Origin of the sequence: Kribbella sp. CA-247076, from assembly GCF_050942445.1 — a bacterium.
Lineage (GTDB): Bacteria > Actinomycetota > Actinomycetes > Propionibacteriales > Kribbellaceae > Kribbella.
On record NZ_CP192051.1, the window covers coordinates 2,805,322 to 2,919,832 of the forward strand.

A 114,511-nucleotide genomic window follows, 5' to 3' on the forward strand; every position below is an offset into this window, starting at 1 on the left:
GAAGATGTCGGCGCTCACGGTCGGCCGCGGGACCGAGCCGGGGGTCAACGTGGGTCCGCTGATCGACGAGGCCGGGCTGGACAAGGTCCGGTCGCTGGTGGCCGACGCGGTCGAGCGCGGCGCCACGGTGCTCACCGGGGGAGAGGTTGCTGGCGGCAACGGGTACTTCTATCCGCCGACGGTGCTCACCGGTGTACCGCGGGACGCGGCGATGGCTGATCAGGAGATCTTCGGGCCGGTCGCCCCGCTGACGCCGTTCGAGACCGAGGAGGAGGTCGTCGCGGCCGCGAACGACACCGAGTGGGGATTGGTCGCCTACGTGTTCACCAACGACCTGCGCCGGGCTCTCCGCGTTGCCGAGTCACTCGAGACCGGCATGGTCGGCCTCAACCAGGGCATCGTCTCCAACCCGGCCGCCCCGTTCGGCGGGGTCAAGCAGTCCGGGTTGGGCCGCGAGGGCGGCGCACTGGGCATCGACGAGTACCTGGAAACGAAGTACATCGGCATAGCGATGCCGTAGCCGCGCCGAGGGTGGGCCGCGGGCGTGACCGCGTGCGGCTGGCGCCGTACCCCTGGGCCGGATGTCAGCGGTTGGTCAGGCGGGTGATGGCGTCGTCCATGTGGGCCATGAGGAGGTCGTCGGCGTGCAGGTGGTCGCCGGCGGCGATGGCTTCGGCCAGGGTTCGGTGTTCGACGACGCGGGCCTCGGAGACGGTGTAGGTTTCCTCGAGCGCGTGGATGCACATGCGGGTCTCGGTGATGTACGTCTGGTGCATCCGCGACAGCCGGGGACTCGCCGCGAGCTTGACCAGCCGCTCGTGGAAGGCGATGTCGAGCTCACCGACCGCGGCCGGGTCCCCCTCGGCGGCGGCCATCTCGTCGACGATCGCGAGCAGTTCCTTGCCGGCCGCCTCGTGGTCGCCGTCGATGATCCGCCGGGCAGCGGCGCGCTCGATCGCCTCCCGCGCCAGATACATGTCCCGGACGTCCTCGGGCGTCATGTCGATGACGAACAGGCCGCGGTTCCGGATCGAGACCAGCAGGCCTTCCTGCGTCAGCCGCTGCATCCCCTCCCGGAGCGGGCCGCGGCTGACGCCGAGCTTGCGGGCCAGCTCCGCCTCGCCGAGTTGTTCGCCGGGCTTGAGCTCGCCGTGGCTGATCGCCTTGCGCAGTTTGTCGGCGATGATGCTCGGCGTCGACTCCTGCGCCAACGGCTCGATGTAATTGGTCACGCGTGTGTCCCCCTTGCTGAAAACAATCGGCCCAAGCCTGAGAGTGACGGTACCGGGCCGATCAACTGCAGTCCCTTCCAGACCGTCACCTGGTTCGCGGTGAGCACCGGTTTGCCGGCGGCAGCCTCCAGATCGTCGACAATCTGCAGGGTGTGCATCGCGGTGTCCGGGACCAGGATCGCCTCGGCGTCCGGGTGGTCCGCGGCCTTCACCATCGCGATCACCTGCTCCGGTTCGAGGGTGCCGACCTCGGCCGCGGTGACGATCCCGTGGCTGCCCATCGCGACCACCTCGACGCCGCCGGCGGTCAGAAACCGGACGAAGTGGTGCGCGACCTCTTCCGGGTACGACGCCGCCACCGCCACCCGCCGTACGTCGAGAGCCTTGCAGGCGTCCACGAATGCGAGCGAGGTCGACGACGCCGGTACGCCGAGCGCCTGAGCGACCCCGGATGCCTGGTTGCGGGCGCCCTCGGGTCCGAAGACGAAGCTGCCCGACGTACACGCCCACATCACCGCGTCCGGCTCGACGGAGGCCAGCTCGGACGCACCCGCGGCGAGCCGTTCGGCGCGGCCCAGGTCGAGCAGGGCGTCCACCCGGTGCGCGTCCTCGCCGACGGAAGTGATCACGACCGGGAGCCTGATCGCCCCGTCCAGTCGCGCCTCGAGTGCCGGGTAGTCGTCCTCCGCGCTGTGACCGGGATAGAGCAGCCCCACCGTGACCATTCGTCCTCCTGGCTGACCCGCACCGAAATAGGTAGATTGTCGACAATGTTAACCCCACCGAACCTCGGGACTTCCCCGTACGACGTGGCGCGGTTGGTCGGCGAGTTGCGCCGCGAGGTGCGCGGGACGGTCGGGGACGACGCCGGGGCGCGGGCGCTGTACGCGACGGACGGATCCAACTACCGGGTCGTGCCGGATGTGGTCGTCGTGCCGGCCGATGTGGAGGATCTGGCCACCGCGGTCGAGGTGATCGCCGCGGCCGGCGCGCCGGTCGTGATGCGCGGCGGCGGTACGTCGATGGCGGGCAACGCGATCGGCGGAGTGGTGGTCGACGCATCCCGGCACGTGAATCGGATCCTCGACCTCGACGCGGCTGCCAGGACGGCGGTGGTCGAGCCGGGGGTCGTGCTGACGGATCTGCTCGCGGCTGCGAAGACCCATGGGTTGGCGTTCGGTGCGGATCCGTCGTCGGCCAGTCGGGCCACGCTCGGCGGGATGATTGCCAACAACGCGTGTGGGGCGCACTCGGTCGCTTGGGGTACGACGGCGGACAACCTCCGCGCGCTCGACGTCCTCCTCGCCGACGGCACCCGCCTGACCCTCGACTCCGGCGATGGTCCAGGCACGTCCCTCACCGACCGACGAGCCCAGCTCACGGATCGGCGGGCGGGGTTTGTGGGGCGGGGTGGGCGGGAGGGGGAGGTGCATCGGGCGCTGCAGGCGTTCGTGGATCGGCACGAGTTGACGATCCGGCGGCGGTTCGGCCGGTTCACGCGGCAGATCTCCGGGTACGCGCTGCACCGGCTGCTCCCGGAGTACGGCTACAACGTGGCCGGTCTGCTGTCGGGCAGCGAGGGCGGTCTGGCCACGACGCTGCGGGCCACGGTCGCGCTCACTCCCTTGCCGAAGGCAGAGGTCCTTTGTGTGCTCGGGTTCGGGGACTCGATCACCTCCGCGGATTGTGTACCGATCGTGCTGCGGCACGGTCCGCTGACGATGGAGTCCATCAACGTCGACCTGGTCGAGCGACTGCCGGCCGAGGTCCGCGACGCCGCCGTACGCGCGGGCCTGCCGACCGGACGAGCCTGGCTGCTCGTGGAAATGGGCGGGGAGGACGAGGTGCTGGCTGCACGGGCGGCGCAGGCGATGCTCGACGAACTGCATGACTCCGGCTCGCCCGCGACGGCGAGTCTGGTGACGGACGTGAAGGCTCAGGCGGTGCTGTGGCGGTGCCGTACCGACGCGGCCGGGCTCGCGACGCGGCGCGCGGACGGTGCCGAGGCGTGGGGTGGTTGGGAGGACGCCGCCGTACCGCCGGAGCGGCTGGGCGCTTACCTTCGCGGGCTCGATGAGTTGCTGACGCGGCACGGCCTGTCCGGGGCGTCGTACGGGCATTTCGGTGAGGGCTGCATGCACATGCGGATCGACTTCGACCTGCTCAGTACGCGGGGCATCGCGACGTACCGGGATTTCGTCGAGCAGTCCACGGACCTCGTCGTCGAGCTCGGAGGCTCGGTGTCGGGCGAGCATGGTGACGGGCGGGCGCGGGGCGAGCTGCTCAGCCGGATGTACGGCGCGGATGGCGTCGGATTGTTCGCCGAGCTGAAGAGGATCTGGGACCCGGGAGGGGTGATGAACCCGGGGATGATCGTCGGGCCGCCACCGCTCGATCTGGCCATCCGGCACGACGGGCCGGCGAAGGATCGTCGACTGTCGACAATCTTCACGTACCCGGAGGACGACGACGACTTCGCCCAGGCGCAGCGGCGGTGCGTCGGGATCGGCAAGTGCCGGCAGACGTCGGGCGGGGTGATGTGCCCGAGCTACCAGGTGACTCGCGAGGAGCAGCACTCGACCCGCGGCCGCGCGCATCTGCTCTGGGAGACGCTGCAGGGTGACCTCATCACGGACGGATGGCGATCGACTGAGGTACGCGACGGGCTCGACCTTTGCCTGTCCTGCAAGGGATGTCTGTCCGATTGTCCGGTCAACGTGGACATGGCGACGTACAAGGCCGAGTTCACCCAGCACCACTACGCGCGCCGACCGTGGGCGCGGCCGATGTCGCACTGGTCGATGGGTTGGCTCCCGCTGTGGGCGCGGCTCGCCTCACCGGTGCCCGGTCTGGCGAATCGGTTCGCTCGTCTCGGGCTGACGAAGCGCCTCGGAGGGATCGCGCCCGAGCGCGAGGTCCCGCGCTTCGCCGAGCAGACCTTCACGACGTGGTTCGCGCAGCGGGCTGGTCGTGACCGACGGACGGGTGAGGCTGCTGCCGGCGTAAACAAGGTTGTGTTGTGGGCGGATACGTTCACCGACTACCTGGCGCCCGAGATCGGGCGGGCCGCCGTCGAGGTGCTGGAGGCGGCTGGGTTCGAGGTCGTCGTCCCGGCGAAACGGGTCTGCTGCGGACTGACCTGGATCTCGACCGGCCAGTTGACGAAGGCGCGCCGTGTTCTCAACCGGTCGCTCGACGTCCTGGCGCCGTACCTGGCCGACGGTACGCCGATCGTAGGACTCGAGCCGAGTTGTACGGCGGCCATCCGCCACGACGCACCTGATCTGATTGCCGACAATCCTCTCGCTGACAAAGCTGCTGCGGCGATTCGGACGTTCGCGGAGTTCCTGGTCGAATCAGGCTGGGATCCACCGCGGGTCGGGGGAGAAGCACTGGTTCAGACCCACTGCCACCAGCACGCCGTACTCGGCTTCGACGCCGACCGCCGGCTGATGGACGCGGCCGGCATCGACGCCACGATCCCCGACTCGGGCTGCTGCGGCCTGGCCGGCAACTTCGGCTTCGAGCGCGACCACTACGAGGTCTCGAAGGCGATCGGCGAGCGCGTACTGCTTCCCGCCGTACGGTCATTGCCCGAAGCAACCGCCGTACTCGCCGACGGCTTCAGTTGCCGCACCCAGATCGCCCACGGCACCGCCCGCCGCGCCCACCACCTCGCCGAACTCCTCGCCCGCGCGGTGAAGCGGGCACAGTAGAGGACAGAACCTGGCCGGTTCTCCTCCTAGCGTTACTCATGACCGACAACGAACGAAGGAGACCGGAATGCCGATTCCCGAGGGGTACACCACCGTGACGCCGTGGATCATCGGGCACGACACCGACGGGTTGATGGACTGGCTGACGCGGGCGTTCGGCGCCGAGGAGATCGACCGGCTGGTGGGCCCGGACGGGCGGATCGGGCACGCGGAGATGCGGGTCGGGAACGCGATCGTGATGATGTTCGACTCCCGGCCGGAGTGGCCGGCGACGCCCGCGTTCCTCCGGCTGTACGTCGACGATGCGGAGGCCGTGCACGCGCAGGCGGTCGCGGCCGGCGGTACGTCGGTGACCGAGGTGACGCATCTGTTCTTCGGTGACAAGGTCGGGCGCGTCCGCGACCCGTTCGGCAACCTCTACTGGATCCAGACCCGGATCGAGGAGCCTACCGAGCAGGAGATGATGGAACGCCTCGCCGACCCGGAGTTCACCCGCCGAATGGAGTACGTCCAGAACGCCGACTTCTTCCCCACCCGCTGACCCACGCCACGACCCCGGCGGCGGTCCGACGAGACAGCCGCCGGGACGAGGCGTGGCGTGGGGGGTGGTCGTGTGGGGGGCTGTGGTCAGGCGAGCACGCTGAGGGCGCGGGCGCGGGGCCTGTGGTCGGGTGGGCTGGTGGTGAGGGTGTAGGCGCGGGGTCGCGACCGGGCGGTGAGAGTGCGGGTGCGTGGGGGGCTGTGTTCGCGTGAGGGCGCGGGGCCGTGGTCGGGCGGGCTGGTGGTGAGGGTGTAGGCGCGGGGGCCGTGGTTGGGCGGGCCGGTGGTACGGGTGCGTGGGGCTCTGGTCAGGTGAGGAGCCGCAGCGCGGTGAGGGCGTAGGCGGGGGCTGTGGTCGGGCGGAGTGGTGGTGAGGGTGTGGGTGCGGGGGCGGCGGGCCGGGTGGTGAGAGTGCGGGTGCGTGGGGCTGTGGTCAGGGAGGATCCTCGCGGTGAGGGCGTGGGCGCGGGGGCTGTGGTTGGGCGGGCTGGTGCTGGGGGTGCGGGGGCTGTGGTCAGGTGAGGAGGCGGAGGGCGGTGAGGGCGTAGGCGCGGGCGGCGGTGACGAGCTCGGCGATGGGGACGGATTCGTCGGCGCGGTGGGCCTGGGTGGTGACGGAGCCCGGGCCGAGCACGACGACGGGTACGCCGAGGTCCCGGGCGACGTACCCTCCGTCGCACGCAGCCGTCCACCCCGCCAGCGGCTCATCGGGGCCTCCGGCATCGACCCGGGCCGACTCGACGATCCGTACGAGGTCGGCGTCGGCCGCCGTCTCGAACGCCGGCATCTCCATCGGCATCTCGAGCTCGACCGACAGCCCGCGATCCTCCAGCCGCAACGCCGCGACGCGGGACCGCAGATCATCGAGTACGGCGGCCGGCGACTCGCCCGGGAGCAGCCGTCGATCGGCGACAATCACACAATCAGCGGGCACGATCGAGCCGCCCGTACCACCGTTGATCTGCCCAACGCTCCAGGTCGCCGGTCCGAGCAGCGGGTGCGGATCCGCGGCGAGCTCGGCGTGCAACCGTTCGATCTCCGCGACGACCGCCGCGGCACCGTAGATCGCGTTGGCGCCGTCGTCCGGGTTCCCGGCATGGCACGCGCGCCCGTGGATCGCGACCCGCAGGTACGAATCTCCGCGCGCCGCGATGATCGTCTGCAAGTCGGTCGGCTCAGCCGTGATACACCCCAGAAAGTGCCCAGGGTCGCGCGTAGTCGGCCGTTCGGCGGCCTCACCTGACGAGTCACCCTCTGCGGTGGCTGCGCCGGCCACTCCGGTCGGTGTGCTGGACGTTGCGGTGGGCGCTGGGGGCGGTGGGCTCGTGGTGCTGCGCTGGGACTCGGCGACGTACGCGCGGATGCCTTTGCCGGTTTCTTCTTCGTCCACTACCGCGGCCAGTTCGACCGGCCCGGTGAGGTTGGTGTCGCGAAGTGCGGCCAAAGCGACGAGGGCCGCGGCGAGGCCGCCTTTCATGTCGGAGGCGCCGCGGCCGTAGATGCGGCCGTCCTTCACGGTGCCGCCGTGCGGGTCGGTCGTCCAGCCGTCGCCGACCGGTACGACGTCCGTGTGCCCGAGGATCAGCAGACCCGGACCGTTGCCTCTGGCAAGCGTGATGCTCACGTTGTCTCGTCCAGGCTCAACCGGCGTCGTAACCACGTCGAGCCCGAGCTCACGTGCGGTCGCCGCAAGGACCGCGACGGTCGCGGCCTCTTCGCCGGGCGGGTTCTGGCCGGTCGCCCGCACCAGCTCACGGGTGACCCGCACCAGCAGCTCTTCGTCGATCCGGTCGAGGACGCTCTGCTCGTCAGGGGTCATGAACACGAAGCCTAGGTCGGATTGTCAACAATCATCTGATCTTCAATCGCAACGAATCACGGGTCTAGCCACCTCACGTCAGTTTGTCGACGGCGCGGCGGAGTCGGGCGACCCCTTCGAGGATGCGGTCCGGTGGAGTGGACGCGAAGCACAGCCGAAGAGCGTCGGCGAACCGGCCGGTCGGAGAGAACGCGGGACCCGGGATGAACGCCACGCCCTCCGCCAGCGCGACCTCGAACAGCTCGGCAGTGTTGACGCCGTTCTCCAACGTCACCCACAGGAAGAAGCCGCCCTCGGGATCCGTCCAGCGACCGATGTCACCGAAGTGCTCCTGCAGCGCCGCATGCATCGCTTCCTTGCGGCGCTTGTACTGCGCCCGCTGCGTGACGAGGTGATCCTCGAGATGCCCGCCCTGCAGGAACCCGGCGAGCAGTCGCTGCGCCGGCAGGTTCGTGCACGTGTCCATCGCCTGCTTCGCGTTGATCAGCAGCGGCTGCAGTTCCGGATCCGTGTCGATCCAGCCGACCCGCAGCCCGGGCGCGACGATCTTCGAGAACGTCCGTACGGCGAACACCAGCGGGTCGCCGGCCGCAAGCTCGCGGATTGTCGGCAACGGATCGCCGGCGAACCGCAGGAGCCCGTACGGATCGTCGTCGATCACCATCGAGTCCCACGACCGGGCCAGCTCGAGCAGCCGATGCCGCCGCTCCAGCGAAAGCGTCGCGCCGGACGGATTCTGGAACGTCGGGATCGTGTAGATCGCCTTCGGTCGCCGGCCGTCGAGCAGCGGCTCGAGATTGTCGACAATCATCCCGTCCTCGTCGACCGGGACCTCGAGCAACTGAGCGCCGTACGAGAGAGCGGTCGCGCTGCCGTTCGTGTACGTCGGTGACTCGACGACCACCAGGTCGCCGGGGTTGACGAACAGCTTGCAGAACAGGTCGAGGCCCTGCATCCCGCCCGCGGTGATGGTGAGCCGGTCGGCGGTGGTCTCGTCGCTCGTCCCGCGCAGTACCTCCAGCAGTGCTTCGTGCAGTGGTGGGTCGCCCTCGGTCGCTGCGTAGTCGTACGCGTCCGGGCGACTCAACTGCTCGGCGGCGATGCCCGCGAGGATTGTCGACGGGACTGCTTCGGCCGCTGGTGAACCCATCGCGAATCGCACGATGTCGTGGCTCTGTTTGTGCAGCAGCGAGGTGCTGGAGTCGATCACCGAACCGACGAGCCCGGTGACGCGGTCGGCGTACGGGAGGGACTTCACGGCACTGCCACGGACCTCGTGCGTCACTGGGCTACCTCCGGATCGTCAGTTCGTGGGACAGGTCGGTCAGGCGCTCCACACCGTCGTCGGTGACCACCACGGGCTCGGACAGTTCGTATCCCCAGCCGTCCATCCACATCCCGAGGATCACGTGGAAGGCCATCCCGGCCGACAGGACGGTGGTCTCGCCGGGGCGGAGGCTGACGGTGCGCTCGCCCCAGTCGGGCGGGTACCCGATGCCGATCGAGTAGCCGATCCGCGAGTCCTTCACCAGGCCGTGGGCGGCGATCACGTCGTTGAAGGCCGCGTGAACCGCAGCACCGGTGACGCCTGGTCGGATTGTCGACAACGTGGCTTGCATGCCGTCGGCCACCACCTTCGCGGTCTCACGCAGCCGCTGCGGCGCGTCGCCGAGCATCACCGTGCGGGCGAGGGGAGCGTGATAGCGCCCGAAGACGCCGGCCAGTTCGATCGTGGTCGCCTCGCCGGTCCGGAACGGGCGATCGGTCCAGGTGAGATGCGGCGTACCGGCCGCTTCACCGGTCGGAAGCATCGGCACGATGGCGGGGTAGTCGCCGCCGTGGTCCGGCGTACCGGTCGCCTGGGCGGCGAGGATCTCGGCGACCAGGTCACATTGCCGCCGACCCGGTTGGAGTTGGTCGAGAGCGACCCGCATCGCCCGGGCGGCGATCGCGCCGGCGATCCTGAGTTGGCGGAGCTCGTGCGGTGACTTGACCAGCCTGATCCAGTTGACCAGCTCGGCCGAGTCGACCAGCCGGTGGCCTGTCAGTCCGTTGCCGAGGGCAAGGTACGCGCGGGCGGAGAAGTAGTGTGCGTCGCCTTCGATGCCCACGTCACCGCCGGCGGGAATCAGTTCGCGAGCGCGGGATGCGATCCAGTCGTAGGGGTGTACGTCGGGACGGTGAACGAGATCCTCCGGGTAGCCGTGGATCTGCCCGGCGCGCAGATTGCAGGTGTACGCCGCCCCGGCCGCGTCCATGGCGCGCGCGAAGAAGTGTGGTTCGCGGTCGGCGGGGATCACCAGGCACTGCGGTGTGTAGAACGACCAGGCGTCGTACCCAGTCAGGTAGAAGAGGTTCGCCGGATCGCTGACAATCAGCGCGCCCAGGTCGCGCTCGGCCATGGCGGCACGGACTCGGTCGAGGCGGCCGGCGTACTCGCTCGGCTCGACCGCCTGCTCTAGCAGGTCCGGCATGTGCTCACCTCATTCCGTACGATTGCAGATTGTTGACAATACGCTGGAGCCTAGCCTCCGGGGGTGGACGTTGCGCTTGGGTCAGGTGAGGAGGTGCTGACCCGGGCCGATCGCCGTATGGCCGGTGAGGGCGAGGGCCGACCACATGGTGACTTGGTTGGCGGTGAGAACCGGCTTGCCGATCATTGCCTCGAGCCCGGCGATGATGTCGTACGTCGGCAGGTTGGTGCAGCTGATGAAGACGGCCTCGGCGGTCGTGGTGTCGATGCTGCGGACGAGTTCGACGGTGGCTTCGTACGGAACGGTCCAGATCTGAGCGATCAGGCCGAGGCCGGCCGTCGAGACCACCTCGACACCGGCCTCCGCGAGGAACTTGGTCAGGCCGATGGTGAGATCGTCGGTGTACGGCGTGACCGTCGCGACGCGGTTGATGCCGAGATGATGCAGAGCCAGGAGGAGCGCGCCGCTCGTGGTGACCGCGGCGGGAGCGCCGGCGGCGATCATCGCGTCGACCAGCGCGACTTCTCCGGACAGGCCGCCGACGAAACTGCCGGAGGTACAGGCGTACGCGACGGCGAGCGGTGCGACCGGCAGTACGTCGGCGGTCGCGCGGGCGATCAGCTCCGGATCGGAGATGTGGACCGCCATCTCGAGGGTGGCCGCGAGCGGGGCGTACGGCGTACGGGTCAGGTGGAGCGTGACGTCGTCCGGGACCCATCGCCAGAGCTCGCGGTCGAGCGCGAAGTCGTACGGCGCGACGACGCCGATCCCGGTCTGCAGCAGCGGAGGCGTCGGCGCCGGCAGGGGATAGGTGGGCGGCCGGAGCGTCATGCGACTCAGTGTGCGGCGGGGCGAACCGTGTCGACAAGAGATTGTTGACAATCCTACGGATCGATTCCTAGCCTCGAACCCGTGCCCCCCACCTCCGAGCGACCCATCATCACGGTCCTCTGCGAGCGGGCTCCCGACCCAGCCGAGCGCCTCCCCGGGTCCCCGGGCGAGCAGTCTCCCGAGTCCGCGGGTGAGCAGTCTCTTGAGTTCCCCGGCGAGCGTGGTTATGAGCCGGCGATCGCGGATGACGCGATGCATTCCGGGCTAGCTGGGGCATCGGGAGGCGTTGCTGGCGCCGGCGCGATACCACCCGGGGTTGAGAAGGCTGTGCATGAGGCATCGCGCGGCGGTGACACGGCTGCGGGTGCGGCATCGGGCGGTGGTGACACGGCTGCGGGTGTGGTTTCGGGCGGTGCTGGAGAAGCTGCGGGTGCGGCAGTGGGTGGGGCTGGGGACGGTGCGGGGGCGGCTGGTGGGGGTGGGGAGTTGCGGCTGCCGCCGGGGTTGGGTGGGGTGGCGGGGGTTGAGTTTCGGTTCTGCGATGCGGCGGGGTTGGGGGAGGCGGTTCGCGGGGCGCGGGTGTTGTTGTTGTGGGACTTCTTCTCGACTGCGGTCCGGGATGTTTGGGACGAGGCCGGGTCGTTGGAGTGGATTCATGTGACGGCGGCTGGGGTCGACACCTTGTTGTTCGACGAGTTGCGTGATTCCGACGTGGTGGTGACCAACGCGCACGGGGTGTTCGATCGGCCGATCGCGGAGTACGTGCTCGGGGCCGTGATCGCGCACGCGAAGGACAGTCGGGCGAGTTTCGAACTGCAGCGGGGGCGCGAGTGGAGGCATCGGGAGACTCGCAGCGTGCTGGGTTCGAAGGTGATGGTCGTCGGCACCGGGGCGATCGGTCGGGAGATCGCTCGGCTGTTGCGGGTCGCGGGGCTGGACGTGCGCGGGGCCGGGCGGGTCGCGCGGTCGGGTGATCCGGACTTTGGGCAGGTTGTTGCTAGCAGCAACCTTGCGTGGGAGGTCGGTGACGTCGATCATCTGGTGCTGGCGGCGCCGTTGACCGCGGCGACGCGGGGGTTGGTGGATGCGAAGGTGCTGGCAGCGATGAGGGCGGGGGCGCACCTGGTCAACGTTGCCCGTGGTCCGATTGTCGACGAGGCGGCGCTCCTGGATGCCCTGCGGGACGGGCGGATCGCGGCGACGTTGGATGTCTTCGATCGGGAGCCGTTGCCGGCGGACCATCCGCTGTGGGATGCGCCCGGCGTGACGATCACCGCGCACATGTCCGGTGATGTGGTGGGCTGGCGGGACACGTTGTCGGCGCAGTTTGTTGACAATCTGCAGCGGTGGTTGGCGGGCGAGCCGCTCACGAACGTCGTGGACAAGAAGCTCGGCTACATTCCCTCAGGAGCCCAATGACCCGCCCAGAACCGTCGTCGCAGCAGTCCACACCACCGCCGGCTCCGACTCCCGACCAGAGCCCACGAGCCGCCGCGCCCGACCAGCAGATGCCACCGGCCCCGACACCCGAGCAGACACCACGGGCCGCGACCTCCGAGCAGACGCCACCGGCCGCAGTACACGAGCAAACGCCACCGGGCGCAGTACACGAGCGGACGCCACCGGCCGCAGCACCCGGGCAGATGTCACCGGCCACGACACCCGAGCAGGTGCGACCGGGCTGGGCACCTGAGCAGACGTCGGTGGCCGCAGTATCCGAGCAGACGTCACCGGCGACCGTGGCCGGGCAGGGGGCAGAACGCATGGCTTCCGAGCATCTGATGGCACCGGTCGCGGCGGGGGCGGCGGGGTCTCACGGTGTGGCGGTGTCGGGGGCGGCGGGATCTGGCGGTGGGGTGGTGTTGGGTGGGGGGTTGTTGCCTGGGGCGGTTGAGTTGGTGGCGGGGTATCGGCGGGGGGAGATCTCGCCGGTTGAGGCGACGCGGGCTGCGTTGGAGGCGATCGAGCGGTACGACGGGGTGGTGAACGCCTTCGTGCTCGTCGACGGCGAGGGGGCGTTGGCGGCAGCGAAGGAGTCGGAGGCCCGGTGGCGACGTGGGGAGCCACTGGGACCCGGCGACGGGGTGCCGACGTCGATCAAGGACGCGTTGTGGACCAAGGGCTGGCCGACGCTTCGCGGCAGCACGATGATCGACGAGGCCGGGCCGTGGGAGGAGGACGCGCCCGCGGTCGCCCGGCTCCGCGAGACCGGTGCCGTCATCCTCGGTAAGACGACGACGCCGGAGTACTCCTGGAAGGGTGTGACCGACTCCTACAAGTACGGCGCGACGGGGAATCCGTGGGATCCGTCGAAGACGTCGGGTGGTTCGAGTGGCGGTTCGGCCACCGCGGTCGGGCTCGGGATGGGGGCGTGGTCGCTTGGCACCGACGGAGGTGGTTCCGTCCGGATCCCGGCCGCGTTCACGGGGACGGTTGCACTCAAGCCGACGTACGGGCTGATCCCGTTGTTTCCGCCGAGCGCGTTCGGGACCTTGTCGCACGCGGGACCGATGACGCGGACGGTCCGGGATGCCGCCGCGCTGCTCGATGTCGTCAGCGGGTTCGACGCACGGGACTGGTCGGCGATGCCGACTCCGGGTACGTCGTTCCTGGATGGGATCGACGACGGGATTGTCGGATTGAAGATTGCCTACTCGTCCGATCTTGGGTTTGTCGACAATCGACCGGAGATCGAGGAGCTGGTCCGGGCGGCGATCGGAGTGCTCGCGGACGCCGGCGCCGAGGTGGCTGAGGTCGATCCCGGGTTCGCGGATCCGGTCGACGCGTTCAACGTGCTGTGGTGGTCGGGCGCGGCGAAGGTGCTGTCGGCGTACACGGTCGACGATCGTGTCGATCCCGGACTGCGGCGGGTCGCCGAACTCGGGTCGTCGTACTCGGCCTCGGACTTTCTCGATGCGACGGCGGTGCGGATGGAGTTGGGGTCGCTGATGGGGCGGTTCCATCAGGAGTACGACGTACTGATCACGCCGACGCTGCCGATCACGGCATTCCCCGTCGGACAGGACGTGCCGGACGGGTGGTCGTCGCCGGACTGGACCAGCTGGACGCCGTACACGTATCCGTTCAACCTCACGCAGCAGCCGGCGTTGAGTGTGCCGTGCGGGTTCACGACCGATGGGCTGCCGGTCGGCCTGCAGATTGTCGCGGCGCGGCATCAGGACGCGCTCACGCTGCGGGTCGGTCAGACGTATCAGGCGGCGACGGATTGGCATCTGCGCACACCGACGTTGGAGGCAGGATGAGCAGGTTCATCACCGTCAGTCTGGACAAGCGCGGCGTGAGTTGCGTGGCGAAGTTGCTGGACGACGTGGCGCCGCGGACGTGTGCGGCGGTGTGGGACGCGTTGCCGTTGTCGGCGCCGGTCTTTCACGGGAAGTACGCGCGGAACGAGATCTACGCGCTGCTGCCTGCGTTCGCGCCGGCCGACCCCGGGAAGGAGAACACGACGGTCACGCCGATCCCGGGGGATTTGTGCTGGTTCTCGTTCGACTCGGACGACCTCGGGAATCCGGCGTACGGGTACGAGAACACCACCGGGACGGGGACCCAGGGGGCGATTGTCGACCTGGCGGTGTTCTACGGGCGGAACAACCTGCTGATCAACGGGGATCAGGGCTGGGTGCCGGGGAATGTCTTCGGTGCGATTGTCGACAATCTGGACGGTATGGCGGCCGCCTGCCAGGACCTGTGGATGGGCGGCGCGCGCGGCGAGACGCTGAGCTTCGCCCGCCGCGACTGAACCTCCGCTCACCAGCCTTAGAGGCCTTCGCGGAAGCCTTGGCGCCAGGTGCGGTAGGTGGTCGGGCGCCAGTTGAGGGTTTGCTTGGCGAGGGTGTTGTCGGCGCCTCGGATGGTGGTGAAGGCGGCTACTCCCACGTCGCCTACTGCTAGGCGGGCCAGCCACGTGGGGAGGTGGCGGGGTGGTTTGGCGTTGAGAATGCGGGCGAACTCCGGGAGCCAGACCGACGCCGGGGCGGGATCGTCGTCGGCGATCTGGTAGATGCCGGTCGCGGTGCTCTCGACGGCCTTCACGGTGGCGTCGGCGGCATCGTCGTAGTGGATGAAGGACCACACGCCGGCGCCGTCGCCGATCAGCGGGAGTTTGCGCTGCTGGATCAGCTTGACGATCGAGCCGCCCTTCCCGATGTCGCCGGTGGGGCCATAGAAGCTCGAGTAGCGCAAGGCGATGCCCTCGATGCCGTCGGCGGTGGTGACGGCCGACTCCAGGTGCTTGATTGCGTCCATCGTCTGGCGTGAAGACGGCGCCGGGTCCAGGTCGAGCGGGTCCGCTTCGGTCTTCGTGGCGGATCCACCGTGTTGCAGGTTCCAGCCGGCGTACGACTGGACGACGAACCGTCGTACGCCGGCAGCCTGGGATGCGGCGAGGAGGTGGTCGGTGCCTTCGGTGCGCAGGCGGTTGGTGGCGGCGAAGCTCTGGTCGAACTTCTTGAAGTTGATCCCACCTTTGAGGGCAGTCATCTGGTGTACAACGACCTCCGGGCGGGCGGTGTCCATCGCCGCCTTCACTGCGGCGGAGTTGAGACCGTCCGCCAGTACTACGTCGGCGCCTTGGGCGCGCAGGGCGGCGGCGCTGGATTCTGAGCCGATCATCCCGGTCACCTCGTGCCCGGCGGCGATCAGCTCCGGTACCAGCGATCGGCCGAGTCCGGCGGTTGCGCCTGCCACCAGCACCTTCATGGTTCCTCCGTCGTCCGTTGGTGTTGATCGGAGGACACCTGGCGCCGGAGTGCTGTGACAGTGATGCGGGTCACATCGACGTGAGGGTGAAGGCGGTTGGGCCGAAGGAGACGTTCTGGGTGACGTCGATGGTGAGGGTGTCGGTGGGTGGGTGGCAGGTGAGGGTGAGAACGAACGGGGTTTCGAGGAAGCGGATGGTGGCCACGAAGCGGTCGCCGTCGGTATAGGCGCTGGTGACCAGGCGTTGGCCGATGGCGGGGTCGGCTTCCTTGAGTACGCCGACGGCGCGGTGCTCCTGCCAGTCGCCGGGGGCGCAGACGAGGTCGACCGTGCCGGTGGCGCCGGGCTCGAGACCGGAGAAGGTGAAGGTTCCGGTGCCGTCGGCATCCAAGCGGGCGGCTTCCAGCCCGGCCTCGTTCGCCGCGAACCGGAACGTGCGGCCGTAGCGGGCAGCCGGCCCGAAGCCGGCGGAGGGTGCGTCGGCGGTCGGTGCGGCGGCGGTGGGCGCGGGATCGGTGGCGGCCGAGACGGAGGCGGCGACCGCGGAGTCGGCGAAGGGGGTGGCGGGCGCGGGCGGCGCGGAGTCGGTGGCGGGGGCGGAGTTGGGGGAGGCGGAGGGGGTGGCGATGGAGGGGGTGGTGGGTGGGGGGAGGTGTAGGTGGGTGGGGCGGGGGACTGGGGTTACTTCTTTGGCTTCCAGGGCGGGGAGGAGGTGGTCCCAGACGGTGGTAAGGATGGCTTGCATGTCGTTGGTGGCGCTGGTGGTGACCAGGACGGCGTCGTAGTCGGGGAAGATCAGGCAGAACTGGCCGAAGGCGCCGTCGCCGCGGTAGGTGTTGTGGCGCCCGCGCCAGAACTGGAAGCCGTACCCCTGCTTCCAGTCCGGGTTCTCCTGGTTGTCGTTGGCGACCTGCTTCGACGTCGCCGCCTCGAACCACTCGGCCGGCACCAGCTGCTCGCCCGCCCACACGCCACGCTGCAGCACCAACTGCCCGAAGCGCGCGAGGGACTCGGTGTTGGTGCTCAGCCCCCAGCCGCCGACGGTGATTCCCTCCGACGACACCTGCCAGGACGCCTCGTCGATCCCGAGCGGGGCGAAGAGCCGCGGCCGCAGGTAGTCGAGCAGGCTCGAGCCGGTCAGCCGCTGCAGGATCGCGGACAGCATGTACGTCGCGCCGCTGTTGTACACGAACACCGTGCCCGGCTCGTGTTCGACGTCGAGGCTGAGGAAAGTCCTCACCATCCGTCGGTCCCGGCCGAGCGCCTCGACGGTGTCCTTGGCGTGCCCGGTCGTCATCGTGAGCAGATGCCGGACTGTCATCGCGGCCAAGTTGTCGCTGATCGTCGCCGGCAGCTCGTCGGCCTGGAAGAACGAGATCACCGGGTCGTCCAGGGTCAGCAGCCCGGCGTCGATCGCCAGCCCGATCGCGGTCGAGGTGAAGCTCTTCGACACCGAGAACAGCAGGTGCGGATCGGTCAGCCGGTACGGCGACCAGGCCTCCTCGAGGACGACATGACCCGACCGCAGTAGCATCACGGTCTGGATCTCCGGATCACCGGCGTCGAGCGCGGCCACGAAGGTGTCGAGCGCCGTACTGGACAGTCCCTGGGCTTCTGGCGTACTCCGTGGAAGGCTGCTCACCCCAGGCACGCTATCTCCCCGAACGGACAATTATCAGGTGAGTTCCATCAGACGAGCTGCGGTCATCCTCAACCCGGTGAAGGTGCCGGACCCGGAGGACTTCCGGCGTACGGTCGACGCGGCGCTGACCGAGCGTGGGTACGACGACTCGCTCTGGCTCGAGACGACCGAGGACGACGCCGGCTCGACGATGGCGAAGCGGGCGATCGACGAGACCGTCGACCTGGTCGTGGTGGCCGGCGGGGACGGGACGGTGCGGGTGGTGTGCGCCGAGCTGGCGCGCAGCGGGATCCCGGTCGCGGTGCTGCCGGCCGGGACGGGCAACCTGCTGGCCCGCAACCTCGGCATCTCGCTGGACCTCGACATCGCGCTGACCGAGCTGCTCGGTGGCAACGAGCAGCGGATCGACAGCATCGAGATCCAGGGCGACGAGCTGGACACCGACCGGTTCGTGGTGATGGCCGGCCTCGGGCTGGACGCGGCGATCATCGCGGACGCGCCCGACGAGTTGAAGAAGCGCGTCGGCTGGGCCGCGTACGTCGTCGCGACGCTGAAGAACCTGAACCACCCGTTCGTCCGGGTCGAGATCATCGTGGACGACCAGCCGCCGGTACGACGCCGCGCGCGGACCGTGGTGATCGGCAACGTCGGCACCCTGCAGGCGAACATCCCGCTGCTGCCGGACGCCGAACCGGACGACGGCCTCCTGGACGCCGTCGTACTCGCGCCGCGGCGGATCAGTCAGTGGCCGCGGCTCGCGCTCAGCCTGATCATCAAACCCCTGCGCGAACAGCACGTCGAGCGATTCACCGGCAAACGGATCCAGGTGACGGCGGCGAAGACGGTACGACGTCAACTGGACGGCGACACCATCGCCGACGGCCGCACCCTCAGCGCCCAAGTCGACCCCGCATCCCTGATCGTCCGCATCCCGTAGAACACGCCACCGGGCGTCAGCTGCATCTGGACCGGCGGGGAGCCTGGTGGACTCCCCGCCGGAGTCTGTCACCTACCGCTCGGCCGCACCGTTCAGGGCGCAGCCAGCGGGCGGTCACGACTGGACTAGTACGGCGACCGTGCGGGCCGGGACCGAGACCGTGCCGGACGAGGCGGTCCAGGTGGTCTGTTTGACGACCGGGTCGGAGCCGGCCGCCTGGATCGGGGACAGGGACAGGTTCGCACCGGTGAGGCCCGGAACCTGTTGGGTCACGGTCGAGCCGGTCGAGTTGAAGACGACCAGGACGCCCTTGAGGGCCGGGTCGACGTCGGGGCCGGCGGCGTCGTCGATGCGCATCGTGATCACGCCGGGGTTCGCGCCGCTCGACGGGAAGGTGAGCTTCGCGTTGATCAGGTCGGCCGAGCCCAGCCGGAACAGCGGCGTCGAGAAGCGGAGCTTGAGCAGGTCCTGCGCCGTCGCCGACGCGGTGGCCACCTCGGCCGCGGTCGGCTTCAAGGCCGGGTCGCCCAGCAGCGGCTTCATGAACGGCCACTTCGCCTCGTTGTCCGGCTTGGGCGGCAGACCGTGGCCGAAGCCGTTGTCCGCGCCGGTCCAGTCGAGGGTGTTGAACCAGTCGCCGGAGTCGTAGGAGTTCCGGTCCAGCGACTTGCTCCGCAGCAGGTCGGCGCCGGCGTGCCAGAACGACGGCGTCTGCGCGAGCGCGGTCGTTGCCAGCGACACCGTGTTCATCCGGACCCGGTCGGCCATCGTCAGCGACGGCGGCAGCTTATAGGTCAGCGCGTCCCACAACGTTTCGTTGTCGTGGGCATCGACGTACGTGACCACCTCGTTCGGCTGGTCGGCGTACCCGGCCGGTGAGCCGTTGTAGTCGACCGCGTCACCGCGGACGACGGCTCCGGTCTCGGCCGAGCGGAAGGAGAAGTTCCGCAGGTTCGCGGCCAGGCCGAGCTGGATCAGGTCGGTGTCGTGGGCCAGGCGCTTGGCCCGGTCGGCGGGCGAGCCGTTGACCGGGTCGCCGTTCGGGTCGCTCGCGGCGCCCGAACCGAAGCCCTGGATCCGCGGGTTCTCGTCGAACGGACCGCCGCCGCGGACGCCGTCGCGGAGCCGGTCGGAGAACGTGCCGATCCCGGTGCCGCCGAGGTTGCCCTGGCGGGCCTGGACGAACAGCGCGTCGTTCGCGACCTCGCCGAAGTTCCAGCCCTCGCCGTACACGTAGACCTTCTTGCCGTCGACGCCGTCCTTGGCCAGGGTCAGCTTGTCCAGCGCGGCCCGGACCTTGAGCATGTTGGCCTTGCTGTGGTGGCCCATCAGGTCGAAGCGGAAGCCGTCGACCCGGTAGTTGCGCGCCCAGCTGACCGTGCCGTCGACCATGATCTTCTCGGCCATCGCGTGCTCGGTGGCGATGTTGCTGCAGCAGGTCGACGTCTCCACTCCGCCGGTCGCGTTCAGCCGCTGGTAGTACCCCGGCACGATCTTGTCCACGACCGAGGTCGGCGCCTGGCCGGCGGAGGGGGTGTGGTTGAAGACCTGGTCGAGGACGACCCGCAGCCCCGACTTGTGCAGCCCGCCGACCATCGTGCGGAACTCGGCCACGCGGGCGAGGCCGTCCCGCTGGGTCGCGTACGAACCCTCCGGCGCGAGCCAGTGGAACGGGTCGTACCCCCAGTTGAAGCCGTCCTTCGCCGCGACCGCGGTCACGCACGCCTGCTGCTGCTCGGAGTCGGGCGGGAAGGACTTGAGGTCACATGCCGGCGTCTGCTGACCGGTCTCCGGGATCGACGCGATGTCGAACGTCGGCAGCAGGTGGACGGTGTTCAGGCCTGCGGCCGCGAGCGAGCGCAGGTGCTTCGTCCCGTTGCCCTCGTCGGCGAAGGCGAGGTACGTACCGCGGTGGGCGACCGGCACGGTGGTGTCGTTGATGGAGAAGTCACGGACATGCAGTTCGTAGATCGTCGAGTCGACCGAACGCGCCAGCTTCGGCGACGGCGTCCTCGACCACAGCGCCGGCTTGCCCGCCGGGTCGTCGAGGTCGGCCGCGACCGAGTGCGTCGAGTCGGTGGTGAGCGCGACCGAGTACGGGTCGGTCACCAGGTTGGTCTCGATCTTCCCGGTGGACGGCGCGAACACGGTCACCTGGTAGCGGTACGCCGCGTTCTTCCACGACCGCGGTCCCTGGACCGACCAGGAGCCGTCGTCGTCCCGGCGCATGGCGATTGTCTGCGATCCGACAATCAGACTGACCTTCTGCGCGGTCGGCGCCCAGAGCGTGAACTGGGGCGATCCGCCGTGCCACGTCACGCCGTACGAGCGCTTCGTCGCCGAGCCGCCGTACAGGTCGTCGAGGACACCCGGGATCTGTACGCCGGTCGCGTCGAGCAGGCGCCCGGCGTCGTCGTACTGCGCCAGCCCGAGCTGCCCGGTCAGGACCTTCCGGGCGTCCGCCTTGCCGAGCCGCAGTGCTGTGTAGCCCTTCAGAGCGGGGAACTTGGCGAGCACGGACGGCGGCAGGCCGGCCGGATCGTGCCGGAGGCCGGTCGACGTCCCGCCGATGTCGTCCGCGTCGACCTTCAGCGACGCGTCGTGCGACCAGTGCAGCCGCCAGCGGAACCACTCCGGGTGGGCGACCGCGGGTACGGCGAGCAGGTCCTTGGCAACCCAGTAGGCCTTGGCCTTGCTGAGGTCCGGCTGGGCGCCCGGCGTGGAGGTCGTGACGGTCAGCACGTGGGTCGCGATGTCGTAGGAGAAGGTGACGACCAGCCCGTCGGCCGGCACCGTGATCGGAATGTTGTTGGCCGGATAGCTCTCGTCCCAGGACAGGTTGTGCGCGACCTTGGCCTCATAAGCGCCCGCTCCGATCTCGGTCGTCGACCACGTGTACGTCCCGTCGCCGTCCTGGTCCGTCAGCCAGGGTCGCATGCAGGCCGGGTCCCAGTCGGCCGCACAGCCGAGCTCGGACTGGAAGGATCCCGGCACGGTGATGAGCGGCCCTTCGGCACTCGACGTGACGTAGTGCCGGCCGTGCTCGTAGTAGAAGGTGATCGGTCCGCTCGGCCCGGTGTAGGAGATGTTGGCGCCGTTCTGGTTGCCGCCGGCACCGTAGTTCTCGTCCCAGGTCTTGTTGATCGCGGCCTTGTAGGCGTGCTCGCCGGTCAGGCCGGTGTACGTGCCCTTCCAGACCTTGTCCTCCGGGTCCAGCGTCAGCTGGGCCTGGTCGCAGTCCGGTGACCAGTCGGCCGGACAGCCCATCTCGGTGTTGTGGTCACCCGGCACGCTGACGTTGGCCGGCTGGACGACCGGTCCGGTCCCGCCACCGCCGCCACCCGGCGTCGGTGCGTCGCCGACCACGCCGTACGAGCCCGAGACCGAGTAGTTGCCGGAGACATCCTTCAGTACGGCGCGGTACTCGAGCAGCGTGCCCTTCGGCAGCCCGGACACGTCCTGGAAGACCCGGTACGGCGCGTTGTCGTCGGACCCGAGTCGCTGCCAGGCCGTCGTACCCACCGGGCGGTAGCCGAAGGTCACGGTGACCGGCGTGTTCGCTGGGACCTCGGCCCCGATCTCGGCGCGGCCGCCGACGGTCGCACCGAGTTCCGGCGAGCTCATGTATACGGCCGGCGCCTTGGACTGGCGCGGCACCTTGCCGAGCGCCTGGTACACAGTCACCGACAGCGGGGCCTGGCTGAGCACGACCCGGCCCTCGCGATCGGTCCTGGCCGGCTTCGAGCCGCCGTAGACCGGCCGGAGCCAGGTGTTCGGGCCGTAGGTCGGGATGGTTGCCGACTTTGCGGTTGTCGCATTGTTGACAATCACCAGGTACTCGACGTTGTCCTGACCGAGCCTGCTGAACGCGTACAGCCCGCCCGCGTTGGACGAGTACCGGTGGATCTGCCGGCCGTCGGCCAGCGCCGGGTACTTCGCCCGCAGCTTCTGCAGGGCGGCGATGTGCTTGTACATCGGCGCGTTCACGTCGTACCGGTCCTGGCTGCCGATCGTGGTCGTCCCGGTGCCGTCGACGATCTCGTCGTCCTTGTAGTCGGTGGTCTGGGTGGCGAACATGTCCTGCCGCGCGTCCTTGTCACCACCCGCGCCGGTGAAGCCCTGCTCGTCGCCGTAGTAGATCACCGGCTGGCCGCGGGTCAGGAACATCAGCGAATGCGCGAGCTTGTCCCGGGCGAGCAGTTCCTGCCCGGCCGCGCCGCCCTGCTTGAGGAAGGTGCCGACCCGGCCCATGTCGTGGTTGCCGAGGAAGGTCGGCAGTTGGTACGCGTTCGAGTCGGCGTCGGTGTAGTAGTCGTCGTTGGCGTAGAAGTCGCGCAGCTTCGTGCTCGGGTCACCCTTCGCGAACGCGACCGCGTTCTGCTGGAAGCCGAAGTCCAGCGTCGCCTGCAGCGCCCCCTGCGTGGTGTACGTCGACATGAACTTCGGGTCGGCGTCGAACACCTCGCCGAACATGAAGAAGTCCTTCGAGCCGGCGTTGCGGGCCGCGGCCAGGACCTGCGGCGAGAACTTCTGCCAGAACTCCATGTTCACGTGCTTGACGGTGTCGATCCGGAACCCGTCGATGCCGAACTCGGCCCACGTCTTGTAGATGTCGATCATCCCGTCCCGCACGCGCGGCTGCTCGGTGAACAGGTCGTCCAGGCCGACGAAGTCGCCGTACTCCGAGGATTCGCCGGCGAAGGTGGAGTCGCCGCGGTTGTGGTAGAGGGTGGGGTCGTTCAGCCAGGCCGGCACCTTCACGGTCTCGTCGGCCGGCGTCCGGAAGACCGGGACGTTCGGGAACGACGTGTTCCGGTCCATCGGCGGGAAGGTGTCGCCGGCGGCGTACTGCTTGTCGTCGAAGACGTTGCCGGCGGCGTCCTTGTACGGCGACGTCGACTTCGGGATGTAGCCGTACTGCCCGGACTGGTACGCGATCACGTCCGCGGTGTGGTTGGTGATGATGTCGAAGAAGACCTTCATCCCCTTGGCGTGCGCCAGGCTGATCAGCCTCTTCATGTCCGCGTTCGTGCCCAGGTGCGGGTCGATCTGAGTGAAGTCGGTGATCCAGTAGCCGTGGTACCCGGCGCTCACGTCCGCGCCGGCACCCTGCACCGGCCGGTTCTTGAACGACGGCGTGAGCCAGAGCGACGTCGTACCGAGGGACTTGATGTAGTCGAGCTTCTGGATCACCCCGGCCAGGTCGCCGCCGTGGTAGAAGCCCTTGTCGGTCGGGTCGAGGCCGGTGGCCAGCCGGTCGCCGGTCAGACCGCCGGCGTCGTTGGACGGGTCGCCGTTGGCGAACCGGTCCGCCATCACGAAGTAGAACCGCTCCTTGGTGAGGTCCTCCCGCAGGCTCGGCGACGACAGTGCCTTGTCCGCGGGCGTCACGGTCGGGCCGGCCAGGTTGACCGGTTTCACCGTCACCACGTGGGTGGTGTCGTCGTAGCTGAAGGAGAGCTTGGCCGGCCCCTCGATCCGCAGCGGGATGTTCGGCCCGTTCAGGACGCCGCCGGCGCCGTAGTTCTCGTCCCAGCTGCCGTTGACCGCGACCTTGTACTCGTACGAGCCGGCCGGCACGTCGAACACCTTCGTGTACGGCGCCGCCGCGCCGAGACTGGACGCCGTACAACCGGGGTCCCAGTCGGCCGCGCAGCCGAGTTCGCTCTGCAGCGACCCCGCCAGCGTGATCACCCGGTCCGCCGCCACCTGGGCGGGTGCCGGTGCCGCCGTACCCAGTCCGAGCCCGATCACCGCCGCCGCGGTGAACCCCGCCGTCCAACGCCTGAACCCGCGCATCACGGTCCCCTCCCGTTGATCCTGCCGGGGACGCTAACCCGCGACCTCGACCCTGGGGAGACCTCGAATGTCACGGTCAGGTCACGAGCCCCGCCAGCGTGGTCAGGATTCCCAGAGCGCGCACACCGGCAGCGCAGCCAAGCGGCCGCCGAACCGAGTCGCCTCCGGCGCCGTGTGCAGCAGGACGCCGAAGTGGAATCGGTCGCCCAGCCGATCTGCCAGGAACTTGAGCCCGCGCAGATCGTCAGCCGAGGGTGAACTCGTCGCCTTGACCTCGATGCCGACCACGCGACCATCCGGATGTTCGAGCACGAGATCGACCTCGGCGCCGTCGCGATCCCGGAAGTGCCACAGCGATGGCTTCTGGTCTGACCAGGTGAGTTGCTTGCGCAGTTCGTTGGTTACGAAGGTCTCCAGAAGTTGACCGAACGGACCACCGACGCGGTCGGTCGTCGCCTGGTTCGCACCGATCAGATGGGCGGCGAGGCCGGTGTCGGTGACGACGAGCTTGGGCCGACGGACCACCTTGCGGCTGAGGTTGGTCGACCAAGCCGGGATCCGCTCGATCATAAAGGCTTGGACCAGCAGTTCGAGGTAGCCGTCGACTGTTCTGCTGGGGAATCCCAGGTCGTTCGCGATGGCGCTGACGTTCAGTTCGTTGCCGGTGCGCGCGGCGCAGAGCCGGAGCAGACGGGGGATCTCGGCCAACCGTTCGATGGCGGAGATGTCCCGTATCACCGACTTGGTAATGGTTGTCAGGTAGCTGGAGAACCATTGCGGTCTCCGCCTCGGCTCACGGTTGACGATCTCCGGGTATCCGCCGGTGACGATTGTGTCGACGACCTCCCGGCGTACGAGCTTTCGATTGCGAATCAGGTTCACCGGCGCATCGAACACGGCGTCGACGAAAGTGTCGGGTGCACCGAGAAGCTCTCCTTGGGAGAACGGCCAGAGATCTATCATCTCGACCCGTCCGACCAGTGCAGACGCCATATCAGGGGCGGACAGCAGTCTGGACGAGCCGGTCAGCAGGAACCGCCCAGGCCGCCGATCGCGATCCACTTCGGCCTTGATGGCCCGGAACAGTCTGGGCTCGAGCTGTGCCTCGTCGATGACGAAGGTGTCCACGGGTCTGGCCAGGAAGTTCCTGATGTCCGCCGCCGCTGCCTGCCGTGTCGTTTCGTCATCGAGGGTGGCGAAGTCGTGCGAACCTGGATAGCTGATCCGCTGGGTGAGTGTGGTCTTGCCGACCTGCCGGGGACCGTTGAGTACGACGACGGGAGTGTCCGCGAGAGCGGCCCGTACGTGGGCTGCCACAGCTCGATCCAGGAGGGCCATGGACGGATCGTACTGCGGATTCGTCGATCATGCCGCTGCGGATTCGTCGGACGCCGTGGTGCCGATTTGTCGATCGACAGGCTGCAGAGGCGTCGGCAGGCTAGTCGAAGAGCGTGGAGAGCGTGGTCTCGATGGGGGTGCGGTGGACGGTGGTGGCTTCGTCGTCGTACGGGGTGGGCTCGGCGTTGAGGATGATCAGGGGTTTGCCGAGGCCGAGGGCGATGTCGCACAGGCCGGCCGCGGGGTAGACCTGCAAGGAGGTGCCGACGGCGAGGAAGAGGTCGGCGGCCTCGGTGGCGGCGACGGCGGCGTCCAGGACGCGCTGGTCGAGGGACTGGCCGAAGGAGACCGTGGCCGACTTCAGGATGCCGCCACAGACCTCGCAGGCCGGATCCTCGTCGCCGGCCTCGAGGCGCGGGAGTACGTCGGCCATCGGCACGCGGCGCGCGCACTCGAGGCAGTCGACGAACCAGACCGTGCCGTGCAGCTCGTGCACGAGCTCGGGAGAGGAGCCGGCCTTCTGGTGGAGGCCGTCGACGTTCTGGGTGATGAGGCCGGTCAGCCGGCCCTGGCGTTCGAGCTCGACCAGGGCGAGGTGGCCCGGATTCGGCTCGGCCGTCCAGGCGGGCGCGGCCAGGCGGAGCTTCCAGGCCTCGACCCGGACCGCCCGGGAGGCGACGTACTCGTCGATGTCGAACATCGCCTGCGCCGCCGGGTTCTTCGTCCACAGCCCCTGCGGGCCGCGGAAGTCGGGGATGCCGGACGCGGTCGAGATCCCGGCGCCGGTCAGGACGGCGATGCGCTCAGCGTCGATCACCTGTCAGAGGTTAGCTTTCCATTCCGGCGCGATCACCGACATGACGATCGAGTCGACCCACTCGCCGTCCCAGTACAGGTCGTCGCGCAGTCGGCCCTCGACCACGAAGCCGGCCTTCTCGTAGGCCCGCTGCGCCCGCGGGTTGAAGGCGTACACCCCGAGGCTGATCCGGTGCAGGCCGATCTCCTCGATGCCGTAGCCGACGATCAGCCGGGTGGCCTCGGTCCCCAGCCCGCGACCCTGGCCGGACGGCCCGATCAGGATCCGGAAGTTGCACGACCGGTTGTCCGGGTCCCACTCGTTCAGCACCGCCTCGCCGACGGTCTCGTCAGTGGCCTTGTCGACGATCGCCAGGTCGAGCCGGTCGGTCTGGTCCTTACGGGTGCGGTACCACTCGCGGGCCTTCTCCTCGCCGATGACGTCGCGGCTCCCGGTGAAGCGGGTGACGTCGGGATCGTCCATCGCGGCGGCGAGGGCCTCGTAGTCGTCCTCGTCCACCGGTCGCAGGATCACCAGGTTGCCGGTCAATGTCGGCTTGTACGCGAAGTCGGTCACGCGGTGCAGTGTGCCAACCGGCGCGGCCGGACAGCGAGAGGTTTTAGCTCAGGCGCCGGACGACGAAGCGGGGAGCCTCGACGGAGACGAGCTCCTGGTCGCGGAGGCGGCACCAGGCGGGGATGTCGGTGGCGGCCGCGGGGTCGTCGGCCAGCACGGTGACGGTGTCGCCGACGTCGATCGTCGGCATGAGCTTCGCCAGCCTGATCACCGGGAGTGGGCAGAGCAGGCCGAGACAGTCGAGATCCGTGTTCACAGGCCGACCTCCGCGCGGATCCGCCGGACGATGCCCGGCAGCACGGTCGCGAAGCGGTCGATGTCGGCGTACGTCGTACTCCGGCCGAGCGAGACACGGACGTTGCCGTGGGTGAGGACGCCCATCGCCGCGAGCACGTGGGACGGTCGCAGCGTGCTCGACGTACAGGCCGAACCGCTGGAGACAGAGAAGCCGTCCGCGTCCAGGGCGGTGACGAGGGCCTCGCCGTCGACGTACAGACAGGAGAACGTGAGGATGTGCGGCAGCCGGTCGTCCGGGTCGCCGACCACCTCGACGTCGGGGACGTCCGAGCCGATGCGGTGCCGGAGCTCGTCGATCCACGCCCGGTGCTGCTTGTTCAGCTCGGCCGCCTCCGCCTGACGGGCCTGGAGGGCGGCCGCGGCCGCCAGCGTGTTCGGGACGTCCGGGAAGCCGGGGGAGAGGCCGTCCTCCCGCTCGTCCATCGGCCAGGCCGGGGCGATCCGGGTGCCCTTGCGGACGGCCAGTAATCCGACACCGGCCGGTCCGCCCCATTTGTGCGCGCTCGCCGCCAGCGCCGACCACCCGGGCGGTACGACGTCGTGCCCGATCGAGGCGGACGCATCGACGAACAGCGGTACGTCGCCGCACGCCTCGGCCGCGGCCTCGATCGGCTGGCGGGTCCCGACCTCGTGGTTCGCCGACTGCAGCGCCGCCACCGCGACGCCGGGCTCACGCGCCGCGGCCGTGAAGGCGTCCAGGTCGACCCGGCCGGCCGGGTCCACACCGACCTCCACGCCGGCGGATCCGGCGGTGTGCAGTACGGCGGAATGCTCGACCGCGCTGTGGACGACCGCCGTACCGGTGCGCCTCCGGGCGGCCGTGATCGCGGTCAGCCCGGCGTGGACGGCCGCCGTACCGGAGGTGGTCAGGAAGAGCTCGTCCGGGCGTACTCCTACCGCGTCCGCGAGCACCGCCCGGGCGTTGTCCAGCAGCAGCCGCGCGGTCCGTCCCTCGTGGTGCAACCGGACCGGATCCGCCCACCCGGAATCGACTGCCGAGAGCAACATCTCCCGCGCTGCCGGATGCAACGACTCGGCCGACGCCGCGTCCAGGTACGCACGCTGGTTCACACGGGAAACGCTAAGCCCTACCTATGCGCAGAGCGCCGGAAGGTGTCCAGTAGTGTTTGGTCGTCAGTCTCACTTGGGAAGGGAAAGGCGCCCCGTGGGTTCGAACGGCACGCCCGGAGTGGACGAGCGCGCGGCAGGTCCTGCCGGCGCCACACGTCCGGCGAAGCGACGCCTGCTGGTCGGGGCGGCAGTGGTGCTCGGCACCGTGCTGCTGACCGGCTGTTCGTCGGCGACCACTGAGCAGTGGAAGCGACTCGGTCTCCCCGAGGGCGCATCGGACCGGACCGAGGCCGTCCGGAGCCTCTGGATCGGTGCCTGGATCGCCGCCCTGATCGTCGGCGTGATGGTCTGGGCCCTGATCCTGTACGTCGTCGTCCGGTACCGCAAGCGCTCCGACGACGCTCCCAAGCAGGTCCGGTACAACCTGCCGCTCGAGGTGCTCTACACGCTGGCGCCGTTCGCCATCATCGGTGTGCTGTTCTTCTACACCGTCGAGAACGGCAACCAGATCACCGCGATGTCGAACCAGCCGCAGCACACCGTCAACGTGGTGGGCCAGCAGTGGCAGTGGACCTTCAACTACAAGGAGACCGTCGACGGGCAGGAAGGCGTCTGGGAGACCGGCACGCTGGACAAGCCCGCCGAGCTGTGGCTCCCGGTGAACGAGTCGGTCCAGTTCGACCTGACCTCGCCGGACGTCATCCACTCCTTCTGGGTTCCGTCGTTCTACTTCAAGCTCGACGTCATCCCCGGCCGGACCAACAAGTTCGAACTCACCCCGACCAAGACGGGGACCTTCGCCGGCAAGTGCGCCGAGCTCTGCGGGCTCTACCACAGCCGGATGATCTTCTCCGTCAAGGTCGTCACCCGGGACGAGTACGACGCGCACCTGCGGGACCTGGCCGCGAGGGGCCAGACCGGCGCCGCCGTCGGCGGCCAGGACGCCACCACCATTCCGGGCCACGGGGCTGAGGAGGGCGAGAAGTGACCGACATCGCCGAGCGCACCGGCACCATCGGTGCGACCACCGCGCTGCCGCGTCGCCGCAGCAAAGGTCAGCTGGCGGTCAAGTGGCTGACTACGACCGACCACAAGCTGATCGGCCACCTGTACCTGATCGTCTCGTTCGCGTTCTTCCTGATCGGCGGCGTGATGGCTCTGGTCATCCGCGCCGAGCTGGCCAAGCCGGGCCTGCAGATCGTCAACGAAGAGGTCTACAACCAGCTGTTCACCATGCACGGCACGATCATGCTGCTGCTGTTCGCGACCCCGCTGTTCGTCGGCTTCGCGAACGTGATCATGCCGGTCCAGATCGGCGCCCCCGACGTCGCGTTCCCGCGGCTCAACATGTTCAGCTTCTGGCTGTTCCTGTTCGGCGGCCTGATCACGATCAGCGGCTTCTTCACGCCGGGCGGCGCGGCCGACTTCGGCTGGTTCGCCTACGCCCCGCTGTCGAACGCGGTCCGTTCGCCGGGTGTCGGCGGTGACCTGTGGATCATGGGTCTGTGGATGGCCGGTCTGGGCACGATCCTGGGTGCGGTCAACTTCGTCACCACGATCATCACCATGCGCGCGCCCGGGATGACGATGTTCCGGATGCCGATCTTCACCTGGAACATCCTGGTGACCTCGATCCTGGTGCTGATCGCGTTCCCGATCCTGGCCGGCGCGCTGCTGATGCTGGAGGCGGATCGAGCCCTAGGGGCTCACGTCTTCGACGCGGCCAACGGCGGACCACTCTTGTGGCAGCACCTGTTCTGGTTCTTCGGCCATCCCGAGGTCTACATCATCGCGTTGCCGTTCTTCGGCATCATCACCGAGATCCTGCCGGTCTTCAGCCGCAAGCCCGTCTTCGGCTACATCGGCCTGGTCTGCGCGACCCTCGGTATCGCGGTGCTGTCGGTGGCGGTCTGGGCGCACCACATGTTCGTCACCGGAGCGGTGAACCTGCCGTTCTTCTCGTTCATGACGTTCCTGATCGCGGTGCCCACCGGAGTGAAGTTCTTCAACTGGATCGGGACGATGTGGGGCGGCTCCATGTCGTTCGACACCCCGATGCTGTGGTCGGTGGGCTTCCTGACCACCTTCCTCTTCGGCGGTCTGACCGGCATCATCCTGGCCTCGCCGGCGCTGGACTACCAGCTGTCCGACTCGTACTTCGTGGTCGCGCACTTCCACTACGTCGTCTTCGGGACCGTGGTGTTCGCGATGTTCGCCGGGTTCTACTTCTGGTGGCCGAAGATGACCGGCCGGATGCTGGACGAGCGATTGGGCAAGCTGCACTTCTGGCTGCTGTTCATCGGCTTCCACACGACGTTCCTGGTGCAGCACTGGCTCGGTGTGGAGGGCATGCCGCGGCGCTACGCGTCGTACGGCGCCAACGAGGGCTTCACCACGCTGAACGAGGTCTCCAGCGTCGGTGCCTTCGTGCTCGGCTTGTCGATGCTGCCGTTCTTCTACAACGTCTACAAGTCGCGCAAGGCGCCGCTGGTGGGTGTGGACGATCCGTGGGGCTGGGGACGTTCGCTGGAGTGGGCGACCAGTTCGCCGCCGCCGCGGCACAACTTCGAGCGGTTGCCGCGGATCCGGTCCGAGAGCCCGGCGTTCGACCTGCACCACGCCGACCTCGCGCTGGCGGAGTACCCGGACAACCGGGCGCCGAAGGACAACCTGCTGGACGCGGGTGAGGACCAGGGCCGGGTGGAGAACCTGCGCGAGAACGCCGGCGTCGACACCACGAGCGAGACCGACGGGAAGGACAAGGCGTGAAGGTCGAAGCCTGGGTCTTCGGGATCCTGAGTGTGTTCGTGCTGGTGGTCACGCCGATCTACTGGCTGATGTCGGAGGACCCGACCGGCACCACCGCGCTGGTGATGACGTTCTTCCTCGCGCTGCTGGTGGCGTTCTACCTGAGCATCACCGCCCGCCGGATGGACGCCCGCCCGGAGGACCGCAAGGAAGCCGAGATCGTCGAGGGAGCCGGTGAGCTCGGCTTCTTCCCGCCGCACTCGTGGTGGCCGCTGTGGTGCGCGCTGACCCTGTCCGTGGTCGTGCTCGGCCTGGTCTTCGGCTGGTGGCTGTTCATCGCCGGCTGTGCGCTCGGCATCATCACGCTGTCCGGGTTCATCTTCGAGTACTACCGGGGTGACCACGCTCACTAGCTGATCGCCGTACGGGCGCCATCCGGGCCAACCGGATGGCGCCTTTGCGCGTCTTACGGGGTGCCGCCGGACGGCGGGATTGTGGTCCGTACCACTGGGTCGCGGGTGTGCTGCCGGAATCTGTCGGTCCGGCGGGATACTCTTGCCGCGGTTTCGGTTTGAACAGGGGAGAGCTGGGGAATGGTAGGCGGTTCGGTGAGGAAGCACGGGCTTGCCGTGGTGGGGATCTGCGCGATGCTGCTGGTCGGCACCGCGTGCAGTGACACCGAGGCGGGCGGCTCACCCTCGTCCCCCGGTGCGACCGCCAGCAGCGGTACGCCGAGCGCGTCGACGAGTCATGGTCCGTCCGAGAGCCCGTCGCAGGAGCCGGCCGCGGCCAGCGTCTCGGTCGTCCCGGCCAAGGGCGCGAGTTCGGTCCGGCCGGACACGCCGGTGACCGTGAAGACCTCGGTCGGCACGCTGACGGCCGTCACCCTCAAGGACGACGACGGCGACGCGGTGGCCGGCAGCTTCAACGCCGACAAGAACCAGTGGACCTCCGTGCCGCAGCTCGAGCCCGGCGCGGCGTACACCCTGACCGGCTCCGCGGAGGGCACCGACGGCGCCGTCGTACCGATCAAGTCGACCTTCCGGACGCTGAAGGCGACCAAGAACCTGAAGGCCTCGGTCGCCCCGCTGAACGGCGAGACCGTCGGCGTCGCGATGCCGATCCAGATCTACTGGAACAACCCGGTCACCGACCGCGCCGCGGTGGAGAAGCGGCTCAAGGTGACCACCTCGGTCCCGGTCGACGGCAGCTGGCACTGGATGAGCAGCAAGCAGGTCAACTACCGGCCGAAGAACTACTGGCCCGCGGGCACCAAGGTGACGGTCGACATCGGCACCCAGGGCGTCAACGCCGGCAAGGGCGTGTGGGGCTCGGCCGGCCGGGAGATCTCGTTCTCCATCGGCAAGTCCGTGGTCACCAAGGTCGACGTGAAGAAGCACAAGATGTACGTGACCATCAACGGCAAGCTCGCCCGCACCATCCCGATCACCGCCGGCAAGTCCGGCTTCACCACCCGCAGCGGCGCGAAGGTGATCATGGAGAAGTACCCCACCAAGCGGATGGACGCCCGGACCGTCGGCATCCAGCCGGGCGACCCGGAGTACTACGACATCCACGACGTGAAGTGGGCCCAGCGGGTCACCAGCTCCGGCGAGTTCATGCACGGCGCGCCGTGGTCCTCCGGCAGCCAGGGCACGGAGAACGTCAGCCACGGCTGCGTCGGGATGAGCCTCGCGAACGGCCAGTGGTACTTCCAGCAGACCCTGCGCGGCGCCCCGGTGATCGTCACCGGAACCACCCGCACGATGGAGCCCGGCAACGGCTGGACCGACTGGAACATGACCTGGGCCGCCTACAAGGCCGGCTCAGCCCTCTCCTGACCGCCACCACCTCTGCCACGCGAGCGCGGCGAGGAGCGGGCCCCACAGGGTCATCGGGGCGTAGGCGACGAGCTGGACGGTGAAGGGAGTGCCGGTCGTCATCTCCGGGTCGAAGGTCGATCCGGTGAGGGCAGAAGCCGGTACGCCGACGGTCCAGACGGCGATCAGGGCGAGTGCGCCCAACCCCGCTGGTACGACGGTCGCCGCGCGGGGGATCCGGCGGCCGCCGAGACCGGGCAACCAGGCGGGGACGATCTCACCCCAGCGGTGCACGAGGCCAAAGCTGAGGAGCGCGAGGGCCTCGCTCAGGACGCACAGGAACAGCAGGTAGCCGGCTCCGTGCGGGGTGTCCAGCTCGGAGCGGCGGATCCAGCCCTCGTCGTACCCGACGGGAAAGCCGACGATGATCCCGATCCGCCAGAGCGCGGACGGGATCGTGCAGAGGGCGATGACGTGGGCGGCGACCGGCGCCCAGGCCGGTACGCCGGCGGAACGCTGATTCCATCGAGCGGCGCGGGCCGCGGTGTCGGTAGGCATGGACCGACCGTCTCGTGCCACCCCGGGTCGGCCCCAGGTGCCGATCGGCACATCTTCAGCGGCGTTGGGACCACACGGCGGCGGCGATGCCGACGCGGTTCCGCGTGCCGAGCTTGCGTTGGATCGCGGCCAGATGGTTCTTGACGGTGCCGGGGGAGATGACCAGACGCTTCGCGATGTCGGCGTTGGTGCCGCCGTCGGCGACGAGTCCGGCGATCTCCCGTTCGCGAGCGGTCAGGCTCGACCACCGCGGGTCGGCCGGTACGTCGCGAAGTCGGCTCAGCAGGCGGGTAGTGAGCTGTGGACTGACGAGCGTGTCGCCGGCGACGGCCGCGCGAATCGCCTCCAGCAGCAGGGTCGGTCCGGATCGCTTGAGGATGAACCCCGCGGCCCCGTTCCGCAGCGCCGTGTGCACGTACTCGTCCAGGTCGAAGGTGGTCACCACGACCACCTTCAACGGGTCGGCGATGGTCGGTCCCGCCAGTTGTTCGACCACACTGAGCCCATCGCCCTTCGGCATCCGGATGTCGGCCAGACACACGTCCGGTCGTAAGTGCCGCGCCTGCGCAACCGCCGACTCGCCGGTCCCCGCCTCGGCCACCACCGTCATGTCCGGCTGCGCGTCCACCACAGCCCGGAAGGACTCCCGGATCGCCGCCTGATCGTCGGCCAGCAGCACCCGAATCGTCATCGGGGAACCACCAACTCCACCCGCCACTCGCCGGCGTCACCGGTCCCGAACCGCAACGACCCGCCGACGTGCCGGGCCCGCTCCCGGAGCATCCGCAGCCCGCTGCCGCCGTCGTCCGGGTCCGCCTCGCGGATGACGTCGCGTGGCAGCCGCTTCGCATCCGGAGCAGCCACTCGATCCGGCACGTCGTTGATCACCGTCAGCAGTACGTCGTCGCCGAGACGGATCGCGATCCGGACCTCGCCCGCATCGGGAGCGTGCTTGCGGACGTTCGTGAGGCATTCGGTCGCCGTGCGGTACACCAGCGCCGACGCTTCCGGCGATAGGCCGATCGCCTCAGTTTGCCCGATCAGCTCAGCCCGTGGCCCGGGCGTCGCGTTGAAGCGCTCCACGAGCCCCGGCAGTGCCGCCAGCTCTCGTCCGGAACCGTCCGGGAGCCCATCAACGCGCAACGCCCGTACGGTCGCCTCCAGCGACTCCAGGGAGCGAATGCCGGCCTGCTCGATCCGCTCCAGGTCCTTCGACCCACCGCCGACGTACCGCGCGGCTTGGACACGTGCGACCACCTCGCTCAGGTCGTGCGCGACGAAGTCGTGCAGCTCCGCGGCGACCGCGAGCCGCCGGCGGTACGCCTCGGCCTCGCGTCCGGCCGCTCGTGCTCGCTCCAGCGCGCGCAGACCCCAGCCGAGCAGCCCGGCAGCCGCACCGGCTGCGCCCCAGAGGGCCACGGCCAAGGCCTTGCCACCGGCATCGAGCTCCGGCGCCTCGGAGTACCGCAGCACCATCACGGCCAGCGCGACGACCACGATCGGAGCACCCACGACCAGCCGCTCTGCCCACCGTGCGACCGCGAACGCCAGTACGAGCAGGACAACCGGCTCGATGAGCGCGGCCGCATCCGGCCCGCCGGCGATCGGCCGCAGCAGAGCGGTGGCCAGCGCGGACGCCAGGCCGACGGCCACTCCGACCGGCCCCAGCCACCTCCGAGCGACCCTCCGCACGACTCCTGATCCTAGTGCGACAGGGCTTTCAGTACTTCGGCTGCGTGTAGGGCCGGTAGGGAGTGGTGGGTGGCGGCTTCGATTGGTACGACGGTCGCGGTGGGGATCAGGGTGGTGACGCGTCGGGTGAGGCGCTCGGGATTGTGGGTCTTGGTGTGGCCGGCGGTGATGACCAGGAGCGGCGGGCGGAGGTGGCGCAGGGCGTCGTCGCCGGGGCGCCGAGGGCGGGCGACCGGGCTCCTCGGCTGCTCTGCGGCCAAGGCAGCCAGCTCGAGCCACTGGGCGTCGACCGGTAGGTCCTGCGTCTCCCAGCGGAGGAACGACAAGGTGCGCCGACGTGACGGACGAAGCAGGCTGGGGAGGGCGCGGGCGACGTACGCGGGCCGGAGGCCGGTGAAGCAGTCCGTCGGGTCGAGGAGCGAGAGGCGGTCGACCCGGTCCGGGTGGGCGAGGGCGTATGTGAGGGCCAGCCAGGCGCCGTACGAGTGACCGACGAGGTGAGGTCGATCGACCTCAAGCCCGTCGAGTACGGCGGTCAGCCACGTCAGGAGGTCGTTGGTGCTGCGGGGCGGTCGGCCCGTGGAGCGGCCGGCGTCGCCGAGGAGGTCGATCGCGTAGACGCGGTGGTGCTCGGCGAGCCGGGGTGCGACGGCGAACCACACCGGCGAGGTCGCCCCATGACCGGCGAGGAGTACGACGGGACGGCCGTCGAGCGGGCCGCACGCGTTCACATGGGTGCCGTTGATCGACAGCTGGTCGACCGGGACACCCCAGCGGCTCAGCAGGGCGTCGTACGCGTCGTCGAAGCTCATGGCGTGAGGATAGCTCACTCAGTGAGGTAAATTGGCGGGCATGCGAGAACGCGTGATGCCTGCGGATCCGGAGCGGGCCGCCGCGCTGGAGTTGGTGCACCGGCTGCGAGAGGTCGCGTTGCGGCTCGAGCTGGCGGTGGGGGAGTTCGCGCGGACGACGGGCCTGCACGGGACCGACGTACGGGCGCTGATCCGGCTGCTGGATGCTGAGCGGGCAGAAGTCGAGGCGACGCCCGGATGGCTTGCCGGGCAGCTCGGAATGACCTCTCAGGCGACGACTGCGGTGATCCACCGGCTGGAGGCCGCTGGACACGTCGAACGGCTCAGGAGCCGCTCGGACGGCCGGAGTGCCCGGTTGCAGGTCTCGGACAGTGCGGTCGACCTCGGGTGGCGGTTCTTCGGCCCGCTGATCGAGCGCCTGGTCGCGGTCGAGCTCCGGCCGGGGGAGCGGACGGTCGTCGCCGACTACCTGGACGCGGTCGCCGACGCGATCGACTGAGTCGCCAGACAGGGTCTCGCAAGAACGGAAGAAGGCCCCGGCGGATCGCCGGGGCCTTCCTACGCATGTACTGCTGGATCAGGACCTGTCGCTGGTGACCTCGCGATAGGTCTCGGTCTCGCCGAGCTCGTGGATCTCGTCGGCGTCGTGGCTGTGCTCGTGCGCCTCCTCGACCTCGGCACGGGTCGGCTTCTGCACCGCGTCGGCGAAGTAGAAGCGCGAGAGCCGGGCGCGGACCTTGTTCAGGGCCCGGCGCGGGGCGCGGACGCCGTTGTCGTCGGTCTCCGGGCCGATCTCGAGCGGGAGCATCCGGTCCCGGGCGGTGAGCTCGTAGGCCTCGTAGTTCGAGATCGGGGTGTGCTTCTCGGAGTACGCACCGTCGGGGGAGCGGACGATGATGCCGGTCTCGAGGCCGTGCAGGATCCGCTCGTTGTCGGAGCGCTGCAGCGAGATCGCGATCCGCCGGGTGATCCAGAACGCCAGGACCGGGCCGAGGAACACCGCGAACCGGAGGAACCAGGTCACGCTGTTCAACGAGACGCCGAAGTGGGTGGCGATCAGGTCGTTACCACCACCGACCCACAGCAGGCCGTAGAAGGTGATGAAGGCGGCACCGATACCGGTCCGGGTCGGCATGTTGCGCGGCCGGTCCAGCAAGTGGTGTTCGCGCTTGTCGCCGGTGATCCAGGCTTCGATGAACGGATAGAGCGCGACCAGCGTCACGAAGGCGGGTGGCACCAGCAGAGCCGGGATGATCAGGTTCCAGCTCAGGGTGATGCCCCAGAAACTCGACTCGAGGCCGGGCATGATCCGGACCGAGCCTTCCAGCCAGCCCATGTACCAGTCCGGCTGGGATCCCGCCGTCACCTCCGCCGGGTTGTACGGGCCGTACAGCCAGACCGGGTTGATCTGCATCAGTGCGCCCATCAGCGCAGTGATGCCGAAGACGACGAAGAAGAAGCCGCCGGCCTTGGCCATGTACACCGGCATCAGCGGGTAGCCGACCACGTTCTTGTTGGTCCGGCCGGGGCCCGGGTACTGCGTGTGCTTGTGGTACACGACCAGGAACAGGTGGACCGTGACCAGGGCGAGGATCAACCCCGGGATCAGCAGCACGTGGACGGTGAAGAATCTGGAGACGAAGTCGTCTCCCGGGAACTCGCCGCCGAAGATGAAGAAGCTCATATACGTGCCGATCACCGGCGACGCCTGGACCATGCCCTGGGTGATTCTCAACCCGGTCCCGGACAGCAGGTCGTCGGGCAGGCCGTAGCCGATGAAGCCCTCGATGATGCCGAGGAAGAGCATCGTGAAGCCGATCACCCAGTTCAGCTCACGCGGCTTGCGGAACGCGCCGGTGAAGAAGATCCGGAGCAGGTGCACCATCATCGCGGCGATGAACAGCACGGCCGCCCAGTGGTGGATCTGCCGCATCAGCAGACCGCCGCGGATGTCGAACGAGATGTCCAGCGTGGAGGCGTACGCCTCCGACATGTGCAGGCCCTTGAGCAGGCTGTAGGAGCCCTGGTACTCGACCTCCGCCATCGACGGCTTGAACCAGAAGGTCAGGAAGATGCCGGTCAGGATCAGGATGATGAAGCTGTACAGCGCGATCTCACCGAGCATGAAGGACCAGTGGTCCGGGAAGACCTTCCGCAGGTTCTTGCGGCCGATCTTGCCGATCCCGAGACGGTCGTCCAGGTATTTGACCGGTGGCGGGAAATCTTTGTCAGACACGTGCGGTCACCCTCGTTCGAAGAAACTCGGACCGACTGGTTCGGTGAAATCGCTCTGCGCGACCAGGTAGCCCTCCGAGTCCACTGCCAAGGGTAGCTGAGGCAACGGACGGGCAGCAGGACCGAAGATGACCTTGGCCCCGTCGGCGAGGTCGAAGGTCGACTGGTGGCACGGGCAGAGCACGTGGTGGGTGGTCTGCTCGTACAGCGAGATCGGGCAGCCGACGTGGGTGCAGATCTTCGAGTAGCACAGGATGCCGTCGATACCCCAGTTCTCCCGGCCGGCCGGCGTACGGATCTCGCTCGGCTTGATCCGGACCACGATCACCGCGGCCTTGGCCTTGGCGTTCTGGTACTCGACGCCGCTCTCCTCCTGGATCGGGGCCAGGTTGGCGGGGGCGGCGTTGACCAGCTGGCCGACGATCAGGTCGGACGGCTTGATCGGGCGCAGTGTGACGTCGTTCACGACCCGGATGCCTTCGGCCCAGATCGTGCTGTAGAGCTTGCGTCCGGGCAGCGGGCCGAGGTCGCGCAGCAGCACGATGGCCGGCAGGCCGAGCAGGCCGACCGCGCCCAGCAGCGAGCGACGGATCAGCTTGCGCCGGGTGAACCCCGACTCCTGGACGCCCTGGTTGAAGGCCTCGGTGATGTCGGCCTTCTGCTCCATCGTCGAGTGCGCGTCGTGCCGCTCCTCGACGATCTCCTCGTCGACCATCAGCTTCTTGGCCCACTGGATCGCGCCCGCACCGATCAGGAACAGCGCCAGGCCGAGGCTCAGGCCGAGGGCCATGTTGTTGGCGTTCCCCGACAGCGGGCCGAAGACCACCTCGGCGTCGCGCGGGATGGCGAAGTACGCCACGCAGGAGCCGAGCGCGAGCAGGCCGGCCAGGCCAAACATCGTGGCCACCTGGCGCTCGACCCGGTCGGCCGCCTTCGGGTCGATGTCGGTGATCCGGTACTCGTGCGGCTCGATCCCCGGGTCGGCGATCGGCTCGGAAACCTCGACCGCCCCGTGACCCTCGTCCTCTGCCTTCACCGGCAGTTTCTCGTCGCTCATTCGGCCTTCGCTCCCTTGGCCTTGACGCCCTTGGCGCCGATCCAGACCGCTACGCCGACCAGCAGGCCGATGCCGACCAGCCAGCCCCACAGGCCCTCGGACACCGGACCGAGCCGGCCGAGACCGAAGCCACCCGGGTCCTTCTGGGTCTCCAGCGCCTTCAGATAGGCGATGATGTCGCGCTTGTCCTCCGGCTGCAGCACCTGGTCGGAGAAGACCGGCATCTGCTGCGGACCGGTCAGCATCGCCTCGTAGATGTGCTTCTCGCTCACACCCATCAGCGACGGCGCGTACCGGCCGTTCGGCAGCGCGCCGCCCTTGCCGGCGAAGTTGTGGCACGCCGTGCAGTTGGTGCGGAAGAGCTCGCCACCGCGGGTGACCTGCTCGTCAGTGGCCTTGCTCACGTCGTACGACTCCTGCGCCGGCACCGCCGGGCCGGGGCCGAGCGAGGCGACGTACGCCGCCAGCGCCTCGATCTCTTCCTGCGTGTACGTCGGGGCCTTGCGCGGGATCTGGGCACCCGGCTGCATGGCCGGCATCCGCCCGGTGCCGACCTGGAAGTCGACGGCGGCCGCGCCGACCCCGATCAGCGACGGGCCGGCCAGGTCGCCCTCGCCGTTCCCGCCACCCTCGGCGTTCAGGCCGTGGCAGCTGGAACAACCGACCGCGAAGAGCTTCTTGCCCTCCTCGATCTGCTGGGACTGGGCCGAGTTGTCCGCGACCGCGTTGTCAGGGGCGAAGGCGGCGTACGCCGAACCCACTGCCAACAGGCCGAACAGGAGCACGACGAGGCCGGCTGACCGGTGCCGTCGTCGCGCGGAGAGAAAGCGCGCCGGTGACAAGGAAAGTCTCTTCTCACTCATTTGAGCAGGTAGATGGTCGCGAACAGGGCGATCCAGACCACGTCGACGAAGTGCCAGTAGTAGGACACGACGATCGCCGAGACGGCCTGTTCGTGGGTGAACTTACGAGCCATGTACGTCCTGGCCAGGACGTACACGAAAGCGATGAGACCGCCGGTCACGTGCAGACCGTGGAACCCGGTGGTCAGGTAGAACACCGACCCGTACGGCGACGACGAGATCGACAGGCCCTCGTGGATCAGGGCGGCGTACTCGGTCACCTGGCCGGCGATGAAGACCGCGCCCATCAGGTAGGTGAGGATGAACCACTCGCGCATGCCCCACGCGCGGACGTTCGCCAGCGAGCCGGTCCGGCCCACCTTGCCGTGCTCGGCGGCGAACACACCCGCCTGGCAGGTGAACGACGACGCGACCAGGATGAACGTGTTCACCGAGGCGAACGGGACGTTCAGCATCTCGGTGGACGCCTGCCACAGGGTCTCCGTGCCCGGAGCCGCGGCGGCGGTCGTCACCGACCGGATCGTGAAGTACGCCGCGAACAGGGCGGCGAAGAACATCAGTTCGCTCGAGAGCCAGACGATCGTGCCGACACTGACCATGCTGGGACGGTCGTGGTGTCCGTGTTCACGAGACGCTGGGAGCGCGGTTGCAGTGGCCACGCGGTCATTATGTCGTTCGGGGGATCGCACGCCACGACCACCCCCATGCATGTCGCCGGCCGGTGCTTTCTACTGTGGAAGCGTGCTTCCCCTCCATGCGGCGCCCGGCGACCAGATCGAGCCGTTCACGCCGCTGCGGTTGCTGACCGCCTGGACCTTCGAGCCGGTGTTACTCGGCGTGATCGTGGCCCTGGGCGCGCTCTACCTGTACGGCGTCCACCGGCTGCGGGCCCGGGGTGACAAGTGGTCCCGCGGCCGTACGTTCGCGTTCGTCGGACTGGGGCTGGGAAGCGCCGTGATCGCCACTCAGTCGGCGCTCGGCACGTACGACACCGTCCTGCTGAGCGTGCACATGGCCCAGCACATGGTGCTGTCGATGCTCACGCCGCTGATGATGGCGCTCGGCGCACCGGTCACTCTGGCGTTGCGCACCCTGCCCGCCCGGCCGCGGAAGTGGTTGCTCTCCGTGTTGCACTCGGGGTTCGCGAAGGTGCTGTGCTTCCCGCTGATCGGGTTCGCGCTGTTCGTCCTGAGCCCGTGGGCGCTCTACTTCAGCGGCTGGTACGACGCCACGCTGCGCTCGACCGTGCTGCACGACCTACTGCACCTGCACTTCATCCTGGTCGGCGCACTGTTCTTCTGGCCGTTGCTCGGCCTCGACCCCGTGCCCGGGCGGGTGATCTACCCGTTCCGGCTGATCATGACGTTCCTCACGCTGCCGTTCCACGCGTTCCTCGGCATCACGATCATGTCCGCGAACACGCTGATCGCCGAGGACTGGTACACCAGCTTCGAGCGGTCCTGGCCGCCGTCACCGCTGCACGACCAGTACATCGCCGGCGGGCTGCTCTGGGGATCCGGGGACATCGTCGGGCTGGTGTTCTTCGGCGTGCTCTTCGTCCAGTGGGTGAAGGAGTCGCAGCGGGAGGCGCGGCGCGAGGACCGCCGGCTGGACCGGTTGGAGGAACAGGCTCGCCGGAGCGGACAGGCACCCCGGTAGCATTCGGCGTGTTGTTCGACAGTCCACTGGTCACCGACACACAGCTTGGGATGGATCGATGAGTTCAGAGCGTCCGCTGAAGGTGCTCGTCTACAGCGACGACCGTACGACGCGGGAATCCGTCCGGCTCGCGCTGGGCAAGCGGCCCGCCGCCGATCTGCCCGCCGTCGAGTACGCCGAGTGCGCGACCGAGCCGGCCGTGATCAAGACCATGGACAAGGGCGGGATCGACCTGGCCATCCTGGACGGCGAGGCCGTGCCGGCCGGCGGGATGGGGATCGCCCGGCAGCTCAAGGACGAGATCTTCCAGTGCCCGCCGGTGCTGGTCATCACCGGCCGGCCGCAGGACGCGTGGCTGGCCACGTGGTCGCGGGCCGAGGCCGCGGTCTCGCACCCGATCGACCCGGTCCGGCTGGCCGAGGTCACCGCCGACCTGCTCCGGCAGCGGCTGGCCAACCTGCCCGCCACGACCGCCTAGCCCGTTGCGATGACGGCGTACACCTGGCCGCAGGTGCTCAACCCGTTGCTCCGGCGGGAGGACCTGGACAAGTCCGCGACCGCGTGGGCGATGGAGCAGATCCTGTCCGGCGCCGCGTCGCCGGCCCAACTCGCCGGGTTCGTGATCGCGCTGCGGTCCAAGGGCGAGACGGTCACCGAGGTCGAGGGCCTGGTCGCGACCATGCGCGACTTCGCCACCCGGATCTCGGTCCCCGGCCGGACGCTGGACGTGGTCGGCACGGGCGGTGACCAGGCCCACACTGTGAACATCAGCACGATGTCCGCGATCGTCGCCGCGGGTGCGGGGGCCAAGGTGCTCAAGCACGGCAACCGCGCGGCCTCGTCGGCGTGTGGTGCGGCCGACGTCCTCGAGGAGCTCGGCGTACCGCTCGACCTCACCGCCGCGCAGGTCGCCGAGGTTGGGGAGCAGGCCGGGATCACGTTCTGCTTCGCTCCGGCGTTCCACCCCGCGTTGCGGCACGCCGCCGTACCGCGGCGTGAGCTGGGCGTGCCGACGACGTTCAACTTCCTCGGCCCGCTGGCGAACCCGGGCGATCCGTCGGCCCAGGCGGTCGGGGTCGGCGACGGGCGGATCGCCGGGCTGATGGCCGGCGTACTGGCGCGGCGGGGGATCGACGCGCTCGTGTTCCACGGCGACGACGGGCTGGACGAGCTGACGACCCGGACGACGTCGCAGGTGTGGACGGTCGGCGGCGGTTCGGTGGAGGGTCCGTTCACCGTGGACCCGCGGGAGCTCGGGATCGCGCCGGTGGCGGCCGATGCCTTGAAGGGTGCGGACGCGAGCTTCAACGCGAAGGTCGTCCGGGCGTTGCTCGACGGCGAGCCGGGTGCGGTGCGGGACGTCGTACTGCTGAACGCGGGGGCGGCGCTGGCGGCGTACTCGCCGACCGACGAGCCGATCACCGCCCGGATCCGCGCCGGGATGGACCGGGCCGCCGAGGCGATCGACTCGGGCGCGGCCAAGGACGTGCTGGACCGCTGGATCGCGGCCTGCGAGGCGGTGCGGTAAGGCTCTGCTTGAGAGGGCCGGCGGGTTTGGCCGCCGGCCCTTCTCGTGTGGCTACCGGTTGATCTTGATTTGGCTGACCTTGTAGCGCCAGACCCGCTGCCAGTCGGGCGTCGAGCCGGCGATGTCCGCGATCGACACCGCCGCGGTGCCGTCGCCGCGGTCGATCACGGCGATCATGACCGTCGAGAACGTCTCCTTCAGCGGCGGTTGGCTGACCGCGACCCGCGCGGTGATTTCGTGTCCGGGGTGACCGGCGACGGTGATCGCCGTGTGCGTGACCGCGGAGATCTTCGCGTTCTTGTCGTACAGGTTGATGATCGCGCGTGACCCCGCCTGGCTGGCGGCCTCCCGGCGGCCGGCCGCGGTGTTCACGTACTTGATCTCCGGCGCCAACTGGCCGAACGAGACGTAGTTGCCCCAGTCGTTCTTCTTGCCGTCGTAGTTCTTGTGCACGACGAACCAGATCGCCGTACCGCCCCACAGGCCGGTGCGGTCGTACTCACTCGTCCAGGCCGCGCTCATGATCGGCATGACGTCCTTGTTCGCCGCGGTCATCTCGGTGCCGAGCACCTTGCCGACCGGGGTCGGCGTCTTCGACGGCTTCACCGACGGGTCGACCGTCTCCATCGGCGCCTGCCCACCGGACGGCAACGTGACCGGCGCGACCGCGTCCGCCTTCGTCCAGATCCAGCCGACACTGATCCCGGTCGCCGCCAGCGCCACCAGCACGAGCACGAGCGCACCGATCAGGCGAGCGCGCATCGTGCCGTCCACCGACGACGTCCCACCGCCGCCGTTCCCACCCGCGCCCGGCAACAACCGCCGCGCCCCAACCTGCCCGTACTCCTCCTCGACCCGCCCACCTTCGTACGACGCTTGCCCGGCCCGCTGGCTGAACGAAGGTTGACCGACCTGCTGGCTGTACGACGCCTGACCCGCCTGCTGGTTGTTCGGCGGCTGTCCTGCCTGCTGGTTGTAGGGCGGCTGTCCGGCCCGCTCGCTGTAGGGCGCCTGCCCGGCCTGCTGGTCGTTCGACGGCTGTCCCGTCTGCTGGTTGTAGGGCGGCTGTCCGGGCCGCTGGCTGTAGGGCGCCTGCCCGGACTGCTGGTTGTACGACGGCTGGCCCGTCGGCTGGTTGTACGACGGCTGGCCCGTCGGCTGGTTGTACGACGGCTGGCCGGGCTGCTGCGCATGCTGCGGCTGTCCCGGCTGCTGGTTGTAGGGCGGCTGTCCGGGCTGCTGGCTGTATGACGACTGCCCAGGCTGGCCGCCGTACGGCCCGTGTCCCGGCTGTCGACCGTGCTGCTGCGCGTGCGACGGCTGGCCCTGCTGCTGGTTGTAGGGCTGTTGGCCCGGCTGCTGCGTGTGCGGCGTCTGGCTCGGCCGGCCGTGCGACGAGGCTTGCGGCTGACCGCCGTACGCAGGAGGCCTCTGACCGGACGGACCGCCCTGCGCCGGACCGCCTTGCGGGGGACCGGCCTGCCCCGGACCGGCCTGCCCCTGACCGCCCTGCGGAGGACCGGCGTGTGGGGGACCGGCCTGTGGTGAGCCTGGTGGCTGCGCGGCGTGCTGTGGGCGACCGGGCTGCTGCTGGGGCCGCGGCTGTTGAGGATTCTGAGGTGCCGCGTGCTGTCCGCCGGACGACTGCAGGTACGGGTTGGCCTGACTCGGCGGGCGACCGGAGTACGACGTACCGGACCCCGCGGAAGGACCCGGAGCAGGCGGCGGCGCCGGCGCAGGCGACTGCCCGAACAACGGATCCGAGGATCCACCCTCCGACGCGCCCCCGTCGCGGTTCACCGACGACGGCTCGCCAGCACCCGAGTACTCCGCCGAGCTCCCGCCACCCCGTCCCGCTTCGCCCGCGCCGTACGCGGACTGCCCGCCGTCCTCGGCGGGTGCAGGGTTGGTGATGTGCCAGGTGTTCGGCGCAGGTGGGGCCTGGGGGGTGCCGGCCAACGGGTCTGGCGAGGAGGCCTGGTCAGGCGTGGGTATGGGCCCGCCCGGCGCCGGGGCGGGCGGAGGAGCGCTGTGCCGCGCCGCGGGGCGGGGCGGTTGCGGGGTCTGGTCTTCGTTCTCAGCCAACGTTGATTCCCTTGTAGGCCTGACTCTCGGCCGTCCTCAGATCCGGCCGGTTGGTGGGGATGTCGCTGACGTACGCGACTGCGGTGCCGTCACCGAGGTCGAAAACGGCCACCGTCAGGGTAAGCACCCGGGCGGTCACCTTGGCCGACTTCGCGGTCACCGTCTGCTGGACGTACCAGCCCGACTTCTCCGAACGCTTCACCGCGCCGTTGGCCACGGTCTTGAACGTCACCGGGATGTCGCCGTACAGCGAGCTGCGCAACTGCACCGACAGCGACGTCGCGGTCGCCTTCGGGTCTCCGTTGAACCCGGAGCTCGTGCCGAGCGCGCCGACGAAGATGTCGGCGTACCAGTCGTTCTTGCCGTCGAAGTTCTCCTGAAGGAGGACGTACTGGCCGCTCGAGTTGAGTACGTCCGGCGCGAACCGCTTGCGGTCCGACCAGGGCGGAGTACGGCGTGGGAAGGAGATTGCGTCCGACGCGATCCGGCCGCCTTCATGGAGCTTCGGGTTCTTCGACTGACCGGGTTTGGTGCTGCTCTCGCCGGTGGGCTGGTTCGTCGGCTGGCTGCCGGTCGGCTGGTTGGTCGGCGTGGTGGTCGGGCCGGCCTGCTTGTCGTCGCCGGACGTGATCAGGAAGACGCCCGCGACCACCAGCATCACAAGCACCACCACACCCGAGATCACCAACGGCAACTTCGCCGAGGACCCACCCCCACCACTCTTCTTCTTGTTCCCGCTCCCCCCACGACCGCCGCCCCGCCGATCACCCGCAGGCCCCTCAACCTCCCGAACCTGCCACGCCTGCTGATTCCCACCCCACTCACCAACAGCCGTCCCCCCACCCCCGTGCCCAGCCGCCTGCTGCCCACCCCACCCACCGGCACCAGCCCCCTGCTGCCCACCCCAGCCGCTGGACTCGGTCTCCGCCTCACCGTTCTGCTGACTACCCCAAGCACCCCCGGACTCCTGCCCAGCGCCCTGCTGCCCACCCCAGCTGCCCGCCTCGGCGTCTACCTCTGCGTTCTGCTGGCGACCCCAAGCACCGCCGGACTCCTGCTCGGCGTTCTGCTGCGCACCCCAGCCGCTGGACTCGGGGCCGGTCCCTGCGTTCTGCTGACTACCCCAGCCGTTGCCGTCGGTGCCCTGCTGTGCACCCCAGTTGCCAGGTCCGCCGTCCTGCCCGGTGTTCTGCTGCGAGCCCCACCCACTACCGTCGGCCTCTTGCCCGGTCTGCTGTCCGCCCCAGCCGTTGGCGTCGGCTTCTTGTCCGGTGTTCTGCTGACCACCCCACGGGCTGCCAGAGTCCTGCCCGGAGCTCTGCTGAGCACCCCAGTCGCCGGGGCCGCCGTCCTGTCCGGTGTTCTGCTGCGGCCCCCACCCGTTGCCGCCGGAGTCCTGCCCAACACCCTGCTGCACACCCCACCCGCTGGCGTCGGCGTCGGTCCCAGTGTTCTGCTGGCTGCCCCAGGCGCTGCCGGAGTCCTGCCCGGTGTCCTGCTGTGCACCCCAGCCACTTGCGTCGGTGTCAGCCTCGGCACTGTGCTGTCCGCCCCAAGGACCACCGGGGTCCTGCCCAGCATTCTGCTGTGCACCCCACGCGCCGTCGTCGGCGCTCTGCTGGCTGCCCCAGCCGCTGCCGCCAGCGTCCTGCCCGGTGCTCTGCTGTGCACCCCAGCCGCTGGCGTGGGCGTCGGTCCCGGCGTTCTGCTGGTTGCCCGAGCCGCCGCCGGAGTCCTGCCCGACGTCCTGCTGTGCGCCCCAGCCGTCGACGTCGGTATCGGTTCCAGTGTTCTGCTGGTTGCCCCAGCCGCTGCCGGAGTCCTGCCCGGCGTCCTGCTCTGTGCCCCAGCCGTCGACGTTGGTTTCGGCGACGGCGGCCTGCTGGGTGCCCCAGGTGCTGCCGGACGCCTGCTCGGCGCTCTGTTGTGCATCCCAGTCGCTAGGGCTGGCGTCCTGCGCGACGTTCTGCTGGACGTCCCAGTTGCTCGGGCTGCTGCCCTGCTCTGTGGGCTGCTGTGTGCCCCAGCCGCTGGTGTCTGTGTCTGCCTCGGCGTTCGGCTGGTTGCCCCAGGTGCTGCCAGAGTCTTGTCCGGTGGGCTGTTGTGCACCCCAGTCGTCAGGGCCGCTGTCCTGCGCGGCGTTCTGCTGCTCGCTCCAGCCGTGGACCTGGGTGTCGGCGTTGGCGTTCTGCTCGTTGCCCCAACCGGGTTGTCCGTCCTGCACAGCGCCCTGTTGTGCACCCCAGCCGCTGGAGTCGGGGTCGGCAGCCGTGGGCTGCTGTGAGTCCCACCCGGTGGCGTGCGTGTCGGCGTCGGCGTCCTGCTGGCTGTCCCAGGGGCTTGGGTTGCTGTTCTGCTCGGCGGTCTGCTGCGTGTCCCAGCCGCTGGTGTCCGTGTTTGCCTCGGTGGCCTGTTGGTTGCTCGAGGCGTTGGTTGTGTCTTGCCCGGAGTGCAGGTCGTTGGCGGTGGCCTCGGGGGGCTGCTGGACTCCCCAGAGTTGGGGGGCGGATTCTTGGGGGGCCCAGGCGGTGTTGGCCTTTTGCTGGGCGGGGGATTGCTGGGGCTGGGTGGGGTCGTCGGCTGGGTGCAGGGCTTGGTTCGGAGCTTCGGTCCAGCTGACGGACGACCAGCCCTGGCCGCTCGTGGCAGCACCAGAAACCGCTCCAGCACCAGATGCCGCTGCAGCCCCGGACGCCGCAGCCCCAGAAGCAGCGGCGCCGGAAGCCGCAGCCCCAGAAGCCGCCGCGCCGGAAGCCGCCGCACCCGATGCGGCAGCACCCGACCTGACGGCACTCGGCGTGGCGCTCGACGCGGCGGGGCTCGACGCGGCGGCGCTTGAGGGGGGCGCGTTGGAGGGGGCTGCGGTTGAGGGGGTCGCTGGGGCGAGTCTCAGGGGTGCGGCGGGCTGGGGGGTTTGCTCGGTGGGGGGCTCGTCGACAGGTTCGTCGGGGATGGGTTGCTGGGTCCAGTGTTCTGGGGGTGCGGGGGCGATCTCTGGTGCGTTCCAGGTCGCTCGGGCTCGGTCGAAGGGGCTGAGTTCCTGGCGCTGTTGAGCAGGCTCCGGCGAAGGGCCGCGGGTCGTCTGGCGAGGGGCGTTGGGGTCCGAGGTCCAGCCGGACTCCGGCGACCACCAAGACTCCGAGGGTTGCCCGGACTCCGAGGACGGCCCGGACTGTGCGGACCCCTCGGACTGCGAGGACGGCGAGGACTGCGAGGACTGCGAGGACTGCGCAGACTGCTCAGTCGCGGCCGCGGTCTGGGCTGCTGCGGCGGTCGCCTTCTCCGTGCGGTTGGTCCACTGCTTCCCGTTCCACCAGCGGAGGGTGTTCGGCTGGCCCGTGGGATCCGGGTACCAGCCCGCGGGAGGGTTGCTCATACGCTCACCGTAACTTCAGCTCGTGTCAGCCGGGCCGTGGTTGACCAGCCCTCAGACACCGTCCTCCTGGCCCAGGCTGAAGGCCGCCTCCAGGTCGTGCGTGGAGTACGCGCGGAAGGCGATGTGCGTCTCGGTGCTGAGTACGCCGGCCACCCGGTTGACCTTCTCGGGGATGACGGTGGCGAGGTCGTCGTGCCGGGGTACGCGGACCATCGCGATCAGGTCCAGCCCGCCGGTGACGGAGTACACCTCGCTGACGCCCTCGATCGCCGCCACCTGCTCGGCGACCTCCGGGATCCGCGCGACGTCGGCCTTGATGAACACGATCGCGGTGACCATGCCGTCCTCTCCTCGAATCACAGCTCAACCCGCTGAAGCATAGTGCCGCCCGCTCCACCGGGTACGACGCACGCCGGGTACGACGCACCGCCCGCCGCGGACCGTTCCACGCGGAGCAGATCAGCTGACGCGGGCGGGGCCCAGGGGGCGGAGCCGCCGGCGGCGTTCGGTGGGGTGGTGGTGGTCCTCGGAGTGGGCGTTGTCGAGGCGGGTGAGGTGGCGGCCGGCGCCGGAGACCGGGCAGGTCCAGGTGCCGTCCATCTCGACCAGGCGGATGCCGGGCTGGTCGAGCCAGCGCAGGACCAGCTCGATCTCCTCGGGCGAGGCGGAGGCGACCGGCCCGATCCCGGGCAGCACCGTCTCGGCGGAGGCCCGGAGCATCTCGAGGTACTTGCGTGGATCCGTCCCGCGCGGGCTGATCCCTGCCGCCGCGAGCCGCCCCCGCCGGATCACGTGCAGCTCCCAGCCGCCGTCGTCCGTCCGCCGGGCCGCACAGATCTCCGCGCACCCGGTGACTGACGCCATCCGTTGCATCCGCGCCGAGCTACGCACGAAGGCGCTCAGTCGGTCCCGGTGCACGGCGGCGTCCTCGAACCGCTCGTCCGCCGACAGCAGGTCGATCCGCCGGTCGAGCGCCTCGACCACCGGGGTCGGGTCCACGGTCAGCGCCGTCCGCAGCGCCGCCACGAACTCGCCGTACGAGTCCATCGAGATCCGGCCGTCGCACGGCGCCACGCAGCGGCCCATCTCGGCCAGCACGCACGGTGACAGCTGAGGCGTGCGCGACATCCGCGCGGTGCACTGGCGGATCGGGAACGCCTCGTGCAGCGCTGCCATCGCCCGCTCGGCCGTCTTCCGCGAGCTGAACGGGCCGAGGTACCCGGCGTCGTCGTCGCGCACCTGTTTCACCAGCGACAGCCGGGGAAACGGTTCGACGGTGACCTTCAGCCAGTGTTGCCGCTCCGGGAACTTGGAGCGCCGGTTGTACCGCGGCTTGTGCTCCGCGATCAGCCGCAGCTCGCGCACCTCGGCCTCGAGCGACGTACCGCACTCGATCCCGCGGACGCCGGTGGCGATGCCGATCATCTCGCCGATCCGGCTCCTGGTCTCGGAGGCGGTGAAGTACGACCGGACGCGGTTGCGCAGGTCCTTCGACTTGCCGACGTACAGCACCTCGCCGCGGTCGTCGGTGAACAGGTACACACCCGGTGCGTGTGGCAACGTTTCGGCCAGGTGGCGCTTCGCCCGCACGGCCGGCGCGACCCGGGCCGAGAACGTCTGCAGGTCCTCCAGCGTCTGCACGCCGAGCGAGCCGACGCGCTCGAACAGCCCGTGCAGCACGTCGACCGTTGCCCGCGCGTCCGACAAGGCGCGGTGGTTCGGCGTGGTGGTGGCGCGGAAGAGCTTGGCCAGCGTGCCGAGCTTGCAGTTCGGCGCTTCGTCCGGCGTGATCACCCGGCGGGCCAGCAGCGCGGTGTCGACGACCGCGAAGTCGGGCCAGTCGTACCCGTGCACAAGGCTGTCGTGCTTCAGGAATCCCATGTCGAACGGCGCGTTGTGGGCCACCATCACGCAGCCCCGGGCGAACTCCAGGAACGCCGGCAGCACCGCGCCGATCCGGGGTGACGAGGCAACCATCGAGTTGGTGATCCCGGTCAGTACGGCGATGAACGGCGGAATCGGGTCGGACGGGTTGACCAGCGTCTGGAACTCGCCGACCACCTCGCCGCCGCGCACCTTGACCGCGCCGATCTCGGTGATCCCGGACTCGCCCGGCGCTCCGCCGGTCGTCTCCAGGTCGACGACGCAGAACGTGACGTCGCGCAGCGGCGTACCGAGGTCGTCGAAACTCGGCTGGACACCACGGATCGGTGTCAGCTGGTCCGGAGCCGGGCTGGTCATGGCAACGACGCTAAGAGGGGCCACCGACAATTCCGCAGGTGACACGCAAGGGAGTCGACTAGGCTCTCTGTATGCGTACACAGGCGACTACCGCGAAACCGGCCCCGGCGCCGGGCCGCTGTGGTCTGCGTCACTGGCCAAGCGCTCCATCGCGCCAGACCACCGTCCGGGCCGGACTGCGGACCGGTGACTGAGGCAGGCACCGCCGCGAGCTCCGCCGCTACCTCTTTGCCCGAACCGGTCCGGCAACGCGTTCTCGCCCTGTCCGCGCAGGCGCTCGGCCAGTTGCCGGCGACCGACATCCCGGCGCCGCTGCGCCGGTTCGCCAGTTTCGCGCCGGCCAAGCGGGCCAAGCTCTCGGCGTCCGTGCTCGGCCCGATCCTCGAGACCGACGAGCACTTCCGCCGGCTGACGGCGTTCCAGGTACGGCGGGAGCACCCGGAGCTCGGGGACGCCGTGGCCGAAGGTCTCGCGGTGCCGGCCGCGGACCCGGTGGAGGTCGCGGCGCTGGCCTACCTGCTCCGCCCGGACGACTGGGAGCAGCACGTCGCCGCGGCCGCCGCACAGGTGCCGGTGGAGGCCCCGCGCGCCGCCGAGGAGGCGGTCAGCAGGCTGTCCGACCAGCTCGACCAGGCGCGCACCGAGACCCGGCAGGTCCGGGAACGGCTGCGCGAACAGGTCAACGAGCTCAAGGCCGAGAACGTCACGCTCCGGCGCAAGCTGAACGAGGCCCGCCAGCGGATCAGCGGCCTGCAGAGTGAGCTCGAGCAGCGCACGACCGAGGCGGAGACAGCCGACGAACGGGTCGAGGCGGCCCGCGCCGAGGTGGACCGTGAGCTGCGCAAACTCCGCGCCCGCATCACCGAGCTCGAAGCGGTCGAACACGCGGCCCGGCGGACGGCGGGCCAGGAACGCGAGCTCGCCTCGACCCGGACGAGACTGCTCCTGGACACGCTGGTCGAGGCCGCGAGCGGCCTGCGGCGCGAGCTGGCGCTGCCGCCCGGCGGTGAGCTCAGACCGGCGGACACCGTGGCCGGCACCGAGCCCGACGCCGCACCGGTGGGGCGTACGGCGCCCGACGACGACCCGGCCCTGTTCGACGAGCTGCTGGCGTTGCCGCAGGTCCACCTGATCATCGACGGCTACAACGTGACGAAGACCGCCTGGCCGAACTCACCGCTGCACTCGCAGCGTCAACGGCTCGTCACCGCGCTCGGAGCGCTGGTCGCGCAGCGCCGGATCGAGGTGACCGTGGTGTTCGACGGCGCCGAACTTTCGGGCCCGGTGCAACTGAATCCACCGCGCGGGGTGCGGGTCCGGTTCAGCCCGGCGGGAGTGATCGCGGACGAGGTGATCAGGCAACTGGTCCGGGCGGAGCCGCCGGGCCGCCCGGTCGTGGTCGTGTCGACCGACCGCGAGGTTGCCGAGAGCATCATCACGCTGGGTGCCCGGGCACTGTCCGCGACCACGCTGATCGCCCGGATCGCCCGCTCCTGACGGCAAACTGTCGGCGGCGGCCTCTAGCGTCCTTCTCAGCCGGATGCAAGTCCGGGTGCTTCCCCACTTTGGAGGACGTTGTGCTGATCGACTGCGACGCTTGCGTGCTGAGAGGGCCGGGCTGCCAGGACTGTGTGGTCACGGTCGTGCTGGGCTTCTCGGCCGAACGGTCCGGCACGCTCCGGATCGACGACGACGAGAAGGCTGCCTTGGACGCGCTGGCCGAGTCCGGTCTGGTGCCACCGCTGCGCCTCGTGCACGCTGTCAGCAGCATCGAGCCCGAAACCCCTGACGAGACAGGCGAAACGGCCGTTGGGTCGGGGTGATCCTTCGTTAATTTTGGATCAAACCCGAGGGGCGAATTGCACTGGTCACGAAACGGTCACTACTGTTACCTCTCGTTGCCTCAGGGTGTCGGCCGATCAGACCGACCGGGCAGCACGAAGCCGATGGGTGACCCGCCAGGTCCGGCAGCGTAGGTTCCGCTGTGGCCGGCGCGGTCAATGGGGACGGCGCGAGCAGAGGAAGGGACCGACCGGGCTGTGTCCACCGGACGCATCAACCGCACCAAGGGAATCGCCCTCGCCGCCATCACCAGCACCGCCGTCGTGGCGGGCGTGATCTTCATCCAGGGAGCCGCGGACGCTGATCCGAAGCCGACCCTGGAGGAGGCGAAGAAGCAGGTCGCGGCGCTGCAGCACAAGGCCGAGGTGGCCGGTGAGTCGGCCAACGACCTGCGCGGGCAGATCAGCGCCTCGAGCGCCCGGGTGAAGGCCCTGCAGACGGCGATCGCCAAGCAGCAGGGCCAGGTGGATGCGGTCAAGCGGCAGATCGGCTCGCTCGCGGTGGCCGGCTACCAGACCTCCGGGATGACGACGACGGCGCAGCTGCTGCTGTCGACGAACCCCGACCAGTTCCTCAGCCAGGCGTCCACCGCCCAGGCCTTCGCCGGCCAGCAGAACTCGGCGCTCCGCCGCTACCAGCAGGCCCAGGGCAAGCTGGGTGACCTGCAGGCGAGCGAGCAGACCGAGCTGGCCGCCCTGAAGGCCGTGCAGACGCAGCAGGACACGCTGAAGAAGCAGATCCAGACCAACCTGGACGCCGCCGAGAAGGTGCTCGACAAGCTCAGCGACGAGGAGCGGGAGCGGATCCAGGAGGAGAACGAGCGGGAGGCCGAGGAGGCCCGGGACGAGCGCCCGAGCCGCGACGGCGACCGGATGGACGACCTGCCGGTGCCGGCCAGCGGCCGCGCCGGGACCGCGGTCAGCGCCGCGATGGGCCAGCTCGGCGATTCGTACGTGTGGGGCGCCGAGGGCCCGAACTCGTTCGACTGCTCCGGCCTGATGCTGTACGCGTGGGGCAAGGCGGGCGTATCCCTGCCGCACTCGTCGAAGGCGCAGGCGAGCGAAGGCCGCCGGGTGAGCAAGAGCCAGCTGATGCCCGGTGACCTGGTGTTCTTCTACTCGCCGATCAGCCACGTCGGGATGTACATCGGCAACGGCCGGATGGTGCACGCTCCGCGCCCGGGCAAGCCGGTCAAGACCGACCCGATCGACCAGATGCCGTACAACACCGCGGTCCGCCCGGGCTGAACCGCGCCCTTGTCATACTCTTCGGCTCCGGGGTCTCACCCCCGGAGCCGATTCGTTCGGCCATCGTTCGAGTGCTCTACTGTCAGAGGAGGCACGTAGTGTCCCGGCTGACTGGGGCAGGTGAGCAGCGAGGGGCCGAGGTGATCGACGAACACAGCGACACGGTGCCCCTGCCGGCGATCCCGCCGCCGCCCCACCGCCCACCCTCGGAGACCGCCGGGCGGACCGCCGAGCGGACCGGGCGGGTGCCGCCTCCGTTCGGCCCGATCGTCAAGAAGGTCGCGCTCGGCCTGGCCATCGTCCTGGTCGCCGGGGCCGGGTACGCCGGTCTGCGCCAGATCGCGGACGCGCCGGCCGCCCCGGGCGCGCCGACCGCCGCCGAGTCCCCGCAGACGTCTCCGACGCCGGACGAGGCCGCCGAGGGGGTACGGCGCGCGAGTGTCGGCGGAGCGGTTCTGCAGAAGATGGCGACAGCGATCGAGGACGACAGCCGGTCCGCGTTCCTGGCCGCGGTCGACCCGAGGGCGACCGAGTTCCGCGAGAGCGCCCGGACGATCTTCGCGAACCTGGGCAAGCTCCCGGTCACCGGCTTCACCTTCCGCTATGTCAGCGACGACACGGCCGCCCTTACCCCGGACCGGCAGGCCGCGCTCGGCGGCAGCGAGTCCTGGCTGGCCCAGGTCGAGGTCTCCTGGCAGCTGTCCGGGTACGACGCCAAGCCGGCCCGCGAGACCCTGCCGGTGACGTTCGTCACCCGCGACGGGACGACGTACGCGGCCTCGTTCTCGGAGCGGTTCGTGGCGGGGCAGCAGCGGCCGGTGTGGGCGCTCGGCCCGCTCGACGTGGCCAAGGGGGACCACAGCCTGGTGGTCAGCCTCGACCCGGATACGGACGCGGAGAGCTATGTCTCGACCACCGACCGGGCGGTCGAGTCGGTCAGCAAGATCTGGGGGCGGAGCTGGCGGCAGAAGGTGGTCGTGTACCTGCCCGCCAAGCAGGCCGAGATGGAGTACGTGCTCGGCGCCCGGCCGAACACCTACACGCAGATCGCCGCGGTCACGATGGCCGAGCTGGACAGTCCGCAGGTCGGCGCGCCGGTGCGGATCGTGGCGAACCCCAAGCTGTTCGAGGAGCTCGGCAAACAGGGTCGCAAGATCGTGCTGACCCACGAGACCACCCACGTCGCCTCGACCGCGACCGCCTCGCCGGTGCCGTTGTGGCTGGCCGAGGGATTCGCCGACTACGTCGCGTTCACCGCCGTCCCCGTGCAGGACGAGTCGGCGGCGAAGGAGTTGTTCAAGGCGGTCCGGGCGGGCAAGGTCCCGTCGGCGCTACCGGGGACGGAGGCGTTCGCCGCGTCGTCGGCGGAGCTGCCGCAGGCCTACGAGTCGGCCTGGCTCGCGTGCCGGCTGATCGCCGAGCGGGAGGGCCGCAGCACGCTGGTGAAGTTCTACCGCGCCGTCCACGCGTCGAGGAGCACGACCGGGCTGGCGGACGCGTTCAAGTCCATCCTCGGGATGACGGAGGAGGAGTTCGTCGCCGAGTGGCAGCAGTACCTGAAGAGGCTCGCCGGTGTCTGAGGCGGCCGCCCGGTGGACCTCACCCGCGGCCGCCCGCTGGACGCCTCCCGTGGTCGCCGTTCTGCTCGCCGTCCCCCTGGCCGTCGTCATCGGCGTCACCACGCCGTGGCACCTGATCGACGTGCCGGAGCCTGACGCCACCCTGGACTTCACCGCCGCCGAGATCGCCCGGCAGAACGCGTTCCGGCACGAGTTGTTGCCGTGGTCAACCACCTCCTGGGTGCTGTCCGTGCTGGTCCCGCTGGTGATCGGCTTCAGCCCGCTCGGCCGCCGCCTGTACGACGTGATCCGCGTCCGCCGGTGGTGGATCGCCGTGCCGCTGCTCGTGGCCGGTCTCGGACTGCTGACCAGCCTCGTGACCGTGCCGACCGACGTGATGGCCGAGCGGGTCAGCCGGAAGTACGGCCTGTCGGTGCAGGACTGGGGGTTGTGGACCCGCGACCGCGCGGTCAACTCGCTGCTGATGTCGCTCGCACTCGCGGTCATCGCGGTCGGCCTGGTCGGGCTGGCGAAGCGCTGGCGTACGTGGTGGTGGTTGCCGGCGGCAATCGCGGGCGCGGTGCTCGTGCTGGGCGTGTCGTTCGCGTACCCGGTGCTGGTCGAGCCGCGGTTCAACGAGTTCACCTCGATGCCGGCCGGCCCGCAGCGCGACGACTTCATGAAGCTGGCCGCGGACGACGGCGTACCGGTCCGGGACGTCCTGGTCGCGGACGCGTCCAAGCGGACGACCGCCTTGAACGCCTACGTGTCCGGCTTCGGCTCGACCCGGCGGCTGGTCGTCTACGACACCCTGCTGAAGGACGCACCGCCCGCGCAGGTCCGGCTCGTGGTCGCACACGAGCTCGGCCACGCGGCCGAGGACGACGTCCTGCACGGCACGCTGATCGGCGTGCTCGGTGCCACCTTCGCCGTCGTGCTGTTGCGGTTGTTGCTCGGGGCCCGGATGTCCGATCCGCGCCGGACCGCGTTGCTGCTGGCGATGATCACCGCGGGTACGACGCTCGCCGCCCCGGTGCAGAACCTGGTCAGCCGCCGGATCGAGGCCCGCGCCGACTACCACTCGCTCCGATTGACCAACGACCCGCGGAACTTCGTGGCCATGCAGCACGACCTGGCCGTCACGAACATCTCCGGGCTGAACCCGCGCCGCTGGCGGTACTGGATGTTCGCCAGTCACCCGACCTCACCCGAGCGGATCGCGATGGGCCGCGCGTGGGCGGCCGAGCACGGCACGCCGGTCCCGCCGTTGGTTCGGCGATGACCGTCCTGGTCGTCACCAACGACTTCCCGCCCCGCCAAGGTGGGATCGAGACGTTCGTCCGGTCGTTGTGCGACCAGGTGCCCGAGGTCGTGGTCTACACGTCCCGCTCACCGGGCGACACGGCGTACGACGCCCGGCTGCCGTTCACCGTCGTCCGGGACCGTACGCCGGTCCTGCTGCCGACGCCGCGGATCACGAGGACGGCCGTCCGGCTGATGCGTGCGTACGACGCCGACCGAGTGCTGTTCGGGGCGGCCGCGCCCCTCGGCCTGATGGGGGCCGCGCTGCGACGGGCCGGCGCGCGACGGATCGTGGCGATGACGCACGGGCACGAGACGTGGTGGGCCGGCGTACCGGGTGCGCGGCAGGCGTTGCGGCGGATCGGTGACGCGGCCGACGCGCTGACGACGGTCTCGTCGTGGTGCGAGGAAGAGATCGCGCCGGCGTTGTCTCCGGCCGCCGTACGACGGATGCGCCGGCTCACCCCCGGGGTCGACACGGACCGGTTCTTCCCGGACTGCGGGGGAGACCAGGTTCGCAAAGGGCTCGGGCTGGAAGGCGTTCCGGTGGTCGCCTGCGTGTCGCGGCTGATTCCGCGGAAGGGCCAGGACACGTTGATCCGGGCGTGGCCTCGCGTGCTGGCCGCCGTACCGTCGGCCGTCCTGCTGCTCGTCGGCGGTGGCCCGGATCGCGAACGGCTGCAGGCGCTCGCGGCGTCCACGGGTGTCATGTCGTCGGTCGTGTTCACCGGTGCGGTGCCGTGGACGGACATCCCGCCGTACGTCGATGCCGCGGACGTCTTCGCGATGCCGTGCCGGACCCGCCGGTTCGGGCTCGAGCCGGAGGCGCTCGGGATCGTCACGCTGGAGGCGTCGGCGACCGGCAAGCCGGTGGTGGTCGGCGACTCCGGCGGAGCCGCCGACACGGTCCGGCACGGCGAGACCGGCTACCTGGTCGACCCGTACAACCCGGTCGCGGTCGGCGTCCGAATCGCCGAACTGCTCACCGATCCGGCCAGGGCTCACGCGATGGGTTCGGCGGGCCGTGCCTGGGTCCGCGAGCACTGGTCGTGGACCCGCAGCGGAGCGGTGCTGAGGGAATTGCTGCACATCTAGTTCGGCGGATCGTGTACTCTGGCCGACATGCATCGGATGTCCCGACTTGCCGCAGCCGTACGAGCTCATCGCTCTCCGGCTGCCGCTGCCTGACATCTCCAACCTCCCACCGGCGACCGGAAACGGTCCGCCGGTGGTGTCGTCTCCGAAGCCCCGGTGCTCTGGTTTCCGGTCCCTTGAACGACAAGGACCAGGATCATGACCATCAGCAGGACCTTCATCGACTACTTCCTCGACCGCGGCCACGTCCCGACGACCGGGTCCACGCTCATCCCGCGGCTCGGTGATCCGGTGCTCTTCACGACCTCCGGGATGCATCCACTCACGCCGTACCTGGAAGGGGAACCCCATCCCCTGGGGCGCAGACTCGTGGGCATCCAGCGATGCCTGCGGACCACCGACCTCGACGAGGTGGGGGACCCGACCCACCTGACCGTGTTCGAGATGCTCGGCTCGTGGTCGCTCGGCGACTACGGCAGCGAGCAGACGCTGCGCTGGGGTTTCGAGCTGCTCACCCAGGGCTTCGGCCTCGACCCGCGGAACCTGTACGTGACCGTGTTCGGCGGTGACGACCAGGTCCCGCTGGACCAGGAGTCGCTGCGGACCTGGCAGCAGCTCGGCCTGCCGATCGAGCTGACCACCGAGGACAACTGGTGGTCGAACGGCCCGACCGGTCCGTGCGGCCCGGACTCGGAGATCTTCGTCTGGACCGGCGAGGGCGACCCGGAGGGTACGCCGGGCACGGACAAGCGCTGGGTCGAGGTCTGGAACCACGTGATGATGCGCTACCGGCGGCTCGACGACGGCTCGTTGAAGCCGCTCGAGCAGCAGAACATCGACACCGGGCTCGGGCTCGAGCGGCTGACCATGCTGCTGGAGGGCAAGGACTCGGTGTACGAGACCTCGCTGTTCGAGCCGTGGATGCGGATCGTGCCGGAGCTGTGGCGGCTGGACGAGCAGTCGCAGCGGATCGTCATCGACCACCTGCGGTCCAGCATCGTGATCGTCGGCGACGGCGTGCACCCGTCGAACACCGGCCGCGGGTACGTCCTGCGCCGGCTGATCCGCCGGGTGCTGACCATCCTCTGGCGCGACGACGACTCCCGGACGCTGTCCGACCTGCCGATGGAGCTGTTCGAGCACACGCTCAAGCACTTCCACCAGGGCGAGACGGTCACGCTGGTCCGCCGGATCCTGATCGACGAGGAGATCCGGTTCAGCAACCTGCTCGACCGCGGCCGCAAGGTGCTCAGCCACGAGCGTTTCCACAAGTCCCTCGACGACACCGACTACGAGTACCTGCACGAGACCCACGGGCTGCCCCGGGAGTTGGTCGACTCCCTCCTGCAGCCCACGGCCTGAGCCGACGTACGCCGGGCCCGGTCAGACGCCGGCCGGGTCCAGGGTGCGTGGGGTGTCGGAGTCGGGGATCTCCGGTGGGGCGACCTTGCCGACGGAGAACTGGGCGACGAAGGCGCCGGCCAGGACGATCACGCCGCCGAGGATCTGGTTGGTGCGCAGGGTCTCGTTCAGCAGGATCCAAGCGAAGATGCTGGCGGCAACGACCTCGACGTACGCGACCGCACCACCGACCGCGGCGGACAGCCGTTGGACGGCGGCGGCACCGGCGAGGTAGGCGACCACCGTACTGACGACGATCAGCCAGCCGGCCAGCACCCAGCCGGGCGCCGAGCGGTCGCCGATCGCGATCGTCTCGACCAGCGCGTGCCACGGGACGCCCCAGGGCGCGGAGATCGCGGTCAGCACGACCGCGCCGACCACGCTTCCGGCCGCCGTCATCACCAGCGGGTCCGCGGCGCCGGTCAGCTTGTCGATCAGGATGAAGTACGTCGCCTGGCACGCGGCCGCACCGAGTCCGGCGAGCAGGCCGACCAGGTCGAGCTTGAGCCCGGACCAGATCTCCACGACCGTCGCGAGCCCGATCAGCGCGATCCCGACCCCGACCGCCGCGGTCCGCGGTACGGCGACCTTCTGCCCGAACTTCAGCCACGCGACCACCAGCACCGGGCCGGTGAACTCGAGCATCAGCGCGACCCCGACCGGCAGCCGGCTGGCCGCGATGAAGAACAGCGTCTGACAGCCGGCGATCCCGGTCAGGCCGTACATCACCAGGGCCCGCCAGGACGTCCGGGCGGCGCGCAGGCCGGCGACCCCGCGGAAGATCAGCACGAGCGGGACGAGCAGCGCCGCGGCGCCGAGGATCCGCAGCCAGGCCGCCTGTTCGGGCGTGAACCCGGCCCCGATCAGCGCCTTCGCGAACGGTCCCGAACCACCGAACGTGACCGCCGAGAACACGGCGAAACCGAGCCCGACCGACTTCGTGCTGTACATGGGCATAACACTCTCACGCTCATTACATGGCTGTCGAGTGGCTTCTCGGCAGGCGGTCAGAGCACGTTCACCGCGCGCGCCGCGACCACCGCGACGGTGAGCAGCGAGATCGCCGACTGGATCCCCATCAGCGTCTTCACCCGCGCGGTCAGCGGCATGGTGTCGGTCGGGCTGAAGGCGGTCGCGGCGGTGAAGGCGACGAACAGGTAGTCGGTGAACCCCGGCAGCCAGCGCTCCCAGCCCGGCAGGTCGACGGTCATCTGCGGGAAGAGCAGGTCGGCCCGCTCGGGCTTGCGCTCGTGCTCGGGTGCCCGGGCGAACGGCCCGCCGCGGTCGACCTCCCAGTACCAGACCGCGAAGGCGACCACGTTGGTCACCCAGATCAGCAGCGCCGCCTTCACCAGCACCGTGCCGTCGTTCGCGTCGCCGGAACCCAGGAAGAAGATCAGTCCGCCGAGGTACAGGCCGTTGACCAGCACCAGCACGCCGAGCAGCACCAACTCGACCCACCGCAACCAGGGCTCGTCCCGGCGCAGGTGGAACGGGTTCGCCCAGACCAGGGGCACCAGCAGGGCAGCGCCGAGCGTGGGCAGGATCCACCGCGGCAGCATGGCGATCTCGGTCGGTACGACGAGTTGCAGGACGAGGACCGCGACGACCGCCAGCGAAGCCGGCCACCTCCGGATGTGGGTCACCAGAGCATTCTGACCCCGGCGAGCCCTCAGCCGACGGAGGCGTCGACCACCGCCTGTCCGACCTCGGTACGCCGGTAGTGCACCTGATGGCCCGTACGACGCCGGGTCGCCAACCCGGCTCCGTGCAAGGCGGCCAGGTGCTCGGCGACTGTGGCCAGGGCCAGCCCGTACTGCTCGGCGAGCGCACTGGTCGTGGCCGGCGGGTCCAAGGCGACCAGCAGGGTCGCGCGGGTACGACCGAGCAGACGGGCCAGCGGGTCCGGGGGAGCGGGTGCGTCGGACCACAGCCGGGCCGCGCCGCGGGCCGGGTAGACGACCGTCGGCTGGTAGGTCGGGTCGACCACCATGACCAGGTAGGGCCAGGCGAAGACGCCCGGCACGAGCAGGAGTCCCTGACCGGTGAGGTCGCGGCCCGGCTCGCGGTACCGGGTGGCGATCAGGCGGTCGTCCTCCCAGGTCAGTGTCGGGTGCAGGTCGTCGAACAGCGCGGCCAGCCCGCCGTCGGTGAGTTGCTGCCCGCGGTAGGCGATGTCGTCCTCGAGCACCCGGCTGATCAGCGGCCAGTCCGGCTGGATCAGCGTGGTCCAGGCGCTCTCGATCTCGACCGCGAGTCGCTCGCGGGTGCCGGGCAGGTCGGTCAGCATCCGGTCGATCTCGGCCGCACCGGGGTTGCCGAGCTCGTCGCGGGACCGGATCAGCTCGGTCCGCACCCGCTCGAGCGGTGTACTGCGGACCCGGGCGATCTCGGTCGCGAACTTCGCCCTGGACGCCTTCGGCGGTGGGGTGAGGAAGTCCGGCGTGAAGCCGACGCGTGGTTGCAGTGCCTTCAGTCCGCGCAGGTCCAGCGTGGCGGCCGCTGCCGCCTTGGCCGCGACCCAGGGCGAGTACAGCGGCCGGTGCCTCGACCCGTGCAGCACGCGCACCGCCGACATGGTCTCCCACAGCGGCGACGCCCCGAACCGGCAGCGCAGCGTGTCGCCCTGGGTGAACCGCAGTACGGTCATCGCCCGGAACTTTCGGTCACAACCAAAACTCTACGCCCGCGACGTCGTGACCCGGCAGGCTCGGCCCGTGACCACCAGGCGCTCGGCAGGCTACGCGGCCGTCCTGGCCGTGCCCGGAATGCGGAGCATCTTCGTCGCGCACACGGTCTCGATGGCCGGGACCGTCGCGGCCCAGGTGGCGTTGTCGATCCTGGTGTTCGAGCGGACCGGGTCGCCTCTGCTGTCGGCCTTGGTGCTGGTGTGCTCGTTCCTGCCGTACGCACTCGGTGGGGTCGTCCTGTCCTCGATCGCCGACCGTTTCCCCGCGCGCCGGGTGCTGGTGGTGTGCGACCTGCTCAGCGCGTTCTGCATCGCCCTGATGCTGATCCCGGGCCTGCCGGTCGGCGCGCTGCTCGGCCTGCTGCTCCTGACCGGCATCATCGCCCCGATCTTCGCCGGGGCCCGCGCCGCCAGCCTCGCGCACCTGTTGCCGACGGACCTCTTCCCGGTCGGCCGCTCGTTGCTCCGGGCAATCAGCCAGGTGACCGTGCTCACCGGGTTCGCGCTGGGGGCGATCGCCGTCGCCGCGATCGGCCCGGTCTGGCTGCTCGCCCTGGACGTGGTCACCTTCGCCCTGTCCGCGCTGCTGATCGGCATCGGTACGCCGTACACGCCGCCGGGGGAGCGGCAGCGGAACACGGTCAGCGACTCGTTGACCGGGCTTCGCTACCTGTTCACGACCCGGCGGCTGCGGACCCTCATCCTGCTCACCTGGGTCGCGCCCGCCTTCTCGTCCGTGCCTGACGGGCTGGCGGTCGCCTACACGGCCCAGACCGGCGCTGTGGCCGCCTCCGCGGGCGCACTGTTCACCGGCTACGCGGCCGGCACTGTACTCGGCGAGCTCGTCGTCGCACGGTTTACCCCTTCCGTGCGGCGACGGCTCGTCGTCCCACTCCTGATCGCCAGTCAGGTGCCGGCGATCGCCTTCCTGGCAACGCCTCCCGTCGCGGTGGCGGCCGTCCTGCTGGCCGTCTCCGGTGCCGGGTACGCGTTCAATCAGGCGATCGACCCGATGATCCTCGCGGCCGCCGACCCGGCGTACCGAGGCCGGCTGTTCACCGTGCAGACCAGCGGCTTGATGGCGATCCAAGGCCTGAGCATCGCGCTCGCCGGGCTCATAGGCACGTTCGTGCGACCGCACCTGACCATCGCCTGCTCCGGCATCCTTGGTACGACGATCGTCCTGCTGATCGCCCGTCAGGCACTCGAGCGGACGACGAGCGGAGCCGTGACCAGTCGACCCGGCTGATCGGGATCACCGTTGATCTCCCGCAAGGCGCGCTCGAACAAGCAGGACGCGATGTCGCGGAGCGGTATCCGGGCCGTCGTCAACGGTGTGTCGAGCATCCCGGCGAACGGGAAGTCGTTGAACCCCGTGACCGCGACGTCCTGGCCGACCTTCACCCCGTTGCGCTGCAACGCGCGCATCGCGACCACGGCGTACGCGTCGTTGTCGGCCACGAACACGTCCGGCCGGTCCGGCCGGCCGAGCACCTCCTCGACGTACGCCGACACCTGCTCGAGCGAGCCGAACGACTCCACCGTCACCGGCGACGCGAACTCCTGCCGGAAGCCGTCCTGCCGCTGGTGGACCCACGGCAACGGGCTGTCGGTGGCGAGGTACGCCGCCTTCGTCCGGCCGGTCGCGTCCAGGTGACGGGCGATCCCGGCCATCGAGGTCTCGTTGTCCACGTCGACCCAGCACTGCCGGTGCTGCGGCCCGGTCCGCCCGAAGGCGACGAACGGGAACGGCCGCCGGCTGAGGAACTCGATCCGCTCGTCGTGCGGCATCGTCTCCAGGACGACGATCGCGTCCACCTGCCGGGCCGCGATCAGCTTCTCGTACAGGGCGATCTCGGTCGCGCCCTCGGTCGGCGTGGTGACGTGCACGCCGTACCCGGACCGCGCCGCGGACTTCACCAGCCCGCCCATCAGACCGTGCAGGAAGCCGCCGAGACCCGGGTTCTGGTCGCTGAACGCGTCGTCCTCGAGGTACAGCGGCAGGCCGATCACCTGGCTGCGGCCGGACGACAACGCCCGCGCCGCGTGGTTCGGGGTGTAGCCGAGCTCCTCGATCGCGGCCCGCACCGTCCGCACCGTCGGCTCACTGACCCGGTGCGGTGCGTTCAGCACGTTCGACACCGTCATCGCCGACACCCCGGCCCGCCGGGCCACGTCCGCGACCGTCGTCCGCCGTGGTTTCCGCTGCTCGGCCAACCCAGCCCCCTCCGTCAGTTCCGCACGATCCGCGCCAGACCGGCCACGGGTACGTCGATCGCCCACAGCTCCGGTGCCGTCGACGTCCCCCGGTAGACCTCGGCACCCGAGCAGTCCGACACTACGAGGTCGACCGGTCCAGACCCGGCTCCTTCGACCAGGATGCGCGGTTCGCTCCCGCCGTTCACCACGACCACCGACCGGTCGGCCGCACTCAAGCGCACGACCTGGTCGGCGTACACGGCGACCACGGTCTCCGCCCCGACGGCCCGCACCTGCGTGTACCGCGCGTCCGGCCGCATCGGCGTCAGTACGCCGCCCAGCAACACGTCGGCGTGGTCCCGCAGGAACCCGAGCCAGAACCGGACGACGGCCTGGTGCTCCGGTGAGAGCTCATCCAGCTCCATCGAGACCTGCGGCGTACTGAACATCGCACCGATGAACTGCTGGGCGACCGTCTCCGGCGCGGCCGACGGATGCCACATCAGCATGTCCGAGTGCACCGCCCGATCGCCGGCCAGCAGCCGCGCGTCGACCGTGCGCACCCGGTTCTCCACCGGGTCCATGGCGCAGTCGCCGGCCCGCAGGAACGTGCCGAACTGCCACAGCCGCGGGTTCACGTAGTCCTGCCGGAACTCGATCAGTAGCTCCGGCCGCAACCTGCGCACCTCGGACGTGATCGCCCGCAGCACGAGCTCGACGCCTTCGTCGATCGACGAGCAGTCGCCCTCGGGAGCCGGTGGCGGCGACGACCAGGCCCATGTGTCCAGGAAGTCGAGTTTCAGTCCGTCGACACCCCAGTCGCGCACCGGCCGGACGCAGCTCTCGACGATGTGCTCACGGACCTCGGGGTAGCGCGGGTCCAGCACCGAGGCGCTAAGGCCGTCGACGTACCCGAGCGTCCGGTCCTGCAGTCGGTCCCAGGCCTTGGAGTGCGCACCGATCAACGGCGGCGCGATCCACAGCACGTAGTCGAGGCCGAGGTCGTGCACCCGGCGGACGTGCCCGGCCATGTCGGGGAACGTCCGGCTGGTCGGCTCCCAGTCGCCGCAGTGCGCGTAGCCACGGGCGGTGTCGTCGGTCTGCCAGCCGTCGTCGACGATCACCGCGGCACAGCCGTACGACGCGCCGACGCGGGCGTGTCGTTCGACCGACTCGGCGGACACGTGCTGGTGGTCGCTGTACCAGGTCGAGTACATCGCCCGCCGGGCGACTGCGGGGACCGGCGCGATCCGGTCACCCAGCTCGGTCGTCCACTCGTCGGTCACCGCCCGGAGGGAGTCGGCGAAGTGCAGGTCGCGGACGTCGATCCGCAGGCTGAAGCGCCGGACGCCGTCGGTCTGCTCGATGTCGTCGACCGCCAGCTGGACGAGTTGCTCGGCGCCTTCCTCGTTGACGCCGATCGCGAAGTCGCACCCACGGACCGATGCCGACAGCGCGACCGTGAGCAGACTCCGGTCCCGGGCGTCGACCAGGCTCGCGACCGGCGCCGACCGGACCGACCGGATGTCGCGGTGCGAACCCCAGTCGGTCGGGAGCTCGCGCTGGGATCCCTGCGTCGCCCGCCACAACGTCACCGCGGTGTCGGCCGGCCAGGTCCACCGGATCGTCACGGTGTCGTCGGCGGCCAGCACGTCGTACCGGAGTACGCCGGGCTCGGCCACCGGCCGCGGGGTGACCGAACGGGCGCCGGAGACCTCGGCAGTCCGGATCGTGCGGCCGTCGGGAGAGCGGATCTCGAAAGTCGTCACGTGCTGGACTATAGCGGTAAAACACGACCGGCTGAAGGTATTGACGGAATTGCCGGGCGCTTCTAGTTTTAGCGCTAATATCCGATTCTCCGAGGAGTCGCCGTGCTGGCTCTGAGCTCTGACAACCCGGTCGTCGAGGACGCCTTCGGCTGGGCCCGGAAGCGGGCCCTGGACTGGGTGCAGACCGGCGCCGCGCCGGGCAACCTGCCGTCGTACTGGGCCGGTTACCCGTCCCGGGCGATGTTCTACTCGCGCGACGTCTGCCACCAGGCGACCGGAGCGCACCTGCTCGGCCTGGACGCGGAGAACTTCGCGATGTTCCGGCACTTCGCCCGCTCGGCGACGCCGGCACGGAAGTGGTACCCGCTGTGGGCGTTCCACTTCGACGGGCGCATCGCCGCGCTCGACTACCACCACGACGAGCACTTCGTCCGGGAGATCCCCGCGGTGTTCGACCTGACCTACCGGGCGCTGGAACAGTACGACTGGACCGGCGACCGCCGATGGCTCGACGACCCCGACCTGGCGGCCTACTACCGGCACTCGGTCGGTGAGTTCGTCGACGCCCACGACGCCGACGGCGACGGCGTCCCGGAGGCGTCCGGCACCGGCGACATCTTCGTCGGCACGGCCACCTACAACGAGCGGGAGGCACCGCTCGTGGTCGCCGGCGACGGGCTCGCGCTGCAGTACGCCGTACTCCGCAAACTCGGCCGGCACGACGAGGCCGGGCGGATCCAGGCCAGGTTCCTGGACGACTGGTGGAACGGCGAGTGGTTCGCGCGCGGACGGACGAAGGACGGGCTCGACTTCGGCTGGGGGCTGGAGTCGCACTGGTTCGTTCCCCTGTTCGGCCTGAGCGGGACCGGCGAGCGCAACGAACGGTTCCTCGACTACCTGGAGAAGCGACTCGACGAGCAGCCGCCGGAGAACATCGAGGCGTTCAGCTACCTGCCCGAGGTGTTCTTCCGGCACCGCCGCGACGAGTCGGCCTGGCGCTGGATCCGGCACCTGATCGACAGCCGCGACGACTACCCGGAGGTCTCCTTCACCGTCGTCCAGCACCTGGTGGCCGGCCTGCTCGGCCTGGTCCCGGATGCGGCGGCGGCCTCCCTGATCGTCGACTCCCACCTGCCGGCCGCCATCGGCCGGTTGACCGCGGACCACGTCCGGGTCGGGGAGTGGGACCTCCGCATCAGCCAGGAAGCCCGGCACACGACCGAGATCACCGTGCACAGCGGCCCCGGACCGCTGACGGTGACTGTCGGCGCGACCGGGCCGCACATCCTCGAACCCGGTCGGACCGCCCGGGTCAGCACTCAGAGCAAGGACAACTCATGAAGCTTCCCACCCGCCTGATCCCGGTGCTGGCCGCCGTCTCGCTGGCCGCGGGCTGCGCCACCGGCAGTCCGCCGGCCGCCAACAACGGCGGCAACGACGACACCGCCGACATCAGCTTCTCGTTCTGGGGCACGAACTCCGAGGCGGCCGCGCTGAAGGCGATCGCGGCCGCGTTCGAGCAGGCGAACCCCGGCACCAAGGTGACCACGAACTGGATCCAGTCCGACTACGAGCAGAAGCTGCAGACCTCGATCGCGGCCGGCACCCAGTCGACCGTGATCGAGATCAGCAACACCAGCCTGGCCGGGTTCGCACCCAGCTTCGCCGAGCAGCAGGTGGACGCCGGCACGTTCGTCCAGCCGAACATCTCCGAGTCGCTGAAGTACGACGGCAAGTACTACGCGACGCCGTTCACCGCCAAGCCGAAGGTGATGGCGATCAACGTGGACGCGTTCAAGGCCGCCGGCATCCCGTTGCCCAGCGCAACCACGCCGCTGACCCTGGACGAGTACCGGGCGATCGCGGCCAAGCTGTCCCGCGGTGAGGGCAAGAACCGGGTGTACGGCGCGAGCAACCTGTGGTTCAAGGGCTGGCTGACCGCGGCCGGCGGCGGGTTCTACAACGCCGACGCGACCGCGTGCACGTTCGGCGACGCGCAGGGCCTCGAGACCGCGCGGTACATCGTCGGCATGCAGCAGGACCGCTACGCACCGACCGCACTCGACATCCAGGGCCAGGACCAGGCGCAGTGGTTCGCGGCCGGCCGGCTGGCGACGTTCAGCGACTTCGGGCCGTGGACGATCGCGGACTTCGCCAAGTTCAGCAAGCCGAACTGGACGCTGGTCCCGGTGCCGGGGAAGGGATTCCCGATGGAGGTCGGCGGGCTGGCGATCTCGAAGACCGCGAGTGGCAAGCAGCTGGAGACCGCGAAGAAGTTCGTCGCGTTCGCCAGCTCGGACCCGAAGGCGCAGGACCAGCTGATCCAGGGCAACACCGCGCTCGGCGTACCGATCGTCGAGGAGTCGACCGGGACGCTGGAGAAGGTGCTCCCGGCCGAGCGGAACCTGGCCGCGTTCACCACCGCGATGAAGACCGGGCTGGTCAGCCCGTCGGTGCCGCGGGAGGCGCAGATCTCCGGGGACGCCGACAAGGGCATCACCAGCTACACGCCGCTCGGCAGCGGCAAGGAGGACGTGGCGAAGATCCTGCCCGGGCTGAACGACAAGTGCACCGCCGCACTGAAGCAGTGAGGTAGGCGATGAACCCGACCATCGGCTGGATCCGGAGCCTCGCGGAGTCCTGGAGCGTCCCCGCCGTACTCGTGCCGCTGGTCCCGTTCCTGCTCCTGCTGATCGCCCTGTACGCCGTCATCGGTCTGGCGGCGTACGGGGCGAAGCGGAAGTGGCCGCGGGCCGACCGGACGATCGCGTTCTGGCTGTTCATCTCGCCCTGGCTGATCGGCTTCTGCGTCTTCACGGTCGGCCCGATGCTGTCGTCCCTCTACGTCAGCCTGACCTCGTGGGACCTGATCACGCCGCCGCAGTACGTCGGCCTGGCCAACTACACCGAGGCGTTCCAGGATCCGCGGGTCGCGCAGGCGCTCAAGGTGACCCTGCTGTACGCCGTGATCAGCGTGCCGCTGCAGACCGCGCTGGCGTTCGCGGTGGCGCTGCTGCTGAACGCGGACCTGCCCGGGATGCGGTTCTTCCGGACCATCTGGTACCTGCCGAGCCTGGTGTCCGGGGTGGCCCAGATGGTGCTGTTCCTCTGGGTGTTCAACCCGCAGTACGGGCTGGCGAACGACGTCCTCGGGAAGGTCGGGATCGAGGGGCCCGGGTGGTTCAACGACCCGTCGTGGGCGCTGACGACAGTGATCCTGATGAGCCTGTGGACGGTCGGCGGGGCGATGGTGATCTACCTGGCCGGGCTGAAGGACGTGCCGGCCAACCTGCACGAGGCCGCGGCGCTCGACGGCGCCGGACCGCTGCGGGCGTTCTGGCACGTCACGTTGCCGCAGTTGTCGCCGATCATCCTGTTCAACGCGCTCACCGGGATCATCGGCGCCCTGCAGATCTTCACCCAGGGCTTCATCGCGAACGGCGGCCCGAAGGACTCGCTGCTGTTCTTCGTCTACTACCTGTACGACAACGCCTTCCAGAACTTCCGGATGGGCTACGCGTCCGCGCTGGCCTGGATCCTGTTCGTGGTCATCCTGGCGCTGACCGCGGTCACCCTGCGCGGGAGTGCCTTCGCCGTGTACTACGAGACCGAACTGACCGGGAGCCGCCGATCGAGGAGGAAGAAGTAATGGCAGTCCTGGCCGAGGCCCGTCCGGTCGCCACCGCGTTCCGCACCGACCGGCCGTTCTGGCGCCGCAACCTCTCCCTCACGATCGTCCTGTACGTCGTCCTGGTGCTCGGGTCGATCGCCTTCGTGTACCCGTTCCTGTGGATGATCGCGACCTCGCTGCGGTCCCTGGCCGGGGTGGGCAGCTCGGGCGCGAGCGTGTGGCCGCGGGAGTTCCTCTGGGACAACTACATCCGCGCGGTCACGTCGTTCCCGTTCTGGCGGTACGCGCTGAACTCGGTGCTGACCACCCTGATCCCGATCGCCGGCACGGTGTTCTCGTGCGCGCTGGCCGGGTTCGCGTTCGCCCGGCTGCGGGTGCGGTTCTCCGGGGTGGTGTTCGCCGTCGTCCTGGCGACCATGCTGCTGCCGGGGGAGGTGACGATGGTGCCGCAGTTCATGCTGTTCAACAACCTCGGCATGATCGACACGCTCTACCCGTTGATCCTGCCGGCGTTCTTCGGGTCGCCGTTCTACATCTTCCTGTTCCGGCAGTTCTTCGCCCGGATGCCGTCCGAGTTGGCCGACGCCGCCGTCGTCGACGGGTGCGGCTGGTTCCGGACCTTCTGGCTGGTCTACCTGCCGCTGGCGCGGCCGGCCATCGTCGCGGTCTCGATCCTGCTGTTCATGGGCTACTGGAACAACTTCCTCGGCCCGGCGATCTACATCAACTCCGACGAGTGGAAGACGCTGCCGCTCGCACTGGCCGGCTTCCAGTCCGTCAACGGCACCGACACTCCGTTGCTGATGGCAACCTCAGTGCTGATCACGCTGCCCTGCCTGGTCGTCTTCTTCCTCGCGCAGAAACAGCTGACGAACGGCATCACGTTCACCGGCGGCAAGTAGTCACTCGGTGCCGAGGATGCCCTGCTCGTAGCCCTTGGCGACCGCCGCCGCCCGGTCGTTGACGCCGAGCTTGGTGAACAGGTGGCTGAGGTGCGTCTTCACCGTGGCCTCGCTGATGAAGAGCTCGCGGGCGATGTCCCGGTTGGAGGTGCCCTTGGCGACCAGTGCGAGGACTTCGCGCTCACGAGCCGCCAGCGGGCTCGGTGCCGGCGTCCGGACGGCGGTCACCAGCCGGGAGGCGACCGCGGGGGAGAGGACCGTCCGCCCGGCCGCCGCCTCCCGGACCGCGGTGAACAGCTCGGCCTGCGGGGCGTCCTTCAGGAGGTAGCCGGTGGCGCCCGCCTCGATCGCGGGCAGGGTGTCGGTGTCGGTGTCCCAGGTAGTCAACACGAGCACCTTCGCGCGGGCGCCGCGACGGGCCAGCTCGGTGATCGCGTCGAGCCCGCCGCCACCCGGCATCCGCAGGTCCATCAGGATCACGTCCGGGTCGAGCTCGGTCGCCAGCTCGACCGCCTCGACGCCGTTGGACGCCTCGGCGAGCACGGTGAAGCCGGGTGCGGACTCGAACATGCCGCGCAGGCCGTTCCGCACGACCGGGTGGTCGTCGACGAGAAGCAGGGAGATCGGGTCAGCGCTCATCGAGCACCAACGGTACGCGAGCGGACAGCGCCGTACCGGAGCCCGGCTCGGACTCGACGGTGAGGGAGCCGGCGATGCGCTCGGCGCGGGCGCGCATCCCGTCCAGGCCGAAGCCGCCGGCGCCGGTGCGCGCGGGCGGGGTCATCGGGTCGAATCCCTTGCCGTCGTCGCGGATGTCCAAGGTGACCTCGCAGTCCATGAAGGTGAGGGTGACGCCGACGCGGGTGGCCGCCGCGTGCTTGGCGACGTTCGCCAGCGCCTCCTGGGTGATCCGCAGCAGCGTCGCCGAGACCTCGCCGTGCAGGTGGTGCGTCGTGCCGGTGACGGTGAAGTCGGCACGTACGCCGGTCCGCTCGGCCCACTGGTCGACCGTCTTGTGCATCGCCTCGGGCAGACCGTCGGACGACAGGCCGATCGGGGCGAGGTTCTGCACCGAACGACGGGCCTCGCCGAGGCTGTGCCGGGCGAGCTCGGTCGCGCGGTGCACGTGTTCCTTGGCGGTCGCCGGATCGGACGCGTTCGTGACCACCTGGAGCTGGGCGATGATGCCGGTCAGGCCTTGCGCGATCGTGTCGTGGATCTCGGCGGCCAGGCGGCGGCGCTCGTCGGCGACGCCCGCCTCCCTGGCCTGTACCAGGAGCTGGGCATGCAGCGCGGCGTTCTCCTCGTGCGCCTGCCGGAGCTCCGCGATGGTCGCCGCTCGGGCCCGCGAGCGCTCCTCCTCCTGCTCGGCGAAGTGGTTGAGGACCGACAGCATCACGTTGTTGGCGACCAGGAGACCGGCGAACACGACCCAGCGCATCGAGTCCTCGACCGGGATACCGCTGGTCTGTGCACCCGCGATCGGGATGGAACAGGCGAACAGGGCGAACCGCCGCCAGCGCCGGCCGCGGATCAGTTCGTCGGCGTCGAAGTACCCGGCGACCGCGTAGAAGGCGAAGAAGCCGTTCCCGAGGGTCAGTACGAAGCCGATCACCCAGCGCACGGCGTAGTACGCGGCGGACAGGCGGTTCGGACCCGGGCGGGTGCGTTCGGTCCAGGTCCACCCCAGCTGGAGCAGGAGCGCCGCGACGACCAACGAGGCGACCACGATCCGCACCGGCCGCGACGGCATGATCAGGTCGGCCGTCGCGACGGCCAGGAAGGTGCCGACGCCGAGGAGCCCGTACGGCATCCACCGGCGGAACGCGTCCCGCCGCCGTTCGAGGTCCGAGTCCGCCGTCGCCACCCACCCAGTCTGCACTGCGATCCGCCTACTCCCAGCGGAACCAGCGCGCGGCCGCGGCCGACAGCACGACCGCCCACGCCGCGAGTACGCCGAGGTGCGACCACGCCGGCCAGTCGCCGACCGACGCCTGGTCGAGTGCTCGGGCCGCTGCACCGAACGGCGTGAGGACGACGACCTGCCGCATGAGATCCGGCATCGCCTGCACGGGCAACCACAGACCTGCGGAGAACAGGCACGGGAAGAACACCGCGGTCCCGATCGCGGTCGCGATCCGCGCGGTCCGGGCCAGCGCCGACACCAGCGCACCCATGGCCAGGGCAGCGGCGGCTGTGAGCAGCAACGCCACCACGTAGCCGAACACTTCGCGCGGCAGGCGGACGTCGAAGACCAGGCGGCCGATCGTCAGGCAGACGAGCGCCGAGAGTACGGCGGCCGCGCCGTTCAGGCCCATCTGCGCGGTCAACAGGGCGGACGGGCGGACCGGTGTCGTCGACATCCGGCGGAGAATGCCGCGTTCGCGGTAGCCGGTGAGGATCGGCGGCATCGCCTGCAGGCCGGTCACGATCAGCGCGACCAGCACGAGGATCGGCACGTACACGTCCACGAGCCGCAGCCCGCCGAGCCCGTCGTCGGGCTGCCGGAACGACGGGATGGATCCCAGGATCACCAGCAGCAGCGGCGGGAATCCCAGCACCCAGAAGAGGATTCCGGGCTCCCGCCGGAACAACCGGCTCTCGGCCCGCAGCACCGCCATCCGCGGTGAGGTCGTCGTCGTACTCATCGGAGGTTCGCTCCCGTCAGGTCGAGGAAGACGTCGTCCAGGGTGGCGTCGGTGACGCGCAGCTGGTGGGCGGTGATGCGGTTGCGCGCCAGCAGCGAGATGACCGCGTTGACCGTCTCGTCGGAGCCGCTCAGGGTGATCCGGCCGTCCTTGTGCTCGACGGACGCGAGCGCCGGGAGGGCAGCCAGTTCGCCGTCGTCCAGCGGGGCGGACGGGGTGAACGAGATGACGGTGGATCCCGCCGTCCGGCTGATCAGGCCGCGGGGGGTGTCCAGCGCGGTGATCCGGCCGTTGTCGATCAGGGCGATCCGGTCGCACAGCCGCTGGGCTTCCTCCATGAAGTGGGTGACCAGCAGGACGGTGACGCCACGGGCCCGGACGTCCTCGACGATCTCCCAGGTGTCGCGCCGGGCGCGCGGGTCGAGGCCGGTGGTCAGCTCGTCGAGGACGACCACGCGCGGGTCGCCGATCAGCGCGAGCGCGATGAACAGGCGCTGCTTCTGGCCGCCGCTGAGCACGGCGAACCGGGTGCCGAGCTGGTCGACCAGGCCGAGCCGTTCGGCGAGCGGACGCCAGTCGGCCGGCTTCGGGTAGAAGGCGGCGTACAGCTCGAGGGCCTCGCGGACGGTGAGCTTCGCCTGCAGCTCGCTCTCCTGGAGCTGGGCCCCGAGGACACGGGTCACCTCCGCGTGGTCGGCGATCGGGTCGAGACCGGCGACCCGGATCCGGCCGGCGTCCGGGGCGCGCAGCCCTTCGACGCACTCGACCGTGGTGGTCTTACCGGCGCCGTTCGGGCCGAGGATGCCGAAGATCTCACCCTCGTCGACGGTGAAGGACACCCCGTCGACGACGGTCCGGCCGCCGTACGACTTGCGGAGCTCGCTCACTTCGACGACCGCCCCGCGGGCCGGCGTACTCGCGTTGATCATGGGACGAGCGTGCCGGACCGGCCACCTCGCCCACATCGCCCATCAAGCTCGACCCGCCGTCAGCCGAATGGCTGATCGGGCCGTCAGCTCGGGCGGTACGACGGCAGCGCCTCGGCCAGCGTGGGGAAGTGATCGTGCCCGTTGCCGCGCAGCAGCTCGACGAGCCACTGTGCGGTCCCGGACGTGCGCAGCCAACCGCCGTGTTCGACGGCCAGCTTGCCGGACTCGGTGAGGACCTCGAGCCCGACCGGCTCCAACGCCGTCACCCGGCGCAGATCGACCACCAGACGCGGGAGCTTCGTGGTGATCACATGCGTGAGCTCGGTCGCGAAGGCCGGCGCCGCCAGCTCGTCCACCGTCCCTGCCACCCGCACCACCGCACAGTCACCGACCGCACTCCAGCCGCAGACGAACGGCCCCCGCACCTCCGTCGGCGGCCGCACGGATCCCACGATCCGCGGCCCCGCACCAGCACGCCCCAATGCCTTCACGATCTCACCTCAGCCTCACGAAGATAACGTTTCTACAACATCAGTACCCTAAATGTCCGCACAAGAACGTGGCGGCGAGGACTGATGCGCGAACCGCGGCTGGGGTTACTTCGCGTACAGGGCTTCGATGTCGGCCTCGTGGTTCTCCGTCACGATGTGCCGGCGGAGGGAGAGCTTGAGCGAGAGCTCACCGGACTCCTGGGTCCAGTCGGTCGGCAGGATGCTGAACTTCTTGATCCCCTCGGCCTTGGAGACCGCGTCGTTGGCCTCATCGATCGCCGTCTGGATCTCGGCGATCAGGTCCTCGTCATCGGTGAGCGAGGCGACGTCGGTCGGCTTCCCGCGCTGGGTCGCCCACGGGACGATGGTCTCCGGGTCGATGGTGACGAGGGCGGCGATGTACGGCTTGCCGTCGCCGACCACCATGCACTGGCTGACCAGCGGGTGCAGGCGGATCCGGTCCTCGAGCACGGTCGGCGCGACGTTCTTGCCGCCGGCGGTGACCAGGATCTCCTTCTTCCGGCCGGTGATCCGGATGAACCCGTCGACGTCGAACTCGCCCAGGTCGCCGGTGTGGAACCAGCCGTCGGCGTCGATCGCGGCCGCGGTCGCCTCGTCGTTCTTCCAGTAGCCCTGCATCACCTGGCCGCCCCGGAACAGCAGCTCACCGTCGTCGGCGACCGCGACGGACACCCCCGGCAGCGGGCGGCCGACGGTGCCGATGCGGATGTCGTCGGGCAGGTTCACCGAGACCGCGGCGGTGGTCTCGGTCAGGCCGTAGCCCTCGAGCACCGGTACGCCGATGCCGCGGAAGAAGTGGCCGAGCCGGTCGCCCAGGGGCGCGCCGCCGGAGACGGCGTACTTGACCTGTCCGCCGAGGACGGCGCGGAGCTTGCCGTAGACGAGCCGGTCGAACAGCGCGTGCTTGGCCTTCAGGCCGAACGACGCACCGCCCTTGTCCTGCGCCCGCGAGTACGCGATCGCGGTGTCCGCGGCGGCGTCGAAGATCTTGCCCTTGCCCTCGGAGTGCGCCTTCTGGCTGGCCGAGTTGAAGACCTTCTCGAACACCCGCGGCACGCTCAGGATGAACGTCGGCCGGAACGCGCCGAGATCCTCGACGAGCGTCTTCACGTCGGCACTGTGGCCGACCTTGACCCGCATCATCACGCAGCCGACCTGGATGATCCGGGCGAACACGTGCGCCAGCGGCAGGAACAGCAGCGTGCTCGCGCCGGTCACGTCGAACAACTCGTCCAGCACCTTCACGGCCGGGTTGAGCTCGTCCATGAAGTTCGCGTGCGTGATCCGGCAGCCCTTGGGGCGGCCGGTCGTCCCGGACGTGTAGATCAGCGTGGCCAGGTCGCCCGGCTGGATCGCCGTACGGCGCTTGTCGAACTCGGCGTCGGAGACCTCCTGACCGAGGGCGGTGAGCTCCTCGACCGCGCCGGCCTCGATCTGCCAGACCTCCTGCAGGGTCGGGGCCTCGCCGCGGGCCGACTCGACCACGGCACCGTGCGCGGCGTTCTCGACCACCGCGACGACCGCCTCGGAGTCGGTCAGGATCCACTGGATCTGCGACGCCGACGAGGTCTCGTAGATCGGCACGGTGACCGCACCGATGCTCCAGATGGCGTAGTCGACCAGGGTCCACTCGTACCGGGTCGCGCTCAGCAGGGCCACCCGGTCGCCGTGCTTGACGCCGGCCGCGATCAGGCCCTTGGCCACCCCGGTCACCTGGCGCGCGAACTCGGCCGCGGACACGTCGAGCCAGCCACCGCCGGACTCGGACCCCACCCGGCGACTGAACACCGCGGTGTCAGGATGAGAGGACGCGTTCGCCCAGACGGGGTCGCTCAGACTCCCCGTGGGCGGCTCGGTCACAGCAGGAACGGTGTACTCACGCATCCGCGTCGTCTCCTCAGTCGGTCACGAATTGTCGACGTCCGGCGCACGCTACAGTCACCTACCCAGAAGTAGCCAGGTTCATGTGACCCAGGGAACAGGTGTTCAGCAGCAATGCCCACGCTCGACATCAGTTGCGACGACTTGGTCGTTGCTGATCCAGCCTACGTCGCCGAACGGCTCGGCTCGGACACGCTGTGGCGTGAGTGGTGGCCGGACCTCACCCTGACCCCGTCCGAGCGCCGCGGCCTGGAGGGCGTCCGCTGGGCCGTCACCGGCGCCGCGACCGGTACGGCGGAGTGGTGGCTCGAGCAGGTCCGCGACGGCGTCGTGGTGCATTGGTACCTGCGCGTGGACCCGGCGAAACCGGTCCGCGGCCGGGCCCTGGCCAGGCTCCGGGAGAGGTACGTCGCGCAGTACCGGGAGCGACTGTGGCGGTTCAAGGACGAAGTCGAGGCGGGCCGCGCCGCGGGCGAGCGCCGTACCGGCTCCGAACCCGCGATAGTCTCCGGGGAGGGAATCGCCCCGCAGCAGTTCACGCAGCAGTCCCAGCACGTCCCGGCCCGGCAGCAAAGAGGTGAATCGATGGCGGAACAGACCACCTCGACCATCGTGGTCAACGCGACCCCGAAAGAGATCATGACGGTGATCGCGGACTTCGCGGCCTACCCGGAGTGGGCCGACTCGATGCGGGAGACCGAGGTGCTGTCCACCGACGAGGCGGGCCGGCCGAAGCAGGTGCGGTTCAAGGTCGACGCCGGGGCGATCTCCGACGAGTACACGCTGGACTACACCTGGTCCCGCAACGAGGTGACCTGGACGCTGGTGCAGGCCAAGATGGTGAAGGGGATGGACGGCGCCTACGTGCTGCGCGACCTGGGCCCCGATGGGATCGAGGGGACCGAGGTGACCTACCGGCTGGCCGTGGACGTGGCGATCCCGATGATCGGGATGCTCAAGCGCAAGGCGGAGAAGGTCATCATCGACACGGCCCTGAAGGGGCTCAAGAAGCGCGTCGAGTCCTGATCCAGTGACTCGGGTTCTGCTGTACACGGGTAAGGGCGGCGTCGGGAAGACGACCTCCGCCGCGGGCACCGCCACGCTCGCCGCGCTGCGCGGGCTGCGCACGCTGGTGCTGTCGACCGACGCCGCGCACTCGCTGTCGGACGCGTTCGACTCCGAGGTCGGCGGCGAGCCGACCGAGATCGACGACCTGCTGTTCGTCCAGCAGATCGACGCGCAGCGGCGGTTCGAGCGGTCGTGGGGCGACATCCAGGCCTACCTGCGGTCGGTGCTGAGCATGGTCGGCGTCGACCCGATCGAGGCCGAGGAGCTGACCGTGCTGCCGGGCGCCGAGGAGGTGCTCGCGCTGCTCGAGGTGCGCGACCACGTCCGGTCCGGGCGCTGGGACGTGATCGTGGTCGACTGCGCGCCGACCGCGGAGACCCTGCGCCTGCTCGCCCTGCCGGAGGCGCTGAACTGGTACATGGACCGCATCTTCAACGCCGAGCGCAAGGTGATGCGGACCTTCCGGCCGTTCCTCAGCCGCGGGTCGGGCATCCCGATGCCGGACGACACCGTCTTCGACGCGCTGCGCCGGCTGCAGAGCGATCTCTCCGACATCCGCACGTTGCTGGCCGGTCCGGACGCCTCCGTGCGGCTGGTGCTGACCCCGGAGGCCGTGGTCGTCGCCGAGGCGCGGCGATCGCTGACGCGGCTGTCGTTGTACGGCTACCGCGTCGACGGCGTGGTCGCGAACCGGGTGTTCCCGGCCGCGGGTGCGGACACCTGGCGGCGGCAGTGGGTCGCGGCGCAGCGCGGGATCCTCGAAGAGGTCGCCGACTCGTTCCGCCCGCTGCCGATCTGGGAGTCGCCGTACCGGGTCTGCGAGCCGGTGGGGGTGGAGGAGCTGGCCGCGTTCGCGGTCGAGATGTACGGCGGGGACGACCCGTTCGCCCGCGCGACGGACGAGACCTCGCTGTGGGTCGACCGCCACATCGACACCGACGGGCGCACGTACACGCTGACCATGCCGTTGCCGTTGGCATCCGCTTCGGAGCTCGAACTCGCGCGCCACGGTGACGAGCTGATCATCACCGTCGGGTCGTACCGCCGGGTCCTGCCGCTGCCGGCCGCGCTGGCGCGCGGCGTGGTCGCGGGGGCGCGGCTGGACGACGGGCGGCTGCAGGTGCGGTTCGCGCCGCGGGAGTCGGCGCGTCCGCTCACGGCCGACCTGCCGAGCGGCGCGGGTCCGCTGGAGGCGGCGCAGGAGCTGGCCCAGGGGCTGACGGCCGAGTACCACGCACAGCGGCTCGAGCGCGAGCCCGCGATCGGGGAGCGCCGATGAAGGAGCCGATCGGCTCGGTCGCCGAGGAGGCCGCGAAGCTGTTCGCCGTCCTCCAGCAGGCGGCCGACACCAGGACACCGCCGAGCGCCGGAAGCCGGTCCGCAGGGACCCCGACCGCCGGGACGCCGACCGCCGGAACGCCGGTCGATGGGCCGGACGACGTACGGCGGGATCCCGGGGACGGCGTACGGCGGGATGCGGGGGACGGCGTACGGCGGGATGCCGGGGACGGCGTACCCGGGCACGAGCACGGGATCGGGCGTGGGCCGGAGTGTCAGTGGTGCCCGGTGTGCCAGGTGATCAACAAGGTGCGCAACACCAGCCCGGAGACGATCGAGCAGCTGTCGACGGCGGCCGCGCACGTGCTCGGCTCGGTGCGGTCGTTGCTGGAGGCGGCCGCGGAGGCCGCCCGGCAGGCGCGGGAGGACGCAGCGTCGCGTCCGGAGCCGCCGTCAGGGGAGCAGCAGGAGGAGCCGGTCCGGTCCCGGGTGGACCGGATCGACGTGAGTGAGGACCCCGAACCATGGGACTGACCATCGGCATCGACGTCGGCGGGACCAAGATCGCGGCCGGCGTCGTCGGCCCCGACGGCACGATCGGCGCGCGCACGCATCGCGACACCCCGGCGAACTCGGTGGACGAGACCGCGGCCGCGATCTGCGACGCCGCCGCCGAACTGATCGCCGGGCACGAGGTCGAGGCGGTCGGCATCGGGGCCGCCGGTTTCGTCTCGTCGGACCGCTCGACCGTGCTGTTCGCGCCCAACCTCGCCTGGCGGGACGAGCCGCTGGGGGATCGCGTGGCGGAGAAGCTGCGCATCCCGGTCGTGGTCGAGAACGACGCGAACGCGGCCGCCTGGGGTGAGTTCGCCTTCGGCGCGGCCAAGGACGTCGAGCACATGGTCTGCATCACCGTCGGCACCGGCATCGGCGGTGGCGTGGTCATCGACGGCGAGCTGCTGCGTGGCGAGCACGGTGTCGCGGCCGAGCTCGGCCACATGCGCGTCGTACCGGGCGGACATCGGTGTGGTTGCGGGGCCCGCGGGTGCTGGGAGCAGTATGCGTCCGGCCGTGCGCTGGTCCGTGAAGGCCGCGCGCAGGCGGAGTCCGGTTCGCTCGCGGCCGCACAGATGCTGAGCGTCTGCGGGATCACCGAGCCGGCCGAGCTGACCGGCCCGATGATTACCGAGGCGGCCGCGGCCGGCGACCCGTGCGCGGTCGAGCTGCTGGACGACCTCGGCCACTGGCTGGGCGAGGGTCTGGCGAGCATCGTCACGCTGTTCGACCCGAGCGTCGTCGTCATCGGTGGCGGGGTGAGCGCGGCCAAGGAGCTGCTGCTGAAGTCGGCCCAGATCGCGTTCGAGCGGAACCTGCCCGCCAAGGCGAACCGGCCGCACCCGAGCTTCGGGCTGGCCGAGCTGGGCAACGATGCCGGCCTGATCGGCGCCGCCGACCTGGCCCGCCGCCCGATCGCCGCGGCCCGCGGATGAGCGCGAACCGGCCCGGGAACGGCCCAGGCATCACGGCGTATCGGCTGGTGGTCCGGCGGGCGCGGGATACTGGACGTAGTCCGGCGGGGGCTGGGGGTACGGCGAGGAGGGTCGTGCAGTGGCTCTGACGCAGGCTTTGACGATCGGGATCGACATCGGCGGCACCAAGGTGGCGGCCGGTGTGGTCGACCCCGAGGGCAACATCCTGGACAGGTTGCGTCGCGACACGCCGACGAAGGACCCGCGGGAGACCGAGGACGCGATCGCGGAGATCGTCCGCGACCTGGAGTCCCGGCACGACGTGATCGCGGTCGGCATCGGCGCGGCCGGTTTCGTCGACGGCACCCGGTCGTCGGTGCTGTTCGCGCCGCACCTCGCCTGGCGGCACGAGCCGCTGCGGGACGCGGTCGAGCGCCGGCTCGGCCTGCCGGTCGTGGTCGAGAACGACGCGAACGCGGCCGCCTGGTCGGAGTGGCGGTTCGGCGGCGGTCAGGGCGAGAGCCACCTGGTCTGCGTCACGCTCGGCACCGGCATCGGCGGCGCGATCCTGAACGACGGATCGCTGCAGCGCGGGAAGTTCGGCATCGCGGGCGAGTTCGGGCATATGCAGGTGGTGCCGGGCGGTCACCGGTGCGAGTGCGGCAACCGCGGTTGCTGGGAGCAGTACGCCTCCGGGAACGCGCTGACCCGGGAGGCCCGGGAGCTCGCACTGTCGGGGTCGCCGGTGGCGCACAACCTGCTCCGGGCGGCCGACCGCGATCCGCAGCGGATCAACGGGCCGATGGTGACCGAGCTGGCCAAGGACGGCGACCCGGTCGCGGTCGAGCTGCTCGAGGACGTCGGCCGCTGGCTCGGGATCGGCCTGGCCAACCTGGCCGCGGCGCTGGACCCGGGCACGTTCGTCATCGGTGGCGGGGTGTCGGACGCCGGCGAGCTGCTGCTGGCGCCGGCCCGGGAGGCGTTCAAGCGGACGCTGACGGGTCGCGGCTTCCGGCCGGAGGCGCGGATCGTGCGCGCCGTCCTCGGTCCCGAGGCCGGTATGGTCGGGGCCGCCGACCTGGCCCGCGAAGAGGCGACCTGGTTGCGCCGGGTCCGGGTCAAGACGACCGCGGTCACCGCGAAGACGGCCGCCGCCCGCAACCGCTCGACCCGCCTCGAACGAGCGGCCCGCAAGTCGGCCGCCCGGCGTACCGGCATGCGCGCCGCGACCCCGGACGCCGACCTCCATCCGGCCGACCTGAACGGCGACCCGGAGGCATGACATCCGGTCCCGACCGGGGCCTCGGTACGGCGGGCAACCTGGGGCCGCCCGGCGACGCCGCCGTACTGCGTGTGCTGTCGTACAACGTGCATCGCTGGGGTGACGACCGCGAGGCGCTGACGCGGGTGGTGCGGGCGTGCGCGCCCGCGGTGATGCTCGTGCAGGAGGCGCCGACCTGGTTCGGGACCCGGCGGAAGCGGCGGGCGATGGCGGCGACCTTCGGCATGACGTACGTCGCCGCGTCCGCCCGGAACGCGATCCTGGTTGCCGAGGGCATCGAGGTGGCCGAGCCGCTGCACTGGCGGATCTGGCGGCCGTTCGTCCGCCGCCGGCTCCGGCTGATCGCCACCCAGCTCCCCGGCGGCGCGGTCGGCGGCCGCACCACGCTCGGGACGACCCAGGTGGCCCTGGTCGTCTGCCACCTCGGCCTGCACCTCCGCGGCCGTCAGTACGAGCTCGAGCAGGTCCTGAAGGGATGCCGCTCGTTCGGTACGCCGTACCTCCTGGTCGGCGACCTGAACGAGGAGCCCGACGGCCCGGTGTGGAAGCGGCTCGCCGAGGAGGGACTCACCGACCTCGGCGCCGACGCCGGCCCGACGTTCAGCTCCGGCAACCCGCACAAACGCATCGACGGCGCCCACCTCACCCCACCCCTCACCGGCCGCATCCTGCCCACCCCGGCCACCCCCGAAGACCTGGCCGCAGCCTCCGACCACCTCCCACTCCTGATCGAGCTGACTAGCCCTTCCGGCGGGTGAGGAAGGCCTGCATGGCCTCCTGGGCGATGGGGGAGCCGAAGAGGGTGGCGGAGAGGGTGGCGAGGTCTTTGCCGCGGGCATCGATGTCGGCGAGGAGCTCACGGTTGAGGAGCTTCTTGGTCTCATGCAGGCCCTGCGGCACACCCTTCAGCAGGGACTCCAGCATGGTCGCGACCGCGGAGTCCAGGTCGTCGTCGGGGACGGTGAGGGTGACCAGACCGAGCAAGGAGGCCTCCAGGCCGTCGAACGTGTTGCCGGTGAGGAAGGTGTACGCCGCCGCCCGGTCGGTCAGCCGCGGTACGACGGTCAGCGAGATCGTCGCCGCGGCCAGGCCGAGCCGGACCTCGGTGAGCGCGAACGACGACTCCGCCCCGGCCACGCTGATGTCGGCCGCCGCGACGATCCCGATCCCGCCGGCCCGCACCGCACCCGCGACCCGGGCCACCACCGGCTTCGGGTTCGCCACGATCGCCCGCTGGACGTCGACCATCCGCTGCGCGCCGACCTCCATGCCGACCGTGGTCGCCTCGGACAGGTCAGCGCCGGAGCAGAACACGTCCAGCGCGGACCGGATGAGGATCACCCGGGCGGCATCGTCCGTCCCGGCCGCCTCGAGCTGCTCCAGCAGCTCACCGGTCAGCTGCTGGGAGAGGGCGTTCTTGTTGTGCGGCGAGTCGAGCGTGATCGTCGCGACGCCGTCGGCGACGTCGAGGTGCACCAGTTCGGTCATGTGCCCATCCAACACCCACGACGGCCTCGGCGGCTGTAATCGGCCGCACAGCTCAGGACCCGGGTGGGGGAGCGGCCGGCCCGAGCGGGTCCGCGTGCCGGTGGACGATCTTCCACCCGCCGGCCTCCTTGCGGAACACCATCGTCGCCCGCAGCACGTCCGGCAGCGGATCCGGGCGGTGCACGTACTCCACCGTGCACCGCTCGATCGCGACGTAGTACGCCGTGTCCGCGCTCACGTGCTTCTCGAGGTACTCGAACTCGACCTGCGCGCCACTCGGCCGGAACTGCGCCGCGGCCCACTCGTACCGCGGCCCGACCCGGGACCAGCCGACCTCGTGGCCGCCGAAGCCGCCGAAGATCGACGTCTGCTCGCTGCGGGACACCAGCGGCATCCACAGCGACGCGTCACCGTTGACGAAGGCGGTGTTGGCCTGCTCGTACTCGCGCAGAAAGGTCTCGAAGCTCATTTCCCGTCAGCGTACGACGGCGACAGCTCACGGGCGAGGTGCTCGACGAACAGCCCGACGTCGGTGACGATCCCGCGCGCCTGGGACGAGCCGCGGTCGGCCAGCTTGGTCACCGTGGCCGGGTTGATGTCCACGCACGTCAGCGGGATGGACGCCGGCAGAATGTTGCCAGTGGCAACTGAGTGCAGCATGGTCGCGGCCATCAGGCAGTAGCCGACGCCGGGCAGCTCGGCCCGCATCGCCCGCTGGCCCTCGAGGACGTCGGTGTACACGTCCGGCAGCGGCCCGTCGTCGCGCACCGACCCGACCAGGACGAACTTCTTGCCCTGGCGCACCAGCGCGTGCATCACCCCGGAGGTGAGCACCCCCTGCTCGACCGCGGCCGCGATCGACCCCGCCTTGCGGATCGTGTTGATCGCCCGGATGTGGTGCTCGTGGCCGTGCTCGACCCCGCGGCCACGGGCTAGGTCGACGCCCAGCGACGTACCGTAGAGCGACGACTCGATGTCGTGGGTGGCCAGCGCGTTCCCGGCGAACAGGACGTCGACGAACCCGGCCTCGACCAGCGCGACCATGGCCGGCGCGGCGCCGGTGTGGACGATGCCCGGACCGCCGACCCAGAGCACCTTCTGGCCGTTCGCCTTCGCCTCCCGCATGCCGTCGGCGACCTGCTTGACCAGCACACGCTGCGGCTTCTCGCTGGAGACGTCGGACTCCATGAAGCCGAAGCCCTCCTCGGTGTTCACCACGATCGGCGGGGTCACCTTGACGCCCTGAGCGCTGGTGATGATCCGCATCCCGGCCCGGACGTCGGACATCGGGATCGTCCGCACGGTCTCGCCCTCGACCAGCAGACCGCAGTCCATCTCGGGGTTCTGTACGGCGACCCAGCGGCCGCCGAGGCGGACACTGGTCGGCAGGTTCGTGGTGGAGTAGAAGCCGTCCGGGAACACCCCGTCGGTGGACACCTCGCTGATTTCCGGCGTGCCCGGGTCGACCAGGTTGGCGCCCTTGGTCTGGATCCGCATCAGCAGGCGCTGCAGGGACTCCTCGTCCTCCGCGCCGACCGTCATCCGGACCGTGGACGGGTCGTCCTTGTCGTAGCCGAGGTCGAACTTGTCCAGCGTGTACTCGCCGCCGTACCCGCGGATGTCGTCGAGGACCCGGGACAGGAGCCCGGAGTCCATCAGGTGGCCGGTGATCTCGACGGTCTCGGTGACCTGCACGGGTACCCTCCCTCGGAGCATTCGTCGGATTGTCCGACGATCCGCACTCTAGCGTGCCGGTGTGACCCCAGCTTTCACCCGGCTCACAGTGCGGTACAAGGGATTCGCCGCTACACGACCGCGCCGTCGTCGGGGGTGTCGTCGGGCGGGAGGCGGTCCTTCATCCGGACCACCAGGGTGAGGAAGCCGCCGACGAAGCCGGCCACGCCGATCGCGGTGATCCGGCCGGTGCCGAAGTCCAGCACGGCGGCCGCGATCAGCAGCAGCGGGCCGCCGAGCAGGCCGAGCCAAGCCAGTCGGCTGATCCAGTCCAGCCGGGGGCCGCGCGGCGGCTCCGGCGGGACGTAGTGGTCGTGCCCGTCGTCCGCGCGCTTCGGCGCCGGCTTCTCCGGCTCCGCGTCCTCGTCCTCGTCCTTCTCGTCCCCCACGATCAGCCCGGCCGGTACGTCGATCAGCGGCTCGTACTTCTCGTCGACGTCCTCACTGGCCGGCCAGCGCGGCACCGGCGTCTCCCCGCTGTCGTGCCCGGGCGCGGACGGCGCGTTGAACTGCTCGACCAGCGACTTCCACTCGGCGTCCTCGGTGCTCCGGGCGATCACCGGCCGGGCCCGCTCCACCGCCTCGCTGTCCACGAAGATCTCCTCGAACCCGGCCGGCACCTGGACCTGCTCCGCGGGCGACCCGCAGTACGCGGCGATGCCGGCGTCGGCGAGGGCGGTGAGGACGGCTTCGGCGATCAGCGGGTCGATGCCGCCCAGCGAGGTGTACCCGGTGGCGGTCAGGCCGTTGTCACGCATCGGCGCCCACCTGGCGGACATCGCTCAGCCGGCGGATGAAGGCCGTGGCGTCCGTGAAGATCCGCGGTGCGTCGTTGTCCAGCGTGGCCACGTGATAGCTGTCCTCGAGCAGGGTCTCGGTCACGTCCCGGGACGAGATCGACGCCAGCACGGTCCGTCCGGAGCTCGGTTCCACCACATGATCGACAGTACTGCGGAACATCAGCACGGGCTGTGTGACCTTGGCCAGGTCGTCCCGGGTCAGCTTCCACAGCTGCGACAGCGACAGCAGGGCCCGCAGCGGCAGCCGGTCATACGCGCCCTCGTCGACGCCCGGCTTCTTGATGTCGTTCGCGATCCCCGGGAACGAGGGCAGCACCCGCGCCAGCGCCGGCAGCACCATCAGCCGCCGGTCGTCGCTGCGCACCGACGGGTTGATCAGGACCAGACCGGAAATGTCGGTGCCGTGCTCCTCGGCCAGCCGCAGCGCCAGGCAGCCGCCCATCGACAACCCGGCGACGAACACCTGGTCGTGCTCCTGACGCAACCGCGCCAGCTCGTTGTCCAGTACGGCGTACCAGTCGGGCCAGCCGGTCGTGTTCATCTCCTGCCAGGTGGTGCCGTGCCCGGGCAGCCGCGGGACGGCGACGCCGTACCCCTCGGCGGCGAGATGCTCCGCGAACGGGCGCATCGCCTTCGGCGAGCCGGTGAAGCCGTGGCTGAGCAGGACGCCGACGGCGGCGTTCTCCCCGGACCCCGGGCTGCGGAACTCCTCGGCATGGCCTTGCACTGGCACGGTCGACTCCTCGCCGGGTCACGGTCCTCACAAGCGGCCGGGCAGACGGGTCCGGTCGCCTGTGCAATGGTCGCATCTGGGCTGCGCCCAGTCTTCATCCAGTCTGCATCCAGGTGACAACACGGTGAGCAACACCCGGATTCCTGGCGGTGACATTGCCTGAGGAGGAAGGTGGAACGTAGTGTCCTGCACCGACGGGGCGCCGAGGGTGTCGCGACCGTCGCCACCCGGCGTGCACTGGTGCCGGACGGGGTACCGGCCGAGGATGGTCGTGGTAGGCGTGTCGGGCGAGTGACGGAGGTCGAGGCGGATGCTGTACCTGTTCCTCAGGCGGTTCCTGGTCGCACCGCTGGTGAAGCTGATCTTCCGTCCGAGGGTCACCGGCCTCGAGCACATCCCGGACACCGGCCCGGCGCTGCTGGTCAGCAACCACCTGGCGTTCTGCGACTCGATCTTCCTGCCGGTCGCCGTACCGCGGCAGATCGTCTTCCCGGCGAAGTCGGAGTACTTCACCGCGCCCGGGCTCAAGGGCAAGCTGGTCGCGACCTTCTTCCGGTCGGTCGGCCAGATCCCGATCGACCGCTCCGGCGGCCGGGCCTCGCTGGCCGCGCTGAACACCGGGCTGGACATCCTGAAGAAGGGTGAGCTGTTCGGGATCTACCCCGAGGGCACCCGCTCGCCCGACGGCCGGCTCTACAAGGGCAAGACCGGCGTCGCCCGGATGGCGATCGTGGCCGGCGTCCCGGTCATCCCGGTCGCGATGATCGACACCGAGAAGTTGCAGCCGCCCGGCAAGGTCTGGCCGAACTGGCTCTACCGGGAGAAGGGCCGCCGGCTGCCGCGGCTGGTTCGCCCGGGCGTCGCCTTCGGCAAGCCGCTCGACTTCTCCCGCTACGAGGGCATGGAGCGCGACCGCTTCGTCCTGCGCTCGGTCACCGACGAGATCATGTACGCGCTGATGGAGCTGTCCGGCCAGGAGTACGTCGACATGTACGCCGACAAGGCCAAGGAGCTGATCAAGGCCGGCGAGTCCGTCGACGAACACGTCCGCCTCGGCGACACCAAGGCCAGCTGACCTGCCTCCGGCGGACCGCGTGGACAGTGAGTTGAACGTGCTCGGGGAGCCGTTGGAGGAGTGTGGGACCGATCCGGTCACCGGCTTCTACCGGGACGGGTGCTGCTCGAGCGGGCCGGAGGATGTCGGCAGTCACACGGTCTGTGCGGTGATGACCGCTGAGTTCCTCGCCCATCAGCAGGCCGCCGGGAACGACCTGGTCACCCCGCGACCGGAGTTGCTGTTCGCCGGTCTCAAGCCGGGCGATCGCTGGTGCGTGGTCGCGGTCCGTTGGCTCCAGGCGTACCACGACGGCGTTGCCGCTCCCGTCGTACTCGCATCCACCCACGCGCGGGCCTTGGACACCATCCCGCTGGACGTCCTCCGTGAGCACGCCGTCGACGTACCCCCCGATCCCGGCGCCCTCTCCTGACCCCGTGTTTGGGGAGGTTCATGCCCCCACAACGGGCGACGACCCTCCCCGAACCTGATCGCCGACAGGACAGGAAGGAGAGCAGGGGCGGGGGACGTGGGGCCAGCCGCGGAGACGGAGCACGGCGGCAACCTGGCCGGCGGCCCGGCACGGTTCGCCGAGCAACTGGTATCCGAACCGCAAGGTCAGCTTGCCGTCGGCCGCGGCGGAGTTGTCGCGGTTCATGTCGCGCCAGCGCGAGGACGTGTCGAAGTGCCCGGCCCGCCCGTCGAGCTCGACGATCAGCCCGTACGGCGAGTACTCGAGGTCGCGGTAGATCACCTGCCGAGCGGACCCGTCGACCGACACCGCGCGAACCTGCCGGTCGGCGGTGGGTAGGCGGTGTGCTCGCTCGACCCGCCGGAGATAGACCTGTTCGAGGAACGACTGGACGCCGTCCGCCGCGTCCACCAGGATCCGGCGCAGCCGGCGTCGACCGGGCAGTTTGGGGAGCGCATCGAGGTCGGCCAGGAGACGCTCCGGAGTTGTGCGGCGTTGACGGCACGCGTCGAGCAGGATCGCGGCCCGCCGGGAGAGGTCCCCGCCGGCGCCGGCAGCGACCAGGACGGCGACCTCGAGCCGTACGATCGGCGGTTGACGCGTCCCGTGCAGCCGGGCCTCCAGATCCCGATGGCGGCTGATCACGACTCCGGTACGACGGGCGACTCGGCGCGAATGTGGTACCGCCAGATGGATGGTGTCGGCGCTCCAGTCGCCGTCCATGCCGTACCAGCGCAGCGCGGTCTCGCCGGTCAGCGCGGCGTCCGGCCCGTAGGCGAGCCAGGTGGCCCACACCCGCGTCGACCACGGCAGTGGACCCGTGAAATCGGTGTACACGCCGCCATACACCCGCTGAAGCTGCCGTGCTCGGCAACGCCGTTGCAGCACCTTGTCGGAGACCCCGTGCGCGATCGCCTGGCGCCGGCTGAACGCACCCGCCTGACGCGCCCGCAACGCCACGAACTCACTCATGTCCTCTCTCACCTCCACAACATGCCCCCGCCCACCCCAACCCCAGCCCCCTTCCTCCTCCCTGTGGACAGCTCCCCGTGGACAGCCGGTTCGGGGAGGTTCCTGGCCGCTTCCGGGTGCACACTTCTCCCCGAACCGGGTGATGGGCCGGCGTGAGACGGGTGCGCGGGGCGGCGGGGGGCTGGCTAGGCTGGCGGCATGCAATTCGCGACGTTGAGTGCGGGGGAAGTGCCCGGGGTTCCGAGCCTGGACGAGCTGCGGGCGATGAAGCCGCTCCAGCAGCCGGAGTGGCCGGCGTCCGCGCCGTTGGACCAGGTGATCGCCGAGCTGCGGACGCTGCCGCCGCTCGTGTTCGCCGGTGAGTGCGACGACCTGACCACGAAGATCGGCGCGGTCACCCGCGGCGAGGCGTTCATCCTCCAGGGCGGCGACTGCGCGGAGACGTTCGACGGCGTCACCGCGGAGAACATCCGGGCGAAGCTGCGCGTGCTCCTGCAGATGGCGGTTGTGCTGCAGTACGCCGCGAGCGTGCCGGTCGTGAAGGTCGGCCGGATCGCCGGTCAGTATGCCAAGCCGCGGAGCTCCGGTGAGGAGACCCGCAACGGTGTCACGCTGCCGTCGTACCGCGGCGACGCGGTCAACGGGCTCGAGTTCACCGCCGAGGCGCGGATCCCGGACCCGCAGCGACTGCGCGGCGTCTACAACGCGGCCGCCGCGACCCTCAACCTGACGCGCGCGTTCACCACCGGTGGGTACGCCGACCTGCACCAGGTGCACGCCTGGAACACGGACTTCGTGAAGTCGTCCCCGGTCGGGCAGAAGTACGAGCGGCTGGCGTCCGAGATCGAGCGCGCGCTCGCCTTCATGCGGGCCTGCGGCGCGACGTCGGACGAGTTCAAGACGGTCGACTTCTACGCCTCGCACGAGGCCCTGATCCTGGAGTACGAGCACGCGCTCACCCGGATCGACTCCCGCACCGAGCAGCCGTACGACGTCTCCGGCCACCTGCTGTGGGTGGGCGAGCGGACCCGTCAGCTCGACGGCGCGCACGTCGAGTTCCTGGCGTCGCTGACCAACCCGCTCGGGGTGAAGATCGGCCCGACGACGACGCCGGAGTACATCCGCGCCCTGATCGACAAGCTCAACCCGAAGGGCATCGAGGGCCGGCTGACGTTCATCACCAGGATGGGTGCGGGCAAGATCCGGGAGGCGCTGCCGCCGCTGCTGGAGGCGGTCCGCGACCACGGCTCGCCGATCGCGTGGGTGTGCGACCCGATGCACGGCAACACCTACGAGACGCCGAACGGCTACAAGACCCGCAACTTCTCCGACGTCATGCACGAGGTGCAGGGCTTCTTCGACGCGCACGAGCAGGTCGGCACCTGGCCGGGCGGGATGCACATCGAGCTCACCGGCGACGACGTGACCGAGTGCCTGGGCGGCGGCGAGGCGCTGGTCGCCGAGGACCTGGTCAACCGCTACGAGACCGCCTGCGACCCCCGGTTGAACCGGCACCAGTCGCTCGAGCTCGCCTTCCTGGTCGCCGAGCGGCTGCACGGCGCGCAGGCATGATCGATCTGCGGTCGGACACGGTGACCCGGCCGTCGGCCGGGATGCTGGCGGCCATGACGTCGGCTCCGGTGGGCGACGACGTGTACGGCGAGGATCCGACGATCAACCGCCTCGAGGAGACGGTCGCCGGGCTGCTCGGGCACGAGGCCGGCCTGTTCACGGTGACCGGCTCGCTGGCGAACATCCTCGGCGTCCGCGCGCTCGTGCCGCCCGGCGCGGAGATCCTGTGCGAGGCCAGCGCGCACATCGCCCGGGCGGAGCTCGGCGCGCACGCGGCGGTCAGCGGCGTCACCACGCGGACTTGGAGCGCACCGGCCGGCCAGATCGACCTCGAGCAGGTCCGCGCGCTGATCGCCCCGTCGCTCGGCTCGTACTTCGTCTCCACGGCGGCCGTCTCGGTGGAGAACACGCACAACTTCGGCGGCGGCGCGATCCAGCACGCGTACGACGCTCTGGCCGACGAGCTCGACGCCCGTGGCCTGCCGCTCCATCTGGACGGCGCCCGGTTGTGGAACGCGTCCGTGGCGACCGGCCGGTCGATGGCGTCGTACGCCTCCCGGGCGGCCGCTGCGAGTGTCTGCCTGTCGAAGGGGCTCGGGGCCCCGGTCGGCTCGGTGCTGGTCGGGTCGACGGAGCTGATCCGCGAGGCGCGGATCTGGCGGAAGCGTCTCGGCGCGGGGTGGCGGCAGGCCGGCGTACTGGCCGCGGCCGGGCTGTACGCGCTGGAGCACAACGTCGAGCGCCTCGCCGAGGACCACGCGAACGCCCGCCTGATCGCCGAGATCCTGGCCGATGCCGCTCCCGGCTCGGTCAAACCCGACCAGGTCGAAACCAACATCGTCGTCGCCGACCTCTCGACGACGGGCAAGTCCGTCCCCGAGGTGGTCGAGTCCGCCCGCGCCTCCGGCGTACTGGTCGGCGGGGTCGGTCCCACGCACCTCCGTGTGGTCACCCACCTCGACGCTTCCACGGAAGACTGCCGCACCGCGGCACAAACCCTGGCCCGCCTGCTTCACCCCTGACCTTCGTACGTCAGCTCGTGGCGGCTGGGGTTGCGGCGAGGTACCGGGATAGGCTGCGGGTGTCGGGTCGGCAGCGTGTTCGGGGAGAGCCGTGCGAGAGATCGTCGTGTTCAGCGGAAGTGCCCACACCGGTTTGGCGGAGCGGATCTGTGCCGATCTCGGCGTAGCGCTCTCACCGGTGGAGATCCATCGTTTCAGCAACGACTGCTTACAGGTCCAACTGCAGGTGAACTGTCGCCAGCGGGACGTGTACATCGTGCAGCCGCTGGTCCCGCCCACCCAGGAGCACCTGATGGAGCTCCTGTTGATGATCGACGCGGCCCGCGGTGCGTCCGCCCAGCAGATCACCGCGGTGATGCCGCACTACGCCTACGCGCGGTCGGACAAGAAGGACGCGTCCCGGATCTCGATCGGCGGCCGTCTCGTGGCCGACCTGCTGGTCGCCGCGGGTGTCGACCGGGTGCTGACGATGGCGCTGCACGCTCCGCAGGTGCACGGGTTCTTCTCCGTCCCGGTCGATCACCTGACCGCGATCGGCGTACTCGCGGACCACTTCCGCGGCCGGGACCTGAGCGACACGGTCGTGGTCAGCCCGGATCTGGGCAACGCCAAGACGGCGACCCAGTTCGCCCGGCTCCTCGGCCTGCCGGTCGCGGCCGGCAGCAAGCAGCGGCTGGCCGACGACCGCGTGGTGATCGACGCGATCGTCGGCGACGTGGGCGGCAGGCGCGCGATCATCCTGGACGACGAGATCGCGACCGGCGGCTCGATCATGGAGCTCCTCGACCGGCTCAAGGACCGCGGCTGCACGCAGGCCGCGGTCGCCTGCACCCACGGACTGTTCGCGGGGCCCGCGGTGGAGCGGCTGCGGTCGCACCCGTCGGTCACCGAGGTCATCAGCACCGACACCGTGCCGCGACCGGACGGCTTCCCGGAGCTCCAGGTCAGCTCGGTCTCCGGTCTGTTCGCCGAGGCGATCAAGCGCATCCACGAGGGCGAGTCCGTCAGCAGCCTCTTCGACGGCGTCGACCCGACCCACGCTCCACCGCAACCCAAGCTTCCCTTCTAGAACCTCAGCCTTCGCAGCAGGCTCGGTGGAGCCATTCGGGCTCGTGCCACCAGAACTCGTCGTCGTGCGCGTGCGCCTGCTCGCGGCTGAGCGGCCTCGGCGCGTCCGCGGGTGCTGTCAGGACGGCGGTCGTACGGGCGCGGTCGGCGTACGGCGCGAGGAGCTCGTCGACCGTGTGCAGTTTGCCCGCGACCATCACCCGCTCGACCGCGGCGGCCGCCCGGATGTCTGCGAGCGGATCACCGGTGATGAAGGCGAGGTCGGCCTGGGCACCGCGTTTGACGACTCCGAGCTTGTCCTCGAGGTTGAGCCACTTGGCCGGGTTGCGCGTCGCGGTCGTCAGGGCTTCGTACGGCGTGAAGCCGCCGGCGACCATCGACCGGAGGTTGGCGTGCAGCGAGATCGCGATGTTGTCCAGCGGGGTGTCGGTGCCGGCGATGACGAAGCCGCCGCCGCGGTGGATCCGCAGCACCATGTCGACGTTGCCCTTCAGCAGTTCACGTGTCGTCACGCCCGCCGGACCGCTGGCCGTGTTCACCTCGGTCTGCAGGGCGGCGTACTCCCAGGACGGGAACAGGGTCATCGTCCGCCGGTCGGTCAGCAGTGACGGGTCGTCGACGTGCGCCATCGTCGAGTTGAACAGGGTGGGCGTGACGGACAGTCCGGCCTTGGTGAAGAGCGTGACGACGTCGGCGTACGCGCGGCCGAGGCGACTGACGGTGTGCGAGTACCCGAGCCGGTTCGTCGCGCCGGTGTGCTCCATCCCGTCCATACCGAGGTGCTCGGCCGGGTAGAGGTAATGCGACGAGAGTTGCAGACCGAGCCGGTGTACGGCGGCGATCGCGCGTCGCTGGTAGTCGACCGGCAACCGCACGTACGTCTTCACCAGGTCGTATGCGAGCCCTTCGACCCGGTCGATCTCCAACCCGAGTTGCCGGAGCGACAACGTCGGCCGCATGAAGTTGTAGTACACCCGCGACCCGTCGATCGCCTCCCCGGTCGCGAAGTACCGCGGCCCGAGCAGGGACCCGTGCGTGAGCGCCTCCCGGGTCTCCTGCATCTGGTACGCCGGATCGCCCGGTGACCGCGTGGTCGTGATCCCGTACGACAGCCACAGATTGCCCTGCCGCGCACCCCACGCCCGCCCGCGCAGATGCCAGTGGTTGTGCGCGTCGATCAGCCCGGGCATCACGGTCTGCTGTGACGCATCGATGTCCGCGCGTCCCTGATGCGGACGTACGGCGACGATCCGCGAGCCGTCGAGTACGACGTCGACGTTGCGGCGCAGTGTGGTCGCACGGCCGTCCCACAACGCACCGGCGTGGATGGTGACGTGCTGGTTCACGGTCGCGCGACGCCAGTGCAAGTCGAGCTTGATCGTCTGCGGGCGAGAGCCGTGGACGGTGGTGCGCCGGAGGCGGCCGTTGTTCAGGTAGATCAGGGTGTTGTCGTCCTGCCAGGTCGGTGAGTCGGTCACCTCACGGGTCACGGCGCGCGGTTTGCCGGTGAACCGACCGCGCTTGTCGACCGGGACGACGTGCAGAAGGCTCTCGACCACGAACGCGAGCCACTTGCCGTTGGGGGAGAAGACCGGGCCGTCGTCGCCGCGGGTGGCGAGCGATCGGAACGGCATCGGCTCGACGTACTCGAGGGCGGTGGTGGCGACGTCGACGTACAGCAGTTGGCTCGTGCCTTCGCGGAAGCGCTTGGAGAACGGCTTCACCGCGGCGAGCACGATCGTCCGGCCGTCAGGCGACCAGCTGACCCGGCCGGGCTGGAAGAGCGTCGGCGTGAGTTGCCGGACCTGGCCGGAGGCGAGGTCGAGGACCCACGCGATCCCGTCCTGGTCCTGGTACGCGATCTGCCGGCCGTCCGGTGAGAACCGTGGGGCGGTCTGCGCGCCGGGCAGGCCGGAGAGCTTCGTGTCGGTGCCGGCGGCAAGGTCGTGCAGCCACAAGTCGGCGGTCCCGTCCCGGTCGCTGGCGTACAACAGTTTGGTACCGTCCGGCGAGAAGTCCGGATCGGAGTTGAAGTAGCCGTCGGCAACCAGCTTCCGCGGCCGGCCGCGGCCGTTCGTTGCTGCCAGCCACAACGCGTTCAGGGCCCGGAAGGCGATCCAGCGCCCGTCCGGCGACACCGTTGGGCTCGCGATCCCGTGCACCGGCCGCCGGGCGGTTGACTCGAGGTCCGGAACCTTCGGCCGGGGCCGCTTCGACGTCACCGGCACCGTCGCCGCGAACGGTACGACGGTGTGCGCACCGCCGGCCTGACGCCGGACGACGTGCCCGTCGGCCGTGTAGTAGAGGTCGGTCGAGGTCCAGGACGGAGGGACTGCGAAGACGTCCTTCCCGGTGGTGACTTTCTGATTGTCGACAATCAGATCGCACACCGGACCGGCGAGCCGCACGTAGGCGAGTTGGCCGGTGGGGGAGTAGGCCGGGCCGTAGACGGTGCTGCCGGTCTCGGCCGGGGCGAGGGTCTTGCGTTCGCCGGTCATCAGGTTGAGCTCGACGATCGACGTGGCGTCGACCGTGAACGCGATCCGGGTGCCGTCGGCGGACACGGTCGGCTCGGCCTCGTCGGTCGGGTCGTCGGTCAGGGCGACGATCGCGCCGGTGGTCAGGTCGAGGCGGTGGATGCCGTAGGTGCCGTTGCCGCCGCGGTCCGAGGAGAAGACGACGTATCGGCCGTCGGGCGTGAAGTGCGGCTCGCGGTGGTCGTAGCGGCCCGTGGTGAGTCGGCGGAGGCCGGAGCCGTCGGGCTTGATCGTCCACAGGTGGAAGTTGCCGTCGCGGTACGACTGGAAGACGATCTTCCGCCCGTCCGGGGACCAGCGCGGGCGGGATGCGTCCTGGAGGTCGTCGGTCAGACGCCGTGACTGACCGCCCGCGGCCGGGGTCACCCAGATCGCGGTCACCAGGTCGAACGCGAGCCACTTCCCGTCCGGCGAGACGGACACCATGTGGTTGGTGCCCTCGGTCAGGACGGCCTGGTTGGGTGCGGCCTCAGCGTCAGCGTCGGCGTCCGGCGCCGAGAGCTGCAGGCCACTGACGGCGGCCGCACCGCCGGTGAGTTGCAGGACGCGGCGCCGGGAGACGCTCCACTGACTGTCGGTGTGGTCGTGAGCCACGATCGGATCCAATCCCTCGGGGGCGGCTGGGATGCACCGAATCTGCCAGGACCGTCAACCACACACATCCCTGACCGGCGGGTCGCCGCGCCCAACGGTCCGACCCGTGCGACGAACGGACGCGTCACCGCCGTACGGCGAGCACCGCGGCCAGCCCCTCGCGCAGATCCTGGACGAAGTACTCCGAGACCTCCAGCGACGGGAAATGCCCGCCGGCGTCGGGCGACCGCCAACGCACCAGCTGCCGGTACCGCTGCCGCGCCCAGGGGCGCGGGCACTTCTCGATGTCGCGGGGGTACATCGTGATGGCCGCCGGGACGTCGATCCGGAGGTCGGGATCGAGCGAGTCGTGGCTCTCGTAGTAGATGCGGGCCGCCGACGCGCCCGTCCGGGTCAGCCAGTACAGGGTCACGTCGTCGAGGATCCGGTCGCGGGAGATCGTCTCGAACGGGCTGTCGTCGGTGTCCGACCACTCGGCGAACTTGTCGACGATCCAGGCGAGGAGCCCCACCGGCGAGTCGACGAGCGAGTAGCCGATCGTCTGCGGGCGGGTCGTCTGCTGCTTCGCGTACGCCGCACGCTGGTGCCAGAAGTCGTGGGTCTCCTCGGCCCACCGCTGCTCGGTGGCGGTCAGTCCGTCCGTCGTCAATCCGGGCGGTCCCTGGGCGAAGGTCGAGTGGATGCCGAGAACGTTCGTGGGGAATCTGCCGCCGAGAACCGTGGTGATGTTGCCGCCCCAGTCACCGCCGTGGGCGAGGAACTCGTCGTACCCGAGCCTGGCCATCAACTGCACCCAGGCGGCCGCGATCTTCTCGGTGCCCCACCCGGTCGTGGCCGGCTTGTCGCTGTAGCCGAAGCCGGGTAGCGACGGCGCAACGACATGGAACGCCGGTGCGTCCGCGTCGGATGGATCCGCGAGTTCGTCGATCACGTCGACGAACTCGGCGATACTGCCGGGCCAGCCGTGCGTCATCACCAGGGGGGTGGCATCCGACCGCGTGGACCGGCGGTGCAGGAAGTGGATACCCAGTCCGTCGATGGTCGTCCGGAACTGGCCGATGCGGTCGAGTCGCTCTTCGAACGACCGCCAGTTGTACGTCGTACGCCAGTAGCTCACGAGTTCGACGAGGTCCTCGAGCGGCACGCCCTGGTCCCAGCGGCCTGAGCCGGGCGGAGCGCCGTACACGGTCTCCGCCTCGGGGAGGCGGGCTGCGGCCAATCGCGCGCGCAGCTCCTCGAGGTCGGCGTCCGATGCATGGGCGTCGAAGGCTTGTACGTCGGCGGTGTGCACAGGAGACTCCTGTCGTTGGGAACCGGCTAAGACGGTTCTAGCATGATCTCAAGAGTGGGCGCAACCGGCTAAGGTGGTTCCATGCCTGGTGGGTTTCCTGACTTTCGCCTCGGTGCCGTGCTGGCGACCAGCTTCACGGGGACGTTGTCGGAGCGTCACGGCGATGCGGTCGAGCGCATCCCCACGCCGCGGCGACTGGCCGACTGGCTGGGCGTGAGTGGGCTCGCTGTGGACTCGTGCACGGACGCCCACCTCGACCTCGCCCGGGAACTGCGGGAATCGATCCACGCGGCCGCGACGGCGGCTGCGCTCCAGGAGGCGCTGCCTGCGCCTGCCGTCCAGGTCATCAACGATCGCAGCGCTCAGGGACGGGCCGCGGCCGTGCTGACGCCCGAGGGCCGGCGCGTCTGGCGGTTGCGTCCGGCGTTCGGCGTCGAGGATGCCCTCGGCGTGATCGCGGACGACGCGATCAGCATCATCGCCGGCGAACGCGACGGCCGACTGGCCCTGTGCGCCTCACCGACCTGCCGGGCCGCCTTCTTCGACACGAGCCAAAGCCGCACCCGCCGCTGGTGCGACATGAACACGTGCGGCAACCGCTCCAAGAAGGCCCGCTTCATCGCCAACCACCGCAAGGCCTCCGGGTGATACCGGTCGGGCTGGTCTCACCGCGGTGCGTCTATTGTCTCCGGCATGCTTCCTGAGTCGCCCCGGGTGCGCGCGCTTGCCGCGGGTCTGGTGTCTGTGGTGGTTGCGGTCGGGGCGGGGTTGGCGGTGGACGGGCGCTTGGACCGGCACTGGGGACTGCGGGGGCTCACGTTGGTGCTCGCGTTGGGATGTGCGGCGTTGTTGCTCGGGGATCAGCAGCGGAGGTTGCGGCAGATCGTGACCGCGGTCGGGCTCGCGATGTTCGGGGTGATCATCCCGGTGACGCAGACGGCCTGGTCGGAGCCGCCGGAGATCGACTTCGCGCTCCAGGTCGCGACGGCCGCGGAGCGTGCGGCGGCCGAGGATGCCCGCAGTACGGTGACCGTAGCGGACGTGAAGGCGGCCGCCGAGGCGCGTGGGGGCGCGGTCGGCTCGCTCACGACGGAGCGGAACCCGCAGGTGCGCGGTGCGGACGAGTACCCCCTCATCGTCCGCCCCAACAAAACCCAGGGCCGCCCCTGGGCCTGCCTCACCTTCAAAGGCGCCGCCGCAGAGATACGCCCCTGCTGACCACCGCCACGTCGCCGCGAAGGTGCGCCTGCTGATCAGTGGGACGTCACCGCAAGATGCTCGCCTGCTGATCAGCGGTACGTCGCCGCGAGCTCTTCCGCGCGGTCGAGCGGGTTCCAGGTGATCGGGATCCCGTCGAGTTGGGCTTCGACGACCTCGAGGCCTGCCTCCCAGCCCGCGGACGCCGGCCCGGCGGCTTCTGGGTCGGTGAGGACGTTGGTGAACACGAGCCGGCTGCCTTCCGCCGTACCCGTGATCTCCCAGGTGAGGAGTTCGCCGGACCATTCGTACTCGAGGACCGACGGGGGCTCGTTCCGCAGCATCCGTCCGTTCGGCACCCCGGCGGGGTCGTCGGTCATGCCGAAGCGGCGGCGCTGTTCGTCGGTCACGCCGAAGTGGAGTTCGCTCCCGGCCGGGCGGTCCAATGCGACCACCGCCGGGAACCACGCGGCCAGCTGCGACGGATCCGTGATCGCCCGCCACACCTTCTCCGGCGGGTGCGGCACCAGCCGGACGAACCGGATCGCCACCCGCCCGTCGTCCGTCCCGAACACGGTTCCTCGTCGGCTGTCCATGCCAGCAATATAACCTAACAGGCATATAAGCTGTCCAGTGTCGCTCGGTCAAAAGTCCATTTGATGGGCAATCGATTTCTCACCGACCCGGGGAGGTTCTAGGGTCGCGGTATGACTCTTGGGAAGCTGTCCGGAATCAGCGCGATCGCCGACGTCGAGACGCGCTCCATCAGTGCGGAGAACCCCACCGGTGAGCCTGGTCAGGGCGGCCGGCGGACCGAGGGGACCGGTGCGAAGGCGGCCCGCGACCTCGGCCAGGGATGGAAGGTGTCGCCGTCGATCGAGATCGGCCCGGGGGAGACCGCGACGCTGGCGGACATCGCCGGCTCGGGCTGCATCACCCACATCTGGCTCACCACGCACGTCGACCACTGGCGGCGGCTGGTGCTGCGCGGGTTCTGGGACGGCGACCAGGCGCCCGCGATCGAGACCCCGATCGGTGACTTCTTCTGCTCGGGCTGGGGCAAGTTCGCCCAGGTGAGCTCGCTGCCGGTGGCGGTGAACCCGAACGGCGGCTTCAACTGCTACTGGGAGATGCCGTTCCAGTCGCAGGCCACGCTGACGCTGGAGAACACCCACGACGAGCCCGTGGTCGTGTACTTCCAGGTCGACTACTGGCTCGGCGCCGTACCGGACGAGTCGGCGTACCTGCATGCGCAGTGGCGGCGGAGCAACCCGCTGCCGTCGAAGACCGTGCACACGCTGCTGGACGGCGTCGAGGGCCCGGGCCACTACGTCGGCACCTACATCGCCTGGGGTGTCAACAGCAGCGGCTGGTGGGGTGAGGGCGAGGTGAAGTTCTACCTCGACGGCGACGACGAGTTCCCGACCATCTGCGGCACCGGGACCGAGGACTACTTCGGCGGCGCGTGGAACTTCGACGTGCCCCACCTCGGCGGCTACACCGAGTTCAGTACGCCGTACCTCGGCATGCCGCAGGTGATCCGGCCGGACGGGCAGTACGCCAGCCAGCAGCGGTTCGGCATGTACCGCTTCCACCTGCCCGACCCGATCCGCTTCCGGGAGAAGCTCCGGGTCGACGTGCAGGCCCTGGGCTGGCGCTCCGGCGGTCGCTACCTGCCGCTGCAGGACGACATCGCCTCGACCGCGTTCTTCTACTCGACCAGGACGAGTACGGCGCGACCGGAAGCGCCGACCCACGACGTGATGGAGATCTGCTAAGGGATCGGCAGCGGCTGCTCGAGCGCGGCGCCGGTGAGGACGACGAGGGCCGAGGTCCAGCCCAACGGAGCCTCACCGGCCGGCTCGAGGTCGCGGTTGACCTTCTCCGGCAGGGCACCGCTGCCGGTGCGGTAGTGATCGAGCCACGTCAGCAGCTCACCAGCGGTCGCGCGATCGCCGCGCGCGGCCGCGCTCAACGCAAACAGCGCAGTCTGCGGCGTCCACGCAACGCCGTCGGCACGCCAGTCTTCGCCGGGAGTGACACCGCCGGACGGCAGCGTGAGTACGGCGTGCGCCCGGTCGATCGCGTGGTCGACGATCGCGCGCGCCGGCGCGAACGGCGGACCGAGTACGGTCACGATCGCATCCGCGCCACCGCCCACGCCGATCGGCTCCAGCCCCGGCTCGAGGAAGCTGACCGCTCGTGCCGGAGTCCGTGGATACGCAGGGCCGAACCGCTCGTCCGTTGCCACTGACAACTTCTCCAACGCCGCCGTCCACCGCTGGGCAGCCTCGACCTGGTCCAGCTCGGTAGCGATCGCGACCGCGGCGCGGAGGCCGGTGAGCAGCGGGGCGACCGTGCCGAGCGTCAGCTCGGACTCCGATCGCTCCCAGTAGTCCGGCGACGCACTCGGCAATCCGTCAGCGCCGAGCTCGGCCACGATCTGATCGGCCGAGCCGCGCACCAGCTCCCAGTGCCTGGAGCCGGCCCGGCAGAACCAAGTTGCCCAGAGCACCCATCCCGAGCCGTCGAGCTGCGGCTCCCGGCCGTCCAGTATCGGCCGGCCGCTGTCGGCGTACCGGGCCTCCCAGCGGCCGCTCGACGGTTTGATGCCGTCGAGGAAAGCGAGTACCCGGCCGGCCTTGACATGCTGACCCACCGCGCAGTACGCCCCCGCGACGAACGACGCGTCCCGCGGCCAGACGTACCGCCACGGGCCGTCCGCACCGGCCAGGGTCGCGCCGTTCGGAAGGGTCAGGGCGTCGAGGTCGGCAACGGCACGTCCGACCAACTCGCCGTACGGCCCGGAGAAGGTTGCTACCGGCACCTTCCGGCCCTCGGAGACCAGCTGGGGCTGGGGGTTGCGGGCGAGATTGCTGACGGTGCCGGCACCCAGCGCGAGCAGTACGACAGCGATGACGACGGCCGGATACCACCGGACCCACCTCCTGCTGTCGTCCCGCATGTCACCCCCTACTGGGCCAGGTGCTGGACTTCGGCCTCGAACTTGCGCCGCGGTGCGAGCTCCACCAAGTACATGGCGGACAGCACCAGCGCGCCACCCACCAGCATCCGCCACGTCACGCTCTCCGACCCGAACGCCACCGCGAACCCGGACGCGAACACCGGCTCCATCGTCATCGCGATCGCCGCCCGGGTCGGTGTCAGGTGCGCCTGCGCCCACGTCTGGACGATCAAGGCCAGGGCGCCCGCGACCAGCGCCATGTAGAAGATGCTGACCCAGTCGCCACCGGTGTTCGGCAGCGCGAAGCCGCCGGGCAGCGCGCCGATCGCGCACACGCAGGTGATCACGACCATCTGCAGGGCCGACAGTCCGAACGCGTTCTGGGGTGTCGACCAAGCGCCGAGACCGATGATGTGCAGCGCGTACAGGCCGGCCGAGGCGAGCGTGAGCAACTCGCCGGTGCCCATGCTCAGCCCGCGCAGCGACAGTACGCCGAGGCCGATGGTGGCGAGGATCACGGCGACCCAGGCCCAGCGGCCGATCTTGTGCCGCAGGATGACGGCGGCCAGCAGCGGCGTGAAGACGACGTACATGCCGGTGACGAACCCGGAGACGCTGGCCGAGGTGTGCCGGAGCCCCTCGGTCTGGACCAGCTGCGCGGCGCCGTAGGTGATGCCGAGGGCAACCGCCCGGCCGCGGTCCAGCCGGCTCAGCCGGGCGATCGCCGGCGGGTGGACCATGATCAGCGCGACCGAGGCGATCAGGAAGCGCAACGCCAGGTAGTCGGCGACGTCCATCCTGGTGAGCAGGTCCTTGGTCAGGAAGAACGTGGACCCCCAGGCCGCCGCGACCGCGAGCAGGGCGAGGACGGCGAGGCGCGGGTGGGTCACGCGGGACATCTCATCAGACACCCGCCGACCGCGCCAAAAGCCGTGAGCTAGAGCACGGTGATGACGACCTGGGTGCCGGGTTGGGCCTTCTTGCCCGACCCCGGGTTCTGCGCGGCGACGATGTTCAGCCCGAGGCCGTACGGCGCCTTCTCGGTCTTCACGGTGAAACCTGCCTCGGTGAGGATCCGCTGCGCGTCGGCGAGCCGCTTGCCCTTGACGTTCGGTACCTCCACCAGCGGCGGGCCCTTCGACACCACCAGTTGCACCTTGTCCTTGGCGAACAGCGTGCCGCTGTTGGGGCTCTGGCTGATCACCTTGCCCTCAGCGACCTTCTCGTCGTACTGGTCGGTGCGGCCGATCACGAAGCCGAGCTTGCGCAGCTCCTTGCTCGCGTCCCGGTACGACTTGCCGGTGGTGTCCGGGACCGCGATCGGCTTCTTGCCCTTGCTGACCGCGAAGTTGACCGCCGTGCCCGGCTTCACCACCGAGTCGAACCGTGGGCTGAACGCGATCACCCGCCCGGACGGCACGGTCTCGCTGTACTGCTCGTTGACCTGCCCGGTGATCAGCTTGATCGGGTCGAGCGCCCGCTTGGCCGCCTCGAACTCGAGCCCGGCGAGCTGCGGCACCCGGTACCGCTCCGGGCCCTTGGAGACGGTCAGGCCGATCTCGCCGTTCTTCCGGATCCGCTCGCCGGCGGCGGGGTCGGTGGCCATCACCTCGCCCTTCGGGACGTCCTCGGAGAAGTCCTGGTTCGCCAGGGTGGTCCGGAGGCCGAACTTCTGAGCCTCGGTCGCCGCCTCCGCCGGTTCGAGTCTCACCAGGCCGGGCGTCTCGGTGTAGCGGTGGATGCCGTAGTACCAGGCCGCCGTACCGACGCCGATCGCGGCCGCCAGAATCAGGATCAGCGCGAGCAGCCCACGCCCCTTGCGCTGCCGCGGCGCCTGAACGCGCGGCGCACCGGTTGGGCGTCCCTTCTCCACCGGTACGACGATCGTGTCGTGCCGCAGCAGGTGGCTCTCCTCGACCGGCGAGCCGCGCGTGTAGCCGTCGTCGTACTCGTTGTCCTGGCGGATCTGCTGGATCGGGATGGTCAGGTCGCCGGTCAGCTCCGGGTCGTCCGGCAGCCCTTCCTCGAGCGCGCTGCGCACCCGCCGGACCTGGCGGCTCATCACCCGCGCGTCGGCCGGCCGCAGATCGCGGTCCCGCGCGGTCGCGCGCTGCACGAGCGCGTCGACGTACGGCGGGATGCTCGGCTGCTCCGACGACGGCGGCGGCACGTCGGCGTGGACGTGTGCGTAGGCGACCTGGATCGGGGTGTCGCCGGAGTGCGGCTTGTTGCCGGTGAGCATCTCGTAGAGCAGGATGCCGGCCGAGTACACGTCCGAGCGGGCGTCCGCGCTGCCGTCGGTGACGAGCTCGGGCGCCAGATAGGAGACCGTGCCCATCAGCAAGCCCTGGGTCGCGGTGTTGCCGGTCGCGCTGACCGCACGGGCCAGGCCGAAGTCGGCGACCTTCACCACCCCGTTGTCGGAGATCAGCACGTTCTCCGGCTTGATGTCGCGGTGGACGATGCGGGCGTCGTGGGCCGCGGAGAGCGCGGACAGGATCGGCGTGAGCAGATCGAGCGCCCGGGCCGGGGAGAGCGGCGCCTGTTCGCGGATCACGTCACGGAGCGTGCGGCCGGGGACGTACTCCATCGCCAGGAACAGCGTGCCGTCGTCGTCGCCCTGGTCGAACACGGCGACCACGTTCGGGTGCGAGAGCCTGGCGGCGGCCCGGGCCTCGGCCACGAACCGGCGGGCGAACTGGGCGTCGTCACCGAGCCCGTCGTGCATCACCTTGAGCGCGACCACCCGGTCCAACCGCATGTCGAGAGCCTTGTAGACCGTGGCCATCCCGCCTTTGGCGACGCGCGCACCCACGCGGTACCGGCCGTCGAGCACTCGCCCGACGAGGCGGTCGCTGACCTGCGTGTCCACGTCGTCCGTCACTTGCAGTGAGCCGCCTCTCGAAGCTGTCCTGCTCAGAGAGTGTAGATAACGCCTCAGCGTGACCGTGCCAGGCGCACCGCAGAGCGGCCCAGCTCACCGCGGCGCTACCAGGTCAGCGCAGCGGGTCCCAGCCGCGCTCGAGCTGGGCCTTGATCCGGAGCACGTTCTTCACGTAGAGCTTCGTGTCCGGATACATACCGTTACGCCTGACTCCACCGAGGCCCTGGTAGTACCCGGCGATGGCGATGTCCAGCTTGGCGGCGCCGGTCAGCCGGTCCAGCAGTACGACGCCGGCGGTGACGTTGTCCTGCGGCCGGAGCAGGTCGAGGTCCCGCCCGACGATCGACGAGGAGAACCGGCCGGTCGATGGGATCACCTGCATCGCACCGACCGCGTTCGCGGGGGAGACCACTCGTTGCTTCCAGCCGGACTCCTGCCAGCTGATCGCGAGCGCGAGCTCCGGGTCGACGCCGTACCGCTTGGAGGTGCTGACGATCAGGGTGCGCATCTGCGCGCGGGTCGGCAGCTTCCGGTTCTTCAGGATCGCCCGGTTGCGGTCGGCCTTGGCGACGACGTGGTCGGGGTACGTGCGGCCGGCGAAGCTGTTGTTCTTCTTCGACTTCGCGGGCTGGGCCTTCGGGCGGATCTTGACCGGGATGTGCAGCGGTTTCCCGGCGTAGATGTGGTCGGAGGCGCGCAGTCCGTTGGCGGCCAGCAGGTTCGCCTGCGAGCACTTGAAGCGCTTGGCGATCGTCGAGACGGTGTCGCCTCGCTTCACGACGTACGTGACCCGGCCGAGCTGTGAGCGCCTGGGTGGGTGAGTGCTGCCGGCGGAGGTCCGGCCCGGAACCTTGAGCACTTCGCCGGCGTAGATCGCGTTGCCGGTGCCGGGCAGGTTGTTCAGCGCGACCAGGCTTTTGACCGTCGTGCCGTAGCGGGTGGCGATGTGGCTCAGCGTGTCGCCGTCCTTCACCTTGTACGACCCGAACCCGGGCGAGCCGGCGGTGATCACGCCGGCGGTCAGCAGCGGTACGGCGATCCCGGTCAGAACACGTACGACGTTACGCATAGTTCCATCTCCCCGTGTGAACGTCACTTGACCGTAAGTGCTGATACGGATGTGACAACAGGGGCGAATGGGGTGTTTGTTACGGCTGTAATCCAATGTTGACAATTCAACGCTGAACTACATAGGTGTAGTTCACAAGCTGCTTGCTCAGAGCAACCGATGGCTACTGCGTCGTGAACCGGGCGGCCAGGAACGGTTTCCCGAGCTCCGGAAGGACGCCGGTGCGGACGGTTTCCGCGATGATCTGAGCGGTGACCGGCGTGAGCAGCACGCCGTTGCGGTAGTGACCCGTTGCCCAGAGCAACCCGTCGAGACCGGACGGGCCGAGCACGGGCGCGTTGTCCGGAGTGGCCGGCCGCAGCCCGGCGATCGCCTCCACGAACTCCAGCTCGTCGGTGATCGGCAGCACGGTCCGCGCGTCCCGCAGCAGTGCGAACACACCGCCCGCGAGCACCCGCGTGTCGTAGCCGAGTTCAGTGCTCGTCGCCCCGACCACGAGCTCACCACCCGGCCGCGGTACGAGGTAGACCGAGAACCCGCGCGCGGTCGCCCGGACGGTGTGGTTCAACGCCGGCCGATACGCCTCCGGCACCCGCAGCCGCAGTACTTCGCCCTTCACCGGACGGACCGGCGGACGCAGCTCCTGCGGTACGCCGTCCAGTTGCCCGGACCACGGCCCGGCCGCACCGATCACCACCCCGGCGTGGACCGACTCCCCGTTCTCCAGTTGTACGCCGACAGCCGTCGTACCGGACGTGATCACGCGGACCACGCGCTCGCGGATCAGGGTGACGCCGGAGAGCTCGACGGCGCGGAGGAGCGCGGCGACGGCCTGCCTGTTGTCGACGGAGTGGTCGCCGGGGACCCAGACGCCACCGGAGACGCCTTGGGCGAGCATCGGCTCGCGTTTGCGCGACTCCCGTCCGGATAGCTCCTCGACCTCGAGGCCGAGCCTCCGCTGATGGTCGGCGAGCCTGCGCAGGGCGGCTGCATCGTCGACGTCGTACGCGACCGCCAACGTGCCGGTCTCGTGAAGGCCGGCGGGCATACCGGCGATCTCCTGGAGCTCGGCGGCGAAACCCGGCCAGGCGGCCACACTGGCCAGGTTGAGGGCGAGCAGGTCGTCCTCGCCGTACTCGACCTCGGTGACCGGGGCGAGCATGCCGGCGGCGACCGTGGACGTCTGGGTGCCGGGTGTCGGGTCACATACCGTCACCTGCATACCGTCTGCAGCCAGCCGCCAGGCCGTGGCCAGACCGATGAGCCCGGCCCCGACCACCACCACGTCGGATGTGAGCTCAGGCATGCCCACCACACTACGACGGGCTCTGCATGGCAGGCTTGGCGGTGTGACTGAGCACACCGACCGACTCCACGACGCCCACTTGTACCTGTGCATGGACGCGCGGGAGAAGCAGGGGGACCTCGAGCAGTTCCTCGATGCCGCGCTCGGTGGAGGCGTCGACATCGTGCAGCTGCGGCAGAAGGAGATGGAGGCGGCGGACGAGCTGGCCGCGCTCGAGGTGTTCGCGGACGTCTGCAAGCGGCACGGCAAGCTCTTGGCCGTCAACGATCGTGCGGACATCGCCTTCGCGTCCGGCGCCGACGTACTGCACCTCGGTCAGCGTGACCTGCCGGTCCACGCCGCCCGGGCCATCACCGGGCCGGAGCCGATCATCGGGCGCTCGACGCACACGTTCAGCCAGGTGAACGCGGCGGTCGCCGAGCAGGGGTCCGACTACTTCTGCGTCGGCCCGACCTGGGAGACCCCGACCAAGCCCGGCCGTCAGGCCGCCGGGCTCGAGCTGGTCTCGTACGCCGCCAGCCGGCAGCAGTCGAAGCCGTGGTTCGCGATCGGGGGGATCGATCTCGACCGGCTGGATCAGGTCATCGAAGCCGGTGCGACCCGCGTCGTCGTCGTCCGGGCGATCACCGACGCGGACGACCCGGCCGCCGCGGCCGCGGAGTTCAGCCGGCGGTTGCGGGGTGCCGGGTGATCAACAACCCGAGGACCGCCCGGATCATCGCCGTCGTGGTGATCGCGATGCTGGTGATCACGCTCGCGGCCTCGCTGTTCGGCTGTGCCGCCGCCAAGCCCGCGGCGACCACCAGCACGGACCCGGAGAGCGGGCTGACCGTGGTCGCGGCCGCCGACCTGCCGGCCGAGGCGCGGGACACGCTGGCGCTGATCGAGAAGGGCGGGCCGTTCCCGTACAACCGGGACGGTGCGGTGTTCGGGAACTTCGAGAAGATCCTGCCCTCGCACGAGCGCGGGTACTACCGCGAGTACACCGTGAAGACGCCGGGGGAGCGGGATCGCGGCGCCCGGCGGATCGTGACCGGGAAGGCCGGCGAGCGTTACTACACCGACGATCACTACGAGTCGTTCCGCCGGATCGCGGCGGACGGGGGGACCGACGGATGACTGACCTGCGCCCGCTGCTGACCAAGGGCCTGCGACCGGGCGTCTACCGCTGGCAATCCGACGCCGCGGCGGACGACGTACGCCGTTCGGTCGCCGAAGCCGGCTGGGAATTCGTCCTGCTCGACACGAGCGAGATCCACGACAAGGCCGGCTTCCTGGACCTGTGCGCCACCGCCTTCGACCTGCCGCGGTGGTTCGGCCGCAACTGGGACGCGCTCGCGGACTCACTGAGCGACCGCTCGACCGGCGAGCCCGAGGTCGTCCTCTGGTCCGGGCTGCACCACCTGCTGGAGCACGACCACGACACCGTCGACGTCGCCCTGCAGATCTTCGCCGAGGACACCACCGCGTCCGGCCAACTCCGGGTCCTGGTCCAGCTCCAGCAGGCCGAGACGCCGGACCTGCTCAAGTCACTGCCCGAGCTCTGAGCACGCTGGCCCAGCTCCGAGGCCGCCCGGGCGCGAGGGGCAGCTGCCTTGGTGTGAGGGTCAGCCGGCGAACCGCGCCGCCAGCGTGGGCAGGTCGTCGACGAACCACACCGACCGGCCCTGGTTGCTCTCCCGCACCCAGTCGCGCAGCGGTTTGCTGACGGCGAGCTTCGCCGAGATGTCGCCGACCACGGCCAGACCCATCCGGTAGTTCACGAACTTCTGGACGATCTCCCCGGCGCGCCCCGACCGCAACTCGAAGAACTCCTCACCCAGCGCGTCGGCGGTCAGCGCGACCCACTCGGCCTGGTGCTCGTAGTGCGCCTGTGCGATCAGCTGGACGGCGTCGCCGTCGCCGTTCACCCGGTCGTCGCTGACGAATACACGAACCCCGCCCAGTTCCTCGATTATGCTCATGAAACTACCTTAAACATCCACATCCGACGAAGTATAGGGAATTCTAAGGAAACTGGCTTAGCCTGGGAGCTCACGACGACGAAGGATGCGGATGCCTCAGGAGTTGTACTCGGTCGAGCAGGTGGCGAACCGGCTCGGCCTGCACGTCCGGACGATCCGGAACTACGTACGCGACGGCCGGCTGAAGGCCGTCCGGATCGGGAAGCAGTACCGGATCGCCCGCGAGGACCTCGAGGCGTTCACCGGGACGAGCGCGGCCGCGCTCGAGCTCGACGAGCAGACCCGGCACGTCGAGGCGTCCAGCATCGTCCACATCGACGCGATCGACCGCGCGGGCGCCGACCGGATCAGCACGCACGTGATGGGCTCGCTCAACCAGAGCGGCATCGGCCGCCTCCGCGTCGAAACCGTCTACGACGAGGACCGCGCCGTACTCAAGGTCATCATCCTCGGCGACCTACCCCCCACCGCCGAACTCCTCCGCCTCATCAACCTCATGACAACCCAATAACCCGGTCGACTCGCGCGGTCGGCGGTTGGAGCTCGCGGGTGGGTCAGAGCTGGCGGGAGGTGGCGGCTATGGCCAGGTCGGCCAGGGCTTTGCGGGCGGTGTCGTCGGCGAGGGGGGCTCGGTCGAGCGCGTCGAGGGCGTCCTCGGTGCGTTCGGTGATGAGGTCCTCGCAGGCCTGCACCGCGCGTGAGTCCTGCAGGATCTCGCGCAGCAGCTGGATCTCGTCGTCGTCCAGGTCCGGCCGGCCGAACAACCGGTCGAACTCGGCCAGCTGCACCTCCGACGCGTGGTCGACCGCATAGGCGACCAGCACCGTCCGCTTGCCCTCGCGCAGGTCGTCACCGGCCGGCTTCCCGGTCAGCGCCGGATCGCCGAACACACCCAGCAGGTCGTCGCGCAGCTGGAACGCCTCACCCACCGGCTGCCCGTACGCCGACAGTGCCTCGAGCAACCGTCGGTCCCCGCCGGCCAGGGCCGCGCCGATGTGCAGCGGCCGCTCGACCGTGTACGTCGCCGACTTGTACCGCAGCACCCGCAACGCCTGGTCCATGTCGGACACCCCGCTCGCCTGCGCGACCAGGTCGAGGTACTGGCCGGCCGTCACCTCGACCCGGACGGCGTCGAAGAACTTCGAGGCCCGGGCCAGCGCGGCCGCGTCGAAACCGGACGTGTGCAGCATCTCGTCGGCCCAGATCAGGCATAGGTCGCCGAGCAGAATGGCCGCGCCGACCCCGAAGCTGACGGGATCGCCGCCGACGCCGGACGCCTCGGACCGGGCCCGTTGCAACGCCTCGAACCGGCGGTGCGCGGCCGGCACGCCGCGGCGGGTGTCGGACGAATCCATCACGTCGTCGTGCACGAGCGCGCTGACGTGCAGCATCTCCAGGCTGGCCGCGGCGGTCAGGATGGGCTGCGCAGGATCACCACCGGCGGCCCGGAAACCCCAGTAGCAGAAGGCCGGCCGGAGTCGCTTGCCGCCACTGGTCGCGTCCCGCGCGGCCTGCACCTGCTCGGTCAGCTCGGGGCCGATCGCCTCCAGCCGCTCCTGCTGCAGGTCGAGGAATCCGGTCAGCGCACGCTGGACCGCGGCCGGGACGTCCACATCGCCATACACGTCTCGGAGCGTAGTCGGTGGCGGCGTACCGGTGGACACCGCGGGTAACCTGTCGGCATGGCGACCGGTCTCCCTTCGACGCGGCCCGGCGGTACGCCGTCGATCCGCGATCTGCTGGCGTCCGGCGACCGATCCTTCTCGTTCGAGTTCTTCCCGCCGAAGACGCCCGAGGCCGAGGAGGTGCTGTGGCGGTCGATCCGCGAGATCGAGCAGCTCCGGCCGACGTTCGTCTCGATCACGTACGGCGCCGGCGGGACCACCCGGGACGGCACGATCCGGGTTACCGAGCGGGTCGCCCAGGACACCTCGCTGACCCCGCTCGGTCACCTCACCTGTGTCGCGCACTCGCGGGACGAGCTGCGCTCGGTGATCGGTGCGTACGCGGGATCCGGCGTACGCAACATGCTGGCGCTGCGCGGCGACCCGCCGGGCGGGCCGAACCAGCCCTGGGTCGCGCACCCGGAAGGGCTGAACCACGCCGTCGAGCTGGTCGAGCTGATCCGGTCGCTCGGCGACTTCTGCGTCGGGGTGGCGGCGTTCCCCGACAAGCATCCGGAGGCGATGTCGCTGGAGGCGGACGCGCAGGTGCTGGCGGCGAAGGCCGCGGCCGGTGCGGACTACGCGATCACCCAGATGTTCTTCGGTGCCGACGACTACTTCCGGCTGGTGGAGCGGGCGGCCGCGCTCGGCTGTGACATCCCGGTGCTGCCGGGCATCATGCCGGTCACCAACATCAAGCAGATCCGGCGGATGGCGGAGCTGACCGGCATGGCGTTGCCGACGGCGGTCACCGACCGGCTGCTCGCGGTCGAGGACGAGCCGTCCGCGGTGCGCGAGGTCGGCATCGAGATCGCCACCGACCTGTGCGAACGCCTCCTCGCCGGCGGCGCCCCCGGCATCCACTTCATCACGCTGAACAGGTCGACCGCGACCCGTCAGGTGTTCCTCAACCTGACGTCCTCGGTCGTATCCTGACCTGGTGGCTGACCCGTCGGACCTGCTGATCGACCGTACCCTCGTCCTGCTCCGGCACGCCAAGGCCGTCCCGCCGGAGTCGATGCCGGACCTCGAGCGCCCGCTCGCCGACCGCGGCCGGGCCGACGCGGGCGCGGCCGGCCGCTACCTGGTTGCCCAGGGCATCGAAGCCGACCTGGTCCTGTGCTCGCCGTCGAAGCGCACCCGGGAGACCTGGCAGTACGCCGCCGAGGCCGGAGCGACCGCGACCGACGTGTGGTACGACCGGCGGATCTACAACGCCGACACCGACGAGCTGCTCGACGTCATCCGGGAGGCGCCGGCCGACGCCCGGACGGTGGTCCTGGTCGGCCACGCCCCCGGCGTACCGTGGCTGGCCGACGAGCTGGCCCTGGACGGCACCAGCCCGGAACGCGTCGAGCTCACCCAGAAGTACCCCACGTCCGGCCTGGCCGTCCTGCACCTCACGTGTCGCTGGTCCGATCTGTCCGCCGACGACGCCGACCTGGTGTCGTACGTCGTACCCCGGGGCTAAGGCAGCCAGTCCGTCGTGCTGTTCACGGTGACCAGGCGCTGAGTCGCCCGGGTCAGGACGACGTACAGCGCGCGGACGCCGCCGAGGGTGTCGCTGACGATCCGGTCCGGCTCGACGACGACCACGGCGTCGTACTCCAGACCCTTCGACTCCAGCGGGCTCACGGCGACCACCCGGGGATCACCGAGCTCGGCGAGCACCGGGTCGACGGCCGCGCGGAGCTTCGGCGGCACGATCACGCCGACCGTGCCCTCGACGAGTTGCAGCAACTCCAGGGCGGTGTCGCCCGCCGCCTCGGCGACCTTGCCGTCGTCAACGATCCGGTGCTCGGGCTCCACTCCGGTACGCCGGACCGCGTCGGGCAGATCCGCATCCGGCAGGGTCCGCCGGATCACGTCGCCGGCGAACGAGTAGATCTCGGCCGAGTTCCGGTAGTTGGTGGACAGCCGGAACGTGTGCCGCTGCAGGTGCGACAGCATCGAGTCCATCGCCGCGCGCGCCTCGTCCGGATCCGGCCACGAGCTCTGCGCCGGATCGCCGACGATCGTCCAGCTCGCCTGTGGGCCGCGCCGCGTCACCATCCGCCACTGCATCGGCGAGAGGTCCTGCGCCTCGTCCACCAGGACGTGCGCATACTCCTCCGGCTCCTCGGCCTCCCGCGCCGCGGCCGCCCGGGCGCGACGCTCCGACGTGGTCAGTACTTCGTTCACGCCGTCGGACAGGCCCTCGAGCCAGTCGAACTCCTCGTCCTTGACCTCTGTGACCGGAGCGCGCCCCAGCAACGTGCCGAGCTCGTCCAGGAGAGCAACGTCGGCAATGGTGAACTCACTCGTGCCGCGGACCGCTGCGGCGAGTGCGTCGACCTCCACCGGCGTCAGGTCGTTGCGGGCCCACCTCTGCAACCGCCGGGCGTCACCGAGCCAGCGCAGTACGGCTTCCGGCGTCAGCACCGGCCACCACTGGCTGAAGAACGTCCGGAACGCGGGTGTCTCGGTGACCTGGTCGCTGAACGCTTCCCGATCGCCGTAGACACCGGTCCGCAGGTCCTCCGGGAAGCGCTGCCAGAGCGCGGCCACCAGACCCTTGCGCGCCTCGGCGCCGGCCCGGTTGCGGGGCGTCCGGCGCAGCGCGTTCCGCCGGACGTTGTCCAGTTGGTTCGCGTCCAGCTCGACGGTCGCGCCGCCGATGAAGACGCGCAGGGCGGTCGGCCCGGTGGGCACGCGGTCGCGGGCGGCACGCGAGAGTACGCCGCGCATCCGCAGCGAGCCCTTGATCGCGGCCACCTCGGCCTCGTCGACGGCGGTGGCCTTGATGCCGTCCACGAGCTCGCCGACGGCCCGCAGAGACACCGTGTTCTCGCCGAGGCTCGGCAGCACGCGCTCGATGTACGCCATGAACGCGGCCGACGGCCCGACGACGAGTACGCCGCCACGCTCGAACCGCCTGCGGTCGCTGTAGAGCAGGTACGCCGCCCGGTGCAGAGCGACCACGGTCTTGCCGGTGCCCGGCCCACCACCGATGACGGTGACGCCACGGGCCGGTGCCCGGATCGCCTTGTCCTGCTCGGCCTGGATGGTGGCGACGATGTCGCGCATGGTGTGCCCGCGGGCCCGCGACAGCGACGCCATCAGCGCGCCCTCGCCCATCACCGGCAGATCCTCGGGAGCCCGCTCCGGCGCCAGCAGGTCGTCCTCGAGCCCGACGATCCGCGGGCCCTTGTTCCGCAGCACGCGGCGGCGTACGACCTTCAAGCGGTCGGTCGACGTGGCCCGGTAGAACGGCTCGGCGGCCGGGGCGCGCCAGTCGATCACCAGCGGCTCGTACTCGGCGTCCCGGACCCCGATCCGGCCGACGTACAGCTTCTCGAGCTCGTCGGCGTGGCCGGCGGCGGGCTTGTCGTCGCCCGCGTCGGAGTCGAGCCGGCCGAAGACGAGCCCCTCGTGCTCGGCGTCCAGCTCGGCGATCCGCCGGGCCGCCGCGAACACCAGCACGTCCCGCTCGTACAGACCGGTCTGCTCCTCCTCGCGGACCCGGCCGACGTTCTGCGCCTGGCCGCGTTGGTGCCCTTCGACCGCGATCCGGGACGCCGACCGGGCGGCCTCCGCAACCCGGTCGTAGACCCGGTCCACGTGGTGCTGCTCAGCCGCCAGTTCGGCGCGCTCGACGTTCTCGTGATCGGCCGACGTGGGGGATTGATCCACCGAGGTCCTCTCTACTGCCGGGCTGCGTGCCCGACATGGAACACAGGAACGCTCAATCCTACGTGGGCGGGAGACCGCGACCCCACCCGGTCTCAGGCCTTGCCGACCGCGTCCGCCACGATCGCCGCGCCCAGGGTGGTCGCCGGTACGCCGGAGCCGGGGTGAGCGCCCGCACCCACGCAGTACAGACCCTTGACCGGCGACACGTTCGCGGCCCGCCGGCGGGCTGTCCGGAAGCCCTCCCAGGCCACTCCGGCCCACCATGACGGCGACGTCTGCCGCGACACCACCTTGTCCCTGATGTGCAGCCCGCGCGCCACCAGCAGGTCGAGTACGTCGTCGGTGGGGTAGCCGTGCACCAGCACCGACCACGCCTGGTGTCCGGCCGGTGCCTGTCCGCCAGTCCGTACGACGACGGTCGGCGTACCGTGCAGCACAGTCTCGAACGGCAGGCTCGGCACCGGCTCCTTCAGACCGAGGTGGACGACGTACGCCGCCTGTGCCTGGTGCGTCGACTGCACCTGCTTCTTCACCTTCTTCGCCGCCGGGTCGTCGACCAGGTGCCCGTACAGCTCACGTGGGTCGATGTCACTCACCACGATGTCCGCGGGCAGCTCGGTCCCGTCGGCCAGCCGTACGCCGGTCACACTGCCCTGGGACGTGCCCACGGCAACGACCTCCGCGCCGGTCCGTACGTCGATCTTGCGCTCACGGGCCCGTTGGGCGAGCGCGTCCGCGAGTGCGCCGAACCCGCCGGCGATCGTCCAGCGGCCGAAGGTGCGCTCGAGGTACGACCACACGCCGACGTATCCGGGGGTGAGCTTCGCGTCGGATCCACCTTGCGCTGCGAAGTGCCGCAGTACCGCACGGGCTCTCTCGTCATTCAGTTGGCGCTGCGCGACCTTCTCCAACGACTGCCAGGGCTTGAGGGCCCTGACCGCGCTGAGGGGGAGCTTGTCCTTGAGAGGCGGCTCCAGCGACGTCTTGCGCAGTACCTGCCAGGTCTCGCCGTACCCGTCGACCAGTGCGGTCCACTGCTGGGCCACCTTCTCGTCGGCCAGGTCTGCCCAGGCTTGGAGCTGTTCACCCCGGTCGGCGATCGGAAGGTCGAGCACGGAGCCGTCGGCGAACATGTGCCGCCTCGGCTCGGTCACCGGCTCCAGTTGGACCAGACTCTCGATCGGTCGACCACTCTTGCGGAACAGGTCACGCAGGGCGGCCGGAAGCGTCGTACTCGCGGCGCCCGCGTCCCAGCAGAACCCGTCTGCCTCGACTCGGCCGAGCACTCC

102 protein-coding genes (2 of these 102 running past the window's edge) are annotated in these 114,511 nt (G+C 70.0%); 47 read left to right on the forward strand and 55 right to left on the reverse strand.

Features of this window, described 5'->3' with window-relative positions; all coding sequences use genetic code 11:
• Window positions 1-520, forward strand: partial view of an NAD-dependent succinate-semialdehyde dehydrogenase gene (locus tag ACQPYZ_RS13375; protein ID WP_433167930.1) — the 3' portion only. It extends 1,190 nt beyond the left edge of the window; 520 of the gene's 1,710 nt are visible here — the last part of the coding sequence; its start codon lies off the left edge, out of view; the stop codon is at window positions 518-520.
• A gap of 64 nt (window positions 521-584) precedes the next feature.
• Here the strand turns inward: ACQPYZ_RS13375 and ACQPYZ_RS13380 are convergent, their stop codons facing one another.
• Window positions 585-1,232 (reverse strand): GntR family transcriptional regulator, encoded by a 648-nt coding sequence (locus ACQPYZ_RS13380; protein WP_433167932.1) that lies wholly within the window; start codon window positions 1,230-1,232, stop codon window positions 585-587.
• A complete protein-coding gene (locus ACQPYZ_RS13385) occupies window positions 1,229-1,957 on the reverse strand; it encodes a maleate cis-trans isomerase family protein (protein WP_433167934.1) in 729 nt (242 codons plus the stop codon). The genes ACQPYZ_RS13380 and ACQPYZ_RS13385 overlap by 4 nt, the downstream gene beginning before the upstream one ends.
• 45 nt (window positions 1,958-2,002) lie before the next feature.
• Between ACQPYZ_RS13385 and ACQPYZ_RS13390 the strand changes: the two genes are divergently transcribed.
• Window positions 2,003-4,948 (forward strand): FAD-binding and (Fe-S)-binding domain-containing protein, encoded by a 2,946-nt coding sequence (locus ACQPYZ_RS13390; RefSeq protein ID WP_433167935.1) that lies wholly within the window; start codon window positions 2,003-2,005, stop codon window positions 4,946-4,948.
• A 67-nt stretch (window positions 4,949-5,015) separates the two neighbouring features.
• Window positions 5,016-5,489, forward strand: a complete 474-nt coding sequence (locus tag ACQPYZ_RS13395) for a VOC family protein (RefSeq protein WP_433167937.1) — start codon at window positions 5,016-5,018, stop codon at window positions 5,487-5,489.
• Between the two features lie 513 nt (window positions 5,490-6,002).
• On the opposite strand, the gene ACQPYZ_RS13400 is transcribed toward ACQPYZ_RS13395, so the two are convergent.
• The 4 genes from ACQPYZ_RS13400 to ACQPYZ_RS13415 form a co-directional block, all read right to left on the reverse strand.
• Window positions 6,003-7,307 carry a M20 family metallopeptidase gene (locus tag ACQPYZ_RS13400; protein ID WP_433167939.1) on the reverse strand — a complete coding sequence of 435 codons (1,305 nt, stop codon included), beginning with the start codon at window positions 7,305-7,307 and terminating at the stop codon, window positions 6,003-6,005.
• 73 nt (window positions 7,308-7,380) lie between these two features.
• A complete protein-coding gene (locus ACQPYZ_RS13405) occupies window positions 7,381-8,592 on the reverse strand; it encodes a PLP-dependent aminotransferase family protein (RefSeq protein ID WP_433167940.1) in 1,212 nt (403 codons plus the stop codon).
• Window positions 8,593-8,596: 4 nt separating this feature from the next.
• The gene (locus ACQPYZ_RS13410; protein ID WP_433167942.1) at window positions 8,597-9,781 is read right to left on the reverse strand and encodes a M24 family metallopeptidase; all 1,185 of its coding nucleotides are present in this window, start codon (window positions 9,779-9,781) and stop codon (window positions 8,597-8,599) included.
• A gap of 81 nt (window positions 9,782-9,862) precedes the next feature.
• Window positions 9,863-10,612, reverse strand: a complete 750-nt coding sequence (locus tag ACQPYZ_RS13415) for a maleate cis-trans isomerase family protein (protein WP_433167945.1) — start codon at window positions 10,610-10,612, stop codon at window positions 9,863-9,865.
• A gap of 513 nt (window positions 10,613-11,125) precedes the next feature.
• On the opposite strand from ACQPYZ_RS13415, the gene ACQPYZ_RS13420 reads away from it, so the two are divergent.
• The 3 genes from ACQPYZ_RS13420 to ACQPYZ_RS13430 all read left to right on the forward strand — a co-directional run bounded on the left by ACQPYZ_RS13420 (window position 11,126) and on the right by ACQPYZ_RS13430 (window position 14,372).
• Window positions 11,126-12,031, forward strand: coding sequence for a D-2-hydroxyacid dehydrogenase (locus ACQPYZ_RS13420; RefSeq protein WP_433167947.1), 906 nt, complete (start codon window positions 11,126-11,128; stop codon window positions 12,029-12,031).
• A gap of 479 nt (window positions 12,032-12,510) precedes the next feature.
• Window positions 12,511-13,875, forward strand: a complete 1,365-nt coding sequence (locus ACQPYZ_RS13425; RefSeq protein ID WP_433167949.1) for an amidase — start codon at window positions 12,511-12,513, stop codon at window positions 13,873-13,875.
• Complete coding sequence (locus tag ACQPYZ_RS13430) at window positions 13,872-14,372, forward strand: DUF3830 family protein (protein ID WP_433167950.1); 501 nt, start codon at window positions 13,872-13,874, stop codon at window positions 14,370-14,372. Before ACQPYZ_RS13425 ends, ACQPYZ_RS13430 begins: the two co-directional genes overlap by 4 nt.
• 17 nt (window positions 14,373-14,389) lie before the next feature.
• Here ACQPYZ_RS13430 and ACQPYZ_RS13435 read toward each other — a convergent pair whose 3' ends face one another.
• Window positions 14,390-15,331, reverse strand: a complete 942-nt coding sequence (locus ACQPYZ_RS13435) for an NAD-dependent epimerase/dehydratase family protein (RefSeq protein WP_433167952.1) — start codon at window positions 15,329-15,331, stop codon at window positions 14,390-14,392.
• Between the two features lie 70 nt (window positions 15,332-15,401).
• Window positions 15,402-16,973, reverse strand: a complete 1,572-nt coding sequence (locus tag ACQPYZ_RS13440; RefSeq protein WP_433167954.1) for a serine hydrolase domain-containing protein — start codon at window positions 16,971-16,973, stop codon at window positions 15,402-15,404.
• A 37-nt stretch (window positions 16,974-17,010) separates the two neighbouring features.
• Here ACQPYZ_RS13440 and ACQPYZ_RS13445 point away from each other — a divergent pair, with 37 nt between their 5' ends.
• Complete coding sequence (locus tag ACQPYZ_RS13445; RefSeq protein WP_433167956.1) at window positions 17,011-17,910, forward strand: diacylglycerol/lipid kinase family protein; 900 nt, start codon at window positions 17,011-17,013, stop codon at window positions 17,908-17,910.
• Window positions 17,911-18,024: 114 nt separating this feature from the next.
• Here the strand turns inward: ACQPYZ_RS13445 and pulA are convergent, their stop codons facing one another.
• The 6 genes from pulA to ACQPYZ_RS13475 form a co-directional block, all read right to left on the reverse strand.
• Window positions 18,025-23,709: a pullulanase-type alpha-1,6-glucosidase gene (gene pulA, locus ACQPYZ_RS13450; RefSeq protein ID WP_433167958.1), complete on the reverse strand. Its 5,685-nt coding sequence runs from the start codon at window positions 23,707-23,709 to the stop codon at window positions 18,025-18,027.
• 102 nt (window positions 23,710-23,811) lie between these two features.
• Window positions 23,812-25,047, reverse strand: coding sequence for an ATP-binding protein (locus ACQPYZ_RS13455; RefSeq protein WP_433167960.1), 1,236 nt, complete (start codon window positions 25,045-25,047; stop codon window positions 23,812-23,814).
• A 100-nt stretch (window positions 25,048-25,147) separates the two neighbouring features.
• Window positions 25,148-25,864: an SIR2 family NAD-dependent protein deacylase gene (locus ACQPYZ_RS13460; protein ID WP_433167963.1), complete on the reverse strand. Its 717-nt coding sequence runs from the start codon at window positions 25,862-25,864 to the stop codon at window positions 25,148-25,150.
• Window positions 25,865-25,867: 3 nt separating this feature from the next.
• A complete protein-coding gene (locus tag ACQPYZ_RS13465) occupies window positions 25,868-26,419 on the reverse strand; it encodes a GNAT family N-acetyltransferase (RefSeq protein WP_433167964.1) in 552 nt (183 codons plus the stop codon).
• Window positions 26,420-26,462: 43 nt separating this feature from the next.
• The gene (locus ACQPYZ_RS13470) at window positions 26,463-26,675 is read right to left on the reverse strand and encodes a sulfurtransferase TusA family protein (protein ID WP_433167967.1); all 213 of its coding nucleotides are present in this window, start codon (window positions 26,673-26,675) and stop codon (window positions 26,463-26,465) included.
• Window positions 26,672-27,787 carry a cysteine desulfurase family protein gene (locus ACQPYZ_RS13475; RefSeq protein WP_433167969.1) on the reverse strand — a complete coding sequence of 372 codons (1,116 nt, stop codon included), beginning with the start codon at window positions 27,785-27,787 and terminating at the stop codon, window positions 26,672-26,674. Before ACQPYZ_RS13475 ends, ACQPYZ_RS13470 begins: the two co-directional genes overlap by 4 nt.
• Before the next feature lie 94 nt (window positions 27,788-27,881).
• Between ACQPYZ_RS13475 and ctaC the strand changes: the two genes are divergently transcribed.
• The 4 genes from ctaC to ACQPYZ_RS13495 all read left to right on the forward strand — a co-directional run bounded on the left by ctaC (window position 27,882) and on the right by ACQPYZ_RS13495 (window position 32,376).
• Entirely contained in the window at window positions 27,882-28,775 is an 894-nt protein-coding gene (gene ctaC / locus ACQPYZ_RS13480; protein ID WP_433167971.1) for an aa3-type cytochrome oxidase subunit II, read from the forward strand.
• Window positions 28,772-30,556, forward strand: a complete 1,785-nt coding sequence (ctaD, locus tag ACQPYZ_RS13485; protein ID WP_433167973.1) for an aa3-type cytochrome oxidase subunit I — start codon at window positions 28,772-28,774, stop codon at window positions 30,554-30,556. The genes ctaC and ctaD overlap by 4 nt, the downstream gene beginning before the upstream one ends.
• A complete protein-coding gene (locus tag ACQPYZ_RS13490) occupies window positions 30,553-30,948 on the forward strand; it encodes a cytochrome c oxidase subunit 4 (RefSeq protein WP_433167975.1) in 396 nt (131 codons plus the stop codon). The genes ctaD and ACQPYZ_RS13490 overlap by 4 nt, the downstream gene beginning before the upstream one ends.
• A gap of 195 nt (window positions 30,949-31,143) precedes the next feature.
• The gene (locus tag ACQPYZ_RS13495) at window positions 31,144-32,376 is read left to right on the forward strand and encodes a L,D-transpeptidase (RefSeq protein ID WP_433167976.1); all 1,233 of its coding nucleotides are present in this window, start codon (window positions 31,144-31,146) and stop codon (window positions 32,374-32,376) included.
• On the opposite strand, the gene ACQPYZ_RS13500 is transcribed toward ACQPYZ_RS13495, so the two are convergent.
• From ACQPYZ_RS13500 to ACQPYZ_RS13515, 4 genes are read right to left on the reverse strand one after another with little or no spacing between them, the layout of a single operon-like run.
• A complete protein-coding gene (locus ACQPYZ_RS13500) occupies window positions 32,362-32,913 on the reverse strand; it encodes a hypothetical protein (protein WP_433167978.1) in 552 nt (183 codons plus the stop codon). The genes ACQPYZ_RS13495 and ACQPYZ_RS13500 overlap by 15 nt on opposite strands.
• Before the next feature lie 55 nt (window positions 32,914-32,968).
• A complete protein-coding gene (locus tag ACQPYZ_RS13505; protein WP_433167980.1) occupies window positions 32,969-33,604 on the reverse strand; it encodes a response regulator in 636 nt (211 codons plus the stop codon).
• On the reverse strand, window positions 33,601-34,605 hold the full coding sequence (locus ACQPYZ_RS13510) for a sensor histidine kinase (protein WP_433167982.1): 1,005 nt from the start codon (window positions 34,603-34,605) through the stop codon (window positions 33,601-33,603). The genes ACQPYZ_RS13505 and ACQPYZ_RS13510 overlap by 4 nt, the downstream gene beginning before the upstream one ends.
• An 11-nt stretch (window positions 34,606-34,616) precedes the next feature.
• Window positions 34,617-35,417, reverse strand: coding sequence for an alpha/beta fold hydrolase (locus ACQPYZ_RS13515; protein ID WP_433167984.1), 801 nt, complete (start codon window positions 35,415-35,417; stop codon window positions 34,617-34,619).
• A gap of 40 nt (window positions 35,418-35,457) precedes the next feature.
• Here ACQPYZ_RS13515 and ACQPYZ_RS13520 point away from each other — a divergent pair, with 40 nt between their 5' ends.
• Entirely contained in the window at window positions 35,458-35,916 is a 459-nt protein-coding gene (locus tag ACQPYZ_RS13520; RefSeq protein WP_433167985.1) for a MarR family winged helix-turn-helix transcriptional regulator, read from the forward strand.
• Window positions 35,917-35,994: 78 nt separating this feature from the next.
• Here ACQPYZ_RS13520 and qcrB read toward each other — a convergent pair whose 3' ends face one another.
• From qcrB to ctaE, 4 genes are read right to left on the reverse strand one after another with little or no spacing between them, the layout of a single operon-like run.
• A complete protein-coding gene (gene qcrB / locus ACQPYZ_RS13525; RefSeq protein ID WP_433167987.1) occupies window positions 35,995-37,653 on the reverse strand; it encodes a cytochrome bc1 complex cytochrome b subunit in 1,659 nt (552 codons plus the stop codon).
• 6 nt (window positions 37,654-37,659) lie between these two features.
• Complete coding sequence (gene qcrA / locus ACQPYZ_RS13530; protein ID WP_433167990.1) at window positions 37,660-38,709, reverse strand: cytochrome bc1 complex Rieske iron-sulfur subunit; 1,050 nt, start codon at window positions 38,707-38,709, stop codon at window positions 37,660-37,662.
• Window positions 38,706-39,572 (reverse strand): cytochrome bc1 complex diheme cytochrome c subunit, encoded by an 867-nt coding sequence (qcrC, locus tag ACQPYZ_RS13535; protein ID WP_433167992.1) that lies wholly within the window; start codon window positions 39,570-39,572, stop codon window positions 38,706-38,708. The genes qcrA and qcrC overlap by 4 nt, the downstream gene beginning before the upstream one ends.
• Complete coding sequence (gene ctaE / locus ACQPYZ_RS13540; protein WP_433167994.1) at window positions 39,569-40,171, reverse strand: aa3-type cytochrome oxidase subunit III; 603 nt, start codon at window positions 40,169-40,171, stop codon at window positions 39,569-39,571. The genes qcrC and ctaE overlap by 4 nt, the downstream gene beginning before the upstream one ends.
• A gap of 142 nt (window positions 40,172-40,313) precedes the next feature.
• On the opposite strand from ctaE, the gene ACQPYZ_RS13545 reads away from it, so the two are divergent.
• The 3 genes from ACQPYZ_RS13545 to trpD are packed head-to-tail and all read left to right on the forward strand — an operon-like array spanning window position 40,314 to window position 42,759.
• Window positions 40,314-41,231 (forward strand): cytochrome c oxidase assembly protein, encoded by a 918-nt coding sequence (locus ACQPYZ_RS13545; RefSeq protein WP_433167996.1) that lies wholly within the window; start codon window positions 40,314-40,316, stop codon window positions 41,229-41,231.
• Between the two features lie 58 nt (window positions 41,232-41,289).
• Window positions 41,290-41,709 (forward strand): Rv3143 family two-component system response regulator, encoded by a 420-nt coding sequence (locus ACQPYZ_RS13550; RefSeq protein WP_433167998.1) that lies wholly within the window; start codon window positions 41,290-41,292, stop codon window positions 41,707-41,709.
• 9 nt (window positions 41,710-41,718) lie between these two features.
• Window positions 41,719-42,759, forward strand: a complete 1,041-nt coding sequence (gene trpD, locus ACQPYZ_RS13555; protein ID WP_433168000.1) for an anthranilate phosphoribosyltransferase — start codon at window positions 41,719-41,721, stop codon at window positions 42,757-42,759.
• A 51-nt stretch (window positions 42,760-42,810) separates the two neighbouring features.
• On the opposite strand, the gene ACQPYZ_RS13560 is transcribed toward trpD, so the two are convergent.
• The 4 genes from ACQPYZ_RS13560 to ACQPYZ_RS13575 all read right to left on the reverse strand — a co-directional run bounded on the left by ACQPYZ_RS13560 (window position 42,811) and on the right by ACQPYZ_RS13575 (window position 50,461).
• On the reverse strand, window positions 42,811-44,718 hold the full coding sequence (locus ACQPYZ_RS13560; protein ID WP_433168002.1) for a hypothetical protein: 1,908 nt from the start codon (window positions 44,716-44,718) through the stop codon (window positions 42,811-42,813).
• A gap of 118 nt (window positions 44,719-44,836) precedes the next feature.
• The gene (locus tag ACQPYZ_RS13565) at window positions 44,837-47,068 is read right to left on the reverse strand and encodes a hypothetical protein (RefSeq protein ID WP_433168003.1); all 2,232 of its coding nucleotides are present in this window, start codon (window positions 47,066-47,068) and stop codon (window positions 44,837-44,839) included.
• Between the two features lie 1,203 nt (window positions 47,069-48,271).
• The gene (locus ACQPYZ_RS13570; RefSeq protein ID WP_433168005.1) at window positions 48,272-48,559 is read right to left on the reverse strand and encodes an Lrp/AsnC family transcriptional regulator; all 288 of its coding nucleotides are present in this window, start codon (window positions 48,557-48,559) and stop codon (window positions 48,272-48,274) included.
• A 120-nt stretch (window positions 48,560-48,679) separates the two neighbouring features.
• Complete coding sequence (locus tag ACQPYZ_RS13575) at window positions 48,680-50,461, reverse strand: DEDD exonuclease domain-containing protein (protein WP_433168007.1); 1,782 nt, start codon at window positions 50,459-50,461, stop codon at window positions 48,680-48,682.
• A 186-nt stretch (window positions 50,462-50,647) separates the two neighbouring features.
• Between ACQPYZ_RS13575 and ACQPYZ_RS13580 the strand changes: the two genes are divergently transcribed.
• The 7 genes from ACQPYZ_RS13580 to ACQPYZ_RS13610 all read left to right on the forward strand — a co-directional run bounded on the left by ACQPYZ_RS13580 (window position 50,648) and on the right by ACQPYZ_RS13610 (window position 58,868).
• Window positions 50,648-51,958, forward strand: coding sequence for an NYN domain-containing protein (locus ACQPYZ_RS13580; protein WP_433168009.1), 1,311 nt, complete (start codon window positions 50,648-50,650; stop codon window positions 51,956-51,958).
• A gap of 80 nt (window positions 51,959-52,038) precedes the next feature.
• Complete coding sequence (locus ACQPYZ_RS13585; RefSeq protein ID WP_433168011.1) at window positions 52,039-52,284, forward strand: hypothetical protein; 246 nt, start codon at window positions 52,039-52,041, stop codon at window positions 52,282-52,284.
• A 216-nt stretch (window positions 52,285-52,500) separates the two neighbouring features.
• Window positions 52,501-53,550 carry an NlpC/P60 family protein gene (locus ACQPYZ_RS13590; protein ID WP_433168012.1) on the forward strand — a complete coding sequence of 350 codons (1,050 nt, stop codon included), beginning with the start codon at window positions 52,501-52,503 and terminating at the stop codon, window positions 53,548-53,550.
• Between the two features lie 140 nt (window positions 53,551-53,690).
• Window positions 53,691-55,130, forward strand: a complete 1,440-nt coding sequence (locus ACQPYZ_RS13595) for a hypothetical protein (protein WP_433168014.1) — start codon at window positions 53,691-53,693, stop codon at window positions 55,128-55,130.
• A complete protein-coding gene (locus tag ACQPYZ_RS13600) occupies window positions 55,123-56,391 on the forward strand; it encodes a M48 family metallopeptidase (RefSeq protein ID WP_433168016.1) in 1,269 nt (422 codons plus the stop codon). Before ACQPYZ_RS13595 ends, ACQPYZ_RS13600 begins: the two co-directional genes overlap by 8 nt.
• Entirely contained in the window at window positions 56,388-57,506 is a 1,119-nt protein-coding gene (locus tag ACQPYZ_RS13605) for a glycosyltransferase family 4 protein (protein WP_433168018.1), read from the forward strand. Before ACQPYZ_RS13600 ends, ACQPYZ_RS13605 begins: the two co-directional genes overlap by 4 nt.
• A gap of 198 nt (window positions 57,507-57,704) precedes the next feature.
• Complete coding sequence (locus ACQPYZ_RS13610; protein WP_433168021.1) at window positions 57,705-58,868, forward strand: alanine--tRNA ligase-related protein; 1,164 nt, start codon at window positions 57,705-57,707, stop codon at window positions 58,866-58,868.
• A 21-nt stretch (window positions 58,869-58,889) separates the two neighbouring features.
• Here ACQPYZ_RS13610 and ACQPYZ_RS13615 read toward each other — a convergent pair whose 3' ends face one another.
• From ACQPYZ_RS13615 to ACQPYZ_RS13625, 3 genes are read right to left on the reverse strand one after another with little or no spacing between them, the layout of a single operon-like run.
• Window positions 58,890-59,858: an EamA family transporter gene (locus ACQPYZ_RS13615; protein ID WP_433168023.1), complete on the reverse strand. Its 969-nt coding sequence runs from the start codon at window positions 59,856-59,858 to the stop codon at window positions 58,890-58,892.
• Between the two features lie 56 nt (window positions 59,859-59,914).
• Window positions 59,915-60,553 carry a hypothetical protein gene (locus tag ACQPYZ_RS13620; RefSeq protein ID WP_433168025.1) on the reverse strand — a complete coding sequence of 213 codons (639 nt, stop codon included), beginning with the start codon at window positions 60,551-60,553 and terminating at the stop codon, window positions 59,915-59,917.
• 26 nt (window positions 60,554-60,579) lie between these two features.
• Window positions 60,580-61,557: a DUF5937 family protein gene (locus ACQPYZ_RS13625; RefSeq protein ID WP_433168027.1), complete on the reverse strand. Its 978-nt coding sequence runs from the start codon at window positions 61,555-61,557 to the stop codon at window positions 60,580-60,582.
• A gap of 67 nt (window positions 61,558-61,624) precedes the next feature.
• Here ACQPYZ_RS13625 and ACQPYZ_RS13630 point away from each other — a divergent pair, with 67 nt between their 5' ends.
• Entirely contained in the window at window positions 61,625-62,845 is a 1,221-nt protein-coding gene (locus tag ACQPYZ_RS13630; RefSeq protein WP_433168029.1) for an MFS transporter, read from the forward strand.
• Here ACQPYZ_RS13630 and ACQPYZ_RS13635 read toward each other — a convergent pair.
• Complete coding sequence (locus tag ACQPYZ_RS13635; protein WP_433168031.1) at window positions 62,794-63,813, reverse strand: LacI family DNA-binding transcriptional regulator; 1,020 nt, start codon at window positions 63,811-63,813, stop codon at window positions 62,794-62,796. The two genes, ACQPYZ_RS13630 and ACQPYZ_RS13635, sit on opposite strands and share 52 nt — an antisense overlap.
• A gap of 14 nt (window positions 63,814-63,827) precedes the next feature.
• A complete protein-coding gene (locus tag ACQPYZ_RS13640; RefSeq protein WP_433168033.1) occupies window positions 63,828-65,564 on the reverse strand; it encodes a glycoside hydrolase family 36 protein in 1,737 nt (578 codons plus the stop codon).
• A gap of 102 nt (window positions 65,565-65,666) precedes the next feature.
• Here ACQPYZ_RS13640 and ACQPYZ_RS13645 point away from each other — a divergent pair, with 102 nt between their 5' ends.
• The 4 genes from ACQPYZ_RS13645 to ACQPYZ_RS13660 are packed head-to-tail and all read left to right on the forward strand — an operon-like array spanning window position 65,667 to window position 70,097.
• The gene (locus ACQPYZ_RS13645; RefSeq protein WP_433168035.1) at window positions 65,667-66,905 is read left to right on the forward strand and encodes a hypothetical protein; all 1,239 of its coding nucleotides are present in this window, start codon (window positions 65,667-65,669) and stop codon (window positions 66,903-66,905) included.
• On the forward strand, window positions 66,902-68,155 hold the full coding sequence (locus ACQPYZ_RS13650) for an extracellular solute-binding protein (RefSeq protein ID WP_433168036.1): 1,254 nt from the start codon (window positions 66,902-66,904) through the stop codon (window positions 68,153-68,155). The genes ACQPYZ_RS13645 and ACQPYZ_RS13650 overlap by 4 nt, the downstream gene beginning before the upstream one ends.
• A gap of 8 nt (window positions 68,156-68,163) precedes the next feature.
• Window positions 68,164-69,213, forward strand: a complete 1,050-nt coding sequence (locus tag ACQPYZ_RS13655; RefSeq protein WP_433168037.1) for a carbohydrate ABC transporter permease — start codon at window positions 68,164-68,166, stop codon at window positions 69,211-69,213.
• Window positions 69,213-70,097, forward strand: coding sequence for a carbohydrate ABC transporter permease (locus ACQPYZ_RS13660; RefSeq protein WP_433168039.1), 885 nt, complete (start codon window positions 69,213-69,215; stop codon window positions 70,095-70,097). The genes ACQPYZ_RS13655 and ACQPYZ_RS13660 overlap by 1 nt, the downstream gene beginning before the upstream one ends.
• On the opposite strand, the gene ACQPYZ_RS13665 is transcribed toward ACQPYZ_RS13660, so the two are convergent.
• The 6 genes from ACQPYZ_RS13665 to ACQPYZ_RS13690 form a co-directional block, all read right to left on the reverse strand.
• On the reverse strand, window positions 70,098-70,736 hold the full coding sequence (locus ACQPYZ_RS13665; protein ID WP_433168041.1) for a response regulator: 639 nt from the start codon (window positions 70,734-70,736) through the stop codon (window positions 70,098-70,100).
• The gene (locus tag ACQPYZ_RS13670; RefSeq protein ID WP_433168043.1) at window positions 70,726-71,964 is read right to left on the reverse strand and encodes a sensor histidine kinase; all 1,239 of its coding nucleotides are present in this window, start codon (window positions 71,962-71,964) and stop codon (window positions 70,726-70,728) included. The genes ACQPYZ_RS13665 and ACQPYZ_RS13670 overlap by 11 nt, the downstream gene beginning before the upstream one ends.
• A 25-nt stretch (window positions 71,965-71,989) precedes the next feature.
• Window positions 71,990-72,745: an ABC transporter permease gene (locus ACQPYZ_RS13675; RefSeq protein ID WP_433168045.1), complete on the reverse strand. Its 756-nt coding sequence runs from the start codon at window positions 72,743-72,745 to the stop codon at window positions 71,990-71,992.
• On the reverse strand, window positions 72,742-73,674 hold the full coding sequence (locus ACQPYZ_RS13680) for an ATP-binding cassette domain-containing protein (RefSeq protein ID WP_433168047.1): 933 nt from the start codon (window positions 73,672-73,674) through the stop codon (window positions 72,742-72,744). The genes ACQPYZ_RS13675 and ACQPYZ_RS13680 overlap by 4 nt, the downstream gene beginning before the upstream one ends.
• Window positions 73,675-73,757: 83 nt before the next feature.
• Window positions 73,758-74,117: an STAS domain-containing protein gene (locus ACQPYZ_RS13685; RefSeq protein WP_433168049.1), complete on the reverse strand. Its 360-nt coding sequence runs from the start codon at window positions 74,115-74,117 to the stop codon at window positions 73,758-73,760.
• A 153-nt stretch (window positions 74,118-74,270) separates the two neighbouring features.
• Window positions 74,271-76,070 carry an AMP-dependent synthetase/ligase gene (locus ACQPYZ_RS13690; protein ID WP_433168051.1) on the reverse strand — a complete coding sequence of 600 codons (1,800 nt, stop codon included), beginning with the start codon at window positions 76,068-76,070 and terminating at the stop codon, window positions 74,271-74,273.
• 111 nt (window positions 76,071-76,181) lie between these two features.
• Between ACQPYZ_RS13690 and ACQPYZ_RS13695 the strand changes: the two genes are divergently transcribed.
• From ACQPYZ_RS13695 to ACQPYZ_RS13720, 6 genes are all read left to right on the forward strand, one after another.
• Window positions 76,182-77,093 (forward strand): SRPBCC family protein, encoded by a 912-nt coding sequence (locus ACQPYZ_RS13695; RefSeq protein WP_433168053.1) that lies wholly within the window; start codon window positions 76,182-76,184, stop codon window positions 77,091-77,093.
• 4 nt (window positions 77,094-77,097) lie between these two features.
• Window positions 77,098-78,414, forward strand: a complete 1,317-nt coding sequence (locus ACQPYZ_RS13700; protein WP_433168055.1) for an ArsA family ATPase — start codon at window positions 77,098-77,100, stop codon at window positions 78,412-78,414.
• Window positions 78,411-78,947, forward strand: coding sequence for a hypothetical protein (locus ACQPYZ_RS13705; protein WP_433168057.1), 537 nt, complete (start codon window positions 78,411-78,413; stop codon window positions 78,945-78,947). The genes ACQPYZ_RS13700 and ACQPYZ_RS13705 overlap by 4 nt, the downstream gene beginning before the upstream one ends.
• The gene (locus tag ACQPYZ_RS13710) at window positions 78,938-79,903 is read left to right on the forward strand and encodes an ROK family glucokinase (protein ID WP_433168058.1); all 966 of its coding nucleotides are present in this window, start codon (window positions 78,938-78,940) and stop codon (window positions 79,901-79,903) included. The genes ACQPYZ_RS13705 and ACQPYZ_RS13710 overlap by 10 nt, the downstream gene beginning before the upstream one ends.
• Window positions 79,904-80,021: 118 nt before the next feature.
• Window positions 80,022-81,164 (forward strand): ROK family glucokinase, encoded by a 1,143-nt coding sequence (locus ACQPYZ_RS13715; protein ID WP_433168060.1) that lies wholly within the window; start codon window positions 80,022-80,024, stop codon window positions 81,162-81,164.
• On the forward strand, window positions 81,161-81,922 hold the full coding sequence (locus tag ACQPYZ_RS13720; RefSeq protein ID WP_433168062.1) for an endonuclease/exonuclease/phosphatase family protein: 762 nt from the start codon (window positions 81,161-81,163) through the stop codon (window positions 81,920-81,922). The genes ACQPYZ_RS13715 and ACQPYZ_RS13720 overlap by 4 nt, the downstream gene beginning before the upstream one ends.
• Here ACQPYZ_RS13720 and ACQPYZ_RS13725 read toward each other — a convergent pair.
• From ACQPYZ_RS13725 to ACQPYZ_RS13745, 5 genes are all read right to left on the reverse strand, one after another.
• Window positions 81,903-82,652, reverse strand: coding sequence for an enoyl-CoA hydratase-related protein (locus tag ACQPYZ_RS13725; RefSeq protein WP_433168064.1), 750 nt, complete (start codon window positions 82,650-82,652; stop codon window positions 81,903-81,905). The genes ACQPYZ_RS13720 and ACQPYZ_RS13725 overlap by 20 nt on opposite strands.
• Window positions 82,653-82,704: 52 nt before the next feature.
• Window positions 82,705-83,121, reverse strand: a complete 417-nt coding sequence (locus ACQPYZ_RS13730) for a YybH family protein (protein ID WP_433168066.1) — start codon at window positions 83,119-83,121, stop codon at window positions 82,705-82,707.
• The gene (locus ACQPYZ_RS13735) at window positions 83,118-84,368 is read right to left on the reverse strand and encodes a TIGR00300 family protein (RefSeq protein WP_433168068.1); all 1,251 of its coding nucleotides are present in this window, start codon (window positions 84,366-84,368) and stop codon (window positions 83,118-83,120) included. The genes ACQPYZ_RS13730 and ACQPYZ_RS13735 overlap by 4 nt, the downstream gene beginning before the upstream one ends.
• 89 nt (window positions 84,369-84,457) lie before the next feature.
• On the reverse strand, window positions 84,458-85,144 hold the full coding sequence (locus ACQPYZ_RS13740) for a hypothetical protein (RefSeq protein WP_433168070.1): 687 nt from the start codon (window positions 85,142-85,144) through the stop codon (window positions 84,458-84,460).
• Window positions 85,137-85,919, reverse strand: coding sequence for an alpha/beta hydrolase (locus ACQPYZ_RS13745; RefSeq protein ID WP_433168073.1), 783 nt, complete (start codon window positions 85,917-85,919; stop codon window positions 85,137-85,139). The genes ACQPYZ_RS13740 and ACQPYZ_RS13745 overlap by 8 nt, the downstream gene beginning before the upstream one ends.
• 310 nt (window positions 85,920-86,229) lie before the next feature.
• Here ACQPYZ_RS13745 and ACQPYZ_RS13750 point away from each other — a divergent pair, with 310 nt between their 5' ends.
• Entirely contained in the window at window positions 86,230-86,994 is a 765-nt protein-coding gene (locus ACQPYZ_RS13750) for a lysophospholipid acyltransferase family protein (RefSeq protein ID WP_433168076.1), read from the forward strand.
• Window positions 86,995-87,013: 19 nt separating this feature from the next.
• Window positions 87,014-87,406 (forward strand): DUF2237 family protein, encoded by a 393-nt coding sequence (locus tag ACQPYZ_RS13755; RefSeq protein WP_433168079.1) that lies wholly within the window; start codon window positions 87,014-87,016, stop codon window positions 87,404-87,406.
• 18 nt (window positions 87,407-87,424) lie between these two features.
• Here the strand turns inward: ACQPYZ_RS13755 and ACQPYZ_RS13760 are convergent, their stop codons facing one another.
• Window positions 87,425-88,417, reverse strand: coding sequence for a hypothetical protein (locus ACQPYZ_RS13760; RefSeq protein WP_433168081.1), 993 nt, complete (start codon window positions 88,415-88,417; stop codon window positions 87,425-87,427).
• A 198-nt stretch (window positions 88,418-88,615) separates the two neighbouring features.
• On the opposite strand from ACQPYZ_RS13760, the gene ACQPYZ_RS13765 reads away from it, so the two are divergent.
• From ACQPYZ_RS13765 to ACQPYZ_RS13775, 3 genes are all read left to right on the forward strand, one after another.
• On the forward strand, window positions 88,616-89,989 hold the full coding sequence (locus tag ACQPYZ_RS13765) for a class II 3-deoxy-7-phosphoheptulonate synthase (RefSeq protein ID WP_433168082.1): 1,374 nt from the start codon (window positions 88,616-88,618) through the stop codon (window positions 89,987-89,989).
• Window positions 89,986-91,011, forward strand: coding sequence for a threonine aldolase family protein (locus ACQPYZ_RS13770; RefSeq protein WP_433168084.1), 1,026 nt, complete (start codon window positions 89,986-89,988; stop codon window positions 91,009-91,011). Before ACQPYZ_RS13765 ends, ACQPYZ_RS13770 begins: the two co-directional genes overlap by 4 nt.
• Window positions 91,012-91,102: 91 nt before the next feature.
• Window positions 91,103-92,080 carry a ribose-phosphate diphosphokinase gene (locus ACQPYZ_RS13775; RefSeq protein ID WP_433168086.1) on the forward strand — a complete coding sequence of 326 codons (978 nt, stop codon included), beginning with the start codon at window positions 91,103-91,105 and terminating at the stop codon, window positions 92,078-92,080.
• Between the two features lie 4 nt (window positions 92,081-92,084).
• Here the strand turns inward: ACQPYZ_RS13775 and ACQPYZ_RS13780 are convergent, their stop codons facing one another.
• Window positions 92,085-95,210 carry a DPP IV N-terminal domain-containing protein gene (locus ACQPYZ_RS13780; RefSeq protein ID WP_433168088.1) on the reverse strand — a complete coding sequence of 1,042 codons (3,126 nt, stop codon included), beginning with the start codon at window positions 95,208-95,210 and terminating at the stop codon, window positions 92,085-92,087.
• A gap of 124 nt (window positions 95,211-95,334) precedes the next feature.
• Window positions 95,335-96,501 carry an epoxide hydrolase family protein gene (locus ACQPYZ_RS13785; RefSeq protein ID WP_433168090.1) on the reverse strand — a complete coding sequence of 389 codons (1,167 nt, stop codon included), beginning with the start codon at window positions 96,499-96,501 and terminating at the stop codon, window positions 95,335-95,337.
• A gap of 81 nt (window positions 96,502-96,582) precedes the next feature.
• Here ACQPYZ_RS13785 and ACQPYZ_RS13790 point away from each other — a divergent pair, with 81 nt between their 5' ends.
• Together ACQPYZ_RS13790 and ACQPYZ_RS13795 are read left to right on the forward strand one after the other, a co-directional pair.
• A complete protein-coding gene (locus ACQPYZ_RS13790) occupies window positions 96,583-97,149 on the forward strand; it encodes a CGNR zinc finger domain-containing protein (RefSeq protein WP_433168092.1) in 567 nt (188 codons plus the stop codon).
• A 45-nt stretch (window positions 97,150-97,194) separates the two neighbouring features.
• Window positions 97,195-97,719: a hypothetical protein gene (locus ACQPYZ_RS13795; RefSeq protein WP_433168095.1), complete on the forward strand. Its 525-nt coding sequence runs from the start codon at window positions 97,195-97,197 to the stop codon at window positions 97,717-97,719.
• A gap of 71 nt (window positions 97,720-97,790) precedes the next feature.
• On the opposite strand, the gene ACQPYZ_RS13800 is transcribed toward ACQPYZ_RS13795, so the two are convergent.
• Window positions 97,791-98,294, reverse strand: a complete 504-nt coding sequence (locus tag ACQPYZ_RS13800; RefSeq protein WP_433168096.1) for an SRPBCC domain-containing protein — start codon at window positions 98,292-98,294, stop codon at window positions 97,791-97,793.
• Between the two features lie 111 nt (window positions 98,295-98,405).
• Between ACQPYZ_RS13800 and ACQPYZ_RS13805 the strand changes: the two genes are divergently transcribed.
• The gene (locus ACQPYZ_RS13805; protein ID WP_433168098.1) at window positions 98,406-99,476 is read left to right on the forward strand and encodes a glycoside hydrolase family 172 protein; all 1,071 of its coding nucleotides are present in this window, start codon (window positions 98,406-98,408) and stop codon (window positions 99,474-99,476) included.
• On the opposite strand, the gene ACQPYZ_RS13810 is transcribed toward ACQPYZ_RS13805, so the two are convergent.
• The 5 genes from ACQPYZ_RS13810 to thiO form a co-directional block, all read right to left on the reverse strand.
• A complete protein-coding gene (locus ACQPYZ_RS13810) occupies window positions 99,473-100,663 on the reverse strand; it encodes a glucoamylase (protein WP_433168100.1) in 1,191 nt (396 codons plus the stop codon). The two genes, ACQPYZ_RS13805 and ACQPYZ_RS13810, sit on opposite strands and share 4 nt — an antisense overlap.
• Before the next feature lie 8 nt (window positions 100,664-100,671).
• Window positions 100,672-101,562 carry a DMT family transporter gene (locus ACQPYZ_RS13815; RefSeq protein WP_433169680.1) on the reverse strand — a complete coding sequence of 297 codons (891 nt, stop codon included), beginning with the start codon at window positions 101,560-101,562 and terminating at the stop codon, window positions 100,672-100,674.
• Window positions 101,563-101,600: 38 nt separating this feature from the next.
• On the reverse strand, window positions 101,601-103,547 hold the full coding sequence (gene pknB, locus ACQPYZ_RS13820) for a Stk1 family PASTA domain-containing Ser/Thr kinase (RefSeq protein ID WP_433168102.1): 1,947 nt from the start codon (window positions 103,545-103,547) through the stop codon (window positions 101,601-101,603).
• A 112-nt stretch (window positions 103,548-103,659) separates the two neighbouring features.
• Window positions 103,660-104,616, reverse strand: a complete 957-nt coding sequence (locus tag ACQPYZ_RS13825; protein WP_433168104.1) for a LysM peptidoglycan-binding domain-containing protein — start codon at window positions 104,614-104,616, stop codon at window positions 103,660-103,662.
• Between the two features lie 163 nt (window positions 104,617-104,779).
• The gene (thiO, locus tag ACQPYZ_RS13830; RefSeq protein ID WP_433168106.1) at window positions 104,780-105,922 is read right to left on the reverse strand and encodes a glycine oxidase ThiO; all 1,143 of its coding nucleotides are present in this window, start codon (window positions 105,920-105,922) and stop codon (window positions 104,780-104,782) included.
• Between the two features lie 43 nt (window positions 105,923-105,965).
• Between thiO and thiE the strand changes: the two genes are divergently transcribed.
• The 3 genes from thiE to ACQPYZ_RS13845 are packed head-to-tail and all read left to right on the forward strand — an operon-like array spanning window position 105,966 to window position 107,469.
• A complete protein-coding gene (gene thiE / locus ACQPYZ_RS13835; protein ID WP_433168108.1) occupies window positions 105,966-106,613 on the forward strand; it encodes a thiamine phosphate synthase in 648 nt (215 codons plus the stop codon).
• The gene (locus tag ACQPYZ_RS13840) at window positions 106,610-107,041 is read left to right on the forward strand and encodes a ribonuclease domain-containing protein (protein ID WP_433168110.1); all 432 of its coding nucleotides are present in this window, start codon (window positions 106,610-106,612) and stop codon (window positions 107,039-107,041) included. Before thiE ends, ACQPYZ_RS13840 begins: the two co-directional genes overlap by 4 nt.
• Window positions 107,038-107,469, forward strand: a complete 432-nt coding sequence (locus ACQPYZ_RS13845) for a barstar family protein (RefSeq protein WP_433168112.1) — start codon at window positions 107,038-107,040, stop codon at window positions 107,467-107,469. The genes ACQPYZ_RS13840 and ACQPYZ_RS13845 overlap by 4 nt, the downstream gene beginning before the upstream one ends.
• 60 nt (window positions 107,470-107,529) lie before the next feature.
• Here the strand turns inward: ACQPYZ_RS13845 and ACQPYZ_RS13850 are convergent, their stop codons facing one another.
• Window positions 107,530-107,886, reverse strand: coding sequence for a DUF4180 domain-containing protein (locus tag ACQPYZ_RS13850; protein WP_433168114.1), 357 nt, complete (start codon window positions 107,884-107,886; stop codon window positions 107,530-107,532).
• Window positions 107,887-107,977: 91 nt separating this feature from the next.
• On the opposite strand from ACQPYZ_RS13850, the gene ACQPYZ_RS13855 reads away from it, so the two are divergent.
• Window positions 107,978-108,397 carry a helix-turn-helix domain-containing protein gene (locus tag ACQPYZ_RS13855; protein ID WP_433168116.1) on the forward strand — a complete coding sequence of 140 codons (420 nt, stop codon included), beginning with the start codon at window positions 107,978-107,980 and terminating at the stop codon, window positions 108,395-108,397.
• 43 nt (window positions 108,398-108,440) lie between these two features.
• Here ACQPYZ_RS13855 and ACQPYZ_RS13860 read toward each other — a convergent pair whose 3' ends face one another.
• Window positions 108,441-109,511 (reverse strand): polyprenyl synthetase family protein, encoded by a 1,071-nt coding sequence (locus ACQPYZ_RS13860; protein WP_433168118.1) that lies wholly within the window; start codon window positions 109,509-109,511, stop codon window positions 108,441-108,443.
• Window positions 109,512-109,568: 57 nt separating this feature from the next.
• Here ACQPYZ_RS13860 and metF point away from each other — a divergent pair, with 57 nt between their 5' ends.
• The gene (gene metF, locus ACQPYZ_RS13865; protein ID WP_433168120.1) at window positions 109,569-110,486 is read left to right on the forward strand and encodes a methylenetetrahydrofolate reductase [NAD(P)H]; all 918 of its coding nucleotides are present in this window, start codon (window positions 109,569-109,571) and stop codon (window positions 110,484-110,486) included.
• A gap of 4 nt (window positions 110,487-110,490) precedes the next feature.
• Window positions 110,491-111,021 carry a SixA phosphatase family protein gene (locus tag ACQPYZ_RS13870; RefSeq protein WP_433168122.1) on the forward strand — a complete coding sequence of 177 codons (531 nt, stop codon included), beginning with the start codon at window positions 110,491-110,493 and terminating at the stop codon, window positions 111,019-111,021.
• Here the strand turns inward: ACQPYZ_RS13870 and ACQPYZ_RS13875 are convergent.
• Both ACQPYZ_RS13875 and ACQPYZ_RS13880 read right to left on the reverse strand, forming a co-directional pair.
• Complete coding sequence (locus tag ACQPYZ_RS13875; RefSeq protein WP_433168124.1) at window positions 111,018-113,222, reverse strand: HelD family protein; 2,205 nt, start codon at window positions 113,220-113,222, stop codon at window positions 111,018-111,020. The two genes, ACQPYZ_RS13870 and ACQPYZ_RS13875, sit on opposite strands and share 4 nt — an antisense overlap.
• A 92-nt stretch (window positions 113,223-113,314) precedes the next feature.
• Window positions 113,315-114,511: the 3' portion of a phytoene desaturase family protein gene (locus ACQPYZ_RS13880; protein ID WP_433168126.1), read on the reverse strand. It continues 111 nt past the right edge of the window; the window shows 1,197 of its 1,308 coding nt (coding positions 112-1,308); its start codon lies beyond the right edge, outside the window — the gene reads right to left on this strand; its stop codon occupies window positions 113,315-113,317.

Coding starts and splice junctions, on each gene's coding strand:
- ACQPYZ_RS13650 (WP_433168036.1), top strand. CDS start 66,902: ATGAAGCTTCCCACCCGCCTGATCCCGGTGCTGGCCGCCGTCTCGCTG.
- ACQPYZ_RS13825 (WP_433168104.1), bottom strand. CDS start 104,616: ATGCGTAACGTCGTACGTGTTCTGACCGGGATCGCCGTACCGCTGCTG.
- ACQPYZ_RS13680 (WP_433168047.1), bottom strand. CDS start 73,674: ATGATCAACGCGAGTACGCCGGCCCGCGGGGCGGTCGTCGAAGTGAGC.
- ACQPYZ_RS13520 (WP_433167985.1), top strand. CDS start 35,458: ATGCGAGAACGCGTGATGCCTGCGGATCCGGAGCGGGCCGCCGCGCTG.
- qcrA (WP_433167990.1), bottom strand. CDS start 38,709: ATGAGCGACGAGAAACTGCCGGTGAAGGCAGAGGACGAGGGTCACGGG.
- ACQPYZ_RS13665 (WP_433168041.1), bottom strand. CDS start 70,736: ATGAGCGCTGACCCGATCTCCCTGCTTCTCGTCGACGACCACCCGGTC.
- ACQPYZ_RS13810 (WP_433168100.1), bottom strand. CDS start 100,663: ATGCGGGACGACAGCAGGAGGTGGGTCCGGTGGTATCCGGCCGTCGTC.
- ACQPYZ_RS13850 (WP_433168114.1), bottom strand. CDS start 107,886: ATGAGCATAATCGAGGAACTGGGCGGGGTTCGTGTATTCGTCAGCGAC.
- ACQPYZ_RS13725 (WP_433168064.1), bottom strand. CDS start 82,652: ATGACCGAACTGGTGCACCTCGACGTCGCCGACGGCGTCGCGACGATC.
- qcrC (WP_433167992.1), bottom strand. CDS start 39,572: ATGAGTGAGAAGAGACTTTCCTTGTCACCGGCGCGCTTTCTCTCCGCG.
- ACQPYZ_RS13815 (WP_433169680.1), bottom strand. CDS start 101,562: ATGTCCCGCGTGACCCACCCGCGCCTCGCCGTCCTCGCCCTGCTCGCG.
- ACQPYZ_RS13740 (WP_433168070.1), bottom strand. CDS start 85,144: ATGCGTGACAACGGCCTGACCGCCACCGGGTACACCTCGCTGGGCGGC.
- ACQPYZ_RS13390 (WP_433167935.1), top strand. CDS start 2,003: ATGTTAACCCCACCGAACCTCGGGACTTCCCCGTACGACGTGGCGCGG.
- ACQPYZ_RS13770 (WP_433168084.1), top strand. CDS start 89,986: ATGATCGATCTGCGGTCGGACACGGTGACCCGGCCGTCGGCCGGGATG.
- ACQPYZ_RS13400 (WP_433167939.1), bottom strand. CDS start 7,307: ATGACCCCTGACGAGCAGAGCGTCCTCGACCGGATCGACGAAGAGCTG.
- ACQPYZ_RS13705 (WP_433168057.1), top strand. CDS start 78,411: ATGAAGGAGCCGATCGGCTCGGTCGCCGAGGAGGCCGCGAAGCTGTTC.
- ACQPYZ_RS13575 (WP_433168007.1), bottom strand. CDS start 50,461: ATGACCAGCCCGGCTCCGGACCAGCTGACACCGATCCGTGGTGTCCAG.
- ACQPYZ_RS13570 (WP_433168005.1), bottom strand. CDS start 48,559: ATGGTCACCGCGATCGTGTTCATCAAGGCCGACGTCGCGCGGATCCCG.
- ACQPYZ_RS13855 (WP_433168116.1), top strand. CDS start 107,978: ATGCCTCAGGAGTTGTACTCGGTCGAGCAGGTGGCGAACCGGCTCGGC.
- ACQPYZ_RS13805 (WP_433168098.1), top strand. CDS start 98,406: ATGACTCTTGGGAAGCTGTCCGGAATCAGCGCGATCGCCGACGTCGAG.
- ACQPYZ_RS13385 (WP_433167934.1), bottom strand. CDS start 1,957: ATGGTCACGGTGGGGCTGCTCTATCCCGGTCACAGCGCGGAGGACGAC.
- ACQPYZ_RS13710 (WP_433168058.1), top strand. CDS start 78,938: ATGGGACTGACCATCGGCATCGACGTCGGCGGGACCAAGATCGCGGCC.
- ACQPYZ_RS13395 (WP_433167937.1), top strand. CDS start 5,016: ATGCCGATTCCCGAGGGGTACACCACCGTGACGCCGTGGATCATCGGG.
- ACQPYZ_RS13765 (WP_433168082.1), top strand. CDS start 88,616: ATGCAATTCGCGACGTTGAGTGCGGGGGAAGTGCCCGGGGTTCCGAGC.
- ACQPYZ_RS13750 (WP_433168076.1), top strand. CDS start 86,230: ATGCTGTACCTGTTCCTCAGGCGGTTCCTGGTCGCACCGCTGGTGAAG.
- ACQPYZ_RS13760 (WP_433168081.1), bottom strand. CDS start 88,417: ATGAGTGAGTTCGTGGCGTTGCGGGCGCGTCAGGCGGGTGCGTTCAGC.
- ACQPYZ_RS13695 (WP_433168053.1), top strand. CDS start 76,182: ATGCCCACGCTCGACATCAGTTGCGACGACTTGGTCGTTGCTGATCCA.
- ACQPYZ_RS13415 (WP_433167945.1), bottom strand. CDS start 10,612: ATGACGCTCCGGCCGCCCACCTATCCCCTGCCGGCGCCGACGCCTCCG.
- metF (WP_433168120.1), top strand. CDS start 109,569: ATGGCGACCGGTCTCCCTTCGACGCGGCCCGGCGGTACGCCGTCGATC.
- ACQPYZ_RS13720 (WP_433168062.1), top strand. CDS start 81,161: ATGACATCCGGTCCCGACCGGGGCCTCGGTACGGCGGGCAACCTGGGG.
- ACQPYZ_RS13515 (WP_433167984.1), bottom strand. CDS start 35,417: ATGAGCTTCGACGACGCGTACGACGCCCTGCTGAGCCGCTGGGGTGTC.
- ACQPYZ_RS13845 (WP_433168112.1), top strand. CDS start 107,038: ATGACTGACCTGCGCCCGCTGCTGACCAAGGGCCTGCGACCGGGCGTC.
- ACQPYZ_RS13435 (WP_433167952.1), bottom strand. CDS start 15,331: ATGAAGGTGCTGGTGGCAGGCGCAACCGCCGGACTCGGCCGATCGCTG.
- ACQPYZ_RS13625 (WP_433168027.1), bottom strand. CDS start 61,557: ATGACCGTACTGCGGTTCACCCAGGGCGACACGCTGCGCTGCCGGTTC.
- ACQPYZ_RS13800 (WP_433168096.1), bottom strand. CDS start 98,294: ATGGACAGCCGACGAGGAACCGTGTTCGGGACGGACGACGGGCGGGTG.
- thiO (WP_433168106.1), bottom strand. CDS start 105,922: ATGCCTGAGCTCACATCCGACGTGGTGGTGGTCGGGGCCGGGCTCATC.
- ACQPYZ_RS13615 (WP_433168023.1), bottom strand. CDS start 59,858: ATGTACAGCACGAAGTCGGTCGGGCTCGGTTTCGCCGTGTTCTCGGCG.
- ACQPYZ_RS13500 (WP_433167978.1), bottom strand. CDS start 32,913: ATGCCTACCGACACCGCGGCCCGCGCCGCTCGATGGAATCAGCGTTCC.
- ACQPYZ_RS13795 (WP_433168095.1), top strand. CDS start 97,195: ATGCTTCCTGAGTCGCCCCGGGTGCGCGCGCTTGCCGCGGGTCTGGTG.
- ACQPYZ_RS13730 (WP_433168066.1), bottom strand. CDS start 83,121: ATGAGCTTCGAGACCTTTCTGCGCGAGTACGAGCAGGCCAACACCGCC.
- ACQPYZ_RS13430 (WP_433167950.1), top strand. CDS start 13,872: ATGAGCAGGTTCATCACCGTCAGTCTGGACAAGCGCGGCGTGAGTTGC.
- pulA (WP_433167958.1), bottom strand. CDS start 23,709: ATGCGCGGGTTCAGGCGTTGGACGGCGGGGTTCACCGCGGCGGCGGTG.
- ACQPYZ_RS13455 (WP_433167960.1), bottom strand. CDS start 25,047: ATGGCCCTCCTGGATCGAGCTGTGGCAGCCCACGTACGGGCCGCTCTC.
- ACQPYZ_RS13655 (WP_433168037.1), top strand. CDS start 68,164: ATGAACCCGACCATCGGCTGGATCCGGAGCCTCGCGGAGTCCTGGAGC.
- ACQPYZ_RS13505 (WP_433167980.1), bottom strand. CDS start 33,604: ATGACGATTCGGGTGCTGCTGGCCGACGATCAGGCGGCGATCCGGGAG.
- ACQPYZ_RS13675 (WP_433168045.1), bottom strand. CDS start 72,745: ATGAGTACGACGACGACCTCACCGCGGATGGCGGTGCTGCGGGCCGAG.
- ACQPYZ_RS13790 (WP_433168092.1), top strand. CDS start 96,583: ATGCCTGGTGGGTTTCCTGACTTTCGCCTCGGTGCCGTGCTGGCGACC.
- ACQPYZ_RS13550 (WP_433167998.1), top strand. CDS start 41,290: ATGAGTTCAGAGCGTCCGCTGAAGGTGCTCGTCTACAGCGACGACCGT.
- ACQPYZ_RS13735 (WP_433168068.1), bottom strand. CDS start 84,368: ATGCTCCGAGGGAGGGTACCCGTGCAGGTCACCGAGACCGTCGAGATC.
- ACQPYZ_RS13690 (WP_433168051.1), bottom strand. CDS start 76,070: ATGCGTGAGTACACCGTTCCTGCTGTGACCGAGCCGCCCACGGGGAGT.
- ctaE (WP_433167994.1), bottom strand. CDS start 40,171: ATGGTCAGTGTCGGCACGATCGTCTGGCTCTCGAGCGAACTGATGTTC.
- ACQPYZ_RS13660 (WP_433168039.1), top strand. CDS start 69,213: ATGGCAGTCCTGGCCGAGGCCCGTCCGGTCGCCACCGCGTTCCGCACC.
- ACQPYZ_RS13410 (WP_433167942.1), bottom strand. CDS start 9,781: ATGCCGGACCTGCTAGAGCAGGCGGTCGAGCCGAGCGAGTACGCCGGC.
- ACQPYZ_RS13605 (WP_433168018.1), top strand. CDS start 56,388: ATGACCGTCCTGGTCGTCACCAACGACTTCCCGCCCCGCCAAGGTGGG.
- trpD (WP_433168000.1), top strand. CDS start 41,719: ATGACGGCGTACACCTGGCCGCAGGTGCTCAACCCGTTGCTCCGGCGG.
- ACQPYZ_RS13610 (WP_433168021.1), top strand. CDS start 57,705: ATGACCATCAGCAGGACCTTCATCGACTACTTCCTCGACCGCGGCCAC.